This is a genomic window from Streptomyces sp. CNB091, assembly GCF_000377965.1.
The window spans coordinates 112,955-228,297 of the sequence record NZ_KB898993.1; the positions used below are offsets into that span (position 1 = coordinate 112,955).

Annotated in this window: 84 protein-coding genes and 2 pseudogenes (2 of these 86 running past the window's edge); 46 read left to right on the top strand and 40 right to left on the bottom strand. The window is 71.6% G+C overall.

Annotated elements, in window-relative coordinates:
- Positions 1 to 344: the 3' portion of a DUF6281 family protein gene (locus D581_RS0108715; RefSeq protein WP_106434359.1), read on the top strand. The gene continues 49 nt to the left of window position 1, outside the view; only the last 344 of its 393 coding nucleotides appear in the window; its start codon lies off the left edge, out of view; it ends in the stop codon at positions 342 to 344.
- Positions 345 to 536: 192 nt separating this feature from the next.
- Positions 537 to 935 (top strand): VOC family protein, encoded by a 399-nt coding sequence (locus tag D581_RS0108720; RefSeq protein WP_018956857.1) that lies wholly within the window; start codon positions 537 to 539, stop codon positions 933 to 935.
- A gap of 37 nt (positions 936 to 972) precedes the next feature.
- On the opposite strand, the gene D581_RS0108725 is transcribed toward D581_RS0108720, so the two are convergent.
- A complete protein-coding gene (locus D581_RS0108725; protein ID WP_018956858.1) occupies positions 973 to 1,638 on the bottom strand; it encodes a response regulator transcription factor in 666 nt (221 codons plus the stop codon).
- Positions 1,626 to 2,858, bottom strand: a complete 1,233-nt coding sequence (locus D581_RS0108730; protein WP_018956859.1) for a sensor histidine kinase — start codon at positions 2,856 to 2,858, stop codon at positions 1,626 to 1,628. The genes D581_RS0108725 and D581_RS0108730 overlap by 13 nt, the downstream gene beginning before the upstream one ends.
- A 179-nt stretch (positions 2,859 to 3,037) precedes the next feature.
- On the opposite strand from D581_RS0108730, the gene D581_RS0108735 reads away from it, so the two are divergent.
- Both D581_RS0108735 and D581_RS0108740 read left to right on the top strand, forming a co-directional pair.
- On the top strand, positions 3,038 to 3,736 hold the full coding sequence (locus D581_RS0108735; RefSeq protein ID WP_032752634.1) for an ABC transporter ATP-binding protein: 699 nt from the start codon (positions 3,038 to 3,040) through the stop codon (positions 3,734 to 3,736).
- On the top strand, positions 3,733 to 6,492 hold the full coding sequence (locus D581_RS0108740; protein ID WP_486585820.1) for an ABC transporter permease: 2,760 nt from the start codon (positions 3,733 to 3,735) through the stop codon (positions 6,490 to 6,492). The genes D581_RS0108735 and D581_RS0108740 overlap by 4 nt, the downstream gene beginning before the upstream one ends.
- 105 nt (positions 6,493 to 6,597) lie before the next feature.
- On the opposite strand, the gene D581_RS0108745 is transcribed toward D581_RS0108740, so the two are convergent.
- From D581_RS0108745 to D581_RS0108770, 6 genes are all read right to left on the bottom strand, one after another.
- A complete protein-coding gene (locus D581_RS0108745; RefSeq protein ID WP_018956862.1) occupies positions 6,598 to 7,521 on the bottom strand; it encodes a LysR family transcriptional regulator in 924 nt (307 codons plus the stop codon).
- A 46-nt stretch (positions 7,522 to 7,567) separates the two neighbouring features.
- Positions 7,568 to 8,767, bottom strand: coding sequence for a glycine C-acetyltransferase (locus D581_RS0108750; protein WP_018956863.1), 1,200 nt, complete (start codon positions 8,765 to 8,767; stop codon positions 7,568 to 7,570).
- Between the two features lie 108 nt (positions 8,768 to 8,875).
- Positions 8,876 to 9,904 carry an L-threonine 3-dehydrogenase gene (tdh, locus tag D581_RS0108755; protein ID WP_018956864.1) on the bottom strand — a complete coding sequence of 343 codons (1,029 nt, stop codon included), beginning with the start codon at positions 9,902 to 9,904 and terminating at the stop codon, positions 8,876 to 8,878.
- Positions 9,905 to 10,265: 361 nt separating this feature from the next.
- Positions 10,266 to 12,719 (bottom strand): bifunctional serine/threonine-protein kinase/ABC transporter substrate-binding protein, encoded by a 2,454-nt coding sequence (locus tag D581_RS0108760; RefSeq protein ID WP_018956865.1) that lies wholly within the window; start codon positions 12,717 to 12,719, stop codon positions 10,266 to 10,268.
- 1 nt (position 12,720) lies between these two features.
- Positions 12,721 to 14,904 (bottom strand): bifunctional serine/threonine-protein kinase/ABC transporter substrate-binding protein, encoded by a 2,184-nt coding sequence (locus tag D581_RS0108765; RefSeq protein ID WP_018956866.1) that lies wholly within the window; start codon positions 14,902 to 14,904, stop codon positions 12,721 to 12,723.
- Between the two features lie 8 nt (positions 14,905 to 14,912).
- Entirely contained in the window at positions 14,913 to 15,692 is a 780-nt protein-coding gene (locus D581_RS0108770) for a hypothetical protein (protein WP_018956867.1), read from the bottom strand.
- Positions 15,693 to 16,184: 492 nt separating this feature from the next.
- Between D581_RS0108770 and D581_RS0108775 the strand changes: the two genes are divergently transcribed.
- The 7 genes from D581_RS0108775 (at position 16,185) to D581_RS1000000139490 (ending at position 29,329) form a co-directional block, all read left to right on the top strand.
- Complete coding sequence (locus tag D581_RS0108775; RefSeq protein ID WP_078625710.1) at positions 16,185 to 18,698, top strand: GTPase-associated protein 1-related protein; 2,514 nt, start codon at positions 16,185 to 16,187, stop codon at positions 18,696 to 18,698.
- A 375-nt stretch (positions 18,699 to 19,073) separates the two neighbouring features.
- On the top strand, positions 19,074 to 20,396 hold the full coding sequence (locus tag D581_RS0108780) for a carboxylesterase family protein (RefSeq protein WP_018956869.1): 1,323 nt from the start codon (positions 19,074 to 19,076) through the stop codon (positions 20,394 to 20,396).
- Positions 20,393 to 21,382, top strand: a complete 990-nt coding sequence (locus D581_RS0108785; protein ID WP_018956870.1) for an amidinotransferase — start codon at positions 20,393 to 20,395, stop codon at positions 21,380 to 21,382. Before D581_RS0108780 ends, D581_RS0108785 begins: the two co-directional genes overlap by 4 nt.
- Before the next feature lie 643 nt (positions 21,383 to 22,025).
- Positions 22,026 to 22,997 (top strand): hypothetical protein, encoded by a 972-nt coding sequence (locus D581_RS0108795; RefSeq protein WP_018956872.1) that lies wholly within the window; start codon positions 22,026 to 22,028, stop codon positions 22,995 to 22,997.
- Positions 22,998 to 23,023: 26 nt separating this feature from the next.
- Positions 23,024 to 25,057, top strand: coding sequence for a vWA-MoxR associated conflict system protein (locus D581_RS0108800; protein ID WP_486585821.1), 2,034 nt, complete (start codon positions 23,024 to 23,026; stop codon positions 25,055 to 25,057).
- Positions 25,054 to 26,022: an AAA family ATPase gene (locus D581_RS0108805; protein WP_018956874.1), complete on the top strand. Its 969-nt coding sequence runs from the start codon at positions 25,054 to 25,056 to the stop codon at positions 26,020 to 26,022. The genes D581_RS0108800 and D581_RS0108805 overlap by 4 nt, the downstream gene beginning before the upstream one ends.
- Positions 26,023 to 26,044: 22 nt before the next feature.
- Positions 26,045 to 29,329 (top strand): SAV_2336 N-terminal domain-related protein, encoded by a 3,285-nt coding sequence (locus D581_RS1000000139490; RefSeq protein WP_486585822.1) that lies wholly within the window; start codon positions 26,045 to 26,047, stop codon positions 29,327 to 29,329.
- Positions 29,330 to 29,742: 413 nt separating this feature from the next.
- Here the strand turns inward: D581_RS1000000139490 and D581_RS0108820 are convergent, their stop codons facing one another.
- Positions 29,743 to 30,942, bottom strand: a complete 1,200-nt coding sequence (locus D581_RS0108820) for a CynX/NimT family MFS transporter (RefSeq protein WP_106434366.1) — start codon at positions 30,940 to 30,942, stop codon at positions 29,743 to 29,745.
- A 123-nt stretch (positions 30,943 to 31,065) separates the two neighbouring features.
- On the opposite strand from D581_RS0108820, the gene D581_RS0108825 reads away from it, so the two are divergent.
- A complete protein-coding gene (locus D581_RS0108825; protein ID WP_026290341.1) occupies positions 31,066 to 31,902 on the top strand; it encodes an MmyB family transcriptional regulator in 837 nt (278 codons plus the stop codon).
- Between the two features lie 66 nt (positions 31,903 to 31,968).
- Here the strand turns inward: D581_RS0108825 and D581_RS0108830 are convergent, their stop codons facing one another.
- Positions 31,969 to 32,430: an ATP-binding protein gene (locus D581_RS0108830; RefSeq protein WP_018956879.1), complete on the bottom strand. Its 462-nt coding sequence runs from the start codon at positions 32,428 to 32,430 to the stop codon at positions 31,969 to 31,971.
- 153 nt (positions 32,431 to 32,583) lie between these two features.
- Here D581_RS0108830 and D581_RS0108835 point away from each other — a divergent pair, with 153 nt between their 5' ends.
- Together D581_RS0108835 and D581_RS0108840 are read left to right on the top strand one after the other, a co-directional pair.
- Complete coding sequence (locus tag D581_RS0108835) at positions 32,584 to 33,465, top strand: Scr1 family TA system antitoxin-like transcriptional regulator (protein WP_018956880.1); 882 nt, start codon at positions 32,584 to 32,586, stop codon at positions 33,463 to 33,465.
- A complete protein-coding gene (locus D581_RS0108840) occupies positions 33,462 to 33,707 on the top strand; it encodes a DUF397 domain-containing protein (RefSeq protein ID WP_018956881.1) in 246 nt (81 codons plus the stop codon). Before D581_RS0108835 ends, D581_RS0108840 begins: the two co-directional genes overlap by 4 nt.
- 70 nt (positions 33,708 to 33,777) lie before the next feature.
- On the opposite strand, the gene D581_RS0108845 is transcribed toward D581_RS0108840, so the two are convergent.
- Complete coding sequence (locus D581_RS0108845; RefSeq protein WP_018956882.1) at positions 33,778 to 34,374, bottom strand: polysaccharide deacetylase family protein; 597 nt, start codon at positions 34,372 to 34,374, stop codon at positions 33,778 to 33,780.
- Between the two features lie 553 nt (positions 34,375 to 34,927).
- Positions 34,928 to 36,492: pseudogene (locus D581_RS1000000138550) on the bottom strand (alpha/beta hydrolase).
- A 515-nt stretch (positions 36,493 to 37,007) separates the two neighbouring features.
- On the opposite strand from D581_RS1000000138550, the gene D581_RS0108860 reads away from it, so the two are divergent.
- On the top strand, positions 37,008 to 37,478 hold the full coding sequence (locus D581_RS0108860) for a hypothetical protein (RefSeq protein WP_018956885.1): 471 nt from the start codon (positions 37,008 to 37,010) through the stop codon (positions 37,476 to 37,478).
- 122 nt (positions 37,479 to 37,600) lie between these two features.
- On the opposite strand, the gene D581_RS0108865 is transcribed toward D581_RS0108860, so the two are convergent.
- From D581_RS0108865 to D581_RS0108885, 5 genes are all read right to left on the bottom strand, one after another.
- Positions 37,601 to 38,014 (bottom strand): hypothetical protein, encoded by a 414-nt coding sequence (locus D581_RS0108865; RefSeq protein WP_018956886.1) that lies wholly within the window; start codon positions 38,012 to 38,014, stop codon positions 37,601 to 37,603.
- Positions 38,015 to 38,251: 237 nt separating this feature from the next.
- Positions 38,252 to 38,659 carry a peptide-methionine (R)-S-oxide reductase MsrB gene (gene msrB / locus D581_RS0108870; protein ID WP_018956887.1) on the bottom strand — a complete coding sequence of 136 codons (408 nt, stop codon included), beginning with the start codon at positions 38,657 to 38,659 and terminating at the stop codon, positions 38,252 to 38,254.
- A 50-nt stretch (positions 38,660 to 38,709) separates the two neighbouring features.
- Positions 38,710 to 40,110 (bottom strand): UDP-N-acetylmuramate--L-alanine ligase, encoded by a 1,401-nt coding sequence (gene murC / locus D581_RS0108875; RefSeq protein WP_018956888.1) that lies wholly within the window; start codon positions 40,108 to 40,110, stop codon positions 38,710 to 38,712.
- A gap of 68 nt (positions 40,111 to 40,178) precedes the next feature.
- Positions 40,179 to 40,631, bottom strand: a complete 453-nt coding sequence (locus D581_RS0108880) for a hypothetical protein (RefSeq protein WP_018956889.1) — start codon at positions 40,629 to 40,631, stop codon at positions 40,179 to 40,181.
- A 163-nt stretch (positions 40,632 to 40,794) separates the two neighbouring features.
- Positions 40,795 to 41,613 (bottom strand): pyrimidine reductase family protein, encoded by an 819-nt coding sequence (locus tag D581_RS0108885; protein ID WP_032752619.1) that lies wholly within the window; start codon positions 41,611 to 41,613, stop codon positions 40,795 to 40,797.
- Positions 41,614 to 41,650: 37 nt separating this feature from the next.
- Here D581_RS0108885 and zapE point away from each other — a divergent pair, with 37 nt between their 5' ends.
- The 4 genes from zapE to D581_RS0108905 all read left to right on the top strand — a co-directional run bounded on the left by zapE (position 41,651) and on the right by D581_RS0108905 (position 45,776).
- Entirely contained in the window at positions 41,651 to 42,742 is a 1,092-nt protein-coding gene (gene zapE, locus D581_RS0108890; RefSeq protein WP_026290343.1) for a cell division protein ZapE, read from the top strand.
- 91 nt (positions 42,743 to 42,833) lie between these two features.
- Positions 42,834 to 43,259 (top strand): OsmC family protein, encoded by a 426-nt coding sequence (locus D581_RS0108895; protein WP_018956892.1) that lies wholly within the window; start codon positions 42,834 to 42,836, stop codon positions 43,257 to 43,259.
- A 139-nt stretch (positions 43,260 to 43,398) separates the two neighbouring features.
- Positions 43,399 to 44,772, top strand: coding sequence for an alkaline phosphatase PhoX (locus tag D581_RS0108900; protein ID WP_018956893.1), 1,374 nt, complete (start codon positions 43,399 to 43,401; stop codon positions 44,770 to 44,772).
- Positions 44,773 to 44,906: 134 nt separating this feature from the next.
- Positions 44,907 to 45,776: a polysaccharide deacetylase family protein gene (locus D581_RS0108905; protein WP_018956894.1), complete on the top strand. Its 870-nt coding sequence runs from the start codon at positions 44,907 to 44,909 to the stop codon at positions 45,774 to 45,776.
- 91 nt (positions 45,777 to 45,867) lie between these two features.
- Here the strand turns inward: D581_RS0108905 and D581_RS01000000137030 are convergent, their stop codons facing one another.
- A complete protein-coding gene (locus D581_RS01000000137030) occupies positions 45,868 to 48,267 on the bottom strand; it encodes a ricin-type beta-trefoil lectin domain protein (RefSeq protein ID WP_018956895.1) in 2,400 nt (799 codons plus the stop codon).
- 500 nt (positions 48,268 to 48,767) lie between these two features.
- On the opposite strand from D581_RS01000000137030, the gene D581_RS0108915 reads away from it, so the two are divergent.
- The 4 genes from D581_RS0108915 to D581_RS0108930 all read left to right on the top strand — a co-directional run bounded on the left by D581_RS0108915 (position 48,768) and on the right by D581_RS0108930 (position 56,541).
- Positions 48,768 to 51,605, top strand: a complete 2,838-nt coding sequence (locus D581_RS0108915; RefSeq protein WP_026290344.1) for a PQQ-dependent sugar dehydrogenase — start codon at positions 48,768 to 48,770, stop codon at positions 51,603 to 51,605.
- Positions 51,602 to 53,383, top strand: coding sequence for a ThuA domain-containing protein (locus D581_RS0108920; protein ID WP_018956897.1), 1,782 nt, complete (start codon positions 51,602 to 51,604; stop codon positions 53,381 to 53,383). Before D581_RS0108915 ends, D581_RS0108920 begins: the two co-directional genes overlap by 4 nt.
- A gap of 297 nt (positions 53,384 to 53,680) precedes the next feature.
- Positions 53,681 to 54,742: an ATP-binding protein gene (locus D581_RS0108925; RefSeq protein WP_018956898.1), complete on the top strand. Its 1,062-nt coding sequence runs from the start codon at positions 53,681 to 53,683 to the stop codon at positions 54,740 to 54,742.
- Entirely contained in the window at positions 54,739 to 56,541 is a 1,803-nt protein-coding gene (locus D581_RS0108930) for a DUF2201 family putative metallopeptidase (protein WP_018956899.1), read from the top strand. Before D581_RS0108925 ends, D581_RS0108930 begins: the two co-directional genes overlap by 4 nt.
- A gap of 50 nt (positions 56,542 to 56,591) precedes the next feature.
- On the opposite strand, the gene D581_RS0108935 is transcribed toward D581_RS0108930, so the two are convergent.
- The 4 genes and pseudogenes from D581_RS0108935 to D581_RS0108950 all read right to left on the bottom strand — a co-directional run bounded on the left by D581_RS0108935 (position 56,592) and on the right by D581_RS0108950 (position 59,279).
- Positions 56,592 to 56,789 carry a hypothetical protein gene (locus D581_RS0108935; RefSeq protein ID WP_469225837.1) on the bottom strand — a complete coding sequence of 66 codons (198 nt, stop codon included), beginning with the start codon at positions 56,787 to 56,789 and terminating at the stop codon, positions 56,592 to 56,594.
- A gap of 14 nt (positions 56,790 to 56,803) precedes the next feature.
- Positions 56,804 to 57,472 (bottom strand): hypothetical protein, encoded by a 669-nt coding sequence (locus D581_RS0108940; protein ID WP_018956901.1) that lies wholly within the window; start codon positions 57,470 to 57,472, stop codon positions 56,804 to 56,806.
- A 242-nt stretch (positions 57,473 to 57,714) separates the two neighbouring features.
- Positions 57,715 to 58,602 (bottom strand): annotated as a pseudogene (locus tag D581_RS0108945) (ATP-binding cassette domain-containing protein); the annotation flags it as partial.
- A 2-nt stretch (positions 58,603 to 58,604) separates the two neighbouring features.
- Positions 58,605 to 59,279 (bottom strand): AIM24 family protein, encoded by a 675-nt coding sequence (locus D581_RS0108950; RefSeq protein ID WP_018956903.1) that lies wholly within the window; start codon positions 59,277 to 59,279, stop codon positions 58,605 to 58,607.
- Positions 59,280 to 59,350: 71 nt separating this feature from the next.
- Between D581_RS0108950 and D581_RS0108955 the strand changes: the two genes are divergently transcribed.
- From D581_RS0108955 to D581_RS0108970, 4 genes are all read left to right on the top strand, one after another.
- Positions 59,351 to 60,079 carry a peptidyl-tRNA hydrolase gene (locus D581_RS0108955; RefSeq protein WP_018956904.1) on the top strand — a complete coding sequence of 243 codons (729 nt, stop codon included), beginning with the start codon at positions 59,351 to 59,353 and terminating at the stop codon, positions 60,077 to 60,079.
- Between the two features lie 185 nt (positions 60,080 to 60,264).
- Positions 60,265 to 61,584 (top strand): MbnB/TglH/ChrH family RiPP precursor modification enzyme, encoded by a 1,320-nt coding sequence (locus tag D581_RS0108960; RefSeq protein ID WP_018956905.1) that lies wholly within the window; start codon positions 60,265 to 60,267, stop codon positions 61,582 to 61,584.
- Positions 61,581 to 62,651 carry a TIGR04222 domain-containing membrane protein gene (locus D581_RS0108965; RefSeq protein WP_018956906.1) on the top strand — a complete coding sequence of 357 codons (1,071 nt, stop codon included), beginning with the start codon at positions 61,581 to 61,583 and terminating at the stop codon, positions 62,649 to 62,651. The genes D581_RS0108960 and D581_RS0108965 overlap by 4 nt, the downstream gene beginning before the upstream one ends.
- 129 nt (positions 62,652 to 62,780) lie before the next feature.
- On the top strand, positions 62,781 to 64,343 hold the full coding sequence (locus D581_RS0108970) for an alpha/beta hydrolase (protein WP_018956907.1): 1,563 nt from the start codon (positions 62,781 to 62,783) through the stop codon (positions 64,341 to 64,343).
- Positions 64,344 to 64,496: 153 nt separating this feature from the next.
- Here D581_RS0108970 and hemQ read toward each other — a convergent pair whose 3' ends face one another.
- Both hemQ and hemG read right to left on the bottom strand, forming a co-directional pair.
- On the bottom strand, positions 64,497 to 65,225 hold the full coding sequence (hemQ, locus tag D581_RS0108975; protein ID WP_026290345.1) for a hydrogen peroxide-dependent heme synthase: 729 nt from the start codon (positions 65,223 to 65,225) through the stop codon (positions 64,497 to 64,499).
- Positions 65,226 to 65,229: 4 nt separating this feature from the next.
- Complete coding sequence (gene hemG / locus D581_RS0108980; RefSeq protein WP_018956908.1) at positions 65,230 to 66,741, bottom strand: protoporphyrinogen oxidase; 1,512 nt, start codon at positions 66,739 to 66,741, stop codon at positions 65,230 to 65,232.
- A gap of 126 nt (positions 66,742 to 66,867) precedes the next feature.
- Here hemG and D581_RS0108985 point away from each other — a divergent pair, with 126 nt between their 5' ends.
- A complete protein-coding gene (locus D581_RS0108985) occupies positions 66,868 to 67,863 on the top strand; it encodes a DUF4349 domain-containing protein (RefSeq protein WP_018956909.1) in 996 nt (331 codons plus the stop codon).
- Between the two features lie 67 nt (positions 67,864 to 67,930).
- Positions 67,931 to 69,319 carry an FAD-dependent oxidoreductase gene (locus D581_RS0108990; protein ID WP_026290346.1) on the top strand — a complete coding sequence of 463 codons (1,389 nt, stop codon included), beginning with the start codon at positions 67,931 to 67,933 and terminating at the stop codon, positions 69,317 to 69,319.
- A gap of 39 nt (positions 69,320 to 69,358) precedes the next feature.
- Here the strand turns inward: D581_RS0108990 and hemE are convergent, their stop codons facing one another.
- Positions 69,359 to 70,456, bottom strand: a complete 1,098-nt coding sequence (hemE, locus tag D581_RS0108995; protein WP_018956911.1) for a uroporphyrinogen decarboxylase — start codon at positions 70,454 to 70,456, stop codon at positions 69,359 to 69,361.
- A 92-nt stretch (positions 70,457 to 70,548) separates the two neighbouring features.
- On the opposite strand from hemE, the gene D581_RS0109000 reads away from it, so the two are divergent.
- From D581_RS0109000 to D581_RS0109025, 6 genes are all read left to right on the top strand, one after another.
- Positions 70,549 to 71,208, top strand: coding sequence for a DUF3000 domain-containing protein (locus D581_RS0109000; RefSeq protein WP_026290347.1), 660 nt, complete (start codon positions 70,549 to 70,551; stop codon positions 71,206 to 71,208).
- A gap of 212 nt (positions 71,209 to 71,420) precedes the next feature.
- Complete coding sequence (locus tag D581_RS0109005) at positions 71,421 to 72,083, top strand: helix-turn-helix transcriptional regulator (protein WP_018956913.1); 663 nt, start codon at positions 71,421 to 71,423, stop codon at positions 72,081 to 72,083.
- A 114-nt stretch (positions 72,084 to 72,197) separates the two neighbouring features.
- Positions 72,198 to 73,469 (top strand): HRDC domain-containing protein, encoded by a 1,272-nt coding sequence (locus D581_RS0109010; RefSeq protein ID WP_026290348.1) that lies wholly within the window; start codon positions 72,198 to 72,200, stop codon positions 73,467 to 73,469.
- 328 nt (positions 73,470 to 73,797) lie between these two features.
- Positions 73,798 to 75,024, top strand: coding sequence for an acetyl-CoA C-acyltransferase (locus D581_RS0109015; RefSeq protein WP_018956915.1), 1,227 nt, complete (start codon positions 73,798 to 73,800; stop codon positions 75,022 to 75,024).
- Positions 75,021 to 77,150 (top strand): 3-hydroxyacyl-CoA dehydrogenase NAD-binding domain-containing protein, encoded by a 2,130-nt coding sequence (locus D581_RS0109020; protein ID WP_018956916.1) that lies wholly within the window; start codon positions 75,021 to 75,023, stop codon positions 77,148 to 77,150. Before D581_RS0109015 ends, D581_RS0109020 begins: the two co-directional genes overlap by 4 nt.
- 85 nt (positions 77,151 to 77,235) lie before the next feature.
- Positions 77,236 to 78,165 carry an endonuclease/exonuclease/phosphatase family protein gene (locus tag D581_RS0109025; RefSeq protein WP_158688589.1) on the top strand — a complete coding sequence of 310 codons (930 nt, stop codon included), beginning with the start codon at positions 77,236 to 77,238 and terminating at the stop codon, positions 78,163 to 78,165.
- A 4-nt stretch (positions 78,166 to 78,169) separates the two neighbouring features.
- Here the strand turns inward: D581_RS0109025 and D581_RS0109030 are convergent, their stop codons facing one another.
- The 4 genes from D581_RS0109030 to D581_RS0109045 form a co-directional block, all read right to left on the bottom strand.
- The gene (locus D581_RS0109030) at positions 78,170 to 79,669 is read right to left on the bottom strand and encodes a hypothetical protein (RefSeq protein WP_018956918.1); all 1,500 of its coding nucleotides are present in this window, start codon (positions 79,667 to 79,669) and stop codon (positions 78,170 to 78,172) included.
- Positions 79,670 to 79,738: 69 nt separating this feature from the next.
- Positions 79,739 to 81,214 carry a hypothetical protein gene (locus D581_RS0109035; RefSeq protein ID WP_026290350.1) on the bottom strand — a complete coding sequence of 492 codons (1,476 nt, stop codon included), beginning with the start codon at positions 81,212 to 81,214 and terminating at the stop codon, positions 79,739 to 79,741.
- A complete protein-coding gene (locus D581_RS0109040) occupies positions 81,207 to 85,001 on the bottom strand; it encodes a bifunctional glycosyltransferase/CDP-glycerol:glycerophosphate glycerophosphotransferase (RefSeq protein ID WP_032752621.1) in 3,795 nt (1,264 codons plus the stop codon). Before D581_RS0109040 ends, D581_RS0109035 begins: the two co-directional genes overlap by 8 nt.
- Positions 85,002 to 85,351: 350 nt before the next feature.
- The gene (locus tag D581_RS0109045) at positions 85,352 to 86,434 is read right to left on the bottom strand and encodes a PLL family lectin (protein ID WP_032752622.1); all 1,083 of its coding nucleotides are present in this window, start codon (positions 86,432 to 86,434) and stop codon (positions 85,352 to 85,354) included.
- A gap of 291 nt (positions 86,435 to 86,725) precedes the next feature.
- Between D581_RS0109045 and D581_RS0109050 the strand changes: the two genes are divergently transcribed.
- The 9 genes from D581_RS0109050 (at position 86,726) to D581_RS0109095 (ending at position 97,143) form a co-directional block, all read left to right on the top strand.
- The gene (locus tag D581_RS0109050; protein WP_018956922.1) at positions 86,726 to 87,805 is read left to right on the top strand and encodes an LCP family protein; all 1,080 of its coding nucleotides are present in this window, start codon (positions 86,726 to 86,728) and stop codon (positions 87,803 to 87,805) included.
- Positions 87,806 to 87,844: 39 nt separating this feature from the next.
- Positions 87,845 to 88,240, top strand: coding sequence for a hypothetical protein (locus D581_RS0109055; RefSeq protein WP_018956923.1), 396 nt, complete (start codon positions 87,845 to 87,847; stop codon positions 88,238 to 88,240).
- Positions 88,241 to 88,473: 233 nt separating this feature from the next.
- Positions 88,474 to 88,596, top strand: a complete 123-nt coding sequence (locus tag D581_RS1000000142015; RefSeq protein WP_018956924.1) for a hypothetical protein — start codon at positions 88,474 to 88,476, stop codon at positions 88,594 to 88,596.
- A gap of 552 nt (positions 88,597 to 89,148) precedes the next feature.
- On the top strand, positions 89,149 to 90,345 hold the full coding sequence (locus tag D581_RS0109070; RefSeq protein WP_018956926.1) for a glycosyl transferase: 1,197 nt from the start codon (positions 89,149 to 89,151) through the stop codon (positions 90,343 to 90,345).
- A complete protein-coding gene (locus D581_RS0109075) occupies positions 90,320 to 91,318 on the top strand; it encodes a DUF6895 family protein (RefSeq protein WP_018956927.1) in 999 nt (332 codons plus the stop codon). Before D581_RS0109070 ends, D581_RS0109075 begins: the two co-directional genes overlap by 26 nt.
- Positions 91,315 to 92,505 carry a radical SAM protein gene (locus tag D581_RS0109080; protein WP_018956928.1) on the top strand — a complete coding sequence of 397 codons (1,191 nt, stop codon included), beginning with the start codon at positions 91,315 to 91,317 and terminating at the stop codon, positions 92,503 to 92,505. Before D581_RS0109075 ends, D581_RS0109080 begins: the two co-directional genes overlap by 4 nt.
- Before the next feature lie 2 nt (positions 92,506 to 92,507).
- Positions 92,508 to 93,497: a DUF6895 family protein gene (locus D581_RS0109085; protein WP_018956929.1), complete on the top strand. Its 990-nt coding sequence runs from the start codon at positions 92,508 to 92,510 to the stop codon at positions 93,495 to 93,497.
- Positions 93,482 to 94,984 (top strand): MFS transporter, encoded by a 1,503-nt coding sequence (locus D581_RS0109090; RefSeq protein ID WP_018956930.1) that lies wholly within the window; start codon positions 93,482 to 93,484, stop codon positions 94,982 to 94,984. The genes D581_RS0109085 and D581_RS0109090 overlap by 16 nt, the downstream gene beginning before the upstream one ends.
- On the top strand, positions 94,981 to 97,143 hold the full coding sequence (locus D581_RS0109095; protein WP_018956931.1) for a prolyl oligopeptidase family serine peptidase: 2,163 nt from the start codon (positions 94,981 to 94,983) through the stop codon (positions 97,141 to 97,143). Before D581_RS0109090 ends, D581_RS0109095 begins: the two co-directional genes overlap by 4 nt.
- A gap of 33 nt (positions 97,144 to 97,176) precedes the next feature.
- On the opposite strand, the gene D581_RS0109100 is transcribed toward D581_RS0109095, so the two are convergent.
- The 9 genes from D581_RS0109100 to ngcE all read right to left on the bottom strand — a co-directional run bounded on the left by D581_RS0109100 (position 97,177) and on the right by ngcE (position 109,302).
- Positions 97,177 to 98,631: an amino acid permease gene (locus D581_RS0109100; RefSeq protein WP_018956932.1), complete on the bottom strand. Its 1,455-nt coding sequence runs from the start codon at positions 98,629 to 98,631 to the stop codon at positions 97,177 to 97,179.
- A gap of 201 nt (positions 98,632 to 98,832) precedes the next feature.
- Positions 98,833 to 100,746, bottom strand: coding sequence for a 1-deoxy-D-xylulose-5-phosphate synthase (dxs, locus tag D581_RS0109105; protein WP_018956933.1), 1,914 nt, complete (start codon positions 100,744 to 100,746; stop codon positions 98,833 to 98,835).
- A gap of 162 nt (positions 100,747 to 100,908) precedes the next feature.
- Entirely contained in the window at positions 100,909 to 102,222 is a 1,314-nt protein-coding gene (locus D581_RS0109110) for an ABC transporter permease subunit (RefSeq protein WP_018956934.1), read from the bottom strand.
- On the bottom strand, positions 102,219 to 103,007 hold the full coding sequence (locus D581_RS0109115) for an ATP-binding cassette domain-containing protein (RefSeq protein WP_026290351.1): 789 nt from the start codon (positions 103,005 to 103,007) through the stop codon (positions 102,219 to 102,221). Before D581_RS0109115 ends, D581_RS0109110 begins: the two co-directional genes overlap by 4 nt.
- Positions 103,008 to 103,290: 283 nt before the next feature.
- The gene (locus tag D581_RS0109120) at positions 103,291 to 104,403 is read right to left on the bottom strand and encodes a sugar ABC transporter substrate-binding protein (protein WP_026290352.1); all 1,113 of its coding nucleotides are present in this window, start codon (positions 104,401 to 104,403) and stop codon (positions 103,291 to 103,293) included.
- A 120-nt stretch (positions 104,404 to 104,523) separates the two neighbouring features.
- Positions 104,524 to 105,723 carry an ROK family transcriptional regulator gene (locus D581_RS0109125; protein ID WP_018956937.1) on the bottom strand — a complete coding sequence of 400 codons (1,200 nt, stop codon included), beginning with the start codon at positions 105,721 to 105,723 and terminating at the stop codon, positions 104,524 to 104,526.
- Positions 105,724 to 105,936: 213 nt separating this feature from the next.
- Positions 105,937 to 106,887 (bottom strand): carbohydrate ABC transporter permease, encoded by a 951-nt coding sequence (locus D581_RS0109130; RefSeq protein WP_018956938.1) that lies wholly within the window; start codon positions 106,885 to 106,887, stop codon positions 105,937 to 105,939.
- Positions 106,887 to 107,807 carry a carbohydrate ABC transporter permease gene (locus tag D581_RS0109135; protein ID WP_026290353.1) on the bottom strand — a complete coding sequence of 307 codons (921 nt, stop codon included), beginning with the start codon at positions 107,805 to 107,807 and terminating at the stop codon, positions 106,887 to 106,889. Before D581_RS0109135 ends, D581_RS0109130 begins: the two co-directional genes overlap by 1 nt.
- A 49-nt stretch (positions 107,808 to 107,856) precedes the next feature.
- Positions 107,857 to 109,302, bottom strand: a complete 1,446-nt coding sequence (gene ngcE, locus D581_RS0109140) for an N-acetylglucosamine/diacetylchitobiose ABC transporter substrate-binding protein (RefSeq protein WP_018956940.1) — start codon at positions 109,300 to 109,302, stop codon at positions 107,857 to 107,859.
- A gap of 514 nt (positions 109,303 to 109,816) precedes the next feature.
- On the opposite strand from ngcE, the gene D581_RS0109145 reads away from it, so the two are divergent.
- On the top strand, positions 109,817 to 113,701 hold the full coding sequence (locus D581_RS0109145; protein ID WP_026290354.1) for a GH92 family glycosyl hydrolase: 3,885 nt from the start codon (positions 109,817 to 109,819) through the stop codon (positions 113,699 to 113,701).
- Positions 113,702 to 113,905: 204 nt separating this feature from the next.
- Here the strand turns inward: D581_RS0109145 and D581_RS0109150 are convergent, their stop codons facing one another.
- A complete protein-coding gene (locus D581_RS0109150; RefSeq protein WP_018956942.1) occupies positions 113,906 to 114,523 on the bottom strand; it encodes a histidine phosphatase family protein in 618 nt (205 codons plus the stop codon).
- 97 nt (positions 114,524 to 114,620) lie between these two features.
- Here D581_RS0109150 and D581_RS0109155 point away from each other — a divergent pair, with 97 nt between their 5' ends.
- Entirely contained in the window at positions 114,621 to 115,232 is a 612-nt protein-coding gene (locus D581_RS0109155; RefSeq protein ID WP_018956943.1) for an FxLYD domain-containing protein, read from the top strand.
- Positions 115,233 to 115,314: 82 nt separating this feature from the next.
- On the opposite strand, the gene acnA is transcribed toward D581_RS0109155, so the two are convergent.
- Positions 115,315 to 115,343: the 3' portion of an aconitate hydratase AcnA gene (gene acnA / locus D581_RS0109160; RefSeq protein ID WP_018956944.1), read on the bottom strand. It continues 2,689 nt past the right edge of the window; the window shows 29 of its 2,718 coding nt (coding positions 2,690–2,718); its start codon lies beyond the right edge, outside the window — the gene reads right to left on this strand; its stop codon occupies positions 115,315 to 115,317.

Below are 115,343 nucleotides of genomic sequence, written 5' to 3' on the forward strand. Positions count from 1 at the left end.
TGATGACCGTCATTGGGTGCTCCGCCGACAGCAGCGGCGGCGAAGGCGAGGCGTCCTGCGCGTTCGAGTTCACCTACCAGAACCGGACCTACCGGGACGTCGCGAACGTGGACTTCACGGTCACCGACAAGCTGGGCACCGCCACCCAGCCGCCCTGCGACGACACCGGCGGCGATGAGGAGACCAAAGAGAAGGAAACCAAGGAAACCGCCTACGGAGTGAAGGGCCTGCCCCCTGAGACGGCCATCGCCGTGGGCAGTTCACCAGAGGACGCCGTGCTCGTCGTCTCCTACTCCGGCTCGACGATCCCGCCCGAGATACAGAAACTGATCGACAACTCATGACACGACGCGGGGACCGGACACATCCGGGCCCCGCCCTGGCCACACCGCGCAGAAGATCGCGGCGCCCCTCAAGCCCCGTCGGTGCGCTGCGTGGCAGAGGCTCGTGATGACCATCGTGTATGCGGGCGTTGAGATCCCGGCGAGGAACACGGTCAGCGAGTCGATAACCGCATCGATGGAAGGCTCCCCGCCATGTCCTGTATCGCCCTGGTCACCCTGGTCGTCCGCGACTACGACGAGGCTCTCGCGTTCTACCGCGACGCGCTCGGCTTCGAGGTGGTGGAGGACACCGACCGGGGCGACGGCGACGGCACCCGCTGGGTGGTGGTGCGCCCGCGCGGAGCCGCGCCCGGCACGGGGCTGCTGCTGGCCCGCGCGAAGGACGAGGTGCAGGGCAGGGCGGTGGGGGCGCAGACGGGCGGCCGGGTCGGCTTCTTCCTGCACACCGAGGACTTCGCGGCCGACCACGCCCGGATGTCGGCGGCCGGGGTGCGGTTCCTGGAAGAGCCCCGGCACGAGACGTACGGCTCCGTCGCGGTCTTCGAGGACCTCTACGGCAACCGCTGGGACCTGCTCCAGCCGGCCGCCTGACCCGCACCGCCCCCGGTACGGCCCCGCCACCGGCCCCTCACGGGGTGAACCCGTCCCGGCCCTCCAGGTAGGCCAGTACCGCGAGGACGCGGCGGTGGACGGTGCCGTCGTCCGGTTCCAGGCCGAGCTTGGCGAAGATCGATCCGATGTGCTTGCTCACCGCCCGTTCGGAGACGGTGAGTTCGGCGGCGATGGTGGCGTTCGCCTTGCCCTGCGCCATGTGTTCCAGGACCTCGCGCTCGCGGGCGGTGAGGCTCTGGAGCGGGCCCGCCGAGGACTTGCGGGTGAGGAGCTGGGTGACGACCTCCGGGTCGAGGGCGGTGCCGCCCGCCGCCACGCGGTCCAGGGCCTCCAGGAACTGCTCGACCCGGCCCACCCGGTCCTTGAGCAGGTAGCCGATGCCCCGGGCGCCTTGGGCGAGCAGCTCGGCGGCGTACGTCTCCTCGACGTACTGCGACAGGACCAGGATCGGCAGGCCGGGCAGTTCGGCGCGGGCGGCGATCGCGGCCCGCAGCCCCTCGTCGCGGAAGGTCGGCGGCAGCCGTACGTCCAGCACGGCGACGTCCGGGCGGTGTTCGAGCAGGGCGGGCAGGATCTCCGGGCCGGCCGCCGCGTCGGCCACCACCTCGTGTCCGGAGCTGGTGAGCAGGAGGACCAGGCCCTCGCGCAGGAGGGCGTTGTCCTCGGCGATCACGATCCGCACGGCAGCTCCACTTCGATGTCCGTCGGCCCCCCGGCAGGGCTGCTGACGCGGGTGGCGCCGTCCAGCGCGGCGACCCGCCGCCGGATGCCCACCAGCCCGCTGCCGGCGCGTTCGTCCGCGCCGCCGCGACCATCGTCGCCGATGGCCACCCGCAGAAGACCGGGGGGCCGGTCGATGCGGACCCGGGCGGCGGTGGCGCCGCTGTGCTTGCTGATGTTGGTGAGCGCCTCGGCGACCACGAAGTAGGCGGCGGCCTCGATCGCGGCGGGCAGCCGCCGCCCGTCCTCCACCCCGTCCAGGTCCGCCGTGACGGGTACGGCGACGTCGGCGGCCAACGCCCGTACCGCACCGGCCAGTCCACGGTCGGTGAGGACCGGCGGGTGGATGCCGCGCACCACGTGCCGCAGCTCGGCGAGCGCGGCTTCCGCGCCGTCCTGGGCCTCGTCCAGGCGCGCCCGCGCGGCGGCCGGATCGCGGTCGAGAAGCTGTTTGGCGAGCCCGATCCGCATCGACAGGGCGACGATCCTGGCCTGGGCGCCGTCGTGCAGATCCCGCTCGATGCGGCGCAGTTCGGCCCCGTGAGCGGCGACCGCGCCGGCCCGGCTCTCGGTGAGGTGGGCGATCCGCTCGGTGAGTTCGGCAGCGGGCGGCGGGGCGAGCAGGGCCATGGTCCAGCCGGCCGAGAGGTCGGCCAGCACCGGGTGCCAGCGCAGGGCCCAGCCCGGCCGGTCAGGCGGCTCGATGCCGTACTCGTCGGCCCGCCGCCGGTCCACCAGCCCCACGACGGACAGCGCGACGCCGTCCACCAGCAGGGCTACGGGCCACAGGATCATCGTGAGGTAGCCGAGTCCCATGCCGAAGAGCGTCTGGACGGGCAGCCAGAGCGCGAGCCGCCAGGTGGTCCGGTCGGTGAGCGTCCGCCGGACCCGTTCGGGCAGCTCGCCGCCGCCCAGCGGCGGATAGGAGGCGGGGCGGTGTCCCGGCCCGAGCCGGGCCGCCGCCCTGCGGCTCTCCGCCGACGCGGCCCGGCGCAGCAGCGTGGCGGCCTCCGGCAGCGCGGGCAGCCCGATGATCGCGACGGCGAACAGGAGGGCGGCCACCACCAGGAACGCGCCGACGTAGGTCAGCATCGCGACCCCGATGCCGATGAGGAGGTAGCGCGAGGCGTCACAGGAACGCCGGACGGCGACCGTGAGGGGACCGGGCGGTGAGCTGCTCATGGCAGCCCACGGTACGGGGGCGGATCCGCCGCCGGAGGGGGGCGGTCCCCCGGCCGGGGGTGGAGCTGGCTGCACCCCCGGTCCGGTAGTGCGCACCCTCGCCCGGACGCCTCCCGGCTCATAGCGTTCTAGCAGGTCAAACAGTACGGGGACGGTGGAGGCGAACAGTGGGTACGACGATGGTGGAGCAGGCGGCCGCGCTCGGTCTGGAGGGGGTGAGCCGGAGCTACGGGCGGCGCGGGAGCAGTCGGAGGGCGACGGCGCTCGACGGGGTCAGCTGCGCGGTCCCGGCCGGCAGTTTCACCGCGGTGGTCGGCCCTTCGGGCTCGGGCAAGAGCACCTTCCTCCAGGTCGCGGCGGGCCTGGACCGGCCGACCTCGGGCACGGTCAGGATCGCCGGCACGGATCTCGGGTCGCTCTCGGAGGCCGCGCTGACCCGGCTGCGCCGGGACCGGATCGGGTTCGTCTTCCAGTCGCACGCGCTCAACCTGGTGCCGTCGCTGTCCATCGAGGAGAACGTGGTGCTGCCGCTGGTGCTGGGCGGCGCGGACCCGGGCGGCCTCGATGTGCTGGCGCGGGGGCGGGAGTTGCTGGCCCGGGTGGGTCTCGCGGGGCGTGGCGGCGACGGGCCGTCGACGCTGTCGGGCGGCCAGCAGCAGCGGGTCGCGGTGGCGCGGGCGCTGGTGACGGAGCCCGAGGTGATCTTCGCGGACGAGCCGACCGCCTCCCTCGACCCGGAGTCAGCGACGCTGGTGCTGGCGCTGCTGCGGGACGCCGTACGGATCGAGGGCCGCACGGTCGTGATGGTCACCCATGACCCGGTGGCGGCGAGCTGGGCGGACACCGTGCTGACGATGGACGGCGGTCGGCTGCGATGAGAAGGCGTACGGGCCCGGTGGCCCAGGAGTCGTCGGAAGTACCGGACGGGCGTACGGGCGCGGCGGCCCGGGAGCCGTCGGGAGCACGGGCCGGACGTACGAGCACGGCGGCGCGGGAGCCGCTGGGGGTGCGGCAGGGGTCGCGGCGGGCGTCGGCGTTCCTGGCCCGGCGGTCGCTGGCCACGCACCGGCGGGCCTGGGCGGCGGTGATCGTGGCGACGGGGGCCGCCGCCGCGCTGGTCGGCGCGTTCGCGTTCGTCGTCGGCTCGCTGCTGGTGGCCGTGCCGCCGGTGCAGCGGTACGCGGGCGCGGACGCGGTGGTGGCGGCGGACCAGAAGGTGTCGTACACCGCGAAGCCCTGGGGCAGTGAACCTCGGACGACGACGGCGTATCTGCCGGAGCGGGCACGTCTGGACCGGTCGGTGCTGGCCGCGGTGGCGGGGGCCGACGGTGTGGCGAAGGCCGTCGCGGACGATTCCGTGCCGGTGTCCACGGGCGACGGGAGGCCCGCGGTGGGCCGTTCCTGGCCGTCCGCCGTGCTCACCCGGTACGAGCTGGCCGAGGGCCGGGCCCCCAGGGACGCGACCGAGGTCGTCCTGGACGGCGCGCTCGCGGCGGGCGGCCACGCCCCGGGCAAGCGGGTCGTGCTGCGGGCCGACGGAGCCGCCCGGACGTACACCGTCAGCGGGATCGCCCGCACCGGGGACGGCGGCGACGCTCCCCCGGCCGTGTTCTTCACCGAGCCCCGGCTGACCGCCCTGGCCGGGCACCCGGGCCGGATCGACGCCATCGGCGTGGTCGCGGAGGCGGGCGTCTCGCCGGATGCGCTGCGGGACGCGATCGGCGCGGTGCTGCCGGAGCGTTCGGGCGTCCCCGGGTCCGACCGGGTCGTGCGGGTGCTGACGGATGCGGAGCGCGGGGAGGCCGAGCACGTGGACGCGCTCGGCGGACGCGGCGACCAGCTGGCCCTGCTCGGTTCGATCGGCGGCACCGTGCTGATGGTGGCGCTCCTCGTGATCGCCTCGACACTGTCCCAGGCGATCCGTCAGCGGTCCGGGGAGCTGGCGCTGCTGCGTGCGGTGGGGGCCTCGCCCCGTCAGCTGCGGTCCGCGATCGGCCGGGAGGCGGGCCGGGTCTCCGCGGCGGCGGCGCTGCTGGGCGGCCTCGGTGCCGTGCCGCTGGGTCTCGCGATGCGTTCGCTGCTGACGACCGATCCGCTGCCGCTGCCGGTGCCGTGGTGGCTGCCGCCCGCCGCGGCGCTGACCGGCGGGCTGCTTGTCGCGCTCCTCGCGCGGCCCGTCGCGATGCTCGCCGCCCGGTCCATCACCCGGCTGCGGCCAGCCGCCGCGCTGGGTGCGGCGACGGCGGACGAGCCGAGCGAGCCGGGACGGTTCCGTACGGTGGCGGGGGTGGTGCTGGCCTTCGCCGGGATCAGCTCGGCGGGGGTCGCGACGACGCAGAGCGGTCAGGCGGCGGGCGCGGCCGCCTCGGGCGCGGCGATGTCCCTGGTGATCGCGGTCGCCCTGCTGGGGCCCCGGATCTCCCGGATCGTCCTGGGGGCGCTGGGCCGTCCGCTGCGGAAGGCGGGCGGAGTCTCGGGGTTCCTGGCCGAGCGGGCCGCCTCGGCGCACACCCGGCGGCTCGCCACCGCGTTCACCCCGATCGTGCTGGTGGTCGCGTTCGTCTGCGTCCAGCTCGCCTCGGGGCCGACGATGGAGCGGGCCGCCGGCCACCAGGCGTCCGCCGCGCTGCGGGCGGACCTGGTGGCGACGGGCGGCGGGGCGGGGCTGCCCGCCGGGGCGGCCCGGGCGGTGCGGGAGGCTCCGGGGGTCACGGCGGCGACCGGGGTGCTGCGTTCGGCGGTCGTCCTGGCCGACCGGCAGGCCGGCGAGCCGGTGCTGACCCGGCTGCCCGTGCTGGGCGTGGAGGCGCGCGGCCTGTCCGGCACGCTCGACCCCGGCGTCACGGCGGGCGACCTGGACCGGCTCACGGGGCGGGACGCCGTCGCGGTCGGGGCGGACCGGGCGAAGAGCCTGGACGTCGGTCCCGGGGACCGGGTCGCGCTGCGGCTCGGCGACGGTACGCGGGTGGAGCCCCGGGTCGTCGCGGTGTACGAACACGAGCTGGGCCTGGGCGAGTTTCTCTTCCCGCGCGAGGCGCTGGCGGGCCATGTCTCGGCCGCGCGGGACCAGGTCGTGCTGATCCGGACCGAGGCCGAGGCCGGGTCCGAGGCCGAGGCCGGGTCCGAGGCCGGGTCCGAGGCGGGCCCGGCGGCCGCGGTGCGCCAGGCGCTGGCTCCGTACGGCGGCGGGGTCGCGGTGCGGGCGGCCACGGGCGACGACGTCGCGATCGCTCCGCCGGTGTCGGACGGGGACAACGCCGTGATCGTCATCGGTGTCGGGGTGATCGGCGGCTTCGCGCTGCTGGCGGTGGTGAGCACGCTGGCGCTGATCACGATCGGCCGCCGGGGCGAGTTCCGGCTGCTGCGGATGGTCGGCACGGGGCGTCGGCAGCTGCGGCGGATGCTGGTGCTGGAGACGGGCCTGGTCACGTTCGCCGGGCTGGTGATCGGCACGGCGGTGGCCGCGGTCCCGCTGACCGCGTTCGCCGTCTCGCTGGCGGGCACGGCACCGTATCTCCCGCCGGTGCACTACGCGGTGATCGCGGGGGCGGTGGCGCTCGCCGCCGCGGCGGGGACGCTGGTCCCGGGCGCGTCGGCCGGGGGACGCTTCGTCCTGGGGCGCCGAGCGGGGTGAGAGGCGGCGGGGCGAGCTGAGCGGCGGGGCTGGGCGGCAGGCGAGCTGAGCGACGGGCGGGACGAGAGGCGAGCCGAGCGTCGGGGGCGGTGGGCGGGTCTGGATTCAGACCCGCGCCAGGCCCGCTTCCCGTACGGCCACCGCCTCCATCGCGTCCAGCACCGGCCGGATCAGCGGATGGCCCTCGGCCCCCTGCCGTACGGCCGCGAAGACGCGGCGGGTGGGGGCGCTCCCCTCGACGGGGCGGACGACCACCCCGGCCAGCTCCATCCCGCGCAGCGCTGACCGGGGCACCAGGGCCACCCCGGCGTCGGCCCCGGCCAGGGCGACCACGGCGCGGAAGTCGTCCGACGAGTGTTCGAGGCGGGGGGCGAACCCGGCGAACTCGCAGGCCAGGACCACCACGTCATGGCAGGGGTTGCCCGGGTAGGGCCCGATCCACGCGTCCTTCGCGAGGTCGGCGACCGCCACCTGGTCCTGGTCCGCGAGGCGGTGGTTCACCGGGAGCACCGCGTCGAACGGCTCCGAGTACAGGGGGACGCGCGTCAGGCGGCGGTCGTCCTCGGCGGGCGCGCCCCGGTATTCGACGGCCACCGCCACGTCGACCTGCCGGTCCAGCACCATCGGCACGCTCGCGTCGCCCTCCGCGTCCTGGACCTTGACCCGGATGCCGGGCGCGGTGCGGGCCAACTCGGTGAGGGCGGGAGCGAGGACGAGACCGATACCGGTGGCGAACGCGGCGACCGTGACCGTACCGGCGACGCCCGCGCTGTAGTCGGCGAGCTCCGCCTCCGCTCGCTCCAGCTGGGCCAGGACCACGTTGGTGTGGCTCAGCAGGATCTCTCCGGCGGCGGTGAGCCGGGCGCCTCGCGCACCGCGTTCGACGAGGCGGTGGCCGGTCTCCTGCTCCAGGGCGGCGAGCTGCTGGGAGACGGCGGAGGGCGTCAGGTACAACGCGGCGGCGGCCGCGGTCACCGTGCGGTGGTCGGCCACCGCACGGAGGATTCGCAGCCGCCGCGCATCGATCATGTGCCCATTGTCCCAGGCAGCGACGAGTGCCCGACCCGGTGAGCGGTTACGCCTCCGCGTCCAGGGCGGCCCGCGCGTCGACGAACGCGTCCACGGCGCGGTTGACGTCGGCCGTGGAGTGGGCGGCGGAGAGCTGGACCCGGATCCGGGCCGCGTCCTGCGGGACGACGGGGTAGGAGAAGCCGATCACGTACACCCCGCGCTCCAGGAGCAGTTCCGCCATCCGGCCGGCCTTGCCCGCGTCCCCGATCATGACGGGGGCGATGGCGTGGTCGCCGGGCAGGACGTCGAAGCCCTCCTCGGTCATGCGGGTGCGGAAGAGCGCGGTGTTGGCGTTGAGCTGCTCGCGCAGGTCGCCGGCGGACTCCAGCAGGTCGATGACCTTGAGGGAGGCGGCGGCGATGACCGGGGCGAGGGAGTTGGAGAAGAGGTACGGGCGCGAGCGCTGGCGCAGGAGGGCGACGATCTCCGCGCGGGCCGCGACGTAACCGCCGGAGGCTCCACCGAGCGCCTTGCCGAGGGTGCCGGTGATGATGTCGACCCGGTCCATGACGCCGTGCAGTTCGGGCGTGCCCCGTCCACCGGGGCCGACGAAGCCGACGGCGTGCGAGTCGTCGACCATGACCATGGCGTCGTAGCGGTCGGCCAGGTCGCAGATCTCCTGGAGGGGGGCGACGTAGCCGTCCATGGAGAAGACGCCGTCGGTGACGATGAGGCGGCGGCGGGCCCCGGACGCCTCCTTGAGGCGCGTCTCCAGTTCGGCCATGTCGCGGTTGGCGTAGCGGTGGCGCTGGGCCTTGGAGAGCCGGATGCCGTCGATGATGGAGGCGTGGTTGAGGGCGTCGGAGATGACGGCGTCCTCGGGGCCGAGCAGCGTCTCGAAGACGCCGCCGTTGGCGTCGAAGCAGGAGGAGTAGAGGATCGTGTCCTCCTGGCCGAGGAAGGCCGAGAGCCGCTGCTCCAGCTCCTTGTGGACCTCCTGGGTGCCGCAGATGAAGCGGACCGAGGCCATCCCGTAGCCCCAGCGGTCCAGCGCCTCGTGCGCGGCGGCGATGACCTCGGGGTGGTCGGCGAGGCCCAGGTAGTTGTTGGCGCAGAAGTTGAGGACCTCGCCCGCGCGCCCGCCGGAGGTGACGGCCACGGTCGCGGACTGCGGGGTGCCGATCACGCGCTCGGGCTTGTGCAGCCCGGCGGCGCGGATCTCGTCGAGGGTGGTGCGCAGGTCGTCGCGTACGGAGTCGAACATGCGGATTCCTTAAGGGATCAAAGGGATCAAAGGGATCAAGGGCGAAGGGCGGTCGGAGATCAGGCGCGTCCCGCAGTCAGGCGGTCAGGCGGTCAGGCGGTCAGGCGGTCAGGCGGTCCAGTCGAGGATGACCTTGCCGCCGAGGCCGCTCGCGGCGTCGTCGAAGGCCGCTTCGTAGTCGCGGAAGCCGTACCGGCCGGTGATCACGGGGGCGAGGTCGAGGCCGCCCTCCAGCAGGACGGACATGGCGTACCAGGTCTCGTACATCTCGCGGCCGTAGATCCCCTTGATGGTGATCATCGAGGTGACGATGCGGGACCAGTCGACGGGGAACTCCTCGGCGGGCAGGCCGAGCATGGCGATACGGCCGCCGTGCGTCATGTTCGCGACCATGTCGCGCATCGCCTCGGGGCGGCCGGACATCTCCAGGCCGATGTCGAAGCCCTCACGCAGGCCCAGCTCACGCTGGCCGTCGGCGATGGTCCGGTCCGCGACGTTGAGGGCGAGGCTGACGCCGACCTTGCGGGCCAGCGCGAGGCGGGCCTCGCTGACGTCGGTGATGACGACGTTGCGGGCCCCGGCGTGCCTGGCGACGGCAGCGGCCATGATGCCGATCGGTCCGGCGCCGGTGATCAGGACGTCCTCGCCGACGAGCGGGAAGGACAGCGCGGTGTGGACGGCGTTGCCGAACGGGTCGAAGATCGCCGCGATGTCGAGGTCGACGGGGGTCCGGTGCACCCACACGTTGGAGGCGGGCAGGACCACGTATTCGGCGAACGCCCCGTCCCGGCCGACGCCGAGGCCGATGGTGGAGCGGCAGAGGTGGCGGCGGCCGGCGAGGCAGTTGCGGCACTTGCCGCAGACGAGGTGGCCCTCGCCGCTGACCAGGTCGCCGACGGCGATGTCCGCGACGTCGGAGCCGGTCGCGGCGACCTCTCCGGCGAACTCGTGGCCGAGGATCAGCGGGGTGGTGACCGCCTGCTGGGCCCAGCCGTCATAGGCGCGGATGTGCAGGTCGGTGCCGCAGATGCCGGTGCGCAGGACCTTGATCAGGACGTCGGTGGCGCCGTACTCCGGCTCCGGCACGTCCATCAGCCACAGTCCCGGTTCGGCCTTCTGCTTGACGAGTGCCTTCACGGCTGGGGCTCCCTGACGTCGGTACGCGAGTGGATACCCCGGGCCTCGGGGCATGTCGGAAGAACCCTGCGGCCCGGGGTCGTTTTCGGGTGGGCGCCCCCACGTCGTGTCGGGGGCTCGGCGGGACAGGACGGAGCACGACGTACGGCTGCACGACATACGACTCCACGACGTACGGCTGCACGACATACCGCTGCACGTCGTACGGCTCCACGCGCCATCCTCGGCCGTCACGGAGAAATCTGCCGTACGACGGGGCCCGGGTCCATCGAGGATTTCTTAAGCGCGGTCGCAGGAGATCTTCACGCCTGGCCCCGGCTTCACCGACCGCTGCCGTCTCCGGGCCTGCGCGGGACAGCCCTTATACGTCGCCGAACGGGCCCAGGAAGCGGGGGCGGCCCTTCTCGACCCGGTAGAGGAAGATCCCGTTCTCGTACCGCAGCACCTGGCGGGTGGACGGGTGGAAGGCGAGCGGGCGCACGATCCCCCGGTGCTCGGTACGGAAGAGCCGCCGGGCGGTGCCGCTGCGCACCTCCCCCGAGGCGCTGGTGGTCCCGGCGGCGCGGGCGATCAGGCCGACCGCGTCGTACGCCTCGGCGGCCCAGGTGCCCGGGGGTGCGCCGAAGCGTTCGCGGTGGGCGGCGGTGAACTTCCTGGCCGACGGGAGGGCCGTGGGGTCGGCGTACGCCTCGGCGAAGACCCAGCCCTCGGCGGCGGCGCCCGCGCCCGCGAGGAAGGCGGGGCCGAGGGCGGGTCCGGCGGCGGCCCTGCTGCCGGTGTAGCCCTCGCCCGCCAGCGCGGTGGCCAGGCGGGCGGCCCGGGTCGCGGCGCCGCTCGCGAACACCACGGCGTCCGCCCCGCTGCTCATGGCCTTGCGGGCGGCCGCGCCGAAGCCGGCGTCGCCCCGTGGGAGCGCGTGTTCGATGAGCGTGGCGTCGGTCGGCGGGGTGTCGCGGATCGCGCTGCCCAGCTGTCCGCCGAGGCCGGTGCCGTCGCTGTCGCTGTCCTGGACGAGGAGGACGCGCTCGGCGGAGCGGGCGTGGACGACGTAGCCGACGAGGCCCGGGGCAAGCATGCGGTCGTACGGGCGGGTCACGCAGAGGTGGGCGGCCGTTTCGGATGCCGTGGTGGAGCCTGCCGCGACGACGACCAGGGCGAGCCGCGCCTCGCCGTACCGCTGGACGACGTCCTCGGCCAGTACGGCGCCGGTGGGCCCGACCACGGCGATGACGTCGGGGTCGGCGCCCAGCCGGTCGGCCGCCCGCAAGGCCCGGCGCGGGTCCCCGGCGTCGTCCTCGGTGCGCAGGGCGAGGCGGAACGCCGTGTCGGCGCGGGCGTTGTGGTCGGCGACCGCGAGCCGTACGCCGCGCTGGTGGGCCAGCCCGGCGGCGCGGCCGGGTCCGCTGAGGTCGGCGTGGAGCCCGATCGTGTACGTGGGCGGTGTGCCGGAGCCCGACGCGGCCCCGGCGGACCGCCGCCCGGCGAGCCACACCGCGGTGGAGCCGCCGGTGACCACGACGGCCCCGGTGGCACCGGCGATCAGGAGCCTCCGCCGCGTGAGGCCCGCCGCCGACGGTGCCGCCTCGTCCCCGTCCGGGACGAGGGTGGCGGGCAGCGGCTCGGGGTCCGGCAGCGCGAGGGCGGCCGCGGAACGTTCGGCGATCAGCGCGGAGAGCCCGGGCAACGAGAACCTGGACTCCGGGGACGGGGCGGTGCCCGGCTCCACGGCCGGAGTCCCGCCCGGTACGGCCCCGACAGCCGCGTCCAAAGCACCGCCCGCTACGGCCCCAGCAGCCGCGTCCAAAGCACCGCCCGGCACCGCCCCAGCAGCCACCCCCGGTGCCGCCCCGGAGGCTCCGTCGCGCGCACCGCCCTCGGAAGCCCCGTCCCGGGCCGTGCCCGGAGTCCCGCCCGGAGCCGCCCGGGGAGCCCAGGCCGCACGGGGGTCCGGCGGCCGGAGCGGGACCGGCCCCGGGCTCCTTCCCGGCCGGCCGCGGTCGGCTGCCCCGGCCGCCTCCAGGTCGTCGCCGACGCGGCTCGCCGACGGCCGGGCGGCCGGGTCCTTGCTCAGGCAGGCGGTGATCAGGGGCAGCAACTCGCGCGGCACACCCGCCAGGTCCGGCTCCTCGTGGACCGTACGGAACAGCACACCAGCCGCGCCGGCCGCGCCTCCCTCGCCGAACGGCCGCCGGCCCGTCGCCGCGTACACCAGGACGCAGCCGAGGGAGAACACGTCGCACGCCGGCCCCACCGGCCCGGCCGACGCCTGTTCGGGGGCGAGGTAGCCGGGCGTGCCGATCACCGCGTCGGTGGCGGTGAGTGCGGTGGCGCCCTCGTGGCGGGCGATCCCGAAGTCGATGAGGCGGGGGCCGTCGAGGGCGAGGAGCACGTTGCCGGGTTTGACGTCGCGGTGGATCAGCCCGGCCTCGTGGACCGCGACGAGGGCCGCGGCGAGCCGGCTGCCGAGCGCCCGGACGGTGGACGTGGGCAGCGCGCCGCCTGCGCCCACCACCTCGGCCAGCGAGGGCCCGGGGACGAACGCGGTCGCCAGCCACGGCTCGCGGGCCTCGGTGTCCGCGCCGAGCACCGGGACCACCCACGGGCCGGTGATCCGGGCGGCGGCCTCGGCCTCGCGCCGGAAGCGGGCCCGGAAGCCGGGATCGGCGGCGTGCTCGGCCCGGATCACCTTGACGGCGGCGAGCGCCCCGCCCGCCGTTCGCGCCAGGTAGACCACCCCCATGCCGCCGGCGCCGAGGCGGACGAGCGTGCGGTACGGGCCGACGGTGCGGGGGTCTTCGGTGATGAGGGGCCGCACGTCAGCTCTTCGGCTTCGGGGCCGGGCCGAGATAGCGGTGGCGGCCCTTCTCCACCCGGTACAGGTGGGCGTCCTGGCCGACGAGTTGCTGACGCTTCTCGTCGAACGCGTACGGGCGGGAGATCCCCTCGTACCGGGCGGCGGCGATCGCGGCGGTGAGCTGGGAGCGGGTGGGGCGGCCGTCGCCGGAGGGTGTGGCGCTCGCCGTCGCCTTCTTGGCCGCGGCCTCGGTCAGAGCGGCCAGTTCGCGGGCGACGAGCCCCGTGACGTCGTACGCCTCGGCCGACCAGGCGGCGGGGGCCGCGCCGAAGCGCTTGCGGTGGGCGGCGGCGAACGTCGCGGCGGCCGGGGCGCTCGCGTCGGTGAACGGTGCGACGAACTCCCAGCCGTCGGCCGCCTCGCCCGCCTGTTCCAGGAACTCCGGCCCCATGACGGTGTGCTGGGCCATGCGCGGCCCGGTGTAGGAGAGGTCGGCCAGGATGCGGGCGACCCGGGAGGCGCCGGCCGCGTCACCGGCGTAGAAGAGGGCGTCGCTCCGGTGGGAGAGGAGGTCGGTGACGACCGGGTCGAAGACGGTCGTCCCGGCGGGCACCACCCGGGGGTGGGTGGTGCCGGTGGTGAGGCTGGGCGCCATCAGGTTCGTCGCGTAGCCCGCCTGGTAGGACGCCTGCCCGCCGGCCCGGTCGATCAGGATGCCCAGCCGCTCGATGTCGGGGCGCAGCAGGAGGCGGTGGACGATGGGGAAACAGAGCGAGGCGTAGGAGGGGGCGGCCTGGAAGAAGGAACCGTTGGCCCGGGCGGGGAAGGCGATCTGGAGGGCCGACACCGTCAAGACCGGCAGCACCGCCTCGTCGTACGCGGCCAGGGCCGCCCCGGCCGCCGCGTCGCCCGTGGGGCCGATGACCGCGATGACCTCCGGGTCGCGGGCGAACTCCTCGGCGACACGGGCGGACCGGGCCGGATCCCCCTGGTCGTCGAGGACTTTCACGGCGAGCCGGAACGGCTGGTCGTCGAGGGAGTTGAAGCGGTCGACGGCGAGCCGGGCGCCCCGTTCCTGGGCACGTCCGGCGGTGCTCAGGGGGCCGGTGAGGTCGGCGTGCACGCCGATGATCCAGCGGCGTGCGCCGGGAGCTCCGTCCCCGCCGCCGTCGTCGGATTCGTCGCCGGTGAGGCGTACGGCGGCGAAGGCGCCCGCGCCGAGGGCCACCGCCCCGCCCGCCGCGAGGAGCAGGAACCGCCGTCGGCCGGGGGCGGGTTCCGGCGGGCCGGGCTTCTCGGTGACGGTGGCGTCGATGCTGGGCAGGGCCAGCACGGCGGCGGACCGCTCCGCGATGATCCGGACGACGTCCTCGGGCAGCCAGTCGGCGGTGGGTTCGGCCGGTACGTCCTCGGCGATCAGGGAGTCGAGGTCGGCGGCGGACGGACGCTCACCGGGGTCCTTGGCGAGGCACCGGTCCAGGACGGCGCGCAGGTGGGCGTCGTCGATCCCGTCGAGGTCGGGCGCGTCGTGGACGGTCCGGTAGAGCAGGGCGTCGACCGCTCCGCTGCCGAACGGCGGCCGGCCGGTGGCCGCGTACGCCAGCAGGCAGCCGAGCGAGAAGAGGTCCCCGGCCGGTCCCGCGGTGTTCCCGGACGCCTGCTCGGGCGGGAGGAATCCGGGGGTGCCGACGACGAGTCCGGTGGCGGTCAGCGCGGTGGCGTCGACGGCGCGGGCGATCCCGAAGTCGATCAGCCGGGGGCCGTCGGCCGTCAGCAGGACGTTGCCGGGTTTGACGTCGCGGTGGACGAGCCCGGCTCCGTGCACGGCGGTGAGGGCGCGGGCGAGCAGCCGGCCGAGGACGGTGACGCTGCGCACGGGCAGCGGCCCGCGCCGGGCGACGACGTCGGAGAGCGTGGGCCCGGGAACGAACTCCGTGGCGAGCCACGGGCGTTCGCCCTCGGTGTCGGCGCCGGTGACGGGCACCGCCCAGGGACTGTCGACCCGGCGGGCGGCCTCCGTCTCGCGGCGGAAGCGGGTCCGGAAGTCCTCGTCCCCCGCGAGTTCGGGCAGGATCACCTTGATCGCGGCGAGCGCGCCGGCGTCGGTGCGCCCGAGGTAGACGACGCCCATGCCGCCCGCTCCGAGGCGGCCCAGGAGCCGGTGTCCGCCGATGCGGGCGGGATCAGTGGGTCGCAGGTCGTCCATCGCCGGCCTCAGCTCTGCTTCTCGACGGCGTTTTCGAGCCGGGACAGCATGGCGCCGTGCGCCTCGTTGACCAAGGCGTCGATCTCGTCCTCGGTGCGCCCCTTCGCCCCCTTGCCGGTCACGGCGACGGTGAACTGGAGGGTCTGCGCCTGCTGCCAGGAGTAGGGGTGCGGCCCGCCCAGTTCCGCGCTCCGGTACTCCCCCATCTCGTTGAGGAAGTCCTCGGAGGTGTTCTGGGCGCTCTCGCCGCCGAGGAGGCCCGCGGCGACCATGGATCCGATCGTCTCGCCCTTGCGCAGTTGCTGGGTGGGGCAGCGCATGCTCTCCTCGATCGACTCCGCCATCTCCCAGGCGGCGTCCTCGCGGGTACGGTGCACGGTGACGACGGCGCCGAGGCGCACCGGCCCCTTTCCCTCCTCGGCGGGCAGCTCGAACGACCGGGTGAGGGTGGCCAGGACGCTGTACGCGGGCTTCCGCTGCTGCCAGACACAGTCCTCGCCGAGCACGGGCCAGGTCGCGGGGTCGCTCTCGTACGGGCTCCGCTTCACCACCCCGGGGCCGAAGCTGTCGGGGCCGGCGATGACGCGGCCGATGAGGTCGCGCGCCTGGGCCGGGGTCTTCGGGAGCCGGGCGGGGTCGGGTACGAGCGGGGCGGGCGACGGCCCGGCACCGGTGCCGCCGCCGGGGTCCGGACTCGCGCTCGCGCTCGCGCTCATCGAGGCCTCGCGATTCCCTGCTTCCCCCGGGTCGTCCGCCTCGCCGGAGCAGCCGGCGAGCAGCGCGGTCACCAGGGCCAGGGGCAGCGCGTACCGGCCCCCTCCTAACGGCACGTAACAGGTCACAGCGTTTCCCCGTTCCTCCTCGACACCGCGTCGATCATAGGATCGTCCGGCGTGGCAGACGGGTGCCGATGAGGGACTGTTACCTCGTCGGGACACGCGCGGCGCCCCTGGGGTGCCGGGTCCGCCCCCCGGGCGGGTCTCCGCCGGGAAGGCGCCGATGAGCGCAGGACGTCAGCACCAGGCGGCCACTGCGGTCGGTCCGGCCGCCGGCCACCACCGCCTGGACGCCGCCCCAGGCGTTCATCGCCAGGGTCACGTACTCGAACCGGAGGGGTGGGAGACTGCGGCGTCCCTCGGGGCAGCGCCTGACGCAGCGTAGGGGATTCCGTCCCCGTCCTTGATAACGTCGCCCCCGCGGCTGCGGACTTCATTCCCCCGACCCCAGCCGTACGGGGTGGGCACGGGGATCGGGCGCGGCAGGACGAAAAGGGCCGACAGATGAGCCTTGCACAGGTGCACTACACCTCCGCCGCGCCGGGGGACGAGGGAACGGCCGGCCGGTTCACGGCGGTCGGTCCCGGAGTGTCGGGTGCTCTGCTGGCGGAGATCGAGCCCTTGGTGCGCTACGAGCTTCCCGGGGGCGTCCCCGACCGGCCGTCCGACGGTGAACTGCGCGCGTTGCCGCAGGCGTTCGGTTACTTCGTCCTGTCCGACGGCAGCCGGCTGGTGGCGCGTTCGGCGCCGGTGCGGGACGCGGGCGGCCACGCGGGGCCGGGCGTACGGTTCCACGCGCACGCGGTGCATCTGCCGCCGGGGGTTCCGCTGCCGGGCGACCGGCTGCCGGTAGAGGCGTGGCGGTCGCCGCACTGGGTGGCGGTGACTCCGGGCGGGACGATACCGGACCCGTTGACGCTGCCGCCGGGTCCGGCGGCGGTCTCCGAGGGCCTCGACGACTTCGCGGTCTCGCGCGGCCCCTGGCTCGCGGCCGTGCTGGCGGATCTGCGCCGGGCGAGCGACGCGGAGGCGCCCGGCGGCAGGCCGGTGGTGCTGGTGGAGCGGCAGTGCGCGGACGTGGCCCGGTGGCTGGGGCTCGCGTCGGTCACCTTGCCGAGGGAGAGTGCGGAGCGGCTGACGTTCACCACGTACACCCGGCGGCCGGGGAGTTCGACGTCGCGGGTGGTGGGGGTGGGGCCCGAGGACGCGGGAGCGGCACGAGCGGCCGGCCTGCGGGTGCACGAGTGCGCGGGGTCGCCTCCGGCGGGCGGCGGTCCGGCGGACGCGTGGGCGGCGACGGCGGCGCGGGTCTGGCGGAGCCGGTCGCCGGAGCTGTTCCGTGAGGCGCGGGAGCTGCCCGGGGAGCCGTTCGCGGCGGGCCCGTTGGCCGTGACGGCGCTGTGTGCGGGGATCGAGCTGGGGCCGGACGGGCGTGCGGCAGCGGCCGGTTGGGCCGCCGATCGCCCGTACGCGCTGGACGCGAAGCGCACGGGCCAGTTGGTGGAGGCCCTCACCTCCCCCGCTGTCGACGACCGTACGGGCCCCGAATTCGACGCGGCCGGACGGCTGTTCGGCGCGCTGGAGGGCCGTTGCCCGGCATCGGTGACCGCCCCGCTCGCGGCGATGCTGGTCACGGAGGCGGTACGGGGCGGCAACGGCTCGCTGGAACTGCCGCGCCGGGAGGCGTTCGCCGGGCCTGAGGGGGCGGAGGTCGCCAAGCGGCTGGGCCCGGAGATCCTGACCGAGCTGGCCGACACGGTCGGTTCACGCTCGGTGGCGCGCACGGTGCAACTGCTGCGGGTGGCGCGGCTGTTGGACGTGGACGGCAGGGAGTCGCTGCCGGGGGCCGTGGACCGGCTGGCGCCCGCTCTGCTGGCGGAGGCGGCGGCTTCGGCGTCGCACGGAGGCCCCCCGGGCTTCGCACCTGCCCTGCTGGAGCTGTTGGACGAGCAGTTCGAGGTGCGGACGGCGCTGCTCGGCGCGCTGGACCGGGTCGCGCCCGAGGACCCCGGGGCGGTGGCCCGGTTCCTGGAGCGGGTCACGCTGCCGTTCACGGGTACGCAGGCGCTGCCGCATCTGCGGATGTGCGCCGAGGTGCCGGAGGCGATGGCGACCCTGGGCGGTGACCGGGCGGCGGTGTGGCACCGGGTGCTGCGGGCGGCAGGCCTCTCCCCCTTCGCCGAGCCCCTGGTCCTGCGCACGGCGGCCGGCCTGGTGTGGGAGGACCGGGCCCCGACGGTCGGGGAGGCCCGGCTGCTGCTGGACGCGGCCACCTCGGACGCGCACCGAGCGGCCGGTACGTGGGCGCGCCTGGTGGACGCGGCGCTCGGGGCGTCCGCCGCCGGGACGTCGGCCGGTGGCGCCTCCACCGCCGGCACGTCCGCCGGTGGCAAGTCCGCCGTCGGCACGGATGAGGCGGCCGGGCTCGCCCACGACCTGCTGCGCGGCTTCCCCGAGGAGATCGGCGGCCGGGAGCGGGCAGGACTCCACCTGCTGGTCCTCGTCCGCGAACTGCGCACGGGCGCCCCGGAACCCGGCTGGGCGGAGCGGGTCCGCACGCTGTGCGCCCAGGCGGAGCCGGTCGAACCGGCGCTCCGGGAGCGGGCGTACGCCGCCCTGGTCGAACGGCTGCTGGCCCCGGACCGCCCGGGGGCGGAGCTGTACGACTTCGTCCACGGCGACGACGCCGAGCTGATCGCCGCGTACGACCGGGCCGCCCGGACGGAGACCGTACGGGCGCGGCTGCGCACCCAGCCCGCCTACGCGGCGGACTGCTTCACCGTCTGGACCGCCCACCCGCACGCGGGCCGCACCTGGCCCCCGGTGGCCGCAGCCCTCCTCGACGACGTCCTGCGCCCCGCCGTACGCGGCATGCCGGCCGAGGCCGTGGCGGAGGTCGAGGAGACGGTGGGCCGCACGGGCAGCAGCGGCCGGGCCGACGCCTTCCGCGACTGGAACCGGGTCAGCGCCCTGGGCCGGCTGGGCCGCCGGATCGCGGGGCGGGTGCGGCGGGGGTGAGCCGGCGAGGATGAGCCGGCCGGGGCGGCGGGGGCGGCGGTCATGATCGTGGGCACCGCCCTCCCCTTGCGCATGCGCGGCGACGAGTCGTCAGTAGACGTTCCCCGAACCCGCCGGGAAGTCCGGCGGTCAGGGCCCGTCGAACAGCGACTCCCGGCCACCCGGAACAGCCTTCCGGCACGGATGAGATCGGTCACGCTCGAAGCCCTCTCCTGATCACGGCACCGGCTCCCCGCCGACGGTTCGAAGCGCTCGGGAGGGACCTTTCACCCGGACGCATCCGGGGTGCTGGCGAGGTGCGCGTACTTCCTGTTGTTCCGCTGTGAATATGTCCGGTATTCCCTTCCTGGGGCACTCGACAGGAGACCACTGGCCATGGCAGCGAAACGCACGGCGGTCCTCGCAGTCCTCACAGGCGCGGTCCTCGCAGGCGCGGTCCTCACGAGCGCGGCCCTCCTCATGGTGGGCGCGACGGCCACCGAGTCCCTGCCTCCGGCGGGTGCCGGGAGCGGCGACGGAGTCTTCGGCGGCTTCGCCTACCCGGGACTGGAGGGCTCCGGGACGTTCGCTCTGCAGGATCAGCAGGCGGCGCTGCGGTGGGTCCGGCGCAATGCCGCCGCGTTCGGCGGTGACCCCGGCAACGTGACGGTGGCCGGTTCCTCCTTCGGTGCCGCTGCCATCAGCGGCCACCTCACATCGCCTGACGCGCGGGGACTGTTCCACCGGGCCATCCTGGCCAGCGGCGAGGGAATGATGGACATGCCGGCGGGGGCGATGGGAGAGGGCGTGCCGGCCTATCCGCACTACGCCTGGCGCACGGACCGGGAGTCGCGGGACACGGGTGTCGCGATGACGTCGTCCCTGGGCTGCGCCGACACCGACCCGCGTCGGGCACTGCGGTGCCTGCGCGCGCTGCCGGTGAAGAAGCTGCTGGAGGTCCCGAACATCGGGAACGCCTTCCAGGCGTTCGCCTACGGCAACGAGGTGCTTCCGGAACTGCCGGAGGCGGTACTGGAGCAAGGCCGTTTCCCCCGGATCCCGCTGATGTCGGGGGCCACGCTGGACGAGCACCGCCTGTTCGTCGGGATGGCCCACGACGCGATCGGCTCCCCGTTCACCGCCGCCCAGTACGCCGCCGCTCTCGATACCGCCTTCGGCCGGGACGCGGACACCGTGGCCGCGCGCTACCCGGTCACCGCCTTCCCCTCGCCGGCCCTGGCCTGGTCCACCGTGGTGACCGACAGGATGTGGGCCCTCGGCACCTACGCCCAGGCGACCGCTTTCGGACGCCGCGCCCCCACGTACGCCTACGAGTTCGCCGACCGGGACGCCCCGATGTACCTCCCCCTCCCCGGAACCTTCGACTTCGGCGCCTACCACGCGGGCGACACGCCGTACATCTTCGAGGACCCTGACGCGCAGAAGCACTTCACCGCATCGCAGGTACGTCTGTCCGGCATCATGACCGACTACTGGGCACAGTTCGCCCGTACCGGCACACCGAACCGGCCAGGGCTTCCAGGGTGGTCCCCGTTCGACCCGGCGGACGCCGTACCGCACACCCAGTCCCTGGCGCCGGACAAGGTCGGGCCGGTCGACTATGCCGGGAGACACCGGCTCGACTTCTGGCGCCGCCTCGCCGAACAGGGGACGCCGTCGGCATCCCAGCCCGCCCAGGGCAAGGAGCCGGTCTCGTGACCGTCCCCCACGTCACCCATGACTGGGGCGTGCTCACGGAGACAGTGGTGGGCCGGGTCATCGACTTCACCTTCCCGTCCGAGCTCGCCGCAGGAGTTCCCGCCTCCTTGGGCTTCCTCCCCGAGCGTACGAGGCAGAATATGCCCCGATGGGCAGGAAAGCCCTGGTCGGAGGCCGATCCGGAGGGCTACGGACGCTGCGTCGAGCAGGTCGAGGAACTGGCGCGCTTCCTCACCGCCCGCAGCGTGAGGGTGCACCGTCCACGTGTACTCAGCGAGGATGAACTGGATGTGTACGACGGCGGCTTCAGTATGCAGACCTTCGTGCGCGATCCGATGATCGTCATCGGCGACCGGGTCATCGAAGCGGCGCTGCGCCTGCCGGCCCGCTTCAAGGAACGCTTCGGCCTGCGCCCCGTCATCGAGGAAGCGGAAGCACGCGGGGCACGCTGCTCGGTCATGCCACCGCCGGCTCCCGTACCGGTGGTGGACCTCCCCACGGCCGTGGGGCCCTTCCTTGAGGGCGGAGACGTGCTGCCCATGGGCCGTGACATCCTCGTCGGCACCGGCAGGACCGCGTCCGACGCGGCGGGCGCCCGGTGGCTGGAACGGCTTCTCGGGGACGATTACCGCGTCCACCAAGTGCCCCTCTCGGAGCGGGTGATCCACCTCGACGACGGCCTCAGCACCGTCCGCGAAGGACTCGCCGTAGTCTGCCGGGAGCAGTTCACCGACGGGCTGCCCCCGCTGGTGGCCGACTGGGAACTGATCGACGTCAGCCTCCATGACGCCGTCAACCTCCTGGCCGGCAACAGCCTGGTCCTCGCCCCCGGCGAGGTGCTCGTCGACGAACGCCTCACCGGCCTCGCCGAAGCACTCACCGCCCGCGACGTCACCGTCCACACCCTGCCCTACGACGCCGTCACCCCCTTCGCGGGCGGCTTCCGCTGCTCCCACCACCCCCTGGTGCGCAAGCTCCCCGAGTAACCCGCAGAGGACCTACGGTTTCGGCAAGCGGCGAGCCCCCCTGACCGGCGGCGACGAACGCGGGACAGAACGCTCCCTCAAAGAGGGTTCTGTCCCCGTGCCGGAGGCGGGCGGGCCGTCGCAGAGGTGGATCTTCGGCGAGCTGGCCGACGCGGTCGAGCGGGCCATGGGCGCGCTCGACCCGGGGGGCTGTGAGGGATAGGCCCGGGCGGCGAGGCTGTCGACGGTGCGGGCGGTGCCGACGCGGCGATCGCTGGCTCTCTCCGGACCAGCAGCTCCGACTCCTGGGCCGTGGTCGCCACGGTCTCCGCGATCATGCGGCTGCTCGCGGACGACCGGGGGCGCGATCACGCACAGCGAGCTGTCCAGGGTGTGCGTCATCCTCACCTACACTGCCCCGCCCGGTCATGACGCTCTCGCAGCCCGCACCGTGCTGGTGTGCACCCCGGCGGTGGGCCCACATGCCAGGAGCCGCGCGTGTAGGGACAGTCGAGTGCCTTCGAGACAGCCCCGCTCGGGATCCAGGAACCGTGCCGCACATGTCGCCTACGTCATTTGTAAGTTGATGCGCCACGGGCTTGACTAAGGTTGATCCGGGGATGATCGAAGGTCGGTCATCGAGTCATGACGGAGGAGTCACGTGGTGACCGCAGTCGGCAGGGCTCAGCTGGTGTTCGTCCACGGCATCGGCGGCGTCCGGGAGGCCGATCAGGAGCGGCGCGAGTGGCTTGAGGCACTGGCCCGCGGCGCTCGGGCTGCCGGTCACTCCGATTCCGTCTCCGGTGTCACCCAGGAGTGGCTGGCTGACGCACGGTTCGTCAACTACAGCGACATGTTTCGTGCGCCAGGTGAGCAGGGCGAAGCCGACGTGGACGAGGAACAGCTCGAGTTCTTGAACCCGCTGGTTGCCGAGCTGACCGACGGCCTCTTCGCACAGGCGCAGGAACAGGGCGACCGCCGGGCGATGCGCGTGATCGAAGATGCTCGGGCCCAGTTCCCCGACGACACACGCGCACTTCAAGGCGTACTGGAGCCCGTGCGGGTCCTCGGCCGAATCCTCACGACCCTGCTGCAGCTCCCGGGACTGCGGATCGCCGCACAGTGGGCGAGCGGCACCTCCCTCCTGGGGCAGCTGGCCCAGGTCGGCAGATACCTTGAGCACGCCGGAAGCCCGCCGGGAAGTACCACGCTGAACGCCCTTATCAGAAAGCGTGTTCTCGAAGCCGTGGATCCGGGGCCGCAGCTGCCGCTGGTGGTCGTGGCCCACTCGCTCGGGTCCGTGGTGGCCTACGAGAGCCTCCACCATCTGACGCAGAGCACGAAGTTGTTCGTCACCCTGGGATCTCCTCTGGCCACGGCGGGAGTGGTACTGCAACGTGTGGAACCACGGCCGGCGCGTACGCCGCACTCGGTCGAGCGGTGGCTGAACTTCTGGGACCGGGACGACATCGTGGTCTGCCGCCCGCGCATCACCAACTGGATGCTCCCCAACTCCCAAGGGGTCCTCCCGGTGTCGCACCGGGTGGATTCCGACGGGATCTGGGTGCACACCGCGACCAAGTACTTGAGGCAGCCCGCGGTGGCCGGGCCGATCGTCGAGGCCCTGAAGCAGTGAAACCCGGGGCTGTACGGCATGTGCAGGTGATCGCAGCGCACTGCACGGCCATGGGCGCGCTTCCCCAACTGGACACCGCGGCCCAAGAACTCCATGTCGCTCTGACCGACCCGCAGCTGGGAGGATGCCGGCCCCGCACGGGAGACCACCCTTCCCTGCTGGTCGGCGACGACCTGACGCCCGAAAGAGTCGGCCAGGCGGTGGATGCAGCGCTGAGGGAGGCGAAGGCCCACGGCGCTGTTCTCGTACTGGCTCTACTCGGCCACGGTTTCACTCCGCCACAGCGCTCCGAGTTGTACTTCATGGTTGGAGACTCGACCATCCAGAGCCCGCGGTCCGCTGTGGACGTCGGACGCCTGCTCACCGAGGCCGCCGACGAGCCGGGCCTGGATGGACTGATCGCCCTCGTAGACACCTGTCACGCGGGCGGCGCGATGCCGGACGTCGGAAGGCTGGCAGGTGGCGTCCGAGCGGGCCGCTCTCGGCTCGCTCTTCTCAGCGCCGCCGCTGCCGATCAGCCCGCCCGCGACTTGAGCCTCAGTGTCACCCTGACCAGGACCTTGCGGGCCGGCATCGTGGGAGCTGGTCCCGCACTGTACGTCGACAGGAAGCTGGCCGACGCCCTTCGCGACCAGGTGAGCGGACAGGTCATCGGCCGGGCCGAGTACGACCAGGACCCCTTCCCTGTGGAAGGGCTCTGGCTCGCCCGGAACGCTGCGGACACCCCGTACACCGGGCGCGACCAGGCCGTGGGCCCGCTGGGGATCCAGGATCTGGCTGAGAGCGTGGAACTGTGGCGGGGACCCGGCCGCCGCCTCGAACACGTCACACCCGCCGCGCTGCGTGAACTGCGTGCCTTCGTCGACTGCGAGCCCGTGGACGGCGAACGCGACCCGGCCGCCAGAGCCGGTGTCGAGGACGTGGTGACCAGCCTTCTGGAAGCGGTGGCAACCAAGGAGTTCCTCACGGACGTTCTTGCCGATTCATTGACTACGGATCTGCTCCGCTCCGCCCGACGCCTTGCAGGTTTCCCCGCCGAAGCGGAGGGTGCCGTGCCGCTGCGGGACCTTCTGGAGTACGCCGCATTGCGCACGCGGCGCCGCCGCGAGGCACGCTGGAAGGGCCTGGCTCGGATCGTCACCGCGCTGTTCCATCTGGCAGAACTACCCAAGACCCACCCGAGACTGCAGGCCTGGGCCCGCCGCTGCGACGTGCTCACCGAGGTCAACGACGCTTACGGCGAGTTCGCGGAAGACCGGCAGCGCAGGGCATTGCGCCTGGTCATCAGTCTTGCTGGCGCGTGGACCGAGTGGCCGGAGGAACTGGACGTGTGGCTGGTGCGGGGAGGAGAGCTCCCACTGCATCAGCGCTTCCCGTGTGAGGCAGACGGATCACACGGTGTGGCCCGGGCCATCGGGGACGCACTGCACTGGGCCCGTGGAGAGTTGCCGAACCCGGAACTACTCGAACACATCGACATCGCGGCCCCAGCGTCCCTGCTCGCACGCTGGCATCCGGAGGAGGAGAAGGTCGGCCGCTACCTTCTCGGCGCGCGCTACTCGGTGCTGACCCGCTGGAGTGGCCGTCTCGACGAGGCCGAGGACAACGCGGATATCAACGACGCCGCCCGCAAGGCTTTGAGAAAGATGGCATCCCGCGCCACGACTCCGGTGCAATGGGTCGATCCCGCGGCCCTGCACGACCGCCCGACGCTCGAGTACCGCCTGTCCGCCGGACAGTACGACGCCGCTGTAGGCATCGATCACGTGGCCCCCAACCTCGGAGACGTCCTGGAGCTGCTCCTGCCCTTCGCCCCCATCGTCCTGTGGCCGCGCGGCGACGCCCGCCTCGCGGAGGGGCGACTGCCTGAGCTGATCCAGGAACGATGGCACCAGCTGCCGTACGGGCTGACCGCCGCCTATCGGAACCGATGGGCAGCACATCAGCATTGCACCTTGTGTCTCGGCGACATCCGTGCCGTGTGGCATGACGAGGCATGGCTGGAATTTTGCCGGCCCTTCGAGTACCGAGTGGTTTGCGCACCCAAGGAGGAAGCATGACCTGGAAGCCCTACTACAAGGGCGACGGCGTCCACAGGGACGTGTCCCTGGCAGCCCCGCCGCCCTGGCGCACGTTCCCACAGACCGCACAGCACGATCAGTACCAGCCGCCCGACGGCCTGATCGACGCCGTCAACGCCGCGATCCACGTTCGCCGACCGCTCCTGGTCACGGGACCGGCCGGATCGGGTAAGTCCACGCTGATCGAGCAGGTCGCCCACGAGCTTGGCCTCGGCAAGGTCTTGCGCTGGCACATCACTTCCCGCAGCACACTCGCGGAAGCCCTCTACCGCTACGACGCTCTCGGCCGTATCCACGCTCAGAACCTGCGCAGCAGCGCCGGTCCGCGCCGGACGACCAAGGCGGGCCGCCAGGGCGGTCCGCGCAGCCGCGACGACATCGCCCCCTTCCTGCAGCTCGGGCCGCTCGGAACAGCCCTGCTGCCGTCGGAACGGCCCCGCGCACTGCTCATCGACGAAATCGACAAGAGCGACATGGATCTTCCCAGCGACCTTCTGGAGGTACTGGAGCGGGGAGAGTACGAGATCCCCGAACTCGTGCGGTACCGGCGTCAGCAGGTGGACGTCCGGACCTGGGACAGCACGGCCACCCGTACCGTCGAGAACGGCAGAGTGCAGTGCTCCCAGTTTCCCTTCATCGTGCTCACCAGCAACGGAGAGCGGGAGTTCCCGCCACCGTTCCTGCGCCGTTGTATCCGCTACACCATGCCTCAAATGACCCCACCACTGCTTCGGAGCATCGTTCAGGCTCACTTCAAGGGCGAACTCACCGAGGACAGTGAGCAGCTCATCCAGGAGTTCGCAGACCGCGTGGCGAGCGGAAACCACCTCGCTATAGACCAACTACTCAACGTCGTGGCCCTGTTGGGTGGCAACCAAGGGCTCCAAGGTGAGCAGCGGGAGAGCCTGCGCGAGATGCTCACCCGTGAACTCTCCCGTGCCTAGTCCCCTCAGCAGGCTCCTCGACGTGCTGGCCGCATCCCTACCGCCCGGCACGGACGCCCGGACTCTCGCCGACGCCATCTGGCTGGCTGCCGCCCAGAGCTCCGCCGCCCACATCCCGCCCGCGGGCGACGTCGCTCCGTCACACTTCCGCCGCACGCCCCCGGCACCAGCGGCTTCTGCCCCCTTCAGCCAGGACTCACCCGTACCGCTACCACGTGCCGACGACCCCCCAGGCAGGGGGGTGTCAGCGCGCCACCCTGGCGCAGACGCCCATATCCGCGGCGAACCGCTGTCCATAGGCCGCTCTCCAGCCCTCCCGCACGCGCTGACGATCGGCCGGTCGCTCCAGCCGTTCCAACGGCCCTGGCTCAAGGGAAGCCTCACGCGACTCGACATCGACGCGACGGCTGACCACTACGCCGGAGGCGGGCCGCTGGTGCCCCTCTTCGCTCCCGCGCCGGAGAAGTGGTTCGAGGTCGTCATCGTGCGGGACACGTCGGTGTCCATGCAGGTCTGGAACGAGACCGCCCGGTCCCTGACGAGGCTCACGCGCCATCTCGGCGTGTTCCGAGCCGTACATGAGTGGCAGTTGGTGTGGGAAGGCGAACAGCCCCGCATCCGCACTCCACTGGGGGACGCCGTCGCCGCAGACCGCGTCCCACACTACGGAAGTGGATGCAGCGGCCGGCGACTGGTCCTCGTCTTCTCCGACTGTGCAACCCCCGGCTGGCGGAGCGCTGATGCATGGAGACTGCTGGCCGAATGGAGCCGCCACGTCCCCCTCAGCCTCGTCAATCCACTGCCCCGACGCCTGTGGCGGCGATCCGCGCTCACGTGGCCCGCCGTCCGGGTCACAGCCACGGAAGCTGGCGAACGCAACGGGCTGCTGCGCTACCGCAGGCCGCCGCGCCTGCACCAGGAGCATCCGGTCGACAGCAGCGCGTGGACGCCTCTGCCGGTCGTGTCATGCACCGCACGGTCTTTGGGTACCTGGGCGCGCGCCTTGATGCGGCCGGACCCAAACGGTTGCGACGCCCTCCTCATTCCCGTAGCAGGACGACACCCGCACTCCGCAGCCAGCCGTGCTGAGTCCTTCTCCCGCCCGGAGCCTGCGGACTCATCCGTTCTCGCCGACGCCTTCCTCCGCACGGCCCCTGCAGCTGCCGTACAGCTTGCCGTCCTCTGCTCGGAACTGCCCGCAGTCACTGTGCCGCTCCTGCACGCTCTCCGCGACCAGGCGGCCCCCGAGGCCGGCACGGTCGACCTGGCCGAATTTCTCATCAGCGGCCTGCTCACCGTCACCCACACGAACAGCAACGAGCCGGTCATGGTGCTTCGCCCCGGGGCCCGCGAGCGACTGCGCGACGAGGCCACCACCTACGACGGCCGTCAGGCCCGACTCGCCCTTAGCCACCACCTCGCGGCGCACCCGTACGCACCTGACGGCATCCCGGCCGTGCTGCACGACCCGTCGTCGCCTTACGAGTTCGCAGCCCACAGCGAGCCGTTCGGATACGCCGCGTCCATTACGCAGGACGCGGCCCAGGTACCCCGGCTCCGGGACTCCCTCGACATCGCGGACGTACTCATGGCCGAGATCCGCGACGGCGCCCTTCCCATCGGCACCCGACTTCCTACGCAGCGGGCACTCGCCGAGCGGTTCTCGGTGTCCCGCTCAACCGTGCGCGGCGCACTGGCGCGCCTGGCGTCCATGGGCTACGTCTCCGGGCACCGTGGTGCACCGGCGCTCGTCACGGCGGCGCCCGGCCGGGACGAACTTTTTCCGGTCGACCTGCTCCCGCACCAGCACCTGACAGAACTGATCGCACAGGGCCGGACCACAGGAAGCGTACGGGGAGCCGACGCCCGCCGCGCGTTCGAGCAGGATGGGATCCCGGTAACGCGGCGGAAGGAAACCTTGCGCGCGCTTGTCGAACTCCTAAGAAGGAAAGGAATCGACTTGCATGACGCGGCGGACGCCGAGCCAGCCGTCGCGGCGGCGACCGCAATCGAAGGCTTCGTCGACATCCTTCTCGGCGCGTTCGAGGACGGCACCTTCGCCGACGGAGACCGATTGCCCTCGCAGATCGCCCTCGCCAGGCAGTTTGATGTCTCCCGCCAGACGGTGGGGCGAGCCCTGGAGGTGCTTCTCCAACGCGGATACATCAGGCAGGAAGGGCCCCCGCCGTCCTTAGAGCCTGATGCCCCTGACGCCGCGCCTTCTGCCCCGCCCGGCCCGCCGCCACCCGAGTTGGAGGCATACACGGCTGTTCTGAGGTTGGTCGAGGAGGTCAAGCCCAGAGGCGAAGTCACCAGCGACGAATTGCGTCACGCCTTCGAAGCGGATCAGATCCCGCCCACGCTGTGGAAGAGTGTCCTTCGCTCACTGTTCGACTTCCTGGAACAGGAGGGCGTACTGATACTCACCGGTGAGGTCTCCGGGCGCGTCCGTTATCGCGTCACCATGCACGAGGTCGCCGAACGACAGCGCAAGCTCAGCCTGATCCGCACGCCACTCCAGTCCTGCTACCGGATCGCGGTCATCTCGCTGATGGGCGGTGTCGGCAAGACCACCACGACCACCGTGCTCGGCTCGACCCTCGCCACGGAGCGACAGGACAAGGTCCTGGCGATCGATGCCAACCTGGATTCCGGCATGCTCGGGCGCCGGGCTCGCCGGGAGACCGGGGCGACGATCGGCGACCTGGTGAGGGCGATCCCGTACCTCAACTCGTACATGGACATCCGGCGGTTCACCTCGCAGACGCCTTCCGGTCTGGAGATCATCGCCAACGACGTGGACCCCGCGGTCTCCACGACCTTCAACGACGAGGACTACCGGCGCGCGATCGACGTGCTGGGCAGGCAGTATCCGGTCATCCTCACCGACGCAGGCACCGGTCTGCTCGCCAGCGCCATGCGTGGTGTGCTGGACCTCGCCGACCAACTCGTCATCATCGCCACACCGTCAGTGGACGGTGCAAGCAGTGCGTCGACGGCCCTCGACTGGCTGTCGGCGCACGACTACACGGAGCTGGTGCAGCGTTCGGTGACGGTCATCTCCGAGGTGCGCGAGTCCGGGAAAATGATCAAGGTAGACGATATCGTGGCGCACTTCCGGACCCGCTGCCGCGGCGTGGTGGTCGTGCCGTTCGACGAGCACCTGTCCCCCGGCGCGGAGATCGACCTCGACATGCTGCACCCCAAGACGCGCGAGGCGTACTTCGACCTTGCGGCGCTCATCGCCGAGGACTTCGTCCGCCGTGACCACACCTCATTCCGTCAGAATCCGGAGTCTCTCCGTTGACAGCTGCAACGGTCACCAGGTGCCAGCCTTTCGATATGCGACTTCGCGCGAGTTAGCAGCACAGCGGCGCCCCGGCGCGCTCATCCGTCTCGGCCGCGAACACCGCGCCTGGACTGTCGCCGTCCTCGGTGACCGGATCGGCTGCTCACCCGCCACGGTGTTCCGGTTGGAGCGCCGCGACAGGGTGGTTGACCTGGCCTTGGTGCACCGCGCAGCGCTCGAAGTCGAAGTCCCGCGACACGTCTTGGTGCATTCCCTGGCGCCACCCGCCCTGACCGCGTCTGCGGCCGCCACTGCCCGCGAGGTGTACGACAAGGGGGAGCTGGGGCGTCTCCTCTGCTTCGCCCCGGTGTTCCACCCCGCGATGCGCCACGCCTCCGCGGTACGCAGGCAACTCGGTGTGCCGACGGCCTTCAACGTGCTGGGCCCCCCGACGAATCCGGCAGCACCGTGCCACGCCCGGCCACCAGCGCCACCGCCGTCTGACCGGCCGCAGCCACACACATCAGCACCAGAGGCACCTGCCAGCCGGAGCTGGCGGTGTGCAGCAGCCCGAAGACCACCGGGCCGACAGCGGCAAGCAGATAGCCGATCGACTGCGCCATCGCCGACAGCGCGCCCGCCCCGGCCGCGTCCTGGGCGCGCATGCCGAGGAACGCCAGCGCGAGCACGAGACAGGCCCCGCCGCCCAGGCCGAGGACGATGCTCCACAGCAGCGCCGGCTCCGGGGCCACCAGGAGCCCGAGGTAGCCGAGGAACAGGATGGCCGAGCAGATCGCCGCCAGCGCCCGCTGGTCACGCGCCCAGCGCAGCGCGCCCGGGACCGCCAGGCTGGTCAGCACCGCGACCGCCTGGAACAGGAACAGCAGCCATCCGGCCTTGGCAGCGCTGACGCCGTTGTCCTGGAAGACCTGGGGCAGCCATGTCACCACCACGTAGAAGCCGAGAGACTGCAGCCCCATGAAGGCCGCGACCGCCCACGCGAGGCCGGACCTCCAGGGCAGCCGGTGCTGCCCGCGCGCCGCCTGCGGGGCGGACGGCGCGGCGCGCATCTGAGGGAGCCACAACAGCACGGCGATCAGCGCGATCAGGACCCAGCCTCCCAACGCGGTGGACCAGCCACCGGGAGCGACCTCGCTGATCGGCACCGCCACCCCGGAGGCGACTGCGGCGAAGCCTCCCATCACCGTCGCGTAAGCAGCGGTCAACAGCCCTACCTTGGTGGGGAAGTCACGCTTGATGAGGCTCGGCAGCAGGACGTTGCCCACGGCGATACCAGCTCCGATCAGCACGGTTCCCCCGAACAGACCGACCGCCGAGGGCACCCACCGAACCGCGATCCCCAGGGTCAGCACGGCGAGCGCAGCGCCGAGGAGCCGCTCGTCTCCCCACCGCGCGGCAAGCCGGGGCACCATCGGGGACAGTGCGGCGAACGCCAGCACCGGCAGTGTGTTCAGCAGGCCGAGCAGCGCCGGGGCCAGCCCCAGGTCGTCCCGGATTCGATCCAGCAACGGCCCGACACCCGTCAGACCCGCCCGGAGGTTGGCTGCTGCCACGAGCAACCCCCACAGCAGCAGTGCCTGTCCGGAACGCCGTCTCGCTGTGTTCTCCATGACCGTCATCATCGAGCTTCACCCGGCGCTCAACGAGGCCGTACTGAGGCTGGCCCCCGCAGGGCCACCCTCGGCCCACCCGGCGGCCCTCGGCCCACCCGGCGACACCCGTAACCTGGCGGCATGGGGACTCCGTTGGGGAACTTCATCCGGGCCAAGCGCGACACCATCCAGCCGGAATCTCTCGGCCTGCACAGACACGGCCGCCGCCGATCACCTGGGCTGCGCCGCCTCGACCTCGCCACGCGAGCCGGTATAAGCGTCGAATACCTGGCCCGCATCGAGCAGGGGCGCGACCACAACCCATCGCCCGCGGTCGTCAGCTCACTCGCCGACGCGCTCTGTCTCGACCCCTCGGAGCGCAACCATCTGCGCTACCTCGCCAAGATCTCCGGTGACCAGTGCTCGGTGCGGATCACGCCCGTGCCACCGCCCCGGCGCGTGCGCCCGTCCGTCCTGCAGACGCTCTGCCTCCTGGAACCCGGCGTCGCCCTCGTGACCAACCGGCTCGGCGATATCCTCGCCCACACCACGGGCTTCCAGTCGATCACCAGCGGCACCGGACTGCTCGACGGCGCCGAGCCGAATCTCAACCGCTATCTGTTCACCGACCCCCGCTCCCGGGCGTTCTTCGTCGACTGGGGCGACATCGCGGACGAGCACACCTTCGATCTCTGGCAGGCGCCGTCCCTGGAGAACCTCGAGTGGCTCACCTCCGAGCTCACCCCCGTTGCCGGGCCCGAGTTCACCAACCGCCTGTCCCGCCACGTCGTACCGCGCCGCGGGGTACTCAGGCTCAACCACCCGGACGGGCACCAGCTGAGGCTGCTCCGCGAGACGCTCGAACTGCCCATGGACGCCCAGCAGCTCGTCATCTTCCTGCCCGAGTCCGATCAGACGGCCCAGGCCATCGACCAGCTCCGGCGCCAGTCCCATGGACGGCTGCGGTCCATTTCGTGACGCGGTGAGCGACAGTGCCGTCGGATACGCGGCGACAGCGCGTAGCGGGGGCGGCGCCGCGAGCCCTCAGTACAGCAGGTCCAGCTCCGCCCGGACCGTCTTGCCCGGGTTGCGGTCGAGGACCGCCCAGCGGTCGGCCAGGGCGTCCACGATCAGCAGCCCGCGCCCGCTGTCGGAGCTGTCCTCCGGCGCGGTGATCTCGCCGGGCCCCGGCGGCCGGCACTCGCCCCGGGTGTCGGACACCTCGATGCGCAGGAGGCCGGGCGATCCCGGGTCGCCGGGCAGGAACGACAGGCGCAGTTCGAAGTCGCGGTCGGGGACGCGGCCGTGGGTCGCCGCGTTGGCCGTCAGCTCGCCGATGATCAGGGCCGCCGACTCCGAGGCGTCACTGAGGTACGGGATGCCCCAGGTGTGCAGCTTGTGCAGCCCGACGCGGCGGGCGAGCCGGGCACCGCGTGGATCAGCGTCGAATTGACGCTTGAACACACGTACGGTTACCTCGGGTTGGGTCTTCGTGAGTGCTTCCATGCCCCCAGATTCCGGGCCTCGGCCCCTCTCCACCAGGTCAGAAACCCGTACGCTGAGTCAGCGTACGGGTGCGAAGGGTAGATGGTACGCGTCACGTTCCGTGAGCATGGACGGGTCGCGGACCAGGACAGGCGCATGGGGAGGTGGCCGTACATGACGCACGGCACGGACGGCATCGACAGCATCACCACGTACGGGACTTTCGGCAACGGCGGCGGACGCGGCGGCGAACCCGAACCGCAGTACATCCTCAAGATGTTCGGAGAGGTGGTCAAGACCTTCCGCAAGCGGGCGCGGCTGACACAGGAGCAGTTCGCCCCGCTCGTCGGATACTCACTGGAGACCGTCGCCTCCATCGAGCAGGGCCGCCGGCTCCCGCCTCCGGACTTCGCGGAGCGCGCGGACAGACTGCTCGACGCGTTCGGCGTGATTCTGGCGGCGGCGAAGCACCTGACGCGGCGGAAGGGGCTGGCGAGCTGGTTCCGGCAGTGGGCAGAGCTGGAGCTGGGAGCGCTGAGCCTGTACACGTACGAGTGCCGGTTAATTCCGGGGCTGTTGCAGACGCCGGCGTACGCGCGGACGCTGTTCACCGATCAACTGCCGCCGCTCGGTGACGAGCAGATCGAGGCCCAGCTCGCGGCTCGGCTGGAGCGTCAGCAACTCCTGCAGAACCGGCCCAACACCGCGTTCAGTTTCATTCTCGAAGAGCATCTGTTCCTGCGGGAACTGGGCGGCGAAGAAGTCACCAGGGAGCTGATCGACCACATCCTGGACCTGTCCGAGCTGCGCAATGTGGACATCCAGATCATGCCGCTGGTACGGCATCACCACGCGGGGCTGGACGGTCCGATGCAGTTGCTGGAGACGCAGGATCACCAGTGGTTCGGCTATCTGGAAGGGCAGGAGCACGGACAGTTCGTCTCCGACCTCAAAGTGCTCAGCGCACTCCAGATGCGGTGTGCCAGTATGCGTTCACAGGCTCTCTCGTTGGATCACTCCAAGAGCCTGATGCGGCGGATGCGAGGAGCGAGATGAGCACCACACCCCTGACCTGGTTCAAGAGCAGCTACAGCAGCGGCTCCGGAGACTCCTGCGTGGAGGTCGCCCTGGAGTGGCACAAGTCGAGCTACAGCGGCGGCTCCGGCGACTCCTGCGTCGAGGTCGCCGCCTGCCCCTCCACCGTCCACGTCCGCGACTCCAAGCTGGACGAGAGCCCCCAGCTCGCCCTCGCCCCGGCCGCCTGGAGCCACTTCCTCGCGTACGCCGCCCAGGCCTGAGCCCCGGGCGGCACGTGGAGCGCGCGGCGGGGGCGGGCGCTGTGCGCGGCACCGCCCCCGATGGGACACGTCAACGCCAGGGCGCTGCCTTGGCATGGAAAGTCAGTCCCGGCCATGCCTCGACCGGTGTGGGTGAGTACACGATCCGACCCGGGCACAAGCCCCGCTCGGCGAGCCCCTGGACGACCTTCGGGATGGCCGCGAGGGTCGTCTGCAGACCGTCGTGCATCAGGATGATGCCGCCCGGTTTCACGGTGAGCGCGTTCGCCACGATCGTCTCGGTGGGAATGCCGCTCCAGTCGACGGTATCGGCCGTCCAGATCACCTCGGTCATGCCCAGTCGGGCCGCATCCCGCCGGGTCCGCGCGTCGGTGCTCCCGAAGGGCGGCCGGAACAGCGTGGGCGCCCGACCCGTCTGGGTTCGGATGACGCGGCTGGTGTCGCGTAGTTCGGCGAACGCGGCGGCCGCGTCGAGCTCTACGAGATTGGCGTGGGTGTAGGAGTGGTTTCCGACCTGATGCCCTTCGGCGACCATCCGCCGTGTCCCGGCCCGCTGTCCTTCGGCCAGTGTGCCGGTCACGAAGAACGTCGCCCTGACGCGTCCGGCATCCCGCAGCGCCTTCAGGTACTGGGCCGTGGCGTCCGTCGGGCCGTCGTCGAAGGTCATGGCCACGTAGCCCCCGGAACAACGGCTCCCGGAAGCCGTCGCCTGCGCGACCGCCGGCGGTAACGCGACTGACGTCATCAGCATCGCCACAGCCGCGCTGAACCCTATGCGCGTTCTGTATCGGTTTCTCATACGGGGATCGATCCTCTCCAGGGGTGGACTGGTGAACCAGCAAGGCACCGGAGCGCCACGAAACAGCGGCTCACTCACCCATATCCGCCCTGGGTATGGCTGCAGCCGGACGTCGCACACGTTGCGCAGGACAGTCCTGTCCCTCGGAAAGATGCGGCAAACGCGGGCAGGCTCAGTACGAATCCCGACAGAGCCCGGCAGGTACGTCCCTACAGGTTCAGCTCGGCGGGGACCGCCTCGGGGATCACCGCGCAGCCCAGCTGACATCCCGGGAGCAACGCGGTTCACCGGTCCGTGGTGACACCGGACCATGAGATGGCGGGTGGCCACTGACGAGGACGGGGCTGTCCGGCCTCCGGCCGGACAGCCCCACACCAAGATTCTTCGGACGGCTTCTACCAGGCCAACTGTCTGCCGGGGCTCAGCGGCCGGAGAAGGGGAGGCGGGCCGGTGCCGTGGCCGGGCCCGGCGAGGCGGAACGGGAGTCGGCCGCGGGGAGCGGGTCGGCCGCGCAGGTGACGTCCCGGGCGGGAAGCCGTCCGGTGGTCAGATACCGCGTGGTGACGTCGTCGGCGCAGTCGCTGATGCCGAGCGCGTACACGCCGTGGCCCTGGCCCTCGTCCACGGTGACGAGCCGGGAGCCTTTCAGCGCCCGTCGCAGGCCGAGTGCGGCGGCCAGGGGGGTCTGCGAGTCCCATTCGTTCTGGACGATGAGTGCGGGGACCTTGTTGTGGATCTTGGTGGTCGGTTCGACCGGGCGGTCCCAGTAGGCGCACGGGAAGATGTTCGAGACGGAGTCGCCGTACAGGGGGTAGCGGACGCTGTCGCGCCGGGAGTCGGCTCGGTAGACGGCCGGGTCGGTGGGCAGCGGGTGTCACCGCACATGATCGCGAGGTAGCTCGCCAGTTCGCTGTCGGTCGGCACGAAGGTCGGGAAGGTCGGGACGGGCTTGCCCTCGGCGGCGTCCCGGAGCAGCCCCAGGGTCCTGGCGGCGACGGCGGGGTGGGTGATCTCCCAGCGTATGTACTCGCGGACCTCGGCACCGTCGAACCTGGTCCCGCCGAGGTCGAGCGGCTCCCGGTCGGCGCGCGCGACGATGTCCCAGAACAGCTTCTCGACCTCGGCGGGCGTGTCACCGAGTCCGTACCGTGCCGCATGACGAGCGGTCCAGTCCGTCCACCGGTCGAACGCGGGCTCGGCCTGCTCCGCCCAGGACTGCCCCATGCTCCGCCACACCCGCTCGGGGTCGACCGCGCTGTCCAGGACGAACCGGTCGACCCGCCGCGGGAACAGCTGGGTGTACACGGAACCGAGATAGGTCCCGTACGACAGTCCGAAGTAGGAGATTCTCCGTTCCCCGAGGGCCGCGCGGATGACGTCCATGTCGCGTGCCGTGTTGCGGGTGCTGATGTGCCGGAGTGTTTCCCTGTTGCGGTCGCGGCACCCGTCAGCGATGTCGCGCGCCCAGGCGACGTCCTTGGCGAAGGTCGCGTCCTTGTAGGGCCGGTACGTCAGCCGTTCGTCGGCGGTGGTCGTGCCGCAGGCGAGCGGACTGCTGGCGCCGACCCCGCGCGGATCGAAACCGATCAGGTCGTACCGGTCCTTCACGGACTGCGGCAGAAGACCGCTGAGCGCCAGGGGATAGAAGAGTCCGGAACCGCTGGGGCCGCCCGGGTTGAAGAGCAGGACACCGCGGCGCTCGGCCGGGTCGGCGGCCTTGATCCGCGACAGCGACACATCGATCTTCCTGCCGCCCGGCCTGAGGTGGTCGAGGGGCACCTTGAGGGTCGCGCATTCGACGGTGGCGGGAAGGTCGCCGCCGCAACCCTGCCAGGTCAGTGAGGAGGTGTACGGCGCGGCCACCGGCGCACCGGGATCGGCCGCGGGCGCAGCCGTGGCGGTGGCCGTGGTGCCGAGGAGCGTGGGGGCGAGCAACGCGGCGACGCCCAAGGCGATCTTGGAGATCGCTCTTCGTCTCAGGAGCAATGGAGTGCCTTCGTTCGCTGGGATGGTGCATGGCGCTCAGTGGTCCGGAGGGACGGACCGCAGGGTCGTCGGACAGGCTAACGACCGTACGGAACAAGCGAGTTCGGATGCGCGATTTCAGCGAGGCGCCTGGCTCGGGGGGTGCCGTGACGGAGGGGGCGAGGGGCGCGGCGTGCGGGGTCGGATCGACCCCGCAACCAACGCATGACGTCATGCGGAAGGTCCGGATGCCGTCCTACGGGATCGAGGCAGACCGTAGGTTCGCGTGCCGGGTCCTCGTCGGGGACGATCACGGTCACGAGCGCTGATCCCGGACGAGATCCGGTTCCCGTTACCAGGCGTCGTCAGGTGCGGAGTACACCTCGGTGATCGCTCGGTCGCCGCCCGGGGGCGCGAACATCGGCCCCGGGCCTTCCGCCCGGTCCGTGCGCCCGGTCCGGGCAGGTAACGTAAAGAGGTACGACTGATCGACTCATGGGCCTCCTGGCGGGCTGCGTGAACCCAGGAGGAGCAACATGACGACCAACCGTGGACGTAAGGACGTCATCCGTGACCGGATGGCCGCCACCGGCGAGTCGTACAACGTCGCCGCCCGCAACCTCAAGGCCATGAAGGACATGGGCGCGACACGCGAGGCCGTCCTCGTGCAGCGCTGGACGCCCGCCGACAGCTTCGACGTGCCGTGTCCGTGCGGCGGGACCTGCGAGCCGGGCGAGACCTGCGACCGCTGCCACGCCCGCCACCGGCACGTGAAGCGCTACCCGGGCTCCACCACCGAGGTCGAGACCTGGGCCGACCGCTACGAGTGCACCGGCTGCTCTTCCTCGTACACCCTGACCATCCACCTGGCCGGACGGCCCTGGGGTGTCGCGGAGACCGTCGTCCAGGGCGGGTCGGCCGAGGAGGTCGTGCGGGCCCGGGTCTTCCCCGGTGTGATCCACCCGCTGCTGCGGTCCGATGCCGCCGAGGGCCCCGACCAGGACTGAGCGCGGCGGCGGCGCCGTCGGCGAGGTGGATCACCGACCTGGGTCGACGGGGTGCGGGCGTGAGTGCCGGAGTACCGCCCGGAGGGCGATGAGCCCCGGGGGCGAGCGCCGTGCCCGGCGTCCTACAGGCGTGCGTCGAGGCGGTGCTGGAGACGGCCGTCCGGTCCGAACACGTCCATGAGGTACCCCTCGCTCAGATCCACGCCCTTCTCGCGCTTCAGGTAGTCGGTGAGCGAGACCTTCAGCCGGTCGAAGGGTCCGGCGTCATCGTCCTTGCTGTGCGTCCAGACGGTCAGCAGCGGCACGTCGGCGGGGCCGTCGGAACGCTGGATGCCGTACACGTGCTTGTTTCCGCTCGCTTCTCGGTAGTGGTCGGCAAGCCGCACGGCGGAGTCGGGGGCGACGGTGGTGGTGGCGGTCGGCTGCGGGAACTCGGCGGAGTGGTCCCCGGCCGCGCCGGAGTCCAGGGTGCAGCCCGCCAGTAAGGGCAGGGACGCGGCGAACGGGATGACGGCAAGGCCGGCAATTCTTCTCATGGCCCCATAGTCCCCGGTCGGCGCAGCGCGGCGAAACCCCCGGCACGAACGGCTCACGGCGTGCCGTGAACGAGAGGATGCCCGCACAGGTCTCCCTGTGCGGGCATCGGTCGGCACGGCGTCGTAGGGCATCGGTCGGCCCGGCGTCGCCGTGCATCGGTCGGCCCGGCGTCGCCGTGCATCGGTCGGCCCGGCGTCGCCGGGCATCGGCCGGCACGGCGTCGGCCGATGCACGGCTCAGCTCTCGTCCGGCGCCAGGGTCAGCGAGATCGAGTTGATGCAGTAGCGCTGGTCCGTGGGGGTCGGGTAGCCCTCCCCCTCGAAGACGTGGCCCAGGTGCGAGCCGCAGCGGGAGCAGCGCACCTCGGTGCGGACCGTGCCGTGGGCGCGGTCCTCGACCAGCTCGAGCGCGTCGGTGTCCTTCGGGTCGTAGAAGGACGGCCAGCCGCAGTACGACGCGAACTTGGTGTCGGAGCGGAACAGCTCCGCCCCGCAGGCGCGGCAGGAGTAGACGCCCGCCGTCCTGGTGTCGGTGTACTCACCCACGAAGGCGGGTTCGGTGCCGGCCTGGCGCAGCACCGCGTACTCGGCGGGGGTCAGCTCGTCCCGCCACTGCTCGTCCGGCTTCTCGACGTCGTACGGCACGGCTCGCTCCTCAGCTCGACAGGTGGTCGCTCGATCCGGTCGCCACTCGGCTACCGGCCGGTCGACAAGTGGTCCAGGATGCGCGGGCCGAGGTCGGTGACGTCGCCCGCTCCCATGGTGAGAACGAGATCGCCGGGCTTCGCCATTCCCGCGACGGCGGCGGGGACGTCGGCCTGGTCGTGGACGGCGGTGACCTCGGCTCCGGCCTCCTTCGCCGCGTCGATGATCAGGGCGCTGGTGATGCCCGGGATCGGGTCCTCGCGGGCCGGGTAGATGTCCAGGACCACGGAGGCGTCGGCCAGGGCGAGGGCCTGGCCCATCTCGGTGCCCAGCTCCTGCGTACGGGAGAACAGGTGCGGCTGGAAGACGACCAGGATGCGGGCGTCGGCGGCCGCGCCGCGCATGGCCTCCAGGTCGGCCGTCATCTCGGTGGGGTGGTGCGCGTACGAGTCGATGACCTGCACGCCCGCCGCCTCGCCCTTGAGCTGGAGGCGGCGCTTGACCCCGGTGTACGAACCGAGGGCCGAGGCCAGGTTGTGCGCGGGGATGCCGAGGGCGACGCCGGCGGCGAGGGCGGCGACCGCGTTGTGGGCGTAGTGGCTGCCGGGGACCGAGACGGTGAAGGTCAGGAACTTCCCGTTGAGCAGGACCGTGACCTCGCTGGTCAGGCCGCGCGGGGTGACCTTGTGGACGCGGACGTCGGCGTTCTCGGCGGAGCCGTAGGTGACGACCTTGAGCTCGGAGAGGTCGCGGACCCGGCGGGTCAGCTCGACCGCGCCGGGCTGGTCGGCGGAGATGACCAGGGTGCCGCCGGGGACGACCTTGCCGACGAACGTCTCGAAGGAGTCGTAGATCTCGTCCATCGAGGCGTAGTTCGCGTGGTGGTCCAGCTCGACGTTGAGGACGATCGCGACCTCGGGGTCGTACTTCTGGAAGCTGCGGTCGCTCTCGTCCGCCTCCGCGACGAAGATGTCCCCCTCACCGTGCGTGGCGTTGGTGCCGGGGCCCTCCAGGTCGCCGCCGATGGCGTACGAGGGGGCCAGGCTCAGCGAGGAGAGCGCGACGGCCAGCATCGACGTCGTCGTCGTCTTGCCGTGGGTGCCGGCGACCGCGATGGCGCGCAGGCCGTTCATCAGGGACGCCAGGGCGTCCGAGCGGTGCACCACGGGGATCGCCAGCTCGTTCGCGCGGAGCAGCTCCGGGTTGTCGGCGCGGATGGCGCTGGAGACGACCACGCAGGACGCGTCGTCGGCCAGGTGGCCCGCCGCGTGTCCGATGTGCACGGTCGCCCCCAGCGCCCGCAGGGACTCGGCGGTGGCGGACTCCTTCGCGTCGCTGCCCGCCACCTTCGCCCCGCGCTGGGCGAGGATCTTCGCGATGCCCGACATTCCGGCGCCGCCGATGCCGATGAAGTGGGGTCGTTCCATGGCGGCGGGAATGCCGGGTGCCATCTGTGCTCCTGCGTGGTCGCTGGGTTCGGACGGCGGCCGGGGGCCGACCCGGACCGCGCGGCCTCAGCCTATTCGCTGTGCGCGAAGAGCTTGAGCACCGGGACGCCGACCTTGTGCCGGGCGCGGGAGGCCCAGTCGCGGTGGAAGAACTCCTCGACGTAGTGCGGGGCGGTCAGGACGATGACCTCGTCGGCGCCCGCCTCCTCGACGACGGTCGTCAGTCGGTCCAGGGGGTGATTCTCGATCACCTGTCCGACCGCCGTGGAGCCCGCGTCGCGCAGGGCCCGGAGGGAGTACTCCAGGCCGATTTGCGCGGTCTCGCGGGCCTCGTCGCCCTCCGGCTCCTCGCCCTCGCGGACCGCTTCCTTCAGCTCCCCCATCGCCACGTCGTCGATCGCGCGCAGCAGGACATCGGCCTGGTCGCCGCGCGGCTGCAACAGAACGACGAACGAGATCCGCTCCTCGCCGTGGAGGGTGGTGACGAATTCCACGTCCTCGGGAGTGAGCGGCTTCTCGATCATCAAAACGCTTGTGAACACGACAGGCGCCCTTCCGCTTCTTCGTCTCGTCGACTGCCGGCTCGACCGTCGACGGTCGTTTGCTGAAACCATCCTTCCCCGTGCTTCCACGGGGACCGCAGGGGTAAGTGTGCCCAGCCGGAGCCAAGCGGAACGGCAAATTCCGCTATCCGTCGGTCCGACGGTACCGAGTGAAGAGGAACCCGGCCTCTTCCAGGAGCGATGCCAGGGAAAAACGTTCCGGCACGGTGACCCCGGGGCCCCCCGCGATCCGCTGGGCGTCCCCGGCGGTCAGCATCGGGGACACGGTCAGGCACAGCTCGTCCAGCGCACCGGCCGCCACGAACTGGCCGAGCAGCCGGGGTCCGCCCTCGGTGAGCTGCCTGGTCAGCCCCCGGTCGGCCAGCTCGCGCACGACACGTGCCGGGTCCACCCGGGCGCCCTCGCCCGCGATCACCACCTCGGCGCCCGCCTTCCGGGCCGCCGCGATCCGGTCGGCGGGGGCCCCGGCCCCGGTCACCACGAGCGTCGGGACGAGCGGCTCGGTGAACAGCGGCAGCGAGAAGTCCAGCTCCATCGAGCCGGTCACCACCGCGACGGCGGGAGCGGGGCCCTGTCCGGCGGCGGCCCGCCGCGCGGCGAACGCCTCCCGGGCGCGGGCCGGACGGTACCCCTCCAGGCGTACGGTCTCGGCTCCGGCGATCACCACGTCGGCCAGGCCCCGCAGGGTGCCGAAGATCCGCATGTCCGCCGCGCAGGAGATGGGCTGCGAGCGGCCGTCGTGCTGGGCGGCCCCGTCGAGGGTGGAGACCATGTTGGCGCGCAGCCAGGGGGTCGCGGGCCCTTCGGCCGGGAGGCCGGTGGGGTAGGCGTAGGCGTCGGCCAGCTCGTCGAGGCTCCACTCGCGGTCGATGAGCGGCCCGGACGGGCTCTCCGCTCCCGATCCGCCTTCTGTCAGGTCCGTCACAGGGAACAGGCTTCGCATGGGTTGCAGTCTGGCATGAGCCTTAGGGTGGACAGTTGTGTCGTCATCCACCGCGTTTCCGGGGCAGAGCCCCCTTGCCGAATCGGCCCCGCTGTCCCTGTGCGCCCGTGAGCCGCACGTACCCGCAGACCGTCTGGTCGCCGAGATGGTGCCTCCGCCGCGCTTCGACTCGGTGCGCTTCGACACGTACGTCCCCGACCCGAACCAGCCCAGCCAGAGCGAGGCGGTCACGGTCCTGGCGGGCTTCGCCGCCGGGCTCGGCGGGGCGCACGCGACGGGCGCCGGGCGGCGCAAGTGGTTCAGCAGGAAGCCGGCCGCGCCGACCGGGCCGCGCGGTGTGTATCTCGACGGCGGCTACGGCGTCGGCAAGACCCACCTGCTGGCCTCCCTCTGGCACGCCACGCCCGCCGAGCCGTCGCTGAAGGCGTTCGGCACGTTCGTGGAGCTGACAAACCTCGTGGGCGCGCTGGGCTTCCAGCAGACCGTGCGGACCCTCAGCGGGCACCGGCTGCTGTGCATCGACGAGTTCGAGCTCGACGACCCGGGCGACACCGTGCTGGTGTCCTCGCTGCTCAGCCGGCTCGTGGAGGCCGGGGTGGCGCTCGCCGCGACCTCGAACACGCTGCCGGGCAAGCTGGGCGAGGGCCGGTTCGCCGCCGCCGACTTCCTGCGCGAGATCCAGGGCCTGTCCGCGCACTTCCGCCCGTTGCGCATCGACGGCGAGGACTACCGGCACCGCGGTCTGCCCGAGGCCCCGCCGCCGTACGACGACGAGCAGGTCACCCGGGCCGCGTACGCCACTCCGGGCGCGTCCCTCGACGACTTCCCCGGCCTCCTTGACCACCTGGCCCGGGTCCACCCGAGCCGGTACGGCGCGCTGACCGACGACCTCCGCGCGGTCTGTCTGACCGGGGTGAGCGCGGTGCCCGACCAGTCGACCGCGCTGCGCCTGGTGGTGCTCGCCGACCGGCTGTACGACCGGGAGGTCCCGGTGCTCGCCTCGGGGCTTCCGTTCGACCGGCTGTTCAGCGACGAGATGCTGAACGGCGGGTACCGGAAGAAGTACTTCCGGGCGATCTCCCGGTTGACGGCACTGGCGCGTGACGCGAAGGGGCTGGTGGCGCAGTAGGTTCGGGGGCGTAACGCGACGGGACACCGCACGCCGTGGGGTGCCCCGTCTTATCCCGTACCACCGCGCACACCTTTCGAAGGGGTCCAGCATGGCTACCACGCGTCAGGCGCACACGAACTGGGAAGGCAACCTGATCGAGGGCAAGGGGGTCGTCACCTTCGACTCCTCCGGCATCGGCGACTACCCCGTCTCCTGGCCCGCCCGTTCGGAGCAGGCGAACGGGAAGACGAGCCCCGAGGAGCTCATCGCCGCCGCCCACTCCAGCTGCTTCTCGATGGCGCTCTCCCACGGCCTCGCCGGGGCCGGCACCCCGTCGACCCGGCTGGAGACCAAGGCCGAGGTGACCTTCCAGCCCGGCACGGGCATCACCGGCATCCACCTCACCGTCGTGGGCGAGGTGCCCGGTCTCGACGAGGACGCCTTCCTGAAGGCCGCCGAGGACGCCAAGGCGAACTGCCCGGTCAGCCAGGCGCTCACCGGCACCACGATCACCCTGACGGCCTCGCTCGCCTGACCTTCCGCCTACGGCTGCCCCGGCGGGGCAACCCATGGCGGAAACACGTGGCGCGGGGGTACGCATGGTTCCCCCGCGCCTTTGTGCGTGCTACACACGTGCGGGTCACTTCACCTGTCCGCCAACAGGGAGTCACCTCATGTCAACCGCACCCCGCTCCACCGCGACACGACGCCAGGTCCTGGCAGGCAGCGGCGCAGCCGCCGCGATCGCCTTCACGGGGGCCTTCTCCGAACTCTTCGCGGGCACGGCCGCCGCACGCGGCCACGACGGCTACGGCCCGCTCGTCCCCGACCCCGACGGCCTGCTCGACCTGCCGAAGGGATTCCGCTACCGGGTGCTGTCCCGGGAGGGCGAACCGCTGCGCTCCGGCGAGGGGCCGGTGCCGGGCAACCACGACGGGATGGCCGCGCTGCCCGGTCGCCACGGCCGGGTCCACCTGGTCCGCAACCACGAGAACCGGCACTCCGCCAAGCTCGGCGTACCGACCGTCGAGGGGCTGACCTACGACCCGGCGGCCAAGGGCGGCTGTACGTCCCTGGAGCTGGACGGCCGCAACAAGGTGCTCGGCGAACGCGTCGCCATCGCCGGTACGGCGGTGAACTGCGCGGGCGGGCCCACCCCCTGGCGCACCTGGCTGACCTGCGAGGAGAACGAGGACAAGGCCGGTACCAACGGGTACACCAAGGACCACGGCTTCATCTTCGAGGTGGACGGCGCCGATCCGCGCCGCACCGGGGCCGTCCCGCTGACCGCGATGGGCCGTTTCCAGCACGAGGCGATCGCCGTCGACCCGAAGTCCGGGATCGTGTACGAGACGGAGGACGCGTTCGACAAGCCGTTCGGGCTCTTCTACCGCTTCCTTCCCGAGAAGCCGCTCGGCGGCACCGGATCGCTCCGGGCGGGCGGGGCGCTGGAGGCGATGCGGGTGCCGGGTGTGCCCGACCTCTCCGCCGTCCAGGAGACCGGGACCAGCTTCGACCGGATCGAGTGGGTCCCCGTACCGGATCCGCTGGCGGCGGAGACCGCGATCCGCTTCCAGGACTTCGGCCCGAAGGGCGTCACGCACGCCCAGAAGCTGGAGGGCTGCTACTGGGGCGGCTCGTCCGTCTACTTCGTCTCCAGCTTCGCCCGCAGCGACGAGGGTTCGGCGGCCGACCACTACGGCCAGGTCTGGCGCTACGAGCCGAGGAAGCGGCGGCTCACCCTGGTCGTGATCTTCGGCCCGGACACCGACATCCAGCTGCCCGGCGAGTCGCCCGACAACATCTGCCTGGCGGCCGACGGCGGGCTGATGGTCTGCGAGGACGGCGACGGCGCGCAGCACGTGCTGGGGGTGACCCGGCGCGGCGAGGTGTACACGATGGCGCGCGGGCGGCAGAACATCGGCACGCCCGAGGCGCCGGAGTGGGGGGAGTTCGCGGGGGTCGTCTTCTCCCCGGACGGCTCGACGATGTACGTGAACTGCTACAGGCCGGGGACGACGTTCGCGGTGACGGGGCCGTGGTGCTGAGGTAGCCGGGGCGGCGATCCGGAGGTGCCCGGGGCGGCCGCACTTCGCCGGACACCGGAACGCCGCCGCCCGATATAACCTGATTATCGGACATTTTCCGCTATTTTCCGTGAGTGATCACTGCTGCGCGGAAGATGCAGAAGACGACGACGCTGACGCTGACGGTCGCGGGGGTACTCACCGGCGCCGCCCTGGCCGGGTGCGGGGGCCCTGCCCCCGCACCCGCTCCCCCGCCCACCCCGGCGGCATCCGCCCCCGCCTCGGCCGTACCGGAGAAGCCGCCCACGATGGCCCCCGGTCCGGCGGGCCGCACCCCGGTCTTCGAGCGGAGGCCGACGGGCGGGGGCGCGGCCGGCCGCGCGGCGGAGAAGGTCGTGGCGCTGACGTTCGACGCCGACATGACGGCCGACCAGGGCCCCCGGGCCGCCTCCGGCGAACGCTTCGACAACCCGGAACTGGTCGCGCTGCTGCGCCGGCTGAAGGTGCCCTCCACCGTCTTCATGACCGGGCGCTGGGCCGAGGAGTACCCGGCGCAGGCGAAGGCCATCGGCACGGACCCGCTGTTCGAGATCGCCAACCACTCCTACAGCCACCACGCCTTCAGCTCCCCCTGTTACGGCCTGCCGGTGGTCGGGAAGGCCGCGATGGCCCGCGAGGTAGAACGTACGTTCGCGGCGTTCCGGAAGGCGGGGGCGCGGAACGTGGTGCCGTACTTCCGTTTCCCCGGCGGCTGTTACGACGACACGGCGCTGCGCGCGCTGACCCCGGCGAACGTGACGGCCGTGCAGTGGGACGTGGTCAGCGGCGACGCCTTCGCCACGGACGCGGACGCGGTGGCCGAGCAGGTGCTGGACGGGGTGCGGCCGGGCTCCCTCGTGGTGATGCACTGCACCCGCAGCGCGGCCCCGGCCACCGAGGCGGCCGTACGCCGGATCGTGCCGGAACTGCGCGAGCGCGGCTACCGCTTCGTGAAGGTGTCGGAGTTGATGAAGGAGGGGCCCTGAGCTCGTTGTGCGGAGCGAGGGCCGGGGATGTGTACTCCGGCCCTCGCCCCATGGGGTCACGTCTCACCGTTTGTCGCGTCGGTCCGCTGTGCTACGGCAGGGCCCACTTCTGGTTGGGGCCGGTGTGGCAGGCCCACAGGTGGACCGGTGTGCCGTCGTTCCAGGTGCCTCCGGACGCGTCGAGGCACTTGCCGGACCGCGGGTTGCGTAGCGTGCCGTCGGCCTGGTGCTGCCAGGTCTGGGCCGCGCTGCCGTTGCAGCCGTAGAGCTGCACCCTCGTGCCGTCGGCAGTGCCCGCGTTGTCGATGTCCAGGCATTTGGCCAGGGCGCGCACGGTTCCGTCACCGGAGACCGTCCACTTCTGGGCGGCGGTGCCGTTGCAGGTCCACAGCTGGATCTCCGTGCCGTCGGCGGTGCCGCTGTTGTCCACGTCCAGGCACTTGCCGTTGACCCCCTTCACCTCGCCGGTCCGGGAGGCCGCTCCGGGCAGCTGGTTCATCGTGTACCAGGCTTCGGTGCTCCAGAGCTGTTCGCCGTCCGTCGCGCTGAAGGGTCGGGCCGAGCGCACGTGGACGACTCGGTCGGCCTTGAGCCCGGGGACCGTCAGCGTGACCGTCTTGCGGTCGGCGGAGAGGGTGGCCGACTGGGCGGTGAGGCTCTCCTCGTCGACCTTGGGGCCGCCGTACGCCGCGGTCGGCACGTAGCGCCACTGCTTGATCTTGTAGCGTCCGGCGAGGTCGGCCGCGGTCTCCGTCGACACCGGCTGGGTGTACTCCAGCTCGAAACCGCCCGGGACGGCGCGCATGGCGCGGATGTCGAAGGCGTCGGTGCCGTTCGGCGTCAGCTTCTGCAGACCGTGGCTGAGCTTGCCCTCCTGGCCCCAGTTGCCGCCCGCACCCAGCCCGCCCGCGTAGAGGGCGCCGTCCGGGCCGACGCTGATCCGGGTGACACCGGCTTCCAGTCCTTGCGTGAGGCGGAAGACCGCCCCCTGGTACTCCCCGCCGACCTTCTCCAGGAACCCGCGCTGGATGCCACCGTAGGTCACGTCACCGAACAGCATCTGGCCGGCGAAGGGGCCGTCCTTCAACTGGAGAGGTGTGCTGGGCGAGTTGGCTATCTCGTTCTGCGGGAGCCACAGCACCGGCTTGGTCACCGGCCGGGAGTCGAAGGGCCCGTCCGGGTTCGTGTAGTGGTTGAAGAAGCGGTCCTGCTTGATGTGCACCAACTTCGACGAGGGCAGCCAGCCGCCCTGGTTGTCGGTGACGAACATGTCGCCGTCCGGGCCCCACCCGATGCCGTTGGGGGTGCGCAGGCCACCGGCGACGTAACTGACCTCTCCGCTCGCCTTGTTCACCTTGATCGTGGTGCCGCGGTTCGGTGCCGGTTGCGGGTCCGTGGTGGCCCCGCCGTAGTTGATCGACACCGACAGGTTCAGATAGAAGAACCCTTCCTTGTACAGCAGGCCGAAGGCGAACTCGTGGAAGTTGTTGCCGAACGGCCAGGTGGCGATCCGTTTGTACTGGTCGGTGACGTCGTCGCCGTTGGTGTCGTTCAGTTCGGTCAGTTCGTGTTTCTGGGAGACATAGAGCTTGCCGTCCACGTACTTGACGCCCATCGGCTCCTTGAGGCCGCTCGCGATCTTCTTGTACGTCACCTTGTCGGGACCGGTGGCCCCGGTGACGTTGCTCAGCAGGTACACCTCGCCCGTGCTGTTGTCCGTGCCGCCCCAGGTGGTCACCGCGAGGCGGCCGTCGGGCAGCCAGTCCATGGCGGAGACCTGCGGTTCGAAGCCGGCCGGCCTCAGGTTCGTCAGGGTGTAGTTCGGGTGGACCCCGGTCAGGGGCAGTCCGTCACCGGGCGTGTCGAGGACGCCTTCGCACTCCTTGCGGCCCGGCGACGTGACGCGTACGACGTCGGCGTCGGTGCTCAGCACCGAGTTCGGTACGAGGCTGAAGCCGGTGGCGCCCGGAGGCTTCCAGGCGAGCGTGATCTGCTGGCCGCCACCGGCCTCGAAGTGCTCGATGCGCAGGGAGTGAACGCCGGCCGTCAGCGAGACCGTGCCGTCCTTGGGCAGGTCGGAGCCGTGCAGTCCGTCGTGGTCGATGACCAGCTCGTCATCGACGTAGAGGCGGGAGCCGTCGTCGCTGGTCAGGCGGAAGGTGTGGCTGCCGGCCGCGGCGACGTCGAGGTTCCCGGTGACCTGCGTGACGAAGTTGGACGCGAGCCCGAAGTCCGCGTCGGAGGTCCAGTCGATCACCGACATCTTCTTGTCGATGTTCGGGGTCTGCCCGGGCTTGAGGGTGCAGATCTCCTTCAGCGATGTCCGCACGTCGAAGACGCGGAGCGTGACACCGGGTTCCTGCGGGGGAAGAGGTGCGGCCTCCGGGGCGGCCGCGTCTGCGGGGAGGGACAGGCCAAGGGCCAGTAACGGGACGGTGAGCGTTACGGCCAGACGTCTGCCGAGTCGGTGGGAGAACAGCCGTGGATACACGTGACCTCCTGTAGGCCCCCCGAGGCCGGGGAGCGCAAATGGGGCAAAGTGCGGAATCCACCGCCGCCGGAGCGCGCCGTCGTTCCGGGTACGGAGAGATGCGGAGATATGGAGCTGCGGAGCTGCGGAGCTGCGGGCAGCGACGCATGGGGCGCGTACCGCCGTCCCACCGCCGCGTCGCACACAGTAGGGACTTCCGTCGGGCACGTCCATACTTTGTCATGAGCGCGTACAAAGCTCTCGGAAGATTCCATGAACGTCTGTCAACTCTGCCTTTATCAAGTCGACTTGGGACCGAGAGCCGCTTTGTCCCTCTGCTGGAAAAAGTTACGGCCATCTGCGTCAAAGGGGTTTCTGCTGCGTGAAAAAGCGAATAGCTTCCTGCCCTGTACCGAACGACAAGGGCGGAACGCCCTCCCTCCGGGGTCCCCCAAGCCCCTCGGCGCGATGGCGTGCGCCTGTGCTCCAGACCCCACCCCGTCAGCACACGGAGGATGCGCGTGCACAGGAGACTCATTCGACCTCTCGCGGCACTGGCCTGCACCTTGCTCGCCGCCGCGGGCGCTCTCACCGCCCAGCAGAGGCCCGCCGACGCGACACCCGCACTCGCGGCGGCCGCCGCGGCCGACGAGTTCCAACAAGTCACCCTCGCCAAGGGGGTGGCGGAGACCGGCGAGCCCATGACGCTCGCCGTCCTGCCCGACAGGTCCGTGCTGCACACGTCACGGGACGGCACCCTCCGCCTCACCGACGCGGCAGGCGCCACCAAGGTCGCCGGAAAGCTGGACGTCTACTCGCACGACGAAGAGGGCCTGCAAGGCGTCGGCGTGGACCCGGGCTTCACCACGAACCGCTTCGTCTACCTCTACTACGCGCCGAAGCTGACGACCCCCTCCGGCGACGCGCCCGCGAACGGGTCCGCGGCGGACTTCGCCCCCTTCGACGGCGTCAACCGGCTGTCGCGTTTCGTCCTCGGAGCCGACGGCTCACTCGACATCGCCAGCGAGAAGAAGGTCCTCGACGTCCCCGCGAGCCGCGGACTGTGCTGCCACGTCGGCGGTGACATCGATTTCGACGCCCAGGGCAACCTGTACCTCTCCACCGGCGACGACAGCAACCCCTTCGCGTCCGACGGCTACACCCCCATCGACGAGCGCGCCGGCCGCAACCCCGCGTACGACGCCCAGCGCTCCTCCGGCAACACCAACGACCTGCGCGGCAAGGTGCTGCGGATCAAGGTGGGCGCTGACGGGAGCTACACCATCCCGTCCGGCAACCTCTTCGCGCCCGGCACCGCGAAGACCAGACCGGAGATCTACGCCATGGGGTTCCGCAACCCCTTCCGGATGAGCGTCGACAAGCCCACCGGCACCGTCTACCTCGGCGACTACGGCCCCGACGCGGGCACGGCGAACGCGGGGCGCGGACCCGCCGGGCAGGTCGAGTTCAACCGGATCACCAAGGCCGGCAACTACGGCTGGCCCTACTGCACCGGCGACAACAGCCCCTACGTGGACTACAACTTCGCCAACTCGACGTCGGGCGCCGCCTTCTCCTGCGCCGCCCCCAGGAACACGTCGCCGAACAACACCGGCCTGACCGACCTCCCCCCGGCCCAGCCCGCCTGGATACCGTACGACGGGGGTTCCGTCCCCGAGTTCGGCGGCGGCTCGGAGTCACCGATGGGCGGGCCCGTCTACCGCTACGACGCGGCCTCGACCTCCACGGTCAAGTTCCCGCAGAGCTTCGACGGCGACTTCTTCGCCGGCGAGTTCGGCCGTAAGTGGATCAAACGGATCGAGCAGTCCGGCGACGGCACCGTACAGTCGATCAACGCGTTCCCCTGGCAGGGCACCCAGGTCATGGACATGACCTTCGGCCCGGACGGCGCGTTGTACGTCCTCGACTACGGCACCGGCTACTTCAACGGAGACGCCAACAGCGCGGTCTACCGGATCGAGTACGTCACCGACGGCCGCGCCCCGCTCGCCAAGGCCACCGCGAACCGCACCTCCGGACAGGCCCCGCTCACGGTGGCGTTCTCCTCGGCCGGGACCTCCGACCCCGACGGCGACCCGCTCACCTACGCCTGGAAGTTCGGTGACGGGGGCACGTCCACGGCCGCGAACCCCTCACACACCTACACCGCCAACGGCCGCTACACCGCCGAACTGACCGTCGCCGACGGCACCGGCGCCACCGCCACCGCCTCCGTCATCATCACCGTCGGCAACACCGCGCCCACCGTCACCCTCAACCTGCCCGCCGACGGCTCCATCATCGACCCGGGCGCCGCCGTACCCTTCACCGTCACCGTCACCGACCCCGAGGACGGCACGATCGACTGCTCCAAGGTGAAGGTCACCTTCATCATCGGCCACGACAGCCACGGTCACCCGCAGACCTCCGCCACCGGCTGCTCCGGCACCGTACAGACCATCGCCGACGGCGAACACGACCCCAACGCGAACATCTTCGGCGTCTGGGACGCCGAGTACACCGACAAGGGAGCAGGCGGCCAGCCCGCCCTGAACACGCACGACCAGAACATCACTCAGGGCAGCAAGCGTCAGGCCGAGCACTTCAGCGGCTCCGCCGGCGTCCAGATCGTCGACAAGGCCACGGCCAACGGCGGCAAGACCGTCGGCTACATCGACAACGACGACTGGATCTCCTTCACCCCGTACCTCCTCGGCAACGCCACCAAGGTGACCGCCCGGGTCTCCTCCGGCGGTGCGGGAGGCACCCTGGAGGTACGGGCCGGCTCGCCCACCGGCACCCTGCTCGGCTCGGCCGCGGTTCCCGTCACCGGAGGCTGGGACACCTTCCGGGACGTCAGCGCGGACCTGACCGACCGCCCGGCCGCCACCACCACCCTGTACCTCGTCTTCAAGGGCGGCAGCGGCTCCCTCTTCGACCTCGACGACCTCACCTTCACCACCAGCGGGGCCACCGCACCCGGCGGTGAGCTCAAGGGAATCGGCGGCAAGTGCGCGGAGGCCGCCGGCGGAGCGAGCGCCGACGGGACGCCGATCCAGTTGTGGACGTGCAACCGGACAGCCGCCCAGAAATGGGCGGCCGGCACGGACGACACACTGCGGGCGCTCGGAAAGTGCCTGGACATCAGCGGCGCGGGTACGGCCGACGGCACCAGGACCCAGCTGTACGGGTGCAACGGTACGGGCGCCCAGAAGTGGGCGGCTCAGGCCGACGGAACGTTGAAGAACCCGATGTCCGGCAAGTGCCTGGACGCCTCCGGAGCCTCCTCGGCGGACGGGACCAAGCTGCACCTGTGGACCTGCCACACCGGCGCCAACCAGAAGTGGACGCTGTCATGAGCCGACGACTCACCCGCCTCGCCTGCTGGGCCGCCTGCGGCCTGCTCGGCGCCGCAGCCCTGCCCACGGCGGTCTCCACGGCCTCCGAACCGGGCCCGACCGCCCCCGACCGCGCGGCGGCGACCGACCCTGCCCGCACGGTCGCCGCCGCCGCCGACCCGGCGTATGACGTGCTGGTCTTCTCCAAGACCGCCGGATTCCGCCACTCCTCCATCGACGAAGGCATCACCGCCCTGCGCCAGCTGGGCGCCGCCAACAACTTCACCGTCACAGCGACCGAGGACGCCGCCGCCTTCACCCCCGGCAACCTCAGCGGTTACGAGGCCGTCGTCTTCCTCTCCACCACCGGCGACGTCCTCAACACCGCCCAGCAGACCGCCTTCGAGGGATACATCGGCGCCGGCGGCGGCTACGTCGGCATCCACGCGGCGGCCGACACGGAGTACGACTGGACCTGGTACAACGGCCTGGCCGGCGCCCTGTTCAAGTCCCACCCGCACATCCAGCCGGCCACCGTCAAGGTGGAGGACCGCGCCCACGACGCCACCGCGCACCTCGGCCCCACCTGGCAGCGGACCGACGAGTGGTACGACTACCGCACCAACCCCCGCGGTTCGGCCCACGTCCTGGCCTCGCTCGACGAGTCCACGTACAGCGGCGGCACCATGGGCGGCGACCATCCCATCTCCTGGTGCAAGGAGCACGAGGGAGGGCGCGCCTTCTACACCGGCGGCGGCCACACCGAGGACTCCTACGCCGGCCCCGTCTTCCGCCGCCATCTGCTCGGCGGCATCCGCTGGGCGGCTGAGATGACGGAGGCCGACTGCCGCCCGGAGACCGGCTACACCGCCCTGTTCGGCACCTCCGGAACGACTGGCTGGAAGCAGGCCGGTCCGGGCTCCTTCGCCAACGCCGACAACACCCTGACCTCCCGGGGCGGCCTCGGCCTGTTCTGGTACCAGGCCAAGGAGTACGAGTCCTACTCGCTGAAGCTCGACTGGCGCCAGGCCGGTGACGACAACTCCGGCGTCTTCGTGGGCTTCCCCGCCTCCGACGACCCGTGGTCGGCCGTCGACAACGGGTACGAGATACAGATCGACGCCACGGACGCTCCGGACCGCACCACCGGCGCCGTCTACGGCTACAAGTCCGCCGACCTCGCCGCCCGCGACGCGGCCCTGAACCCGCCGGGAGAGTGGAACACGTACGAGATCCGGGTCGAGGGCGAGCGCCTCCAGCTCTTCCTCAACGGCCGCAAGATCAACGACTTCACCAACACCGACCCCGCCCGCAGCCTCCAGCAGGGCCACATCGGCCTGCAGAACCACGGTGACGGCGACGACGTGTCCTTCCGCAACATCCGGATCAAGGAGCTGGGCGGCGCGACCGGGCCCCGGGAGGGCGCCATCACCGGCATCGGCGGCAAATGCGTCGACGTCGCCAACGGGTCGAGCTCGGACGGCACGCAGATCCAGTTGTGGACGTGCAACCAGAGCGCCGCCCAGAAGTGGACGGTCGCCTCGGACGACACACTGCGCGCGCTGGGCAAGTGCATGGACATCAGCGGCAGCGGCACGGCCGACGGCACCAAGGTGCAGCTCTACGGCTGCAACAGCACCGGTGCCCAGAAATGGGTGCCGCAGGCCGACGGCACGCTGAGGAACCCGCAGTCGGGCAAGTGCCTGGACGCGTCCGGTGTCTCCTCTGCCGACGGCACCAAGCTCCACCTGTGGAGCTGCCACACCGGCGCCAACCAGAAGTGGGCGCTCCCCGGCTGAGCGACCCTGTTGACTTCGCCGGCACCGCTTTGAGAGGGCGGCGCCGGCGAAACCGGCCGCGAGAGCGGGCCGGTGACGGCGGCCGGGCGCCACGCCGAAGCGCCCGGCCGCCGTGCGCTCACGCTCGTCGAGGCGGAGTTCCCCGCCGCCGTCCCCGCGAGCCAACCCGCGACGTAGCAGCACAGCGGCACAGCGGCACAGCGGCACAAGCAGGGGAAATCCAGGTGCGCCTGCCCTTGTCAGCCCCCTACGTTGGGCGAACAGGACAGGACATTCCCCCTCCAAGGAGCCGACCGCTTGCAGGCCGCAGTAACCGTCAGCCCCACCCAGATCCCGGACCTCCTTCTGGGCCTCGCCACCGTCCGCCCGGTGTTCCTCTGGGGCGCCCCCGGCATCGGGAAGTCCTCCCTGGTGCGGAAGTTCGCCGAATCCCTGGGCCTGGAGTGCGTCAGCCTGCTGGGCACGCAGCTCGCCCCCGAGGACCTGATCGGCGTGCCGCAGATCCGTGACGGCCGCTCTGTCTTCTGCCCGCCGGAGGCCATCGCCCGCGACGAGCCGTACTGCCTCTTCCTCGACGAGCTGAACGCCGCGACCCCGGACGTGCAGAAGGCCTTCTACTCGCTCATCCTCGACCGCCGGATCGGCAGCTACGAGCTTCCGGAAGGCTCGATCGTGATCGGCGCCGGCAACCGTGCCACCGACAACGCCCTGGCCCGCCCCATCGCCTCCGCGCTCGTCAACCGCCTCACCCACGTCCACCTGCGTGCCTCCGCCACCGACTGGCTGGTGTGGGCGGGCGAGAACGGCATTCATCCCTGGGTGGTGGACTACGTCGCCGACCGGCCCGACCACCTGTGGTCGCAGCCGCCCAAGACCGAGGAGCCGTTCTCCACGCCCCGCTCCTGGCACATGCTCTCCGACGCGCTGCACTCCTTCGGGCCGGCGCTGGACGAGGAGACGCTGAAGATCGTGGCCCACGGGACGCTGACCCCCGCCCACGCCGTCTCCTTCTGCGGCTACGCCAAGATCGTGCGGCATACCTACGGCATCGAGGCGATCATCAAGGGAGACGCCTCCTGGCCTCGCCGCACCGAGGACCGCGACCTGCTCTACTACCTCGCCGAAGCGTTCCGGGGACGGCTCGTCAAAGAGCTCCCGGCCCAGCGCGAGCACGCCTCGGCCGCCGTGCGCGAGACCTCCTACCGCGCCAAGTCGCTGCTCGTGCAGCTCGCCGAGATATCCGTCGAGGTCGCCCAGACCGTCATCGCCGAGGACGCCGACGGCAACCCGGTGCTGCCCGCCTGGTTCCTGGTGGAGGCCGCCCGCGACATGCCCCGGCTGGTCGAGGCCCGGCGTTGAGCCGCTCCCGCAAGCAGGGCGCGGCCCGCCCCGACCCGGCCGCCGAGGCCTTCGCCGCCGGCGCCGAACTGGTGCGCCGCAACCCCGCCCTCGCCGCCGTCGACGCCGACTTCGTCCGCGCCAAGGGCAACGCCGACGCCCCCGGCCAGGGACTCGTCCGCGCGGACTCCAACGGGCGGGTGCACGTCCACCCCACCCGCCGGGCCGAACCGGGCGAGTGGGCCTGGGCGCTCGCCCACGCCCTCCTCCACCTCGGCTTCGGCCACCTCCCCGCGGCCAAGGAGCTCCGCGAGCAGCCCGACCGCTTCGCCCTCGCCGCCCGCTGCACCGTCGTCAACCGCTTCCTCGCCACCTTTCCCATCGGCACCGCCCCCGACCACCTCCCCGAGAGCTACCCCGACGGCGACGAGGATCAGCTCGCCGCCCGCTGGCGCAGGACCGGCGTCCCGGCCGCCTACGAACGGTGCGGCACCGCGGACGGCGAACCCGACCAACTGCTGGTCCAGTGGCCGCGCCAGGACACCACCCTGCCCGACCGGCAGCTCGCCTTCGCCTACGCCCTGACCCGTACGGTCTCCGCCGCGATGGACGTCGCGGGCGGCCGCAGGGACCGGCTCACCGGTGAGCGCGTCGCCCAGCGCCCCTGGGACCGCGCCCTCAACTGGTTCGTCTCGTCCTACCCGCTGCTCGGCGGCCTCGCGGCCGGACTGACCGTCGTCGCCGACGCCGAACTCGCCCGCACGCACGACATCTCCGTGGCCGCCGTGGACGCCGCCGCCGGCGAGATCTACGTCAATCCGCTCAAGCGGTTCACGGACGAGGAGTGGCGGTTCATCCTCGCCCACGAGATGCTGCACGCCGCCCTGCGTCACAGCGAACGGCGCGGCGCCCGCGACCACTATCTCTTCAACGTCGCCGCCGACTACGTCATCAACGGCTGGCTCGTCGAGATGGACGTCGGCGCGATGCCCGAAGGGCTGCTGTACGAACCGGAGTTGAAGGGGCTGTCTGCCGAGGAGGTGTACGACCGGATCGCCACCGGGCTGCGGCGCGGCCGACGCCTCGCCACCCTGCGCGGCAAGGGCGTCGGGGACATCCTGGGCGAGCCCCTGCCGGGCCGGACCGCCGACCCCGTCGACCTCGACGCCTTCTACCGGCGCGCCCTCGTCCAGGGCCACCAGCTGCACACCGACCGACAGCGCGGCCTGCTGCCGGCCGGACTGGTCCAGGAGATCCGTGCGCTCGCCCACCCGCCCGTGCCGTGGGACGCCCGACTGGCCCGCTGGTTCGACGAGTTCGTGCCCCGCCCCGAGCCGGTACGCAGCTACTCCCGGCCCGCCCGACGCCAGGCCTCGACCCCCGACATCCCGCGCGCGGGCCGCTTCTTCCCGCCCGAGGAGGTCGCCCGCTGCACCTTCGGCGTCGTCCTGGACACCTCGGGCTCGATGTCCGGCCCCCTGCTCGCCAAGGCGCTGGGGGCGATCGCCTCGTACGCCGAGGCCCGCGACGTACCGGCCGCCCGCGTGGTGTTCTGCGACGCCGCCGCCTACGACGCCGGATACCTGGCGCCGACGGAGATCGCCGGGCGGGTACGGGTGCGGGGGCGCGGCGGCACGGTCCTGCAACCCGGCGTCGACCTGCTGCAACGGGCCGACGACTTCCCGCCGACGGCCCCGGTCCTGGTGATCACCGACGGCTGGTGCGACGTGCTGCGGGTCCGCCGCGAGCACGCCTACCTGATCCCGGAGGGCGCCGGGCTGCCGTTCACCCCGCGCGGACCGGTCTTCCGGGTGCGCTGAGCCGTTCCGGACGCACGGAACGGCGGGGCCGCGCACGGGCTCGCCGAGGCTCAGCCGGAGCAGGCCGTGCGGCCCGCCTCCTGCCAGGCGCAGACCGGGCACAGCGTGGCGCCCTTCGTCGACTCCGGGTACTCGGTCGGCTCGCGGCACAGCACGCACTCGGCGTACGGAGGGCCTTCGGCTCCACCGCCCGGCGGGGCCGGTGCGATCGGCCCCGGGGTCTCGCAGTACGTGTCATCGGTGTCCACGCCCACGAGCCTACTCACCCGCGCCGGGCGGCGGTCCGGCAGACGAGGAACGCCACCGCCGCGGCGAGGACCACCGCCCCGAGCAGGGGCAGGACGGGCGGCTGGACCGTCCCGGTCCGCGACCCCGTGACCAGGGCGGTGACCGCGTGGCGCGCCGGGGATCCGGCGGTCACGAGGGCGAGGAGCGACCCGAGCACGGCCGCCGCGACGGACCAGCCCCGGCGGAGCGGCACCGGACGGGTGCTCACCGCCCCCACGGCCGCGCCCAGCAGCACGCAGCACAGGACGGCGAGCAGTCCGGCGAGCGCGGCGGCCGGCCGGGAGACGGCGCGTGCCCCGTCGTCGGTGACCGGGTCGCTGATGAGCAGGACGACGGCGGTGGCCACCACGGCGAGAGCCGCCGCACAGCCCGCGGCGGTGAGCAGCGCGGCCAGGTGGACCCGCCGGGGCCCCGCGGCGGCCGAGGCCACCGTCCGGGCGGCGAGCGGCTCCTGGGTCACGCAGAGGTGTACGGCCCACGCGGTGACGGGCAGCACGGCGGCGGCCGCGACGCCGAGCGAGCCCAGCACGGGCTGCCCGCTCCGCACGCCGACGGCGAGGACGGCCGCGTACAGCAGGAGGGGCGCCAGCCAGCGCTGGGAACGGGCGAGCAGGGCGGCCTGGTAGCGGAGGAGGGCGGTCATGGCGCTTCGGACACCTCGGGGGCCTCGGAGGTCCTGGTCTGTACGGAAGCCGGCCTGGACGCCTGGGGGTAGGCCTCGGCGGACGCCTGCCCGGACGCCTGGGGGTAGGCCTCGGCGGACGCCTGCCCGGACACCTGCCCGGACGCCTCGGCGGAGGCCTGCGCGGACGCCTGGGGGTAGGCCTGCCCGGACGCCTCGGCTTCGGCCGGCCCGGTTGCCGCGCCCGGCCCGGGCGCCCCCGTTGGCCCAGGCGCCTCCGCCGGGGCGGGCGCCTCCGCCGGGGCGACCCGCCGGATGTGCCAGGGCGGACGGGCCGTGAGCAGCGCCGCCAGGAGCGCGTCGGAGTACGGCGTGGGGACGGTGAGGCGTACCAGGCCGGGGGCCGCGCCGTTCGCCCGCTCCCGGACCGGGTCTCCCGGCAGCGCCACGGGCAGCGGTGCGCCGGGCGGGCCCTCGGCCTCGACCAGGACGCGGGGGCCGGGGGCGGGGCCGGCTACGGGGCCCGTCGGCGTCGGGGCCGTCGCCCGGTGGACCCCGCCGCCCTCGGTCCGCAGGGTGAGGTCCGCCGCCCCGGCGAGGCGTCGCGGGTCGTGGTCGACGAAGACGACGGTGGCGCCCGCCGCGACGCGTTCGGCAACGGCGCGGTCCAGTTCGCCGCGGGCGGAGGTGTCGAGTCCGGTCCAGGCCTCGTCCAGGACCAGCAGATCCGGTTCGGCGAGCAGCGCCTGGGCGACCGCGACCTTCTGGCTGGTGCCCTTGGAGAGTTCGGCGAGCGGGGTACGGGCGTGGTCCGCCGCCCCGAACCGGGTCAGCCACTCCCCCGCCCGCCGCCTCGCCTCGGCGCTCCGCAGCCCGTGGATCCGGCCGAGGTGGACGAGGTAGCCGGTGGCGGTCAGGGGCAGCGCCGCCGGGAAGCGCTCGGGGACGTACGCCGTGCGGGTCCGGCGGCCGGTGATCCGCCCCTCGGCGGGAGCGTCGACCCCGGCGAGCAGCCGCAGCAGGGTCGACTTCCCCACGCCGTTGCCCCCTTCGACCCGGATCAGCGTCCGCTCGGGCAGCGTGAGATCGACCCCGCGCAGCACCCAAGCGCCGCGGAGACCGTACCGGTGGCCCACACCCTTGAGTTCCACGGTCAGTTGGAGGTCTTCTCCGGCCGGGCCTCGCTCGGCCGCACGATGACGAAGCCCTCGCCCTGGAGCATCAACTGGACGGCCTCGCCGGATCCGCCGCGCACCATCGAGCCGACGCTCTGCGAGCGGTTCAGGCTGGTCGTGAGCTGCTGGCTCCAGCCGACGACCGCGTCCGTGTCCACGTACACCGGCTGGGCGCCGGTCACAGGGATCACGATCGGGGTGCCCTCGCACATCAGGCCGAGCTTGCCGTAGCCCGTGAACACGCTGTTGAAGAGGCCGCCGCCGACCATTCCGGCGCCCTTCACGGTGCTGATCTCGTAGGAGAGCGTGGGGTCGAAACAGAGGACGTTGCGGCCGTTGATGGTGATGGCGTCGCCCTGGTCCAGCTCGACGATGAAGCAGTTCGCCGCCTCGTGCGCGAACCATGCCTCGCCCTGACCCCGGACGGCCATGAGCGCCAGGCCCTCGCCCGTCACCGCGCGCTTGAGCATGCCGCCGATGCCCTGGCCCTTGCGCTCGAACTGGAGGTTGCCGCGGAAGGCGATCATCGAGCCCTGCCGGGCGTGCATCTCCCCGTTGACGGCGTACTTGATCGATTTCGTGTTCTGCAGGGTCATACCGGGGGCGGTGGCCGGCTGGGCCATGTGGTCGCTGGAAAAGAGATCGCTCTTCATGCGGAGCATCCTCACCCGGACCCGGTCGTTCCGCCAAGCAGGTGACGGGTCCGGCCTGGCAGACTGGGACGGTGACCAGCGATGACATCCCTGCCCCCGCCTCCGAGAGTCCGTTCCACGACGGTCCGACCGACCGCGACCAGCCGCGGCAGTTCGTGCTGCCGCTGGTGCTCCACCTGGAGAAGACGGACCCGCCCGCCCGCACCGACGCGCTGCGCAGCGCCGCCCGTGCGGTGCTGACGATCCTCTCCGACGAGCGGTCGCTGGGCGAAGGCGAGTGGTCCGGGGCGATGCGGGACTGGCAGGACGCCCGGATCCGCAAGGTCGTGCGGCGGGCGCGCGGCGCGGAGTGGCGCAAGGCCGCGGCGCTGGACGGCATCACGGTGACGGGTGAGGACGGCGCGGAGGTACGGGTGTTCCCGCCGATCCCGCTGGACGGCTGGCCCAAGGAGCTGGCCAAGCTCCAGGTGTCGGGCACCGATCTGGAGGACCCCGGGCCGCCCGCCGCGCCCGATCTCTCCGGCCCGGTGCTGTGGCTCAACCCGGAGCTGGACATGTCGGCGGGCAAGACGATGGCGCAGGCGGGACACGCGGCCCAGCTTGCCTGGTGGGAGCTGTCCGACACCGAGCGCAAGGCGTGGCGCGAGGCCGGCTTCCCGCTCTCCGTCGCCATCCCCGGTGCGGAGCGCTGGCGGGAGCTGACGGTGAGCGGGCTGCCGGTGGTGCGCGACGCGGGGTTCACCGAGATCGCCCCGGGGTCCTGCACGGTGGTCGCCGACCACCCGGCGCTGCGCCGCTGAACATTCCTCGTTCCGTCTCCGTATCTCCCGGTGCCGCCCACGATGATGCCGATGCCCTGACGAGGACGGCGGTCCGGGAACCTCAAATCCAGCTCTGAACGTCTCCCTGGTCGGGTTCATCGCCGCGTGACGGGGCCATGACCCCTGAACAGAACGAGGTGAGCCGGGGGGACGGGGGACACGTCATGGAACTGGGTATCGGCATCGGCTGGCGGCCGGAGATCGCGGACGAGGTGGAGGCGCTGGCGGGGATCGACTGGGTCGAGGCCGTCGCGGAGAACCTCTGCGCCGGCCATCTCCCGGACTCCCTCCTACGGCTCCGGGAGCGCGGGGTGCGGGTCGTACCGCACGGGGTGGCGCTCGGGCTCGGCGGCGCCGACCGCCCGGACCCGGCGCGTCTCGCCTCCCTCGCGGCGCGCGCCGAGCTGCTGGGGACGCCGCTGGTGACCGAGCACATCGCGTTCGTGCGGGCCGGGGGGCCGCTGACCGCGTCGCCGAGGCTGGAGGCCGGGCATCTGCTGCCGGTGCCGCGCACCTGGGACGCGCTGGACGTGCTGTGCGAGAACGTGCGGATCGCGCAGGACTCGCTGCCGGTGCCGCTGGCTCTGGAGAACATCGCGGCGCTGATCACCTGGCCGGATGAGGAGCTGACCGAGGGGCAGTTCCTGGCGGAGCTGGTCGAGCGGACCGGGGTGCGGCTGCTGATCGACGTGGCCAACCTGCATACCAATCACGTCAACCTCGGCCAGGATCCGGCGAAGGCGCTGGACGAACTGCCGGTGGAGACCATCGCGTACGTCCATGTGGCGGGCGGGGTCGAGAGGAACGGCGTGTGGCACGACACGCACGCCCACCCGGTGACCGCTCCGGTCCTGGAGGTACTGGCCGAGCTCCGCTCCCGGGTCGACCCGCCGGGCGTGCTGCTGGAGCGCGACGACGCCTTCCCGCCGACCGCGGAGCTGGCGGGCGAGCTGGACGCGATCCGGGCGACGCTGCGGGACGCCGCTCCCCCGGTGGAGCCGCCGCGTCCCGCGACCCGGGACGGGGGCGGCGACGGGGGCCGGGGGCCCCACGCCCCCGTGCCGGCCGGGACCCGCGACCGTACCGCCGTCGCGCAGACCGCGCTGCTCTCCGCGCTGGTGGCGGGGACGCCGGCGCCCGAGGGCTTCGACCGCCGGCGGGTGCGGGTGCAGAGCCGGGCGCTGGCCGCCAAGCGCGCGGACGTCGTCGCCAAGGTGGCCCCCGAACTGCCGGAGATCCTCGGCGACGGCTACCGCGCCGCGTTCCTCGCGTACGCCGGGGGCCGCCCGATGTCCGGCGGATACCGGCGCGACGCCCTGGACTTCGCGGAGCACGTGCTCATCGCGGGCGGCCCTGCCGATCCGGTGGCGCGGCGCCGGCTCACGTACTGGTGGCAGGACCGGTCGGGCGCCCGGCCGCCGCGACGTACCACCCGTCTGGTCCGGGCGGCCCGTGCCGCCCTTGTGAGGAAGGGGACGCCGTGAACGTGCTCGCGCTGCTGGTGACCTTCGCGGTCGTCGTCTCCACCGTGCTCCTCATCACGAAATCGGCCGTCTCCCGGTCCCGCATCCCGTCGGCCGGCCGTTTCCCCGCCGTCCACGACGTCTACGAGGCGGCCTTCCTGACCGGCGGTCCGGCCGGGGTCGCGGACACCGCGCTCACCGCCCTGCACACGGACGGCCGGGTGCTCATCGGCGGCCCCGGCATCATCTCCGTACGTTATGCGCAGGCGAACGACCCGGTGGAACGCGCGGTGTTCCAGGAGCTGTCCACCGCTCCGAGCGGCGCCCTGCACCTGGTGCGGGACGCGGTGATGCGCCACCCGGCCGTGCAGGAGATCGGCGACGGGCTGGCGCAGCGGGGCCTGCTGGTTCCGCCCGGCGAGGGCCGCCCCGTACGACGGTGGGGACTGGTCCAGGGAGTGAGCTGCTTCGTCGCACTCCCGCTGTCGATCGTCCTCACCGCCCTCCAGTACGTGACGACGGACGTGAGCCTGAGCATGCCGGTCCCGTTCGTCCTGAAGGTTCTGCCCGCGATCCTGCTCGGCGGGATCAGCGGACTCGTCATCGCCTCGGCCGCGGCCAACCGGATCACCCGAGCGGGCCGCCGGGCCGCCCAGGCATGCCGGGCGGCCCGGGTCCACCCGGAGACCCCGGCCCACCTGGTCGCCACACGGGGGCTGCGCGCGCTCCCGGACCGGGCGCTCTGGGAGCAACTGGTCGCGGCAAGCCGCCTGACCGCGTCGGCGAGGCGGTCGCGTTCCGGCCTCGCGGGGAGCGGAGCGCCCGGGTACGCGGGGGGTACGGCAGGGGCGTCGGACTTCGCGGTGGCGGCGGTCTGGTGCGCCGCCGCCAGTCCCGGCGGATCCAGCTGCGGGGGTTCCAGCGGGGGCGGCTCCGGATCGAGCTGTGGAGGCGGCTCCAGCTGCTCCTCGGGGTCCGGGTGCGGAGGCAGCGGCGGATCGAGCTGCGGCGGCGGCTCCAGCTCGGGAGGTTCCAGTTGCGGCGGAAGCTCGGGCGGGTCGAGCTGCGGCGGGGGCGGCGGTTCCTGAACCGGGCCCGCCGCCCCGGCAGCTGACCGCCCATCGGAGTCATGGTTCCGGACATGCTCGGGCGGTGCTGGACTTCACCGTCCCGCCCGCCCGACCATCCCTCTCCGCATCCGCAGAGAGGCACCGCGCGTGAGAACTGCTGCGCTGTACACATCGATCGGCTCCCTGGTCCTGTCCGCCCTGGCCGCCGCTCCCGCCGGGGCCTGGGAGAGCCGGGGCTCCGCCGAGGGCCGGGGCACCGCGATCGCCGCCGCCCGCGCCACGGCCGCCGGGATCGATTTCGTCTCCTGCCCGGAGAAGGAGATGCTCCCGGACTCCCTGAAGTGCGGCACGGTGAAGGTTCCCCTCGACTACGCCGAACCGGACGGGAAACAGCTCGAACTGACCGTCAGCCGCACCGGTGCCACCGGCCCGGCCGACGCCCGGCAGGGCGCGTTCGTCTACAACCCGGGCGGCCCCGGCGCCTCCAGCATCACCTTCCCGATGGCCGGGGAGCTGCCGGAGTGGAAGGAGATCGCCGAGGCGTACGACCTGGTCGGCTACGCCCCGCGCGGGGTGAACGGTTCCTCCGCCCCGCTGACCTGCCAGGACCCGGCGGCGTACACGAAGGGCCCGACCGACGCGCCGACGCACCCGACGCGGGAGTACAAGGAGCGGCGCGTCGCCCGGGCGAAGGCGTACGCGCAGGGCTGCGCGAGCCACGCGGGCGAGACGCTGCGGCACTACACGTCGATCAACAACGCCCGTGACCTGGACGTTCTGCGGGCCGCGCTCGGCGAGGAGCGGCTGACGTTCATGGGGGCGTCCTACGGGACGTACTTCGGCGCGCTGTACGCGACGCTGTTCCCCTCGCACGTGCGGCGGATGGTCTTCGACTCGGTGGTCGACCCGGACCCGGAGCAGATCTGGTACCGCTCCAACATGGGCCAGTCGCTGGCCTTCGAGGCGCGCTGGGAGGACTTCCGCCGCTGGGTGGCCAAGCACGACGACGTGTACCACCTGGGGGACACGCCCGAGTCGGTGCAGCGGCACTACGACGAGGTGCGCGCCGAGCTGGCGGAGAAGCCCGCGGGCGGGAAGGTCGGGCCGGGGCAGCTGCATTCGGCGTTCCTGGGGGCCGGTTACTACGACGACTACTGGGCGATGCGGGCGACGGCGCTCTCCGAGTACGTCCGGGGCAACCCGGAGCCGCTGGTCGCGCAGGCCTCCCCGCGGGCGGTGGCGGCCGCGGACAGCGAGAACGCGCAGGCGGTGTACACGGCCGTCGAGTGCAACGACGCCCCTTGGCCCGAAGACTTCGAGGTGTGGGACCGCGACCACACGGAGCTGGCGCGCGTCGCGCCGTTCGAGACCTGGGACAACGCCTTCGCGAACCTGCCGTGCGCCTTCTGGCCCGCGCCCCGGCAGCGGCCGCTGGAGGTCGGGACCCGGTGGGGCGAGCTGCCGCCGGTGCTGATCCTGGCGGCGGAGCGGGACGCGGCGACCCCGTACCAGGGGGCGCTGGAGCTGCGGAAGCGGCTGCCCGGGTCGTCGCTGGTGACCGAGCGGGACGCCGGGACGCACGGCATCGGCGGGGCCGGGAACACCTGCGTGGACGACCATCTGCGCCGGTATCTGCTGACCGGTGAGGTGCCGGGGCGGGGCGCGGACTGCGCCGCGCACCCGGAGCCGAACCCGGTGTCGCTGGACTGACGTCGAGCGCGTACGGAGCGGGGGCCGCCGCACCAGGACGGTGCGACGGCCCCCGAAGCCGAACCCGGTGTCGCTGGAGGAGCGGACGGCACGATCAGTGCCCGGTGCCCGCCCTTCTGATCTTCCGGGTTGGGGTGGTGCGGGACTCGCTGGTTATGCGAGCCCGGCCACCAGGTCTGCGACGCTCTTCCTGCGGCCCGTGTAGAACGGGACCTCCTCGCGCACGTGGAGACGTGCCTCGGAGGCGCGCAGGTGACGCATCAGGTCGACGATGCGGTACAGCTCGTCCGCCTCGAAGGCGAGGACCCACTCGTAGTCGCCCAGCGAGAACGAGGCGACGGTGTTGGCGCGGACGTCCGGGTAGCCCCGGGCCATCTTGCCGTGGTCCGCGAGCATGCGGCGGCGGTCCTCGTCGGGCAGCAGGTACCAGTCGTAGGACCGGACGAAGGGGTAGACGCTGATGTAGTCGCGCGGCGTCTCGTCGGCGAGGAACGCCGGGACGTGGGACTTGTTGAACTCGGCCGGGCGGTGCAGCGCCATGTTCGACCAGACCGGGTCGAGGGCACGGCCGAGCTTGGTGCGCCTGAAGAGGTTGTACGCCTCCTGGAGCTCGTCCGAGGTCTCGGCGTGCCACCAGATCATGAGGTCGGCGTCGGCCCGCAGCCCGGACACGTCGTAGGTGCCGCGGACGGTGATGTCCTTGGCCGCGAGCTGGTCGAACAGCTCCTGGACCTCGTCGGCGTATCCCGCGCGGTCCAGCGGGAGCACGTCGCGCAGTTTGAAGACCGACCACAGGGTGTAGCGGATGACCTCGTTGAGGTCCTTGGCCTTCTTGCCGGCGTTCGGACTCTTGCTTGATGTCACAGTCTCAGGGGCACTCATACGGCTATTGTCCCGCCTCGCTCCCCGTGCCCCGAACCAGGGTCGACGTGGCGATGATCTCTCCCGTCGTCCCTGCCGTCGTCTCTCCCGTGATCTTCCCCGTGATCTCCCCCGCGATCTCGTCGGCCGCCCGGCGCGCGCTCGCGATGCAGGCGGGGATGCCGACCCCGTCGTAGACCGCGCCGCAGACCCGCAGCGCGGGGAGCTTGGCGACCTCGTCGCGGATCCGGGCGACCCGGGCGAGGTGGCCGACCGGGTACTGCGGCAGGCCGCCGATCCAGCGGGTGACCTCGGTGTCCACGGGGCGGGCGGTGAGGCCGGTGGCGGCGGCGAGGTCGCGCAGGGAGACGGCGACGAGCTCCTCGTCCTCGCGGTGCAGATGGTCCTCCTCGCCGTACCGGCCGACGGAGGTACGGAGCACGAACAGGTCGGGGGCGCTGTCCGCGACCCACTGCCACTTGTTGCTGGAGAACGTGGACGCCTTGATCGTGTGCCCGTCGACCGGCGGTACGAGAAAGCCGGAACGGCCGCGCAGGGCTTCGTACCGCTCGATGTCGGCCCGCCGGAAGGCCAGCGTGACCAGGGCCATCGAGGCGTATTCGACGCCGGACAGCTCGGCGGACGCGGCCGGGGACTCGGCGGCCAGCAGCGTGCCGGCGGACCAGGCGGGGGTGGCCAGGACGATGCCGTCGGCGGCGATCGTCCTGGCGTCGGTGCGGACCGCCCACCCCGATTCCGTACGGGTCAGGCCGAGGACGGGGGTCCGGTCGAGGATCTCGCCGCCACCGGCCCGTACGGCGTCGGCGACGGCGGCCGGGAGGGTCCCGATGCCGCCCTCGACGCCCTGGAAGACGGGGCCGGTCTGCTGCCGGGCGGCGGCCCGCTCCTGGATACGGCGTACGCCCTCCAGCAGCGGCCCGCCCTCCTTCACCGCCTCGAAGAGCTGAGGGACTGCGGCGCGCATCGAGATCCGGTAGGCGTCGCCTGCGTAGACCCCGCCGAGGAGGGGCTCCACCAGCCGGTCCACGACCTCGCGGCCGAGCCGGTCGGCGACGTACGCGCCGACCGCGACGTCGTCGCCGACGGGGGTCGGGGTCAGGTCGCGCTCCTCGGCGATCCGGGCCAGGCCCTCGGGGGACAGCACCTCGCCGAGCACCGCCGGGTCGCCGGGGACGCCCATGACGTGCCCGTGGGGCATGGGGCGCAGCGCGTCGCGCGTCCACAGCGAGGCGGAGGCGGTGGCGGGCGGCTGGACCCGGGCGGCGAGGCCCACCTCGCGGGCCAGGGCGACCGCCTCGGGTCGCCGGGCGAGCATCGACTCGGCCCCCAGGTCGACCTGGACGCCCGCGACCTCGCCGGTCATGAGCTTCCCGCCGAGCCGGTCCGTCGCCTCCAGGAGGGTGACCCGCAGTCCGGTGGAGACCAGGTGGTGGGCGGCCGCCAGGCCGGCGATGCCGCCGCCGACGACGACGACGTGGCCCGGGGGCGTTTCCGCACGCTGTTGAGAACGCTGCATGGGTCCACTCTCTCAAACCCGTACCGCGTCCTGACCGTGACCACTTCGAAACCGCCCACCGGCAACCGGTCCCGGGGCGGCCGCGTCGAACCGGCACCATCAACCACCGTCCTGGGGGGACCCGTTATGGAATGGATCAGCGGAGCCGATCGGTCCTCGGCCCGTGCGCGGGCCGCGCTCGCCGCCGGGGTGCTCGGCCTCCTGCTCGCCGTCGGCGGCTGCGGGGCGTCGGGCGACGCGTCGGGCAGCGGCGAGAAGGCGGCGGACGGCAAGTACGCGCCGTCCGGGGAGCGGGCGGGGGCCGGCGCGGACGCGGATGGGGCCGCCGACGGGGCCGCCTCCTCGGCCGAGGAGCGGGCGGACGCGAAACCGGCCGGGTCGAAGGCGGCGCCGAAGCCGGGGGCGGCGGCCACCCATGTCATCCGTACGGCCACACTCTCCGTCGAGGTGAAGAACGTGGCGAGGGCGGTCGCCGCCGCGCGCGGTGCGGCCGAGGGCGCGGGGGGCCTCGTCGCGACGGAGGAGACCGAGCGGCTCGACGACGCCCGCGAGACCTCGCACCTGGTGCTGCGGGTGCCGCAGGACCGGTACCAGGAGGTGCTGCGGGAGCTGGCCGGTTCCGGGAAGCTGCTGTCGCGCACCTCGGAGGCGAAGGACGTCACCGACCAGGTGGTCGACGTGGACAGCCGGATCGCCACGCAGCGCGCGAGCGTGGCGCGGGTGCGGGAGCTGATGGACCGGGCGGAGAAGATCAGCGACGTGGTCGCCCTGGAGGGCGAGCTGAGCAGCCGTCAGTCGGACCTGGAGTCGCTGCTGGCCCAGCGGTCGGGCCTGAAGGACCGCACCTCGCTGGCGACGATCACCCTGGACCTGACGCCGCCGGACGCCCCGGACGACGACGGGCGGGAGGAGGACACCGGGTTCCTGGACGCGCTGGGCGGCGGCTGGGACGCGTTCGTGACGGTGCTGCGGTGGATCGCGGTGGCGTTCGGGGCCGCGTTCCCGTTCCTGCTCACCGCCGCTCTGGCGCTGGTGGGGTGGCGGGTGCTGCGGGCCCGGCGGGCGGCCCGCGGGGCCCCGGCGGCGCCCCGGCAGGAGCCGGAGGGCGCTCCGGCTCCCTGACCGCCGTAGCGTGGGGCTCCGACGTGGTGATGCGCCGAGAGGGCGCATCGGCGAAAGGGGACCCGGCATGGCAGCGGAGCGACTGGTGGTCATCGGCGGTGACGCGGCGGGCATGTCCGCCGCGTCACAGGCCCGCAGGCTGAAGGCGGCGGACGCGCTGGAGATCGTCGCCTTCGAGCGCGGCCACTTCACGTCGTACTCCGCGTGCGGCATCCCGTACTGGGTGAGCGGCGACGTCGCGGCGCGCGACGACCTGATCGCCCGCACCGCCGAGGAGCACCGGGAGCGGGACATCGATCTGCGGATGCGGACCGAGGTGACGGAAATCGACGCGCCCGGACGGCGGGTGAAGGCGCTGGACCGGGAGAGCGGGAAGACGTACTGGACGGGCTACGACAAGCTGGTGATCGCCACCGGGGCCCGTCCGGTGCGCCCGGCGCTGCCCGGTATGGACGCGCCCGGCGTGCACGGGGTGCAGACCCTGGACGACGGGCAGGCGCTCCTGGACTCGCTGGACGCCCTGGACGCGCGGGAGAGCCGCCGGGCGGTCGTGGTGGGCGCGGGGTACATCGGCGTCGAGATGGCCGAGGCGATGCTCAAGCGGGGCTTCGAGGTGACCGTCCTCAACCGGGGCGAGCAGCCGATGGCGACGCTCGACCCGGACATGGGGCGGCTCGTCCACGATGCGATGGACGGGCTGGGCATCACCACGGTCAACGGGGCCGCCGTGACCGGGATCCTCACCGGTCCGGACGGCCGGGTGCGCGAGGTGGCGACGGACGCGGGAAGCTATCCGGCGGACGTGGTTGTGCTCGGCATCGGCGTGGAGCCGGAGACGGCGCTGGCGCGCGAAGCCGGGCTGCCGGTGGGCCCGCACGGCGGGCTGCTGACGGATCTGTCGATGCGGGTGGTGGGCCACGAGGACGTCTGGGCGGGCGGCGACTGCGTGGAGGTCCTGGACCTGGTGGCGGGCCGGACCCGGCACATCGCGCTGGGCACGCACGCCAACAAGCACGGCCAGGTGATCGGTTCCAACGTCGGGGGCGGCTACGGCACGTTCCCGGGCGTGGTCGGTACGGCGGTGAGCAAGGTCTGCGACCTGGAGATCGCCCGGACCGGGCTGCGGGAGAAGGACGCCCGCGCGGTCGGGCTGGCTTACGTCACGGCGACCATCGAGTCGACGCAGCGGGCGGGCTACTACCCGGGGGCGAGGCCGATGACGGTGAAGATGATCGCGGAGCGCCGTACGGGCCGGCTGCTCGGGGTGCAGATCGTCGGCCGTGAGGGGTCGGCGAAGCGGGTCGACGTGGCGGCGGTGGCGCTGACGGCCGGGATGACGGTGGAGCAGATGACGGCGCTCGACCTCGGCTACGCCCCGCCGTTCTCGCCGGTCTGGGACCCGGTGCTGGTGGCCGCCCGCAAGACGGTGACGGCGGTGCGGGGCGCGGGGAGCTGACGGCGGGGTCCCGGGGCCCAGGGCCCCGGGACCGTTGGCTCAGCGCGCGGTCTGCTCGTGGACGTAGCCCACGAGGCGGGTGAGCGCGTCCGGGTCCATGTTCGGCATGACGCCGTGGCCCAGGTTGAAGATGTGGCCCTCCAGACCGGCGGCGGCGTCCAGCACCTCGCGGGTCTTCTCCTCGACGGCCGGGGTCGGCGCGAACAGCACCGCCGGGTCGAGGTTGCCCTGGAGCGCCTTGCCGGGGCCGACGCGGCGGGCGGCCTCGTTGAGCGGGACCCGCCAGTCGACGCCGACGACGTCCGCGCCGGCCTCGCCCATCAGGCCCAGCAGCTCGCCGGTGCCGACGCCGAAGTGGATGCGGGGGACGCCGTAGGGGGCGACGGCGTCGAAGACCTTCGCGGAGGCGGGCAGCACCGCGTGGCGGTAGTCGGCGGGGGCCAGTGCGCCGACCCAGGAGTCGAAGAGCTGGACGGCGGAGGCGCCGGCCTCGATCTGCACCTTGAGGAAGGCGCCGGTGATCTCGGCGAGCCGGTCGACGAGGTCGGCCCAGAGCCGCGGGTCGCCGTACATCATGGCCTTGGTGCGCTCGTGGTTGCGCGAGGGGCCGCCCTCGACGAGGTAGCTGGCCAGCGTGAAGGGGGCCCCGGCGAAGCCGATGAGCGGGGTGGCGCCCAGCTCGGCGGTGAGCATCCCGATGGCCTCGGTGACGTACGGGACGTCCTCGGGGGTGAGGTCGCGCAGCCGGGCCAGGTCGGCGCGGGTGCGGATGGGCTCGGCGATGACGGGGCCGACGCCGGGCTTGATGTCGAGGTCGATGCCGATGGCCTTCAGGGGCACGACGATGTCGCTGAAGTAGATCGCGGCGTCGACCTTGTGGCGGCGTACGGGCTGGAGGGTGATCTCGGCGACCAGCTCCGGCATCATGCAGGAGTCGAGCATCGCGATGCCCTCGCGGACCTTGAGGTACTCGGGCAGCGAGCGCCCCGCCTGGCGCATGAACCAGACCGGCGTGTGCGGGACGGGTTCGCGGCGGCAGGCCCGCAGGAACGCCGAGTCGTGGGTGGCGTGGCGGACCGCGTCGAGGCTGGCGGAGGTCGTCGTCTGCTGGCCCGAAGGGCTGTCGTTGGCACTCACGCACAGAATCTTCGCACGCGCGCCGAAGGAGCCCGGCCCCGCACGGGTGTCTCTCCCTGCGCGGGGCCCGGCTTCCGCCTACTCTTCCCCGCATGGCTCCGGCTCAGGGACAATTTTCCGATCATTCCGACGGCGTTGACAGCGAGGACCGCGCGGAGGGGCCTTCCGTGCCGCCCGCGTTCCTGACGGCGGTCGACGCGCTGCGCTCCGCGCGGCTCCGCCCGGAGCTGGAGGTGGAGGTGACCAGGCCGCCCCAGCGGCTCGCCCCGCACGCGTACGCCATGGAGGCGGCGGTGGTGGACGGCGAGGACGATCTCGCGGACGGCAGGCTGGTCCTGCTGCACGATCCGGCGGGGCACGACGCCTGGCAGGGCGCGTTCCGGCTGGTGACGCTGGTCCGGGCGGAGCTGGAGCCGGAGATGGCGGCGGATCCGCTGCTGCCGGAGGTCTGCTGGTCCTGGCTGACGGGTGCGCTGGACGCGCGGGGCCTGTCGTACGGAGAGGCCGGGGGGACGGTGACGCGCGCCGGATCGCACTACTTCGGTGCGCTGTCCACGCGCCGCCCGGCGACGCAGATCGAGATCCGGGCCTCGTGGACGCCGAGGGAGTCGCGCGGCGGGGTGCCGGACACGGCGTCGCACCTGATGGCCTGGGGTGATCTGCTGTGCCAGATCGCGGGACTGCCGCCGTCGGATCCGGCGGACGCGGCGGTGGTGACGTTGCCGCAACGGCGCGGGCCGCAGGTTTCGTAACACTCCGTCACCCGTTTCGCACAAGCACCGGCTCTCTTTTCGTACAATCGATCGCGCGTCCTATTTGCCCGAATTGTTACGCATCAAATAGCGATCTTCCCCTAAAGGAGGACGGGTCCACTGCCGAAGAGGTCAATGACCCTTCAAGCACGGTTCGCCCCCCGGCTTCACCCCCCGAGCCGGCCCGTCCCGCCACTCCCCCAGGAGGCCTGGTGTCCGTTCTCCTTGAGCAGCCCGCAAGCCTGGTCGCCTACCGCCCGAACAAGCCGACGGCCATGGTCGTCGTGGCCGACCCGCGCGTCCGTTCCACCGTCACCCGCCATCTGTGGGCCCTCGGAGTACGTGACGTCATCGAAGCGTCGTCCATCGCGGAGGCACGCCCCCGCGTCGGCAACCCGCGCGACATCTGCATTGCCGACGTCCACCTGCCCGACGGTTCCGGGCTGACCCTGCTGTCCGAGACCCGCGCCGCAGGCTGGCCCAACGGTCTCGCCCTCTCCGCCGCCGACGACATCGGCGCCGTTCGCAACGCCCTCGCGGGCGGCGTGAAGGGCTACGTCGTCACCGGCACCCGAACCAACATCGGTCACCCCTCCCGCCCCGGCGTCGCCCCCATCGGCGCCAACGCGGCCCGTATGCACCGCAGGCCTCCCGGTTCCCCGAGCCACCCGGGCGGCTACCGCGAACTGTCCGGACGTGAGGTGGAGGTGCTCCGTCTGGTCGCCGAAGGCCAGTCCAACAAGGCCATCGGCGTCTCGATGGGCCTCTCCGCCCTGACCGTCAAGTCCCACCTCGCCCGCATCGCCCGCAAGCTCGGCACCGGAGACCGTGCCGGAATGGTCGCGGTCGCCCTGCGGACGGGCATCATCCACTGACCGCACCCCGCCGGGACGTGCACCGATGCGCCTCCGGCCGGAATACGCGCATGGCCGCCCGTCGACGGAACGTTCCGTCGACGGGCTCCGTGCATACACAGATACCCTTGACACGTGACCGACGCCCAAGAGACCGCAGCAGACAGCTCACTGCGAACCACCGGGGGCGCTCCCCCGGACGACGTCGCCCCGGCGCCGATCCCCTTGCTCGAACCTCGCGAGGGCATTCCCCCGGTGGCGACGTCCGACGACGCCCTCGCCGGGGTGATCGCGGCCTTCGCCGCGGGCACCGGCCCGGTGGCCGTCGACGCCGAGCGCGCCTCGGGGTACCGCTACGGCCAGCGCGCCTACCTCGTACAGCTGCGCCGCGAGGGCGCGGGCAGCGCCCTGATCGACCCGGTCGGCTGCCCCGACCTCTCCGGCCTCGGCTCCGCGCTGTCCGGCACGGAGTGGATCCTGCACGCGGCGACCCAGGACCTGCCGTGCCTGCGGGACATAGGCATGACCCCCACCTCGCTGTTCGACACCGAGCTGGCCGGACGACTCGCGGGCTTCCCGCGCGTCGGCCTCGGCGCGATGGTGGAGAACGTCCTCGGATACGCCCTGGAGAAGGGCCACTCCGCGGTCGACTGGTCCACCCGCCCGCTGCCCGAGTCCTGGCTGCGCTACGCCGCGCTCGACGTGGAGCTCCTGATCGACCTGCGCGACGAGCTGGAGGAGGAGCTGGAGCGGCAGGGCAAGCTGGAGTGGGCCCGGGAGGAGTTCGACGCCATCGCCTCCGCCCCGCCGGCACCGCCCCGCAAGGACCCCTGGCGCCGCACGTCGGGCATGCACAAGGTGCGCCGCCGCCGTCAGATGGCCGTCGTCCGGGAGCTGTGGACCGCCCGTGACCAGGTCGCCCAGCGCCGCGACGTCTCCCCGGGCAAGGTGCTCGGGGACGCCGCGATCATCGAGGCCGCGCTCGCGCTGCCGGTCGACGTGCAGGCCCTGACCGCGCTGCCGGGATTCGGCCACCGCATGGGACGACGTCAGCTGGAGCAGTGGCAGGCCGCCGTGGAGCGGGCCAAGGCGCTGCCCGAGACGGCGCTGCCGCAGCCCGGTCAGCAGCCGGCCGGACCGCCTCCCCCGCGCTCCTGGGCCGACAAGGACCCGGCCGCCGCCGCCCGGCTCTCGGCCGCCCGCACCGCCGTCTCCGAGCTGGCCGAGCGTCTCCACATGCCCCAGGAGAACCTGATCACCCCGGACACCGTGCGCCGGGTCTGCTGGGAGCCGCCGAAGAACCCGACGCCGGGCGCCGTCGAGGACACCCTCGCCGGATACGGGGCGCGGAACTGGCAGATCCAGCAGGTCGCCCCGCTGCTGGTGCGGGCGTTGGACGCCTCCTGACACACCCGTTGCTCCCGTTCCCGTGACGCAGCGAACACCCCCGGTCACCGACCGGGGGTGTTCCGCTTCCCCGGCCCTGTCCACGGACCGAACCGATGGTCGAAATCACGCCAGGTTCAGGGCCCTTTCTCCCGCCGCGCGACCTCTGGGGCGGCCGGTACCGGCCGCCGGGACGGCGGTCACCGCGGCGCCGGGACGGTGTGACCTTCGACGCTCCGGCCGTGAGGGGTGGGCAGTCTGGTTACCCGCAAGTAGCATGAGGGCAGGCGGCGCGCCCCCGTGGCGTGCCCCGCAGCAGTGCCATCCCGCACCCTGGAGGAGAGCCACCGTGCCTCGTACCATCCGGGACGTCGTCTTCGTCGACGGCGTCCGCACCCCGTTCGGCAAAGCGGGCCCCAAGGGCATCTACCACGAGACCCGCGCCGACGACCTCGTCGTGAAGGCCATCCGGGAGCTGCTGCGCCGCAACCCGGACCTGGACCCCAAGAAGATCGACGAGGTCGCCATCGCCGCGACCACGCAGATCGGGGACCAGGGCCTCACGCTGGGCCGTACCGCCGGAATCCTGGCCGGTCTGCCGCAGTCCGTCCCCGGCTACTCGATCGACCGCATGTGCGCGGGCGCGCTGACCGCCGTCACCTCGACGGCCGGTTCCATCGCCTTCGGCGCGTACGACGTCGTCGTGGCCGGTGGCGTCGAGCACATGGGCCGCCACCCGATGGGCGAGGGCGTCGACCCGAACCCGCGCTTCGTCTCCGAGAAGCTGGTCGACGAGTCCGCCCTGTTCATGGGCATGACGGCGGAGAACCTGCACGACCGCTACCCCACGATCACCAAGGACCGTGCCGACGCGTACGCGGTGCGTTCGCAGGAGAAGGCCGCCAAGGCGTACGCCAACGGCAAGATCCAGCAGGACCTGGTGCCGGTCTCGGTGCGCCGCACGAACGCCGAGGCCGGTGAGACGGGCTGGGGCCTGGTCACCGCCGACGAGCCGATGCGCCCGGGCACCACCATGGAGTCGCTGGCCGGTCTGAAGACCCCGTTCCGCGCCCACGGCCGCGTGACGGCCGGCAACGCCGCGGGTCTCAACGACGGCGCCACCGCCTCCCTGCTCGCCGCCGAGGACGTCGCCCGCGAGATGGGCCTCCCGGTCAGGATGCGCCTCGTCTCCTACGCCTTCGCGGGCGTCGAGCCGGAGGTCATGGGCTACGGCCCGATCCCGGCGACCGAGAAGGCACTGGCCCAGGCCGGCCTCTCCATCGAGGACATCGGTCTCTTCGAGATCAACGAGGCGTTCGCCGTGCAGGTGCTCGCCTTCCTGGAGCACTACGGCATCGCCGACGACGACGCCCGCGTCAACCAGTACGGCGGCGCGATCGCCTACGGCCACCCGCTGGCCTCCTCCGGTGTCCGGCTCATGACGCAGCTGGCCCGGCAGTTCGAGGAGCAGCCCGAGGTCCGCTACGGCCTGACGACCATGTGCGTCGGCTTCGGCATGGGCGCCACGGTCGTCTGGGAGAACCCGCACTTCAACGCTGACGGAGGCAACAAGTGAGCTCGACCACTGAGCTTCTGAAGGGTGCGGCCGAGCTGTTCCCCGGCGAGGTCGTCACCCAGGCGCACGTGCGCCACCTGGACCTTCCGTCCGGTGCGGGCAACTTCGCCCTCATCACGCTGGACAACGGCCTGGACCACACCAAGCCGACCACCTTCGGACCGCAGTCGCTGGCGAACCTGGACGCCGCGATCGACCAGGTCGAGAAGGAGGCGTCCGAGGGCGCCATCACGGGTGTCGGCATCACCGGCAAGCCGTTCATCTTCGCCGTCGGCGCCGACCTCAAGGGCGTCGAGCTGCTCGGCCGTCACGAGGACGCGCTGGCCATCGGCAAGGGCGGCCACGACGTCTTCCGCCGTCTGGCCGGCCTCGCGGTCCCGACCTTCGCCTACTACAACGGCGCGGCCATGGGCGGCGGTGTCGAGGTCGGTCTGCACTGCACCTACCGCACCGTCTCCAAGGCGCTCCCGGCGTTCTCGCTGCCCGAGGTCTTCCTCGGTCTGGTCCCGGGCTGGGGCGGCTGCGCGCTCCTGCCGAACCTGATCGGCGCGGACCGCGCGGTCTCGGTGATCATCGAGAACTCGCTGAACCAGAACCGTCAGCTCAAGGGCAAGCAGGTCTTCGAACTCGGCATCGCGGACGCGCTGTTCGAGGGTGCGGACTTCCTGGAGCAGTCGCTGGTCTGGACCGCGAACGTGCTCAAGGGCACGGTCGAGGTCGAGCGTGCCGAGGTCGACCGCGGCGAGGCCTGGGACCAGGCCGTCGCGCGCGGCCGGGCCATCGCCGACTCCAAGGTGCACGGCGCGGCCCCGGCGGCGTACCGCGCGCTGGACATCATCGCGGCGGCGAAGGACGGCGACCTGTCCGCCGGCTTCGACGCCGAGGACCAGGCGCTGGCGGACCTGATGATGGGCGGCGAGCTGCGCAGCGGCATCTACGCCTTCAACCTGGTCCAGAAGCGCGCCAAGCGCCCGGCCGGCGCCCCGGACAAGAGCCTGGCCCGCCCGGTCACCAAGGTCGGCGTCGTCGGCGCGGGTCTGATGGCCTCGCAGCTGGCGCTGCTGTTCCTGCGCCGCCTGGAGGTCCCGGTCGTCCTCACGGACATCGACCAGGAGCGCGTCGACAAGGGCGTGGGCTATGTCCACGCCGAGATCGAGAAGCTGCTCGGCAAGGGCCGCATCAACCAGGACAAGGCCAACCGCCTCAAGGGCCTGGTCTCGGGTGTCCTCGACAAGGCCGAGGGCTTCGCGGACGCGGACTTCATCATCGAGGCCGTCTTCGAGGAGATCGGCGTCAAGCAGCAGGTGTTCGCGGAGGTCGAGGCGGTCGCCCCGGCGCACGCGATCCTCGCCACCAACACCTCCTCGCTGTCGGTGACCGAGATGGCGTCGAAGCTGAAGAACCCGGAGCGGGTCGTCGGCTTCCACTTCTTCAACCCGGTCGCGATCCTCCCGCTGCTGGAGATCGTGCGCGGCGAGCGGACGGACGACGCCTCGCTGGCGACGGCCTTCGGTGTGGCCCGCAAGCTGAAGAAGACCGCGGTCCTGGTGAAGGACGCCCCGGCGTTCGTCGTCAACCGCATCCTCACCCGCTTCATGGGGGAGATCCAGAACGTCATCGACGAGGGCACCCCGGTCGAGGTCGCTGAGAGGGCCGTCGAGCCGCTGGGCCTGCCGATGTCCCCCCTGGTGCTCCTGGAGCTGGTCGGCCCGGCCATCGGCCTGCACGTCTCCGAGACCCTGAACCGCGCCTTCCCGGAGCGCTTCACGGTCTCGCAGAACCTCGCGGCGGTCGTGAAGGCCGGCAAGCGCGGCTTCTACGTCCACGACTCCGGCGCTCCGGTCCTCGACCCCGAGGTCGCGGCCCTCCTCAAGCAGGGCGACACCGTCCTCACCGAGGAGCAGACCCGCGACCGTGTGCTCGACGCGGTGGCGCAGGAGATCGGCCTGATGCTCGACGAGGGCGTCGTCGCCGAGGCCCAGGACATCGACCTGTGCCTGATCACCGGCGCGGGCTGGCCCTTCCACCTGGGCGGCATCACGCCGTACCTGGACCGTGAGGGCGTCTCCCAGCGGGTGAACGGCAAGCCGTTCCTGGCGCGGGGCGTGGCGAGCGTGCCGGCGTAACCATGGTGTAGAAGTGGTCCCGGAGCGGGCCGCACGGCCGAGAGGCCGTGCGGCCCGCTCCGTCATGCCGAGGAAAGGCCGGAAGATGCCAGGACGACGAACGGGATCGCCGCAAGGCCGCCGGCCTTCTCTGCTGTGGGTGGCCGGGGCGGGTGTTCTCGCGGCGCTGGTGGGACTGGCCCTCGGCTTCTGTCTGTCCGGCGGCGACCAAGGGACTTCGGACACCGCCGGGCAGACGCGTGCCGACGCGCCGGGCACTCTGTCGGTCGCGACGTGGAACATCTGCGGCGTACGCCAGTGGAACTGCGAGGACACCGGGTCCGCCGAGGAGAAGAGGAAGCGGATCGAGGCCCTGGTACGGGAGTCGGGGGCGCGCGTCGTCCTGCTCCAGGAGATGTGCTCCGGGGACCTGGCCACCGTGAGCACGTCGCTGGGCGGCGAGTGGCACAGCCTGTTCCGCCCGTACACGGCGGGCCAGAAGGGGCGCGGACCCACGACGTCCCGGTGCACGGGCGACGGGCGGGGCACGGCGGGCTACGGGATTCTCTCCGCCATGCCGCTGAGCCGGGTCACCGACGTCTCCCTGCCGCAGCCCGCCGCGGGTATGCGCCGGTCCGTCCTCTGCGCCACGGCTCGGGAGGAGGACGTACGCATCTGTGTCGCCCACCTGAACCCCCAGCAGAGCGGGGCTGGTTCGGTGCCGTCCGAGCTGCGCGCGGATCAGCTGCGGGCGCTGGTCGGGGCGGCGGCGGGGCCGCGCACCGTGTTCGGCGGCGACCTGAACACCGGCCCGCCCGGGCGGGCCGGAGCGGGAGCGTGGGCCCGGGTCGACGGCCCGTACGACGTCTACCGCGAGTGCGACCAGTCCGCGTCGCCCGGTGCGCCCCGGAAGACCCACCGGGGCGGGTTCAAGATCGACTACCTCTTCACCGACCTGCCCCGTCAGGAGTGTTCGGTCATCCGTTCACCGGCCTCGGACCACTGGGCCCTGCTGATGCGGGTCACCACCGGCTGACCGCTCAGTAGCCCAGACCCGCGGGCGCGGCATCGACGGGTACAACGCTGAACGTGACCACGGCCGGTGGGAACAGGTTGCCATGCGGGTCGACGGTGTGGCACTCCACCGTGTGCGGCCCCGGGGTCCAGGACCACCCCGACTCCCACGACCACCCGCCGTCGGGGCCGACCGGGGCCGTGCCCAGCCGTAGTCCGCCCTCGACGAACTCCACCCGCGCCGCTCCGACGGCATGGCCCATGAGCCCGATGACCGGGCCCGGGACCTGCTGGCCGGGCGCGGGATGGAGAACCACGGCGCCCGGAGTCGCGGCCAGGGCGGGCTGCGACGGGAACGTGTTCCCGGCCGGCGCGGTGTCGAGGAACTGCCCGGCCGCCGGTTCCGCCCGATCGGCCACGGTGAAGTTCGCCTCGGCCCACGGCGAGTGATAGCCGGCGGCGTCGACGGAGAGGATGCGCACAGGATGGTCGCCCACGCTCCATGCCCGTTCGCGCTGCCAGCTCCAGGACCCGTCCGGGGCGACCTCCGGCGAGGCCAGGAACTTGCCCCGCTCCCAGACACTGAGCCGGACCGCGCCGGGTGCGCTCCCGCGGAACACGACGCTCTGCTCGTACACCGTCTCGCCGGAGGCCGGCGTGAAGACCACCGGAGCGGCGAACCCCTGCTGCACCTTGGCGGTCGCCTGGAGGAAGGCCTTGATCCCGGACCGATCGGCGTCCGGGCGCTCCCCGCCGTTGCGCACGAACCCGAGCCGCGGGGCCACGCCGTCGATGAGGAAGTTGAGGAGGCCCATCAGCATGGGCACGTTCCTGCTGGTCACACGGGCGTGATCGGATATGTGGGGAGAGTCGCTGAAGATGAAGTTGAAGTTCTCGTAGCCGGCGAACAGCGGCAGGAAGGGCTCAACCTGCTCCGGGTACTGCTCGTCCTGGGGCGAGGAGAGAAGGTAGATGTTGGCCTCGCGGTTCGCTCCCGCGCGCGCCAGGTTCGCGATGACGTCGTCGACGGCCCGGGTGTTCTGCTCGGTGACCTCGCCCATGATGTGCGCCGCCACGGAGGGATACTTGAGGATGTAGGTGCCGATCCGGAACTGCGGAACGATGGCGACGATGTTCCGGTACCCGTACTTCAGACCGAAGTAGAGAGCGGCGCTGCCGCCCTTGGAGCCGCCCCACATCGTGCACTGGTCCGGTGTCAGGCCGAGCGAACGCAGCACGTTCGAGATGAGGCCGGCCACCGACTGCTCCAGGCCGAAGTCCATGCCCTTGCACAGGTAATAGCTGTTCTTCCCGTGGAAGCGATCCCGGATCCACAGGACGTTCGAGCGCAGCTTGTCGAACACGCCGTTCGACCAGCCGTAGTCGCCCGGGACCGAGAAGTTGGCGAACACCACGACCAGGTGCTGGCTGCCCTTCGTGGCATGCGAGAACCGGTACTCCACGGGGTAGGTCCCGGAGGAGTCGATCCCGTTCTCGAAGGGGCGGGTCGGGGCTGCTTTTGCCACGGCTCGGGGGTTCCAATCTGGTACGGAGGAGAGCCTGGTCGCCGGCACGGCCAGGACCGGCCCAGGGCTTCAGTATCGGGGGACGTCCTGCGGGACCGCCGAGGGGATGAACGCACCGGCCACGTGGAAGCCGACCTGGATGCGGCCGGACTCCCCGCCCTGTGCGTCGATCGCGTAGCACTCGACCAGGTGAGGTCCTTCGGGCCATGCCCAGCGTGCGTCCCAGCTCCAGGTCCCGTCGGCGGCCACCACCGTCGCGCCCAGCGACACGCCTCCTTCGACGAACGCCACCTGGAGCGCGCCCGGGGCGTGCCCGGCGATGACTACTCCCGGCCCCGGAAGGTGCTGGTCCGGCGCGGGCAGCGTCACCACGGGCGCCGCGGGAGCCGTGTCGGACGCCGGGCGGACCGGCGCTGCCGTTCCGCCCTGGGGAACGGTGAACCGAGCCTCCGTGCGCGGCGAATGGAATCCGGCCGCGTCCACCGCGAACATGCGGATGACGTGCTCCCCCGCGGACCAGCCTCGTTCCCGGGTCCAGGTCCACCATCCGTCCGGCCCGACCTTCGGCGACCCGATGTACTTACCCTTCTCCCAGAAGCTCAGCCGCACCGCTCCCGTCGCCGTCCCGGTGAACTCCACGACCCCGGTGTGCACGCGCTCGCCGGCAGCGGGCGTATGGACCACGGGGGCGGCGAAGGAGGCCCGCACCTGCGACGTCGCCTTCAGGTATCCGTTGATGCCAGACGTGTCGGCGTCGGGCTGCTCATGGCCGTTGGTGACGACCCCCATCCGGGGGGCGATGCCATCGACCAGGAGGTTGAGCAGCCCCATAAGGGCCGGGACGTTGCGCCGGGTCACCGTCGTGTGGTCGGTGATGAAGGGGGAGTCGCTGTAGATGAAGTTGAAGTTCTCGTGGTTCTGGAAGAGGTTCAGGAAGGGTTCCACCTGGACCGGATAGTTCTCGTCCTGCGGCGAGGACAGCAGGTAGAGGTTGGCCGAGCGGTTCGCTTGCGAGCGCACGAGGTCGGGAAGAACACTGTCGAGGACACGGATCTTCTCCTCGGTGACGTGCCCGCCCATCATGAAGTCGGCGATGGCCGGGCGCTTCTGCACCGACGTGCCGATGCGGAACATCGGCACGATCGAGACGACGTTCCGGAATCCGTATTTCAGGCCGAAGTGCAGCGCCGCGCTGCCGCCCTTCGACCCGCCCCACATCGTGCACTGGTCCGGGGTGAGGCCGAGGGAGTTCATCACGTTCGAGATCAGCGTGATGACGGACCGCTCCAGCTCGAAGTCCATGTCCTTGCAGAGGTAATAGCTGTTCTTGCCGTCGAACATGTCGCGCACCCAGAGGATGTTGGCGCGGACGTTGTCGAATACGCCGTTCGACCAGCCGTAGTCGTCCGGTGCCGAGAAGTTGGCGAACACCACCACCAGGTGCCGGTTGCCGCTCTTGGCGTGGGAGAAGCGGTAGTGGACCGGATAGGCGCCGGAGGCTTCGATCCCGGTGACGACGGTACGGCTCGACACTGCTTTAGACATGAAGGGAATCCGTCCTCGCGGAGTACTGCGCTGCGGTCACGGTGTAGGTGGTCGGCTGGGAGACGGACCGTGCGGGTCGTTGCCCGTGGTCGCCGCTGACGTCCTGTGCGAGCTGCGCGGGCGGCTGGGGCGGGGTGGCGCGCGGTTCTCCCCCGCGGGCACGGTCCGGCTCCAGGTCGCCTCCGGCCACCAGGATGCGATCGGTCAGCCGGGCGGAGGCGTATCCGTCGTCAAGGTCGCAGAACTCGCGCTGGAACCAGCGGTAACGCGCGGTGTACTCCATCTCGATCCGGTCGATGTTCCGGATGGCGGAGATCAGTTCGGAAGACTCGTAGAGCAGCGGGCCAGGGGCGCTCTGCTCGAAGTCGAAGTAGAAGCCGCGCAGGGTGTCCCGGTAGTGGTCCAGGTCGTAGGTGAAGAACAGGATCGGCCGCCCGGTGTTCACGAAGTCGAACATCAGGGACGAATAGTCCGTGATCATCACATCGCTGATCAGCGACAGGTCCGCCATGTCCGGGTAGTCGGACACGTCGAAGACGAAGCCGTCGCCCGCGCCGGGAACGGGGTCCACGACGTTGGGGTGGCGGCGGACCATGAGGACGTGGTCGTTCCCCAGCCTGGCCCGGGCGTCGTCGAGGTCGATCCGGAAGTCGAACTTGTACTTGCCCGGCGCGTAGAACTGGTCGTCGCGCCAGGTGGGCGCGTACATGATGATGCGCTTGCCCTGGGGCAGGCCGATCCGCCGGCGGATCTCCGCGGCGCGGCGCTCCATCCCGGGGCGGCGCAGGATGTCGTTGCGCGGGTAGCCGCACTCGACCATCTCGCCGGGGAACTTGAAGGCCCGCTGGAGGATCGGGGTGGAGAAGCTGTTGGGCGACACGAGCATGTCCCAGTTCTGCACCTCCTTCTCCACCCGCTCCAGATACCGCTGGTCGGCGAAGTGCACCGACTCGATGTCGTGGCCGATCTTCTTGAGCGGCGTGCCGTGCCAGGTCTGTACGACGATCTGGTCGGACCGCTTGGTGAACCAGTCGGGGAGGTGGTTGTTGGCGACCACGTACCGGGAGGTCGCCAGGGCCTCGTACCAATCGGGCGACCACATGCGCACGGGGCGCGCCGTAGGCGGTACGTCGACCTGGTCGTCCCGTACAACCCAGAGGTGTTCGAGTTCGACGCCGCGCCGGATCATCTCCTCGTGGACCGCTCGGGGACTGTCGGAGTACTGGGTCCCCTTGAAGGCGTCGAACAGCACGGCGGGGCGGATGGGCTCGCGACGGGCCTGCGGGTAGGCCTTGGTCCGCAACAGCTTCTGCCGGTACGGGCCCCGCGCGTCCTCGGGCATGGCGGAGTGCACCAGTATCGACAGCCTGTCGTACGCCTCGGCCTGGAGCTCGTAGCGCCGCTCACCCACCTCCAGGTTCTGGGGCATGGACGGAATGATCCCCTGATCGATCTTGATCATGAGGTCCGGTGAACGGTCCTCCGGGGCCACCGCAGACGGGTCCTGACGGCGCAGGAAGAAGTCCCAGCGGCCGGCGGCCAGCGGAATGCCTCCGGCGAGGGTACGCATGGCGGCGGGGGTCAGCACCGAGCGGAACCGGCGCCCTTCCCACTGGATCGGCACCGCCCGCTCGGCGCCGTGGGCGCGCGAACGTACGACGAGGTGAGCGCTGATCCGCTCCGCGGGCGGGAGCAGATCCGCTCCGGCGTAGTCGCAGACGATTTCCAGCGAGCCGTCCGCGAGCCATTCGCCGTCACTGAGCAGGGGCAGGGCGGCGCGCTCGAAGATCACCACGTAGCCGGAGCCGTTGCGGTGGACGACGACCTCCCGGTCCCGCTCCTCCGTCTGGAGTGCTGCGGGCATACGGTAGTGGCCGTCTGCGACGTCCTGGGCCATCACGGGGTACAGCGGTGTCTTACGCCCCTCCACGTGGAGGGTGATCTTCCAGCCGTTGCTGCCCATCGTCCAGGCCTGCGGAACGGTGTCGCCGGTCGCCCGGGAGCCGGGGACGAGGCTGTTGAGCGGGATACGGGTGGCAAAGGTGCACCAGCCCTCGCCACCGGGCTGGAACGTCATCCAGGAGTCGTGCCGGCCGGCGCCGTTCATGCTGGTGACACGGAACTTTCCCCACTCGGGGACGGCGGGGGCGAGCAGGACGCCGCTGATCTCCAGGTTGTTTCCGACCACCCGGTGACGGGTGATGCGGCTGCGGACGATCTCCACCCGGAGCTTCAGACTGCCCTGCACGAAGAGCGGCAGGACGCGGGTGTTCTTGTCGACATAGCGGTACGCCGGGTTGGCAGCGGTTCCGGCGCCGCCCCGGCCGATGCCCTTGTACCGGAACAGCCCCCGGCTGAACACACCGGCGGCGACGTCCCAGGTCCCCTCGACCCACTTGCCCTTCCGCTGGAGCCGGGTGACGTCGAAGCGGCTCTCGAAGCCTGCCCAGTCGTAGCAGTAGCGGCTCTGGTTGGAGAACTCGGTCGCCTGCGGGAAGTAGGTCGTCCTGGCCAGGTTGACGAGCTTGCTGCCGGTCTTCTTGTTGCGGAGCGCCAGCATCTTGGTGGACATGTGGCGCTTGTGCACATTGATGAACCGGATATAGGCGGAGCCCTTGAGGACCAGAGCGTCGCCGTCCCACTCCACCTCGGAGAGCGAACTGTAGGGAGAAAGCTCCTTGTCGAGCCGGTAGTCGCTCTTGTAGAGACCCGTCTTCCGGTTCTCCAGGTGCGGGTAGTTGAGGTAGCGGCGCAACCGTCGGCGGACCGGCAGCGGTCCACCCTTGCGCTCGAACTCCAGGACGTCGAGGAGCTCGCCGAGCCGGCCCTGGTGGACGAGGAGCCACTTGACCCGGGCGTCGGCGGGGAGCTCCTCGATGATGTCGTAGTCGGCCTCGGCGAGGAACTCCTGGGACCAGTGCATGAAGGCGTCGCGGTAGTCGTCGTCCGCGTCGGGGAGAACCTTGAGGTGCAGCATGAGGTCCGACTTGAGGCAGGCGAGATCGTATTTGCGCTTGTGCTCGCGGAACTGGCGCGAGCGGTGTTGCCCGAGGAAACGGCTCACCGACTGCACGGCGGAGACACGGTCGCGCAGATTGGACACCTCGGTGTGGCGCTGCGTGATGGACGGGGCCGCACCGCCGTCGCGGCGACGCCAGAAGTAGACGATGTCCGAGATGACGTCGACCTTGCTCGCCCGGAAGTGCGCGAACATGTTCACCCACGAGTCCTCGTAAAGGACGCCTTCGGGGAACTCGATGAAGTGGTGGTCCCAGAACGACCGACGGAACACCTTGTTCCACACAGTGCGGTCGTAGATCAGGGCCTCGAAGCGCGTTATGTGCGTACCCCTGCGGTCCCGCTGCATGGGGCCCTTGTGGAGCGGCGACTGCCACTTCTTGGTGGAGTTCATCATCTGAACGTTGCCGGAGACGAAATCCGATTCGGATTCGGTCAGCGTGCGGACAAGCAACTCGTAGGCGTATTCGGGGATGACGTCGTCGCCGTCCGCGAACACCAGGAACTCACCGTCGGGGTGCATGGCGCGAAGCCCGGTGTTGCGGGCGTGCCCGGGGCCGTGCGACTCCTGGCGGAACAGTCGGAAGCGCGGGTCGGCCGAGCAGAAGCTCTGGGCGATCGCCGTGGAGGTGTCGGTGGAACCGTCGTCCACCATGATCACTTCGAAGTCACGGAAGGTTTGCCGCGCGATGGACTCCAGGCACTCCGTGAGGTAGGTCTCAACGTCCTGAAAAGGAACGATGACACTCAAACGGGGCCCAGCGGCCATACTTCACACTCCGGTTCGAGGCAGGAGTATCCACCTGCGCAACAACGACTTCCCAACCACCGCACACCGCCCCCGACGAATCCCCGTCGATTCGAAGATCGGGCACACCCCCGTCGATCGCCTGCGGCTCAGCTCTCGAACTGTTGCGTCAGACGCAAATCTTAAGTGAACGTTAAAAGATGTCAATGTGCAGATCCTGCACACAGCTCGACTATGGGCTCGACACACCCCTGTGACATACGCCATGCTTCGCCGCGCACAACCTTCGAGGGGACTCGACGATCTGACGTCACCGGCGTCTGCGCACGGGAATGCGCCAGAGGGCTACGGCCCGCGTGAGGATGCCGGAATCAGAGTCTTCGCCACTCCGAGAGCGTCAGTCCCGGGCCGTCCGTCTGCCGGGCCACCCGCGGGACGCCGTCATCGTCGACGACGACCATCACGACCCGGCCGAAGACGTCCAGGGCCAGAGTCGGCGGCACGAGACACCGCATGCCCGTGTCGGACCACCAGACCCCGTTACCCTCGTCCTCGGTGACTCCCACCCCGACCACGGCGCTTCCGTCGACGCCGCGATGGGCCAGCACCGTGCAGTCATATCCGTCCAGCAGCGCGCGGAGCGCGGTGTGCGGGCCCTCGCCCGGCGCCCCGCCCAAAGCTGTCGGCCAGGCCCCCGCCCGGTATGCCACCACACCGTGGCCCGCGGGGTCGGTCCAGTAGTACGTGGGGCGGTCAGGTCCCGTCTCCAGGACCGCGACCGAACCCGGCGCCGCCGCGAGGCGTGCCGGCTGCCCCTCGCCGAGCGCCCCGCCCGGGGCCTGCTGGGACCAGTGCAGGATGCCGTCCGCAGTGGTGGCGAACAGTTCGATACGGCCGGACGCGAGGGCGATCGCCGCGAGTGTCGACGCTATACCGCTGCCCCGACGGTCGTTCCAGGGCCGCCACTTGCCGTCATTCTGCTCCCGGCGCAGGGACAGTCCGCCGTCCGCGTTCCGGACGAAGATGTGGACCATTCCCGAGGGCGTCACCACGACCGCGGGCTCGCCGAGCCGGCCGGCCGACTCGGCGTCCTTGTGCGGATTTCCGAGAGAGCGCCACTCGGAGACCGGGCGGCCCGTCTGATACTGGATGGCGTAGACGACATCCACAACGGTCCGCCCGTCGGCCTTCCGCCGTTCGCGGCGGCCGACGAAGTGAACGTACGCGTTGACGTCCTGCGTCACCGAGAGATGGGTGAGACCGGCGATCGGAACGAGGACGGGCTGCCCCCACTCCTTCGCCCCCGGGCGCGTCTCGGTCCAGCGCCGGAGTCCGCCCTCCGCCGGAGCGTAGACGGTGAGGCACCCGTCCCTGCCCCTGGTGAGCCACACCCCTAGCAACGTGCCGACCCCGGGAGCGACCCTGGCGGCCGGGCGGGCAGTCCGTCCGAGCATCGTTCCGAGTCACCCTTCCAGACGTTCGACCCATGGCACGTGATTTCGAATCGAACTCATCCTAGACCCTCACAGCGGGCGAACAGATGGTGCTCAGGAGATGAAGACCGCTTGCGGTTCAACGCCGCCATGACGACCGTGCGACCACCTGGCACCCCACAGGACTCGCACGGGTGCTCGACCAGTTGTCTATAGTTCTCCGCACCACGCATGTCGGACCGGTCTCTCCCCCCACCCGAGTCCACCCGCCACAGCCCCATGGGGCCGCGAGACCTAGGGACTCGAAACAGGATGAGCAACGACGTCATGCCTCCGGGCCCACGCACCTCCCGACGCGCGGCCAAGCCCCGCAAGCGCCGCCGCGGACTCAAGATCACGCTCGGTGTCCTGCTCGTCCTGCTGCTCGCCGGCGGCGGAACCGTGTACTGGCTCTACAGCCAGCTCGACGGGAACATCAAGGGCGTCGACATCGACAAGGCGCTCGGCGGGGACCGCCCGGAGAAGCTGCCCACCAGCGGGCAGAATCTGCTGGTCCTGGGCTCGGACTCGCGCGCCGGGGCGGAGAACAAGGAGCTGGGCGGCGGCGGGGGCGTCAGCGGTGCGCGCTCCGACACCGCGATGGTGGTGCACATACCCGAGGGCCGGTCGAAGGCCGTCGCCGTCTCCATCCCCCGCGACACCCTGGTGACCCGGCCCGAGTGCGTCGGGGACAACGGATCCACGGTGTCCGCCAAGGAACGCGTGATGTTCAACTCCGTCTACGCGCAGGTCGGCCCGGCCTGTGTGGTGAAGACGGTGGAGAAGATGTCCGGCGTCCGCATCGACCACTACCTGGAGATCAACTTCGCCGGGTTCAAGGACCTGGTCGACGCCATCGGCGGGGTCACCGTCGACGTACCGCAGGACATCGAGGACAAGGCCTCCGGGCTGAGCCTCACCGCGGGCCCGCAGAAGCTGAACGGCACCGAGTCCCTGGCGTACGTCCGGACCCGGCACGGCATCGGCGACGGCAGTGACCTCGGCCGCATCGGGCTCCAGCAGCAGTTCATGATGGCCCTGCTGAGCGAGGTCAAGTCGCAGGATCTGCTGGGCAGTCCGGCGAACTCGTACAAGATCGCCAAGTCGGCCACCAAGTCGCTCACGACCGACTCGGGGCTCGCCTCGCTCACCTCGCTGGCGGAGTTCGCCCGCTCGATGAACGGCGTCGACCCGGCCTCGATGGAGACGATCATGCTGCCGGTGGCGTACGACAAGATCGACAAGGCCCGGGTGGTCGCGGCCGAGCCGCAGGCGGGTCAGCTGTGGAAGGCGATCCGCGAGGACACCACGATCCCCGAGGAAGCGAAGAAGTCTCCCGCCACCGGGGGCTGAGGCCTCGTCGTGCCGCGCCGCCCGTGACACCCTGCCGGGATGAGCGAGGACGATGCGGTGCTGGTGATCGTGGACGCCGCCAACGTGGTCGGTTCCGTGCCCGACGGGTGGTGGCGGGACCGGCGCGGGGCGGCGACCCGGCTGCGTGACTCGCTGGTCCCGTACGCGGCGGCCGGGCTGCCGGGGCTGCCCGGCCCCGTCGAACTGGTGCTCGTCGTGGAAGGGGCCGCCCGGGGCGTCGCCTCCGTGGCCGGGGTGCGGGTCGACTCGGCCCCCGGCAGCGGCGACGACCTGATCGCCGAGCTGGCGGCCGGGGCCGCCCCGGGCCGGGACTGCGTCGTCGTCACCGCCGACCGGGGACTGCGGCAGCGGGTCGAGGCGTACGGGGGACGCTGCGTGGGCCCCCGTACGGTACGGCCGTCGCCGGACGCGTAGCGGTCCCCCGGTCCGTCCCCTCCTGAGGCCTCACCCCGGGTCCGTGGCTCCTGAGGCCAGGGTCTGCGGTCCGTGACTCCTCAGCCGCTTCCCTGGTCCGTACGGTCTGCGGCCGGCGCCCGTTTCATGGGCCGTATACCGGCGTCGGGCCGACGGTCAGGCGTTCCCATACCGCACCTTCGTACGTTCCTTCTCAGCCGGTGCAACCGACACCGTCGACAGAGGAGAAGAACATGCCTGAGAACCAGAGCCAGGAGCCGACCGAGGCCGAGGACTTCGAGGTCGTCGCGCACAGCGAGGACGGCGAGGACGAGGCGGGCATCTGCGTCACCAACAACAGCGACATGCTGCAGTAACTCGTTCCGTCGAGTCCTGCTCACCGCGCGGGCCCCGGCGCTCGGACGGACCCTTCCGAGCGCCGGAGGCCCAGCCGCCGTCGGCCCGCCCGCTGTGAGACCCGCCCGCCGTCAGGCCCGGCCGTCGTCGGCCCCGCCCGTCGCCAGGCGCACCCACCGTCAGGCCCGGCCACCGTCAGGCGCACCCCCGTCGGCCCCGCTCGTCGTCCTGCCCGGCCACCGTCGGCCCCGGCAGCCGTGAGGCCCGGCCACCGTCAGCCCCGGCCACCGTCGGCCCCGGCAGCCGTGAGGCCCGCTCCCTGTCGGCCCTCCCGCCCGGTCGGCCCCGCCACCGCAAGCCACCGCCGCCCGCCACGCCCCGAGGGAGCACCGAGTGACCCCCGCCGCCCTACCGGCACAGCGCCGGCGCCCGCACCGGGCCCCGCAGCACGCGGTGCACGCGGTGCACGCGGTGCACGCGGTGCACGCGGTGCGGGAACTCCCGGCGCCGGCCGCTCCGCTCCGGGACGCCTCGTCCGGCAGCCGGCCGGCCCGCCCCCACCGGAGGGCGTCGTGAGGATCCTGCTGTGTCCGCTCAGCGACGGCGGCTACCTCTACCCGGCGATCGCGGCCGGTCGTGAGCTCCGGCGGCGCGGCCATCACGTCAGCGTGCTGGGCAGATCCGGCGCCGCCCCGGTCGCCGCCGACGCCGGACTGCCGTTCGCGGCGACGGAGGACTTCGGCGAACGGCGCGCGTTCTCCGTCGCGTGGTGGGGCACCTCCGCCATGGCCCAGCACCGGGCGACCGTGCGCGCCGCCCGCGCGGACCGGGCCGACCTGCTCATCACCTCCGTGCTGTGCCACGGCGCCCTGCTCGCCGCCGAAGTGCTCGGCCTTCCCGTGGTGGTGGTCGGGCTCTCGGTCCACCTCTGGGACTACCGGGCGGGCGGGGACGACGAGCCGCCCCTGGGCAGGCCCCGGCGGAACCGGACCCGTGAGATGCGTCAGCAGTACGCCGAGGTGCGGGAACAGGCCGGGCTGCCGGCGCGTGGCCCTCGGTGGGGGGACGACCCGCTGCCGGGCGACGCCCTGCTGCTGCGCGGCGACCCGGCGCTGGAGTACCCGGGCGCCGAACTGCCCGACCGGGTCGTGCGCGTGGGGCCGCTGCGCTGGGAGCCGACGCCCGGACCGGGCGAGGTCGAAGCGGTCCGGGAGCAGGTGGCGCGGTCCGGGAAGCCCCTGGTGTACGTCCACCTCGGGCGTGTGTTCGAGGGTGGCAGCCGGTGGCCCCACCTGAACGAGACCTTCGCCGGCGGCCGGTTCCAGGCCGTGGTCGAGCAGGGCCGGTCCCCGCGCCCCGAACCCGTCCCCGGCGCGGACATCCTGACGGTGCGCAAGCCGTGGATGGGCCCGCTGATCGACCTGGCCGACCTGGTGCTGACCAGCGGCACCTCCGCCCCCGTACTCGCCGCCCTGCTGCGCGGCCGCCCTCTGGCCGCCTCGCCCAACGGCTCCGAGCAGCCGCTGCTCACCGGTGCCTGCATGCGGGCCGGTGTGGGCGTGCACCTGCCGAAGTCCACGCCGTCCAACTGGCCGGCGCTGCTCGAATCGGCCTGGCGGGACGACGCCCTGCGAGGCCGCGCCCGGGCCCTCGGCCGGAAGCTGGCCGAGATGGACGGCGCAGCCCGTGCGGCCGACGTCGTCGAGCGCGTGTCCCAGCACTCCGTGATCCCGAAGGAGGACCATGACTACGCGAACGTCAGCCCCTGACACGGACGGCGGGACAGCCGCCGCCGAGGAGACCGTCGCGACCCTGGCAGCGGATACGGGGCGGTGGCTGGGGCTCCACGCGGGCCGTCTCGACTCCCCGGCCGGCCGCGCCGAACTGCCCGTGACACCGCGGGTGAAGGCCCTCCTGCAACTCGCGCTGCTCCGCCGCTGCTGGCAGAAGGCCGCGCCGGACGACACCGCCCTGGAGCCCGTGCTCGCGGTCGTGGAACACGCCTGGCGGCGGCCGGACTTCCCGCGCCTGATCGCCCACTCCCCCGACAGCGCACGGCCGTTCGGTCTGATCTGGGCCGCTCTGGCACCGGCCGGGGCCGTCACCGACGCCCGACGCGCCGTGCTCGACCGGCTGTCCGCCGACGGCTATCTGATGCCGCGCCGCAAGTCGCCCTACCTCCACCTGGGCACCCGCTTCTACGCCGAACTCGCGGGCATCGGGCACGAACTGGCCTCGTACGAGGAGCTGTACGCGTGCAGCATGCTGGCGCGCGCCGACAGCGTGCCGTCGGCCGGACTGGACGTCTGCCAGGTGACGGACACCGTGTTCTACCTCTCCGACTACGGCTTCCGCGACACGGGCCTGGACGCCGAGGCCCGGGAGCGGGCGTCGCGCGTGGTGGAGCGGCTCACCGACCACTGCGTACGCGAGGACGCGTGGGAGTACGCGGCCAAGCTGCTGCTCGCCCAGCACTGCCTGGGCTCGGACCCGCTGCGGACGCCTTCGGGGGCGGCGGCCCTGAGGATGCTCGCGGGGGCCCGGTCGCCGGACGGCTCGATACCCGGCAAGACCGCCCTGGGACGGGCCCCGGCGTCCGCCCCTCCCCAGCAGTACTTCCGGTGGGCCTACCAGCCGACGCTCGTCACGGCGCTGACGACGCTGCTGCTCGCCGACGGCCACCGCCCCCGCCCCCGCCCCGTTCCGGTCACGGCACCACCCACAGCACGGAGGACGCGATGAGCCTGCAACAGGTCCAACTCCCGGACGGCGCACGCCTCCTCGAAGGCAGGCGCAACTGGTGGTTCCTCGGCCGGGGCGGGGTCGTCCGCCTCGGCGGCCGGCACGTCACCCCCGACGGCGACCTGCTGCCCAACACGGAGCGCCGGCTGCGCGAGCGCGGCATGTTCGCCTCCCCGCCGGTCCGCTCGTACGCGCTGACCGTCCTCACCAGCACCAACTGCAACCTGGGCTGCGGATACTGCTTCCAGAACACCGCCCAGGACGCCACGAACGGCAGCCGCCCGCCCAGGATCGCCCGGACCCGTCTCACCTCGGAGACCATCACCTCGATCCTCGGGTTCACCGAGCGCCAGATGGCCGCGGCCGAACTGGACAGGCTGCGGATCCTCCTGTTCGGCGGGGAGCCCCTGCTCAACCCGCGCGGCTGCCTGGAGCTGCTGGAGCGGGCGGCGGGCATCGGGATGACGTCGGCCTGGATGATCTCCAACACCACCCTGCTCACTCCGCGGCTCGCGCGGCAGCTCTCCGGCCTCGGGCTCGACTCCGTCCAGGTCACGTTCGACGGCGACCGCGCCGACCATGACCGCATCCGGGTCAACAGGGCCGACAACGGCGGCACTTACGACAAGATCGTCCGCAACATCGTCGCGGCGAGCGAGGTCACGCCGATCCGGTGGACCCTGCGGGTCAACGTCTCCCAGGAGACCTTCGACGGCGTCGACGCGCTCGTCGACCGGCTCGCGGCGGAACTGGACCCCTCCCGGTGCGCCCTGTACTTCGCCCGGGTCGGCGACGTGGGCATCGGCTACGCCAACGACCTGCTGCACACGGGCGAGCTCTCGGCCCACTTCACCCGGTGGCAGCGCCGGGCGCTCGAACTCGGCTTCACCGTGAGCCGTCCAGGCGCCCGCCGGCCCTGCCGCACCTGCGGCCACACCGAGGGCCGCTACGGCGCGGTGATCAGCGCGGACGGGACCCTGGCCAGCTGCTGGGAGACCGCGGGCAAACCCGACTGGGAGGTCGGCACGGCGGCGCAGGGCTACCGGCCCGCCGAGGCGACCCGCGACCGCTGGATCTCCTGCGAGGACCTCTACCGCTACGACGAGGACACCCGCAACCTCAGGCGGTTCCGCGACGACGTGGACGCCACCCTGCTCGACTACCTGGACGAGACGGAGCGCCTGTAGCCATGACGTCATCTCTCGACCAGCTCTCCGCCGGCACGCTCGACTGGTTGGGAGCCAGCCTGGACCACTTCGACCCGTTCGCGGCCGACGCGGGGACGGCGACGCACCAGCAGGCGAAGGCCGTGCTGGAGCTGGCGCTGCTGTGCCACTGCTCGGCGCGGGCCGGCGGACCGCACGACGAGCGGCTGGACGGGGCGGCCGCCCTGCTGCGCAAGCTCTGGCAGCGCCCGGAGCTCCCGCGGCTCTTCGACGCCCACCCCCCTTCCGCCCCCACCTACGGACTGGTCTACGCCGCGCTCGCCCCCGACGGGATCGACGACACGCTGTGCCGGGCCACGCTCGCGCGGCTCGCTCCCGACTTCCTCTCGCCGGCCGGCAAGTCGCCGCTCAAGCGCATGGAGATCCGCTTCTACGCGGACAAGGCGGGTGCGGACCACACCATCGAGCCGTACGCCGAACTCGTCGGACAGAGCCCGCTCGTCACCCTGACCGCCGCGGCGCCGGGGAGCGCGGAAACGGGGGACGTGGTTACGGGGGACATGGTTACGGGGGACATGGTTACGGGAGACGCGGCACCGCTCACCAACTCCGAGGGATACTCCCTCACCCACGCCGCCTTCTTCCTCGGCGACTACGGGCGGACCGCGACCGGTCTGGACGGGGACCGCCTGGCACACGCGCGGGAGCTGGTCCGCCGGATGCTGGACCACTGCGTCGGGCAGGACCGGTGGGACCTGGCCGCCGAACTCGTCATCACCCAGTTCATCCTGGGTCTTGAGCCGCTGCGCACCCCCTCGGGGGCGGCGGCCGTGGAGTGCCTGGTGCGGGCCCAGCGGTCCGACGGGGCGATTCCCGGGCGGTCGGCCGCGCTCATCGCGTCCCGGTCGGCCCCGGCCGGGGAGTTCTTCCGGAAGGCTTACCACACGACGCTGGTGACCGCTCTGATGACCCTGGTCCTCTCCTCGGGGAGGCCGTCATGGCACCGCGACTGACCCTCATCAGCCCCGACTTCACGCGACTCTGGTTCGGGCAGGCCGTCTCGTCCATCGGGGACATGGTCTTCAGCACCACCCTGATGCTGTGGGTGGCCACCGTACTGGCGAAGGACGAGAGCTGGGCCCCGGCGGCGGTGAGCGGCGTCCTGGTGGCGGGCGGCACCGCCGTGCTGGTCGTCGGTCCGATCGCGGGCGTCTTCGTCGACCGCTGGGACAAACTCCGCACGATGCTCGGCACCGAAGTGCTGCGCGGCGGTCTGGTGGCGCTGCTGACCGCCGTCTCCTTCCTGCCGGCCGACGCGCTGCCGGCCGGGGTGTGGCTCGCCCTCGTCTACGGCACGGTGCTGCTCCTGCACGCGGCCGCCCGGTTCTTCGCACCGGCCCGCTTCACGATCATCGCGGACCTGGTGACCGGTGACGCCGACCGCGCCAGGGCCGCCGGCATCACCCAGGCGACCAGTCAGACGGCCCTGATCGTCGGCCCGCCGCTCGCCGCACCGCTGTTCTTCACGCTGGGCGTGCAGTGGGCCATGCTCTTCAACGCCCTCTCCTACCTGGTGTCGTACATCGCCATTCGTTCGGTCCGGGTGGCCCCCACCGCGAAGGCCGCGGTCGACGGGAGCGGCACGGGGAAGGCCCCGGGTCCCCGTGCCGCCGGTCCCCGTGCCGGCGTGCTGCGGGAGCTCGTGGCGGGTCTCCGCTTCTTCGGGCGCAGCAAGTTCCTGGTCGCGCTGCTGGTCTTCGCCGTGATCGGCCAGTTCGGGGCCGGTGCGCTGAACACGCTCAACATCTTCTTCACGACCGAGAACCTCGGCATGTCGGCCCGGCTCTTCGGCTACGTCGGCATGGCCATCGGGGTGGGCGGCATCGTCGGCGCGCTGTGCGCCGGCCGGGTGGTGCAGTGGATCGGGGCGCGGCGGACGACGTGGGTCGGCCTGCTGGTGAGCGGCGCCCTGCTGATCGCCTACTCCCGGCAGACCGGATTCGTCGGCGGCATCGTCCTGCTCGTCCTGTTCACCATTCCCCTCACCGTGCTGAACACCGCGATGGCCCCGCTGCTGCTCTCGGCGGCGTCCGCCGAGTACCGCGGGCGGGTGGTCGCCGTGTTCCAGCCGATGACGCAGCTGGCGGCGATGGTCGCGGCGGCGCTGTCCGGCTGGCTCGCCGGCACCGTGCTGCGGGACTTCGACGCCTCGGTGGCGGGCCTCCGGTTCGGCCCCATCGACACGATCATCGCCGTGGCCGGGCTCTGCATCCTGCTGTCCGGTCTCTACGCCCGCGCCGCCCTGCCCGACCCGGAGACCGCCGAGGACGACGGCCCCGCCGGAGGACCGGCCGGGCAGGAAGGAGCCGGGGAGCCCACCGGGTCGGCCGAGGAGCCCACCGGAACCGCCGGGGAATCCACCGGACCGGCCGAGGAGGCGGCCGCGCGGCGCGCCGTTGTCCGAAGCACCGCCCCACCACGACGAGGGAGCACCGAGTGACCTCCGCCGCCCGACCGGCACCGCACGAGTACCCCCGCACGGCCCGGCAGGACGTCGTGGACGAGGTGCACGGGGTGCCCGTCCCCGACCCGTACCGCTGGCTGGAGGACGCGAAGGCGGACGCGGTGATCCGCTGGGACGCCGAGCAGGAGGCCCTCTACGCGGCGGCGCGGGCGACCTGGCCCGGCCGGGAGCGGTGGGAGGCGGAGGTGGCGGCGCTCACCGCCGTCGATCGCGCGACACCGCCCAGGGTCCGCGGCGGCAGGGTCTTCTGGCTGCGGCAGGACGCGGGCCAGGAGCATCCCGTGCTCATGGTGGCGGAGCCCGGAGCGGATACGGGAGCGGACACCGGGGCGCATACCGGGCGGGTGTTGCTGGACACCCAGGCCCTCGACCCGTCCGGACGCACCGCACTCGACGCCTGGCAGCCGTCCCTGGAGGGCGATCTGCTGGCCTTTCAGGTCTCCCGGGACGGCACCGAGGACTCGCGGCTCCAGGTGATCGACGTGGCGACCGGGAAGGTCGTCGACGGGCCGGTGGACCGGGTGCGGAGGTCGTCGGTCGCCTGGTTGCCCGGCGGCGAGGCGTTCTACTACGTCCGGCGGCTGGACCCGCGGCTGAACCCCGGCGAGGAGCAGTACCACCGCCGGATCTGGCTGCACCGGGTCGGGACCGCGCCCGGCACGGACGCCCTGGTTTTCGGCGAGGGCCGGGACAGGACCCAGTTCTACAGCGTCTCCGCGTCCGCGGACGGCCGCTGGCTCGGGATCAGGGCCACGCTCGGCACCGGCCGCCGCACCGACCTCTACCTGGCCGACCTGACCGCGGGACCGCTGGAGCGGCCGCTGCTGGTGCCCGTCCAGGAGAACACCCCGGCCGCCACCCATCTGCACGTGGCGCCCGGCACCGGCCCACGGGACCCGGTGTGGCTGCGCACCGACCACGGCGCCGCTCGCGGGCACGTCGTCGCGTGTCCGCCGGACGCGCTGCACCGGGGCCCGGAGGCGTGGCGGGAGGTGGTCGCGGGACGTCCCGACGCGGTCCTCACCCACTTCGCGGTGGTCTCGGGACCCGAGCTCGACCACCCGCTCGGCCTGGCCGCCTGGACCCGCCGCACGGTGGCGGAAGTGACCGTGCACGATCTGACGGACGGCAGGCAGGTGGCCTCGGTACCGCTGCCGGGCAGCGGCACCGTCGACGGCTTCGCGTCCGGGCCGGCCGGGAGTCACGAGGCCTGGTTCACCTACACCGACTTCGTGACGCCGACGCGCGTCCTCCGCTTCGACGGGCGGACGTGCCGCGCGACGCGCTGGGAGCACGGCGCCCGGCACGCGCCCGAGGCCGAGGGGGCGGTCACCCGGCAGGTCGCCTTCCCGTCCCGGGACGGGACGACGGTACGGATGTTCGTGATCTCCCCCACCGGCCGCCCGGACGTGCCGCGCCCGGCCCTGCTCACCGGATACGGCGGCTTCGGCCAGATCATGTCGCCCCGGTACCGGCCCCAGGTCCTCGCCTGGGTCAGGGCGGGCGGCGTCTTCGCCTGGGCGGGGCTGCGCGGAGGCGGCGAGGAGGGCGAGGAGTGGCACCTCGCCGGCAGCGGGGCCAACAAGCAGAACACCTTCGACGACTTCGCCGCCGCCTCCGACCACCTGCTGGCGGCCGGCTGGGCCGAGGAGGGGCGGGTCGCCGTCATGGGCTCCTCCAACGGCGGGCTGCTGGTCGGCGCGGCCCTGACCCAGGAGCCCGAGAAGTACGCCGCCGCGGTGTGCCGCGTCCCGCTCCTGGACATGGTCCGCTTCGAGGCGTCGGGGCTGGGGCCCAGCTGGGTGCCCGAGTACGGCAGTGTGCGCGACCCCGCCCAGGCGCGGACGCTGCTGGGCTACTCCCCGTACCACCGCGTCACGCCCGGCGTCAGCTACCCGGCGGTGCTGCTGGCCGCCTCGGACGGTGACACCCGGACCGACCCGCTCCACGCGCGCAAGATGTGCGCCGCCCTGCAACATGCCACGTCCGGGGCGGGGCCGGTCCTGCTGCGGCTGGAACGCGGCGTCGGGCACGGCGCCCGCGCGCTCTCGCGCGTGGTGGCGCTGGAGGCCGAGTGCCTGGCGTTCCTGGCCGGGCAGGTGGGTCTGCGGGCGCCGGGCGGGGCCGTTCCGTGAGGACCCGGCCCGGCACGGACGTCAGCGGCCCCCCTAGGCCATGCGGCTGTGGGAGCGCCCGTACACGAAGTAGACGATCACGCCGAGGACCATCCAGGCGCCGAAGCGGACCCAGGTCTCCACCGGCAGGTTGAGCATCAACCAGACCGACGCGGCCACCGAAGCGATCGGGAGCACCGGCACCCACGGGGTACGGAACGCGCGGGGCAGGTTCGGCTGGGTGCGGCGCAGGACCAGGACGCCGAGGGCGACGATGACGAACGCGAAGAGCGTGCCGATGTTCACCAGGGTGGCCAGCTCCTCGATGCTCGTGAACCCGGCGATGATCGCGATCAGCACGCCGAGCAGGATCGTCGGGCGGTAGGGCGTGCGGAAGCGCGGGTGCGTCTTGGAGAAGAAGCGCGGGAGCAGGCCGTCGCGGCTCATCGCGAAGAAGACCCGGGTCTGGCCGAGCAGCAGGATCATGCAGACCGTGGTGAGACCGACCGCCGCGCCGAAGCTGATCAGCCCGGCGTAGAAGGGGTGCCCGGTGGCCTTGAAGGCGTCGGCGAGCGGGGCGCTGACGGAGAGTTCGCTGTAGTGCTGCATGCCGGTGACCACGATGGAGACCGCCACGTAGAGAACCGTGCAGATGATGAGCGAGCCGAGGATGCCGCGCGGCATGTCACGCTGGGGCAGCTTGGTCTCCTCGGCGGCGGTGGCCACCACGTCGAAGCCGATGAAGGCGAAGAAGACGATGGAGGCGGCGGTGAAGATGCCCATCACGCCGAAGTTCGTGGGTTCGTAGCCGAACAGCAGCTGCACGAGCGGCGCGTCCCAGCCCGAGCCGGCGGGCTGCTTCTCGGCCGGCGGGATGAAGGGCTTGTAGTTCTCGGCCTTGATGAAGAAGGCTCCCGCGATGATCACCATGAGGACCACCGCGACCTTGATCGCCACCACGACCGAGGTGACCCGGGCGGACAGCTTCATGCCGACGACCAGGATGACGGTCAGGACCAGCACCAGGGCGAAGGCCAGGATGTCGAAGCCGAATCCCTCCGCCACATCCGGTCCCGAGAGCGCTTCGGGCATCGTCCAGTCGACGTTGTCCATCAGTGAGCGGACGTAGCCGGACCAGCCGACGGCGACCACCGCGGTGCCCAGCGCGAACTCCAGCACCAGGTCCCAGCCGATGATCCAGGCCACCAGTTCGCCCAGCGCGGCGTAGGCGAAGGTGTAGGCGGAGCCGGCCACGGGGACGGTGGAGGCGAACTCGGCGTAGCAGAGCGCGGCCAGCGCGCAGACGACGCCCGCCACGGCGAACGCGATGGCGGTGGCGGGGCCCGCCGTCTCCTTGGCGACCTGTCCGGTGAGGACGAAGATGCCGGTGCCGATGATGACGCCGACGCCGAAGACCGTGAGGTCCAGGGCGGAGAGGGACTTCTTGAGCGCGTGTTCCGGCTCCTCGGTGTCCAGGATCGACTGTTCGACGGACTTGGTGCGGAACATGCCGTTTCCGCGGGGTGGTGTGACCTGCGCGCTCACCTGCGATACCTCCACGCATTCGTTGTGAACGCCATGATGGGGACCCCGCCGGACGCGAACGCGCCATCTGGCCCGTTTCATGCGAATGGGCCGGGAGAACCACCCGTGCAGGGGCGGTTCTCCCGGCCCATCGGCCGTACGGAGAGGTGTTCGCGGGTTCGCGCGTCAGTCGCGGGCGGGCTCCACCGCGCGGCTCTCGAAGCGGCCGTCGAGCTTGGCGACCAGGCCGGTGACCTGCCGGGCGATGTCCGGCGCGGTCAGGCCGATCTCGGCCATGACCTCGCCGCGCGAGGCGTGGTCGAGGAAGACCGGCGGGATGCCGAAGTCGCGCAGGGGTACGTCGACGCCGGCGTCGCGCAGGGCCTGGGCGACGGCGGAGCCGACGCCTCCGGCACGGCTGTTGTCCTCGACCGTGACGACGACGCGGTGGCGCTCGGCGAGCGGGGCGAGCGCCTCGTCGACGGGCTTGACCCAGCGGGGGTCGACGACGGTGCTGGAGATGCCCTGGGCGTCCAGCAGATCGGCGGTCTCCAGACACATCGGGGCGAGCGCGCCGACCGAGACGATCAGGACGTCCGGGCGGGCGGCCTTCGGCTCGCGCAGGACGTCCATGCCGCCGACCCTGCCGACCGCCTTGACGGCGGGGCCGACCGCGCCCTTGGAGAAGCGGACCACCGTGGGCGCGTCGTCGACGGCGACGGCCTCGCGCAGCTGGGCGCGGACCTGGTCGGCGTCGCGCGGGGCGGCGATCCGGAGCGTGGGCACGCACTGGAGGATCGACATGTCCCACATGCCGTTGTGCGAGGCGCCGTCCGTGCCGGTGATGCCGGCCCGGTCCAGGACGAAGGTCACACCGCACTTGTGCAGGGCGACGTCCATCAGGACCTGGTCGAAGGCGCGGTTGAGGAAGGTGGCGTAGACCGCGAAGACCGGGTGGAGTCCGCCGGTGGCCAGGCCGGCCGCGGAGGCCGCGCCGTGCTGCTCGGCGATGCCGACGTCGTAGATCCGGTCCGGGAAGGCGGCCTCGAACTTGCCGAGGCCGACGGGCTGGAGCATGGCCGCGGTGATCGCGACGATGTCCTCGCGCTCGTGGCCGAGCTTGACCATCTCCTCGCCGAAGACAGAGGTCCAGTCGAGGCCGGAAGTGGCGATCGGCAGACCGGTGTCCGGGTGGATCTTGCCCACCGCGTGGAAGCGGTCGGCCTCGTCCTGGAGGGCGGGGGTGTAGCCGCGGCCCTTCTCGGTGAGGCAGTGCACGATGACCGGGCCGCGGAAGCGCTTGGCACGCTGGAGCGCGGATTCCAGGGCCTCGATGTCGTGGCCGTCGATCGGGCCGACGTACTTCAGGCCGAGGTCCTCGAACATGCCCTGCGGGGCGATGAAGTCCTTGAGGCCCTTCTTGGCGCCGTGCAGCGTCTCGTACAGCGGGCGGCCGACGACCGGGGTGCGCTCCAGGATGTCCTTGCCGCGGGCCAGGAACCGTTCGTAGCCGTCGGTCGTACGGAGGGTGGCGAGGTGGTTGGCCAGGCCGCCGATGGTCGGGGCGTAGGAGCGCTCGTTGTCGTTGACGACGATGACGAGGGGGCGGTCCTTGGCGGCGGCGATGTTGTTCAGCGCCTCCCAGGCCATACCGCCGGTGAGCGCGCCGTCGCCGATGACCGCGACGACGTGGTCGTCCTTCTTCAGGACCTCGTTGGCCTTGGCGAGGCCGTCGGCCCAGCCGAGGACCCCGGAGGCGTGGCTGTTCTCGATGACGTCGTGGTCGGACTCGGCACGGGAGGGGTAGCCGGAGAGGCCGCCCTTGCTCTTGAGCCGGGAGAAGTCCTGGCGGCCGGTGAGCAGCTTGTGCACGTAGCTCTGGTGGCCGGTGTCCCAGAGCACCCTGTCGCGGGGCGATTCGAAGACCCGGTGCAGGGCGATGGTGAGCTCGACGACGCCGAGGTTGGGGCCGAGGTGTCCGCCGGTCTTGGAGACCGCGTCCACGAGGAAGGTGCGGATCTCCTCCGCGAGCTGGTCCAGCTCACCGAGGCTGAGCCGGTCCAGGTCGCGCGGTCCCTTGATGCGGGTCAGCAGATCCACCCGTGCCTCCTTGCGTTTGAGCTGATCGAGCGTGCCGATCCGATGAGTCTAATGTTCCGCTCGCGGCGGCGGGCATCGGCGGCCCTGTTCGAACACGGAATGCCGGAAACGCGCAGGTGCCCGGCGCCCCTGCGGGCACCGGGCACCTGCGCGGTTGTGCTGTCAGGCGCGGCCCGCGGTCTTCTGGGTCCTCCGGGTGACGGAGTCGATGACGACCGTGGCGAGAAGCACGGCTCCCGTGACCATGTACTGGATCGGGGTGGCGATGCCCTCCAGCGACAGGCCGTACTGGATGGAGACGATCACCATGACGCCGAGCAGCGCGTTCCAGGTGCGTCCCCGGCCGCCGAAGAGGCTGGTGCCGCCGATGACGGCCGCCGCGATGACGTTCATCAGGAGGTCGCCGGTGCCGGAGCCCTGGTTGGCCGCCGCGATCTTGGAGGCCCAGAACAGGCCGCCGATCGCCGCGAAGGTCCCCGCGATGGAGAAGACGGAGATCCGGATCGCGGTGACGTTGATGCCGGCGCGCCGGGAGGCCTCGACGCTGCCGCCGAGCGCGAAGATCTTCCGCCCGAAGGCCGTGCGGCGGAGCAGGAAGTCCGTGCCGACCAGGACGATCAGGAAGAGGACCAGGGCGAGCGGCAGGCCGCGGTACTGGTTGAACATGTACGCGGCGGCGAAGCCGAACACGCCGATGACCGCGGTGCGCACGAGGATGTCGGCGAGCGGGCGGGCCGGGATGCCGGCCGCCTCGCGGCGGCGGGTGTCCAGGAAGGCGGCGGCGAAGTAGCCGACGACCGCGATGGCGGCGAGCCCGTAGGCGGCGGCGACGTCGGTGAAGTAGTACGTGGTCAGCTTGCCGACCACCCCGTCGCCGTCCAGGTTGATCGTGCCGGAGTCGCCGAGCAGCTGGAGCATGAAGCCGAGCCAGAACAGCAGGCCGGCCAGGGTGACGGCGAAGGCGGGCGCCCCGACCCGGGCGAAGAAGAAGCCGTGGATCGCGCCCATCACCGCGCCGCTGACGATGGCGACGAGGATCGCCAGCCACTCGTTCATGCCCTGGGTGACGCTGAGCACCGCGACGAGGGCGCCGGAGACACCGGAGACGGAGCCGACCGAGAGGTCGATCTCGCCGAGCAGCAGGACGAAGATGATGCCCACGGCCATCATGCCGGTGGCGACCATCGTGGTAGCGATGTCGCTGATGTTCTTCGCGGAGAGGAACTCGGAGTTCATGCTCTGGAAGACGATGGCGATGATCGCGAGGCCGACGATCACCGGGATCGAGCCCAGGTCGCCACCGCTGATCCTGCGCTTGAACTCGGTGACGTAGCCGCCGAGGCCCTGCTCGCGGATGAGCAGGCGGGGGTCGATCACCGTGGCGGCGCCATCGGCCGCGTCCGGGTTGCCGACCGGCGGCGCGTCGGCCGGGGTGCCGGCCTTCTCCAGCGAGGTGGCGGACTTGTCGGTGGTCACTTGGAAACCTCCGCGTTGCGCGCCGCACGTCGGGTCACGGCGTTTTCCGTGGCGCCGGTGATGGCGGAGATGATCTCTTCCTGGGAGGTGGTCTTCACATCGAAGACACCGTTGTTCCGGCCCAGCCGGAGCACGGCGACCTTGTCGGCGACGGCCTTCACATCGGCCATGTTGTGGCTGATGAGGATGACCGCGTGGCCGCGTTCGCGCAGTCGCTCGACGAGGTCGAGCACCTGGGCGGTCTGCTCGACGCCGAGGGCGGCGGTCGGCTCGTCGAGGATGACGAGCCGGGGCTCGCCGAGCATCGACCGGGCGATGGCCACGGTCTGGCGCTGGCCGCCGGAGAGCGAGGCGATCGGGATGCGGACGCTCGGGATGCGGATGGAGAGCGTGGACAGCAGCTCGCGGGAGCGGCGCTCCATCTCCACCTCGTCCAGGATGCCGAACCTGCGCAGCTCCCGGCCGAGGTAGAGGTTGCCGACGACATCGATGTTGTCGCACAGCGCGAGGTCTTGGTAGACGGTCGCGACGCCGAGGTTCTGGGCGTCGTGCGGCTTGTCGATCCGCACGGCCTTGCCCTCCCACTCGATGACGCCGTCATCGATGGGGTGCACTCCGGCGATCGTCTTGACCAGCGTTGATTTGCCGGCGCCGTTGTCGCCCACCAGGGCGACCACCTCACCGGCGTGGACCTCAAGCTCTACATCGGTGAGTACCTGGACGGCACCGAAGCGCTTGGAGACCCCTCGCAACGCCAACACGGGCGTAGCGGACACATGAACCATCTCCTTCGCCGCCTGACCGGCGGGGATGCCGCGCCCGGGGGAAGGCGCGGCGGTGTCGAGCACAGAGAGAGAAAACAGGGTGAAGCGTTCCGTCCGACGCCCCGCCCGGTAGCGGGACGGTTGGTGTGCGGGGCGCCGGACAGGCTTCGTGGCGCGCGTGCGGGCCGGGGTGCGGCGGGCACGTGCGCGGGCGGTGGGGCCGCCGGCGCCCTCGCGGGATCGCGGCGGGCGTCGCGGCGGGCGGGACCCGTGGGCTCGGGGGAGGCCCGGGTATCCCGGGTGGTTACTTGAGACCGATCTTGTCGCAGGCGGCCTTGTACTTGGCGGAGCAGATCTCGTCCAGCGTCCAGATGCCGTCCTTGATCACGGTGTCCTTGATGTTGTCCTTGGTCAGCGAGACGACCGGGACGAGGACCGTCGGGATGCCCTTCTGGCTGGCGTTGTCGACCTTGGAGGTGGCGATGGAGTCGAGCTTCTCGCCCTTGGCGAGGGCGACGGCCATCTCCGCGGCGACGATGCCCTCGGCGGGGTAGGACTTGTAGACGCTCATGAACTGCTCACCGGAGACGATGCGCTGCACGCCCGCCAGCTCGGCGTCCTGGCCGGTGACCGGCGGGAGCGGCGAGAGACCGGCGCCCTTGAGGGCGGTGATGATGCCGCCCGCCATGCCGTCGTTGGCGGAGTAGACGCCGTCGATCTTGTCCTTGCCGAGCGCGGTGATCGCCGCTTCCATGTTGGCGTTGGCGTTCTCCGGCTTCCACTCCTTGGTGTCGTACTCCTTGCCGTACTTCACCTTGCCGTCGAGGACCGACTTGGCGCCCTTCTTGAAGAGGGCGGCGTTCGGGTCGGTGATCGCGCCGTTCATCATCACGATCGTGCCGCCGTCGGCCTTGTCGCCCAGGGCCTCCAGGAGGGCGGTGCCCTGCGCGCGGCCGACCTCCTCGTTGTCGAAGGAGGTGTAGGCGTCGATGGGGCCCTCGGCGAGACGGTCGAAGGCGACGACCGGGATGCCCGCGTCCTTGGCCTTCTTGACGCTGTTCTCGATCGCCTTGGCGTCCACCGCGCCGATGATGAGCGCGTCGACCTTGTTGGTGATCATCGTGTCGATCTGCTGCGACTGGGTGGTCGCGTCCTGCTTGGCGTTGTTGTAGGTGACCTCGGCCTTGCCGCCGGTCAACTCGCTGATCTTCTTCTCGATGATCGGCCGGTCGAACTTCTCGTAACGGGCCGTCTGGTTCTCGGGAAGGAGCAGACCTATCTTCAGGTCGTCGCCCTTCTTCTCCGAGCCCTGTTCGGCCTTGTCACCGGACTCCTTGGCGCTCCCGCAAGCGGCCAGCGAGACCGCCATCGTGGTGGCGGCGACGGCAACGGCGGCACGACGCATACGCGTGTTCATTCTCGAACCTCCCTGACGAGGCCGCGACGTTGCGGCCGAGGTGGCTGGAAGTCAACTCGGCCCCAGCGTCAGCGTCAAGGAGTAAATCCTTAACGAGATGACAACGGTGCCATTCGTTATCTAAGTGAAGGCAGGAGTCGCTGCGGGGAGGGCGCCCTCCAAAAGGGTTGAATCCCCCATCTCGCTGAGCACCAGGGCGAGTGCGCCCAGGACTTCGGCGCGCCCGCCGAGCGCGCCGGGCAGCACCGAGAGCTGCCGGGCAGCGCTGGGGATCGCGTAACGCGACACGGAGTCCCGTATGGGCCCCAGGACCAGCTCCCCGGCCTCCGCCAGAGAGCCGCCGAGCACGACACGGCTGGGGTTGAGCAGATTGCACAGGTTGGCCACGCCGCTGCCTATGTGGCGGCCCACGTCGCCGATCACCCGGCGGCACCCCGGATCGCCCTCCCGGGCCAGCTGGACCACCCGCTCCATGGTGAGCCCGGGGCCGTGGCTGGGCTGGAGCAGCGGCAGGACGTAGCGGGCGGCCGTGAAGGTCTCCAGGCAGCCGCGGTTGCCGCAGCGGCACACCGGACCCGACTCGTCGAGCGTGATGTGCCCGATCTCGCCGGCCGTGCCGCCGGGGCCCCGGTAAATGGTCCCGTCGATCACCAGACCGGCGCCGACGCCGCTGGCCACCTTGATGTACGCCAGGTCCTTGACGCCCCGCCCGCTCCCCCAGACCAGCTCGCCCAGCGCCCCGAGATTGGCGTCGTTGTCGACGTACACGGGCACGCCGAGGCGGCCGGAGAGCTCCTCGCTGGGGTTGATGCCCGTCCACCCCGGCAGGATCGAGGTGGAGCCCAGGGTGCCGGACTCGACGTCGATGGGGCCCGGCACGCCGAGACCGATGCCGATCACCTTGTCCGGGCCGATCCCCGTGGCCGCGATCAGCCGCTTGACCAGCACTTCCGCCCGGTCGAAGCCCTCGGCGGACGAGGCGTCCACATCCAGCGGCTCGGACTCCTCGGCGAGCACCTGATGGGCGAGGTTGCCGACGGCGACGCGCAGGTGCGTATGGCCGAAGTCGACGCCGATGACGATGCCGGCGTCACCGCTGAGGGAGACGCTGCGGGCCCGCCGGCCGCCCGCCGAGGTGGGGGTGACCTCGACCGTTCCGCCGCCCTTCAACTCCCGCACGATATTGGAGACGGTGGCCGCGGAGAGGCCGGTGCTCCGGGCGATCTCCGCCTGGGTGAGCGATCCTGCCATCCGTACGGCGCGTACGACCCGCTCCAGATTGGCCCTGTGCAGCGATGTCTGCGACCCGGGAGTCTCCATCGACTCATCCACTCCTGCCCTTGGCGGGCGGTCCTGAAGACCGCCCCGGCCGGGGCCGCAGCGATGAGACCCCGGCTTCCTCCAACATGTGAACTCCAAGCTGACCGTTTGGGGGTGCCTCCCGTCAAGACCTGAGCACGCGCACACCCACAACGGCCCGGTGCCCCGGCGGAATCTTTCCGCCGGGGCACCGGGCCGTACGCGCGTCGCGGGCTACTTCAGGGCGCCCGCCGTCAGGCCGGAGACGACCTGGCGCTGGAAGATGATGTACGCCGCCAGCACGGGCAGCATCGCGATCACCAGGCCGGCGAAGAGGCCGGAGTAGTCGCCCTTGTAGCCCTGGCTGGAGGCCAGCTCCACCAGGCCCTGGGCCAGTACCCGCTTCTCCGGGTCGGTGTTCAGCACCGTGGGCAGCATGTACTGGTTCCACTGCCCCAGGAAGTTGAAGATGCCGACGCTGATCAGGCCGGGCTTGGCCATCGGCAGCATGACCTGGAAGAACGTGCGGGTGTGCGAGGCCCCGTCGATGATCGACGCCTCCGCCACCGAGGTCGGCAGCGTACGGAAGAACGAGGTCAGGAAGAACACAGTGAACGGCAGCGAGTACGCGATGTACACGAGGATCAGGCCGTGGATCGTGTTCAGCAGCCCCATGTTGTCCATGACGTAGAACAGCGGGACCAGCGCCAGCATGACCGGGAAGCTCATGCCGCCGACGAACAAGAAGTAGATGAAGCGGTTGCCCGGGAACTCGAAGCGGGCGAGCACATAGGCGGCCATGGACCCGAGGACCAGGGTGCCCGTGAGCGACCCGCCCACCACCAGGATGGTGTTCAGGAAGTACTCGCTCATGTGGGCCTGGCTCCAGGCCCGGCCCCAGGCGTCGAAGTTCAGCGAACTGGGCAGCGACCACGGGGTGTTGAAGATGTCCGAGTCGCTCTTGAACGAGGACATCACCGCCCAGAACAGCGGCAGGACGACCATGATCGCCCACAGGATCAGCATCCCGTGCGAGAAGACGTTGAGGACCTGGCCCTCGCTCTTCTTCGCGGGGGCCGGCGAGCCCTTGGCCACCGGCCCGGTGCGCTGGGCCGGAACCTTCGCCGCCTCGGCGTCGGAGGGGGACCCGGAGGGCCCGGGAGGAGGGGTGTCAGTGGTCTTCATCAGAACTCCAGCCGCTCGCGCCGGCCCACCCGCATGACGATGGCGGCGAACGCCAGCGTCACGAGGAGCAGGGCGACACCGATCGTGGTCGCGTAGCCCGCCTGTCCGTCACGGAACGCCGACTGGTACACGTACAGCGGCAGGACGGTGGTCGAGTAGTCGGGCCCGCCGGGACCGACGCTCATGATGTGGACGATCGCGAAGCCCTCGGCCCCGAGCGCCAGGATGCCCATGTAGACCCAGCCGGACTGGACCGTGTCCCACAGCAGGGGCAGCGTGATCCGGAAGAAGGTCGTGAAGCGGCTCGCCCCGTCCAGCAGGGCGGCTTCGTAGAAGTCCTTGGGGATGGAGGCCATGCCCGCGGAGAACAGCACCACGAAGAAGCCGGTCGTGCACCAGACGAGGACCGCCATGATGACCCACAGGGCCAGCTGCGGATCGCCCAGCCAGTTCGGCACGTCGTCGAAGCCGACGGCCTTGAGCGTGCCGTTGATCATGCCCTGGGCCGGGTCGAAGGCGAACTGGAACAGGATGGCCACGATCGCGATCGACAGCACCTGCGGGAAGAAGTACGCGATCTTGTAGAAGCCCGAGCCCCGTACGCCGGTGATGGCGGCGCCCTTGCGGCGCCGCCCGCCCACGTTGAGCATGAAGGCGAAGAAGAGCGCGAGCCCCAGCGTCACCAGCGGCAGCAGCACGGCCAGCAGCACGCTGTGCTGCAGCGATTTCCAGAAGATGTCGTCATCGAGCATCTTGGTGTAGTTGTCGAACCCGACCATCTTGAAGTCGGGGCTCAGCCCCGTCCAGTCCGTGAACGAGTAGTAGATGGACTGGATGAAGGGCCAGATGACGAAGATGACGTACAACGCCATCGGGACCACCAAGAACCCGACTATGAACCGGTATTTACCGTGTTGCATCGTTACCGACTCCGACCTTCCCGTGCTGCCCGCCGCTGGTGACGCGTGGTCACTGGTGCTTGAAGTGCTTGATGGACTGGTCCTTGGCGGTCGCGTCGGCGAAGGCCTGGATCTTCTTGATGGTCTCGGCCGGCTTGGCGCGGCCGGCCATCATCTCGCCGATCGCGGCGACACCGATCTGCTCCTTCTGGAGCTTCACGTACCAGTCCTGCATGCGCGGGTTGACCACGTTGGTGCCGGCCTTCTCCAGCGCGGCGACACCGGACTTCAGGCCGTCGGACAGCTCGATGCCGTCCGTGCCGCCGTTGAAGGCGGAGAGCGACTTGGTGCTGGCGGTGAAGGACTTGGAGGAGGCCTCGCTGAGCATGATGCGCAGCTGCTCCATGCCGCCCTCGGGGTTCTTCGCCTTGCTCGGGACGATGAACGGCTCGCCACCGGACGCCCAGATGGTGCCGAAGGGCAGCTTGTCCGAGGAGTCGAGGCTGGAGGGAGCGCCCACGGACAGCTTGAAGTCCTTGGGGATGATCGCCGCTTCCTCGTTCTCGACCCAGGAGCCGTTCGGGATGAACAGCGCCTTGCCGCGGGCCCACGCGCCCTGGGAACCGCGGTGGTCCAGGCCGGGGGTGCCGTCGAGGATGTAGTCGTTGGCGACGAGCTCGTAGTACGCCTCGAAGGCCGCCTTGACCGCGGGGTGCTCCCAGGCCTTCGGCTCCAGGTTGTCGATCGCGTCGAGGACCTCGACGCCGCCGATCTTGCCGATGAAGGGGTACAGCGAGAAGGGGATGTAGTAGGGGTGCTTGCCGGGGTAGGTCCAGCCGGCGATGCCCTGCTTCTTCGCCTTCTTGCAGAGCGCGAGCATCTCGTCCCAGGTCTCCGGGTACGCGGAGTCGAGCTTCTCCAGCGCGGTCTGCGAGTACCAGACGCCGTAGACCGTGTACGCGTAGTACATGATCCAGACCGGGTCGCCGTCGAACTGGCCCATCTCGATGATGCCCGGCCGCAGGGTGTCGCGGACCTTCTTGGCGGGGTCGTCGACGGAGGGGGCGTCGAGCAGCGGGGTCAGGTCGGTGAGCTGCTTCTTGCCGACCAGGACGCCCATGTCCATCTGCTGGGCACCGGAGTTGTCGATCAGGTCCGGCGGGGTACCACCGTTGAACCGCGGCTGAAGAACCGACTGGATCTTCTGCGTCGCGGAGAACTTGACCTTCGCGTCGGGATAGGTCTTCTCGTAGACGGCCTTGGCGTCCTCGGCGTACTTGGTGCCGAAGCCACCGTCGAAGATGACGATCTCCAGCGGTGCGCTGCCGTTGACGGCCAGCGGGTTCTTCTCGGTCTTTTCGCCCTTTTCGACCTTGTCGTCGCTGCTGCTGTCGCCGCTCGCGCAGGCGGACAGGAAGCTCATCGTCGGAACAGCGATCAGGCCGAGTGCGGCAGAACGCTTGATCAGATCGCGACGGCCAAGGCCCTCGTTGTTGTGGGCGGAGGTGGATCCCATGCTCAAGTCCTCGCCTTCTCCAGGACTCAGGCGGTGTACCGGTCACCCGTCGAGAATTCGCCTCAGGCGAAGGGCCCCGCCACCGCGGTCAGTTGCGCTTGGGTCATGCGGATATGCAGATATGCAGATGTACCGGACGGGCCGGTGCAGTGGGGATGTCGGGAGACCGTACAGCGAGGACACCCCTGGCGTCCCCGCAACCGTCCCTGCCTCCCCCGCGCGCACGTCCGCGATAAAGCGGCCGTGCAGGTGCCGACAGGTATAGTCCACTTGTCGCCAACTGAGCAAGATCGAACGCAGGTTTGAGCGGCAGTCTTTCCCGAGTTGAGACCTCACGGACACCTCGGCACCCCACGCCCTCTTCCCGCGGCGGCTATTTCCCCATACCGGCCGATTCGCCGAGGGGCCTCCCGGCAACACCCTTGACACGTCCCGCCCCTGGGATCCCTACTGGACCTTGCATCCCGCTATGACAACGTTGTCCATGCATTTTCCCGGGGAGGAACGGCTCGGCATGCAGCCACCACGCGGCATCGATCACGGATCAGACAAGGCCTCTCACGCGGTCCCCCGCCCGGCTCGTCGCCGGAGACGGACCCCCACAGCAGCCGCCCTGGCGGCCTCCCTCGCCCTGGTGGTGATCGCCCCCGCGGTCGCCACCGCCCAGCCCTCCTCGCCGGACCGGAAGCCGTCCGGCGACCGCACCTTCAGCACCTCGTTCGAGGCGGACGAGAAGCAGCCGGACTGGCGCGGCACCGTCGAGGAGGGCCCCGACGGCGAGAAGCGCTCCTCGGGCGTCGACGGGGGCTTCTCCTCCGGCATACCGGGCAATGTCACCGACCGGGTGACGGAGCTGCGCGCGAGCGCCGAGAACACCGCCGGCGGGGAGGTCAAGGAGAACCTGGTCGACGTCGAGCCGGGCTCCAAGTGGCTGACGTTCAAGCCCACCGGCTGGGTCGAGTTCGATCTGGACGCACCCGTCAAGGTCGTGACGTACGCCCTCACCTCGGCCAACGACCACGCCGAGCGGGACCCGAAGGACTGGACGCTCAAGGGCTCGGCGGACGGCAGGGAGTGGACCGACCTCGACACCCGCACCGGCGAGAAATTCGCCAAGCGGCACGAGACGAAGAGTTACGACTTCGCGGGCGACACCGCCTACCGGCACTTCCGCCTGGAGATCACCGCGAACAACGGCGCTTCGGACGCGCTTCAGCTCGCCGACGTTCAGTTCTCGAACGGTGACACCTCCGCGCCGGTGCCCGAGGAGATGCGCAGCCAGCCCGACCGCGGCCCCTCCGGCTCCCCCACCGCGAAGTCCGGCGCGGGATTCACCGGAAAGAAGGCACTGCGTTACGCGGGCACCCACACGCCCGAAGGACGCGCCTACTCGTACAACAAGATCTTCGACGTGAACACGGCCGTCACCAAGGACACCGAACTGTCCTACCTGGTCTACCCGCAGATGGGCGAGACCGACCTGAACTACCCCGCCACCCACGTCGCGGTGGACCTGGCCTTCACCGACGGCACGTACCTGAGCGAGCTGAAGGCCACCGACAGCCACGGCGGGCTGCTCACCCCGCAGGGCCAGGCGGACGCCAAGCGCCTCTACGTCAACCAGTGGAACAAGGTCGCCGCCCGTCTCGGCACGGTCGCCGCGGGCAAGACGGTCGACCGGATCCTGGTGGCGTACGACTCCCCCAAGGGGAAGGCGAAGTTCCAGGGCTGGATCGACGACATCACGATCGCCCCGAAGAAGCCCGAGAAGCGCAAGGCGCATCTGTCGGACTACGCGCTGACGACCCGCGGCACCAACTCCAGCGGCGGCTTCTCGCGCGGCAACAACATTCCGGCCACGGCCGTCCCGCACGGCTTCAACTTCTGGACGCCGGTCACCAACGCGGGCACCACCAGCTGGCTGTACGACTACCACCGGGGCAACAACGCGGACAACCTCCCCGCGCTCCAGGCCTTCGCCGCCAGCCATGAGCCGAGCCCCTGGATGGGCGACCGGCAGACCTTCCAGCTGATGCCGTCGGCCGCGAGCGGCACCCCGGACGCGTCCCGGACGGCCCGCGCGCTGCCGTTCAGGCACGAGAACGAGACGGCGAAGCCGCACTACTACGGCGTCACGTTCGAGAACGGCCTCAAGGCCGAGATGACGCCGACCGACCACGCGGCCCGGATGCGGTTCACGTACCCCGGCAAGGACGCCAGCCTGATCTTCGACAACGTCACGAACGACGGCGGCATCACGCTGGACCCGAAGACCAGCTCGTTCTCCGGCTACACGGACGTCAAGAGCGGCCTGTCCACCGGGGCGACCCGGATGTTCGTGTACGGCGTCTTCGACGCGGCGGTCACCGACAGCGGCAAGCTGAAGGGCGGCGGTGGCGACGACGTCACCGGGTTCTTCCGCTTCGACGCGGGCAAGGACCGCACGGTCAACCTGCGGCTGGCCACCTCGCTCATCGGCGTCGACCAGGCGAAGCAGAACCTGGCCATGGAGATCCCGGAGTCCACTTCCTTCGACCGGGTGCAGCGCAAGGCCCAGGGGGCCTGGGACGACATCCTGCGGACGGTCGAGGTCGAGGGCGCCAACGCGGACCAGCTCACGACCCTCTACTCCAGCCTCTACCGGCTCTACCTCTACCCGAACTCCGGCCACGAGAAGGTGAAGGGGAAGACCAGGTACGCCAGCCCCTTCTCCAAGGCGGTCGGCGAGAACACCCCGACGCGGACCGGCGCGAAGATCGTCGACGGCGAGGTGTACGTCAACAACGGCTTCTGGGACACCTACCGCACCACCTGGCCCGCGTACTCCTTCTTCTCCCCGAAGAAGGCCGGCGAGCTGGTGAACGGCTTCGTCCAGCACTACAAGGACGGCGGCTGGACCTCTCGCTGGTCCTCCCCCGGCTACGCGGACCTGATGACCGGCACCAGCTCGGACGTGGCGTTCGCCGACGCGTACGTCAAGGGCGTGAAGTTCGACGCCGAGGCGGCGTACGACGCGGCGCTCAAGAACGCCACCGTGGCCCCGCCGTCCTCGGGCGTCGGCCGCAAGGGCCTTCAGACCTCGGTCTTCACCGGCTACGCGGACACCGCCACCCACGAGGGCCTGTCCTGGTCCCTGGAGGGTTACGTCAACGACTACGGCATCGCCCGCATGGGCCAGGAGCTGTACGAGAAGACGAAGAAGGCGCGGTACAAGGAAGAGTCCGAGTACTTCATGAACCGGGCCCAGAAATACGTCAAGCTCTTCGACGACAAGGCCGGGTTCTTCCAGGGCAAGAAGCCGAACGGCGACTGGCGCCTGCCCTCCGGCGAGTACGACCCCCGCGTCTGGGGCTACGACTACACCGAGACCAACGGCTGGGGCTACGCCTTCACCGCCCCGCAGGACAGCCGGGGCCTGGCCAACCTGTACGGCGGCCGCGCGGGTCTGGGCAAGAAGCTGGACACGTACTTCTCCACCCCGGAGACGGCGGGCCCGGAGTTCGTCGGCAGCTACGGCGGCGTCATCCACGAGATGACCGAGGCGCGGGACGTACGGATGGGCCAGTACGGGCACAGCAACCAGGTCGCCCACCACGCCACGTACATGTACAACGCGGCCTCGCAGCCGTACAAGACGCAGGAGAAGGTCCGCGAGGTGCTGGGCCGGCTGTACGTCGGCAGCGAGATCGGGCAGGGCATCCACGGCGACGAGGACAACGGCGAGCAGTCGGCCTGGTTCCTCTTCTCCTCGCTCGGCTTCTACCCGCTGGTGATGGGCAGCGGGGAGTACGCGATCGGCTCGCCGCTCTTCAAAAAGGTCACCGTCCGCATGGACAACGGCCGCAAGCTGACCGTGAAGGCCCCGAAGAACAGCGAGAAGAACATCTACGTGCAGGGCGTGAAGCTCAACGGCAAGAAGTGGACCTCCACGGCGCTCCCCCACGACGTCCTGGCCAAGGGCGGCACGCTGGAGTTCGCCATGGGCCCGAAGCCGTCGGCGTGGGGCACGGGCGAGGACGCGGCCCCGGTCTCCGTCCAGAAGGACGACAAGGTCCCGGCGCCCAAGGGCGACGCGCTGAAGGGCGACGGCGCGCTCTTCGACGACACCTCCGCCACCTCGGCGACGGTGGAGTCGGTGGAGCTGCCGGTGTCCTCGGCGACGAAGGGCGTCCAGTACACGCTGACCTCGGCGGCGGCCGACAAGGCCCCGAAGGGCTGGACGCTCCAGGGGTCGGCGGACGGCGAGAAGTGGACGGACCTCGACCGCCGCTCCGGCCAGTCGTTCGCCTGGGACAGGCAGACCCGAGTGTTCTCGGTGGACGAGCCGGGCTCGTACACCGCGTACCGGCTGGTGCTGACGGGTTCGGCGACGCTCGCGGAGGTGGAGCTGCTCTCCTGACCCGTACGCGACGGGCGTCGGCGGCCGGTACCCCGAGGGCGGGGTGCCGGCCGTCGGCGTTCACGCCTGTCGGAGTCTCTCGGGCGGGCGGGGTTCAGGGCGGCGGGAGGCTTTCCGCGTCGGGGCGGGGTTCAGGGCGGCTGGAGGCTCCCGGGGCAGGGCGGGGTTCCGTGCGGCTGGAGGCTCCTCGGGCAGCCGCGAGGCTCAGTGCGGCTGGAGGCTTTCCGGCAGGGCCACGTTGAGCGCGGCGACGACCGGCCGGCCGTGTTCGGTGCCGAGCCGGGAGAGGGCACCGGTGGCGAGCTGGAAGAGCCTTCCCTCGGCCGGGGTCAGGCCGAGGTAGCGGGCGGTGAGGACGCGCAGGAAGTGCGAGTGCGCGACGAGCGCGATGTCCGCGTTCCCGATCCCGTCGGCGGCGGACCGGACGCCCGCGAGGACCTGGTCGGCCCGCTCCCCGATCTGGGCGGGGCTCTCGCCGGGGTGCTCGTCGGAGCCGGGGTCGACGCCGTCGGTCCACAGGTTCCAGAAGGGCCGGGTGCGGCGGATGGCCAGGGTGGTGACGCCCTCGTAGCCGCCGTAGTCCCACTCCCGCAGCTCGGGGGTGACCCGGGGATCGGGGAGTCCGGCCAGCTCGGCGGTGCGGCGGGCCCGGACCATCGGGCTGACGAGGGTGAGCCCGATGTTCCGGTCGGCCAGCAGCGGGACGAGCGCGCGGGCCTGGCGTTCCCCGACGTCGGTGAGCGGGAGGTCGGTGTAGCTCGTGTGCTGCCCGGAACGGGACCACTCGGTCTCGCCGTGCCGGATGAGGATCAGCTCGCCCATGGGGTCCGTTCGCTTCCTGTGCAGGTGGTGCCGGTGGTGCGGGTGGGGCCCCGTACCGTAAGTCCCTCACCTGATCCATTTCCCGTGGGGGGACCACATGTCCGACTACTTCCCGCCTCCGCCGCCCGAACAGCCGCAACCGGAGCACCGGGCTCCGGTGGGTGCGCCGCCGCCTTCGCCGTGGGCGGCCCCCGCGGTGCCGCCGGGCAAGCGGCGTACGGGGCTGATCGTGACGCTCGCCGTGGGTGGCGGGCTGGTCGTGGCGGGGGCGATGGTGGCGCTCGTCTACTGGTTGATGGACTCGGTCTCGGACTCCGTCGCGCTGCCGCCCGAGCGGTCGGACGCGCCCTACTCCGAACCGTACGACGAGGGGCCGTACGGGGAGGAGGAGCCGTACGAGGAGCCGGTGGAACCCGTCGCGCCCGGGCCGGCCGCCAAAGGGGACGTCACGATCACGAAGTGCACGCGCGACTCCCTGATCGGCTGGCCGCACGCGGACCTGAAGATCGTGAACAGGTCCGGGAGTCCGGCGGCGTACATCGTGTCCATCACGTTCGTGGACGCGGACGGCGCTGTGGTGTCCGACGGCATCGCGACCACCGAGGAGGTCGCCCCCGGCGCGTCGGTCAAGGTGAGGGCCCAGGGGTCCGGCGAGGTGGCCGCGGGCACGAAGTGCCGGATCGCCGAAGTCGACCGGCATGCGCTGTGACGGCCCGTTAGCCGGCGGTACGCGGAAGGGCCGCACCCCGGGGTGACCCGGGATGCGGCCCTCACTGCTCGGTCCGGTCCGCCTACTTGCGGATCAGGCTGCGGAGCACGT

Bases quoted from the DNA above. Each gene is read 5' to 3' on its own strand.
- D581_RS0109130 (WP_018956938.1), bottom strand. From the start codon at position 106,887: ATGAAGACCACTGACACCCCTCCTCCCGGGCCCTCCGGGTCCCCCTCC.
- D581_RS0108940 (WP_018956901.1), bottom strand. From the start codon at position 57,472: ATGACCGCCCTCCTCCGCTACCAGGCCGCCCTGCTCGCCCGTTCCCAG.
- D581_RS0109050 (WP_018956922.1), top strand. From the start codon at position 86,726: ATGAGCAACGACGTCATGCCTCCGGGCCCACGCACCTCCCGACGCGCG.
- D581_RS0109135 (WP_026290353.1), bottom strand. From the start codon at position 107,807: ATGCAACACGGTAAATACCGGTTCATAGTCGGGTTCTTGGTGGTCCCG.
- D581_RS0109040 (WP_032752621.1), bottom strand. From the start codon at position 85,001: ATGGCCGCTGGGCCCCGTTTGAGTGTCATCGTTCCTTTTCAGGACGTT.
- D581_RS0108880 (WP_018956889.1), bottom strand. From the start codon at position 40,631: ATGATCGAGAAGCCGCTCACTCCCGAGGACGTGGAATTCGTCACCACC.
- hemQ (WP_026290345.1), bottom strand. From the start codon at position 65,225: ATGAGTGCCCCTGAGACTGTGACATCAAGCAAGAGTCCGAACGCCGGC.
- D581_RS0108745 (WP_018956862.1), bottom strand. From the start codon at position 7,521: ATGATCGATGCGCGGCGGCTGCGAATCCTCCGTGCGGTGGCCGACCAC.
- D581_RS0109100 (WP_018956932.1), bottom strand. From the start codon at position 98,631: ATGTTCCGCACCAAGTCCGTCGAACAGTCGATCCTGGACACCGAGGAG.
- D581_RS0108860 (WP_018956885.1), top strand. From the start codon at position 37,008: ATGACGACCAACCGTGGACGTAAGGACGTCATCCGTGACCGGATGGCC.
- D581_RS0108985 (WP_018956909.1), top strand. From the start codon at position 66,868: ATGGAATGGATCAGCGGAGCCGATCGGTCCTCGGCCCGTGCGCGGGCC.
- D581_RS0108730 (WP_018956859.1), bottom strand. From the start codon at position 2,858: ATGAGCAGCTCACCGCCCGGTCCCCTCACGGTCGCCGTCCGGCGTTCC.
- D581_RS0109085 (WP_018956929.1), top strand. From the start codon at position 92,508: ATGACGTCATCTCTCGACCAGCTCTCCGCCGGCACGCTCGACTGGTTG.
- D581_RS0109035 (WP_026290350.1), bottom strand. From the start codon at position 81,214: ATGTCTAAAGCAGTGTCGAGCCGTACCGTCGTCACCGGGATCGAAGCC.
- D581_RS0109090 (WP_018956930.1), top strand. From the start codon at position 93,482: ATGGCACCGCGACTGACCCTCATCAGCCCCGACTTCACGCGACTCTGG.
- D581_RS0108735 (WP_032752634.1), top strand. From the start codon at position 3,038: ATGGTGGAGCAGGCGGCCGCGCTCGGTCTGGAGGGGGTGAGCCGGAGC.
- D581_RS0108900 (WP_018956893.1), top strand. From the start codon at position 43,399: ATGTCAACCGCACCCCGCTCCACCGCGACACGACGCCAGGTCCTGGCA.
- hemG (WP_018956908.1), bottom strand. From the start codon at position 66,741: ATGCAGCGTTCTCAACAGCGTGCGGAAACGCCCCCGGGCCACGTCGTC.
- D581_RS0109115 (WP_026290351.1), bottom strand. From the start codon at position 103,007: ATGGTTCATGTGTCCGCTACGCCCGTGTTGGCGTTGCGAGGGGTCTCC.
- D581_RS0108840 (WP_018956881.1), top strand. From the start codon at position 33,462: ATGAGCACCACACCCCTGACCTGGTTCAAGAGCAGCTACAGCAGCGGC.
- D581_RS0108805 (WP_018956874.1), top strand. From the start codon at position 25,054: ATGACCTGGAAGCCCTACTACAAGGGCGACGGCGTCCACAGGGACGTG.
- D581_RS0109055 (WP_018956923.1), top strand. From the start codon at position 87,845: ATGAGCGAGGACGATGCGGTGCTGGTGATCGTGGACGCCGCCAACGTG.
- D581_RS0108950 (WP_018956903.1), bottom strand. From the start codon at position 59,279: ATGAAGAGCGATCTCTTTTCCAGCGACCACATGGCCCAGCCGGCCACC.
- D581_RS0108830 (WP_018956879.1), bottom strand. From the start codon at position 32,430: ATGGAAGCACTCACGAAGACCCAACCCGAGGTAACCGTACGTGTGTTC.
- ngcE (WP_018956940.1), bottom strand. From the start codon at position 109,302: ATGGGATCCACCTCCGCCCACAACAACGAGGGCCTTGGCCGTCGCGAT.
- D581_RS0109025 (WP_158688589.1), top strand. From the start codon at position 77,236: ATGCCAGGACGACGAACGGGATCGCCGCAAGGCCGCCGGCCTTCTCTG.
- D581_RS0108885 (WP_032752619.1), bottom strand. From the start codon at position 41,613: ATGCGAAGCCTGTTCCCTGTGACGGACCTGACAGAAGGCGGATCGGGA.
- D581_RS0109120 (WP_026290352.1), bottom strand. From the start codon at position 104,403: ATGAACACGCGTATGCGTCGTGCCGCCGTTGCCGTCGCCGCCACCACG.
- murC (WP_018956888.1), bottom strand. From the start codon at position 40,110: ATGGCACCCGGCATTCCCGCCGCCATGGAACGACCCCACTTCATCGGC.
- D581_RS0109150 (WP_018956942.1), bottom strand. From the start codon at position 114,523: ATGGGCGAGCTGATCCTCATCCGGCACGGCGAGACCGAGTGGTCCCGT.
- D581_RS0108865 (WP_018956886.1), bottom strand. From the start codon at position 38,014: ATGAGAAGAATTGCCGGCCTTGCCGTCATCCCGTTCGCCGCGTCCCTG.
- D581_RS0108990 (WP_026290346.1), top strand. From the start codon at position 67,931: ATGGCAGCGGAGCGACTGGTGGTCATCGGCGGTGACGCGGCGGGCATG.
- D581_RS0108845 (WP_018956882.1), bottom strand. From the start codon at position 34,374: ATGACCTTCGACGACGGCCCGACGGACGCCACGGCCCAGTACCTGAAG.
- D581_RS0108765 (WP_018956866.1), bottom strand. From the start codon at position 14,904: ATGGACGACCTGCGACCCACTGATCCCGCCCGCATCGGCGGACACCGG.
- D581_RS0109155 (WP_018956943.1), top strand. From the start codon at position 114,621: ATGTCCGACTACTTCCCGCCTCCGCCGCCCGAACAGCCGCAACCGGAG.
- D581_RS0108780 (WP_018956869.1), top strand. From the start codon at position 19,074: ATGGCAGCGAAACGCACGGCGGTCCTCGCAGTCCTCACAGGCGCGGTC.
- D581_RS0108895 (WP_018956892.1), top strand. From the start codon at position 42,834: ATGGCTACCACGCGTCAGGCGCACACGAACTGGGAAGGCAACCTGATC.
- D581_RS0108720 (WP_018956857.1), top strand. From the start codon at position 537: ATGTCCTGTATCGCCCTGGTCACCCTGGTCGTCCGCGACTACGACGAG.
- D581_RS0109145 (WP_026290354.1), top strand. From the start codon at position 109,817: ATGCAGCCACCACGCGGCATCGATCACGGATCAGACAAGGCCTCTCAC.
- D581_RS0108825 (WP_026290341.1), top strand. From the start codon at position 31,066: ATGGGGACTCCGTTGGGGAACTTCATCCGGGCCAAGCGCGACACCATC.
- D581_RS0108820 (WP_106434366.1), bottom strand. From the start codon at position 30,942: ATGGAGAACACAGCGAGACGGCGTTCCGGACAGGCACTGCTGCTGTGG.
- D581_RS0109000 (WP_026290347.1), top strand. From the start codon at position 70,549: ATGGCTCCGGCTCAGGGACAATTTTCCGATCATTCCGACGGCGTTGAC.
- D581_RS0108740 (WP_486585820.1), top strand. From the start codon at position 3,733: ATGAGAAGGCGTACGGGCCCGGTGGCCCAGGAGTCGTCGGAAGTACCG.
- D581_RS0108960 (WP_018956905.1), top strand. From the start codon at position 60,265: ATGGAACTGGGTATCGGCATCGGCTGGCGGCCGGAGATCGCGGACGAG.
- D581_RS0108775 (WP_078625710.1), top strand. From the start codon at position 16,185: ATGAGCCTTGCACAGGTGCACTACACCTCCGCCGCGCCGGGGGACGAG.
- D581_RS0109045 (WP_032752622.1), bottom strand. From the start codon at position 86,434: ATGCTCGGACGGACTGCCCGCCCGGCCGCCAGGGTCGCTCCCGGGGTC.
- D581_RS0108835 (WP_018956880.1), top strand. From the start codon at position 32,584: ATGACGCACGGCACGGACGGCATCGACAGCATCACCACGTACGGGACT.
- D581_RS0108905 (WP_018956894.1), top strand. From the start codon at position 44,907: ATGCAGAAGACGACGACGCTGACGCTGACGGTCGCGGGGGTACTCACC.
- D581_RS0108920 (WP_018956897.1), top strand. From the start codon at position 51,602: ATGAGCCGACGACTCACCCGCCTCGCCTGCTGGGCCGCCTGCGGCCTG.
- D581_RS0109075 (WP_018956927.1), top strand. From the start codon at position 90,320: ATGACTACGCGAACGTCAGCCCCTGACACGGACGGCGGGACAGCCGCC.
- D581_RS0109080 (WP_018956928.1), top strand. From the start codon at position 91,315: ATGAGCCTGCAACAGGTCCAACTCCCGGACGGCGCACGCCTCCTCGAA.
- D581_RS0108750 (WP_018956863.1), bottom strand. From the start codon at position 8,767: ATGTTCGACTCCGTACGCGACGACCTGCGCACCACCCTCGACGAGATC.
- D581_RS1000000142015 (WP_018956924.1), top strand. From the start codon at position 88,474: ATGCCTGAGAACCAGAGCCAGGAGCCGACCGAGGCCGAGGACTTCGAG.
- D581_RS0109125 (WP_018956937.1), bottom strand. From the start codon at position 105,723: ATGGAGACTCCCGGGTCGCAGACATCGCTGCACAGGGCCAATCTGGAG.